Consider the following 115343-nt stretch of genomic DNA (forward strand, 5'->3'; position numbering starts at 1 on the left):
CCTCAGTGCCCCCACTTGGAGAGTATGTAGAAAAATCAACAAACGTTGTTTTTCCAGAAAAAACAGCTCGCCTCCATGCATTAGCAAGACTGCTATTTCTATACTGACCTGATTTTAAATTTGTTCCCAGCTCTTCTTCATTAGCGGTTGAAAAAAGCACGTTACCATCATCAGCATCAATAAGCAGCATGTCGTGATACCCATACGCATCAACATACCTCTTTAATGGCGCGATATAACTATGAAATTTTTCTTGATATTGAAGAGAATGCACATCGGCAAGAAGGGAACGCTCTTTTTGTAATTCCGACCGGTGTCTGTTCAGAAGCACCATCATTTCCTGAACTCGTTCAGAATCTGCTAAAATACGAATTCTAGAAAAGCTTGTGGTGAAAAAATCTTCTATTTGCCCCTTGCGAATAGACTGTACTGTCAGCAGTTGATTATATGATTTTTCCATCAACTCATCCGTTGCCAGTTTACTTCCGACAATACTCACAATAAGCAACGGAACAGCACCAACAAAAACAAGCAAAAACACAAGTTTAGACTTGATGCGGATATCTGAAAGACGAACCATCTGAGCCCCCCCGAGCGTACATAAACACCTGCGCATCATTCATTAAAAATGAATTACTCTTTTCCATGGCAGGTGTAGATAGATAATTTTTAGAACTGGGACTATGTTCCAACTTAAACAGAAAATCAATATTATTAACTCAAAACATTGTTGTTTATGACTAAAAAGCATTGTCTATACGATGTTTTTAACCAAAACTTCGTTAGAAAAAGACATTCAGAACATTTATGTCCCTAACTATGAATTCAAAATGCGTCTTTTGAATTCAAAAATATTAATATGTAGTCACAAAAGGTTATCAAAAAAACAAGAGTACAAAATCCTTTTGTATAAATATAATCACATCAGGTTATAATAATTCTGAACATTGATACAAAAATAAAAATAAAAAATGTGTAAAAAAACATCACCTATTTCTTTAGATAAAAATTACTACTGATGTACGCAGGATTTATTTCTAGTATAGAGAGTTAATAACAACTGAAAGTTCTTTAAAATAAACATCAACTAAGCTTCCTGAATCAATTTTTAATGATTCAACAACATTTTTAGAAACGAGCGAACAAATCTTTATGCCATCTTCCAAATGGCCCGTAATCTCTGACATGACCTCTGTAGATGTAATATGCTCTATACTACACTTAAATTTATTCCTGCACCTCTGGCTGCTATTAAAACACGGTTTTTTAATATCAATATAAGGGGCTTTAATAGTCGCTACAACGGGAGTCCCGATACAAAGTTTAAGTGTACGCAAGCTCTCTACAGTAATCAGAGCAAATACAGATAGTCCCGAGTCTGTTACAACCTCAACCTCTGCCATGATGCCATCAACAGCTACGTGCGCAACATGCCCCATAAATGAATTACGGGCGCTTGTCCTCCGTTGCATCTCACTATGTGCCTTACGGACTATCGATGTAACATCCTCATTGGTATAATTTCTAAAACTTGCCATCACATCAGCAGACAGATGCCCCAGCACCTTACTGACCACCAGCAACGGCACACCCCCCCTCACCATCTCCAGAGCCCGGCTGTACCGCAACACTCTAGGCGTTGCTAATTCTTTAGGGAGTCCGCAATCCATTGCACGTGCGTAGAAAATTCTTCTCACGTAGCCGGGATCCATATGGAAAAAGTGCCCACGAAGACTGACCCCCATTGAACTCTCTAACACATCCTGTATCGCATCGTTTGCAAAGCTTTCCAGCGGAACGTCACGTTGCGCTTCCCCCTGCCCTAAGCAAACTATCTTGCGTGAAAAATCAAAAGCTATCCTGTCATCCAAAGCCAACACTTCTCCAAGGCGCGCCCCCGTAAAACGCAGGAGTAAATACAATGCACGCATCCGCTGGCGGGAACGAACATATTCCTGTCTGTCCGTTGCCGCAGACCATGCATCAAAAGAATGAAGAAATAGCTCCAACTGTTCCGGCTCAAGATATCGCAATGAATCAGAAACAGTAAAAATCGTATGTGGGGACAGAGATCCAGCATTTTCAGACATGGTAACTCCACTGAAAGTCACGGTTTCTATTTTTTTCGTGACGTACTTGTTCTAAAAAAGCAATCTTCATAGAAGCAATTACAAAAGTAAAGTCATGAAATTTTCTATGGTTACTAATTCTATATCTGTGGAGACTTCGAATGAAACTACTGCTTACACTTATGATGGTCCTCTGTGTCTCGCTTCCTGCGCATGCTCAGGCAGCCGATCTTGTCATTGCTCAGGCGGCAAATTTTATGCCTGCGATGAAAGAGATAATCCCTGCTTTTGAAAAAGAAACCGGGCTCAAAGTACAGGCAACGTATACCTCAACAGGCAAACTATACGGACAAATTATCAACGGTGCTCCCTTTGATCTGTTTCTTGCCGCGGACACTCGACGTCCGGAAAAATTATTCACAGATGATCTTGCCATGGAGCCGTTCATCTATGCTAAAGGCCGTATTGTACTCTGGACCCTCAACAAAAAACTATGTGCAACGCCATGGAAAGAGGCCATCCAATCTCCTGCCGTTACCCATGTTGCCATTGCTAACACGGAAACAGCCCCATACGGCACTGTAGCGAAAATTGCTTTAGAAAACGAACAGCTCTGGACAACTATCCAGCCTAAACTTGCCATCGGACAGTCAATATCTCAAGTGTTCCAGTATGTGGCTACTGGCTCAGCAGACGCAGGTTTTTGTGCATATTCATATATGTTCACCCCTGAGGGAAAAAATGGCTGCTTTGTACAAGTAAAAGAAGCACCGAAAGTTATCCAAAAAGCATGCATTCTCAAAAGTTCAGAGAATAAACAGGCTGCTCAGAAATTTGTTACATTCCTTAGTTCTTCAACAGTAACAGCCATCAAAAACAAATACGGGTACGAATAAACAATGACGCTAGAGCCCCTACTCCTCTCAGCTAAACTAGCGTTTTGTACTATGGTGCTCATTCCGTTACTGGCCTTTCCTCCTGCATATTTTTTAGCATTTGGAAAATGCAGAGGGAAAAGCATACTGGATGCTCTCATAACATTGCCCATGGTTATCCCCCCCACAGTTCTCGGTTTCGGGTTGCTTATTCTCATGACACCCACCGGAGCTGTGGGCTCAACATGGAAGAGCCTGACAGGCGACAGGCTCATCTTCAGCTTTGCGGGCATTTTGTTTGCGTCTCTTGTTTTTAACCTGCCCTTTGCCGTACAGCCGCTTAGGGCCTCTTTCGAGAAACTGGACAAACGCTTGCTGGAAAGCGCAGCGGTGTTAGGACTGTCTCCATTTCAAACATTTTACCGTGTCGTACTCCCAAACTGTGTAAGCGGCATTGTGGCAAGTTCCATTTTAGTGTTCGCCCACAGTCTTGGGGAGTTCGGCGTTATTCTCATGGTGGGTGGCAGCATTCCCGGTCGTACTCAGGTTGCGTCCATTGCAATTTTTGAAGCAGTTGAAGCACTACGTTATGACGACGCCATCTACATGTCTGCAGCCCTCGTGCCTGTGTGTTTCGTTTTTCTCATAGTCATCAATGCAGTCAACGGGAGGCAGCAGTCATGACGCTTTCACTTTCCGTGTCCAAACAACTTGAGAATATTACCGTACAGCTTGAGACTAGTTGTCCGTCTAATACGCTTACAGCTATTGTCGGCCCATCCGGTTCAGGGAAAACGACTCTTATCCGCATGCTTGCCGGACTTGAAACTCCGGACAGCGGCACCATAACCTGTAACGACGCTGTTTGGTTTTCCAGCACAAACGGTGTGACCGTTCCCCCGCAATCTCGACGTGTAGGACTTGTTTTTCAGGATTACACCCTTTTCCCGCATCTTACGGTTGAAAAGAATATTCTTTTTGCCGCAGTAACGCCGAAGACTGTACCTGATTTATTGCAGACATTCGGCATTGAGCACATAAAACACAAAAAACCGCACTCCATTTCCGGTGGAGAGCGGCAGCGGGCAGCGTTCTGTCAGGCGTTGGCACGGGAACCTGTTGCACTATTATTAGATGAGCCGTTTTCTGCTCTTGACGTAACGACACGGCGGAAACTTCAACACCTGCTGTTAGAAATCAAAACACGACTTCCTATTCCCATTATTCATGTGACACATGATTTGGAAGAAGCTACAATGCTTGGCGATACAATCATTGCGATGGAACAGGGAAAAGTCTCACCAAACTGGTTGAATACACAATTGCTTGCGGCGCACCATGCCGCACAGGCACCCCTCCCATACGAACAATGCCATACCTGTAGCGTCAACACCCTAAATTTGAACACGATTTCAAACGAGAAACAAAATGCAAGCACTAGATAGCATCCGCACTCAAGTCATTTCCCACTGGAAGGAACTGAATATTCTTCAGGAAAAAATTATTGTCTCCGCCAAGCCTCTTACACCAGAAGAAGCTATCGGCACCCCAGATGATACGGACTATCCTATCCAGCAAGGCAAAGAATATTTAATGGAAGCTACATTCAACGGTCATAAAGGTCAGGCGTTCACTGGCAACCGTGGCACTTTTTCAGGAACACTTGCAGATGTTGCCGCCCTTCCACTTACCAACGACCTTAACCGCGCCGTTTTTATCGCCACTCTCAATGCTGTAGGCAGTGCGTATGACAACACAACCAATACGATTCATTGCAAAGACAATGAACCCAAGCAGTGCGCACAACAACTTCGTGAATTTATCCAGCAGAAATACGGTAAATGTCGCATCACCATTATCGGCTTTCAACCCGCAATGGCTGAAGCACTTCAGGCGGGATTTGAGGTTCGCCTTATCGACCTTGACCCTAAAAATATCGGGCAGGTAAAACGGGGCGTACTTATTGAAGGAAAAGAAAAAACAGACGATGCCGTTCAATGGGCAGACCTTCTGTTAGTAACAGGCACCACCCTTGCGAACAATTCTATTGACCTTTTTCTCACTGAAAAGCCGGTTATCTTTTATGGAACCACCATCGCCGGTGCGGCACCATACATGAACTGGGAACGCTTCTGCCCTATGAGCAAATAACAACTACCGAACCCACCCAAAACAACTCTTCAATATACCCTGTGCCGCCTTATCCATTTTCTTTTCCGCTTCCCTATAGGATGAAATAAACCGTCTTCCAGTCTCTGTAAGGCGGTATCCTTTTTTGTTCCCTCCAACTTTTGTTACTAAATCTTCCCCTATACTTTGCTCCAATTTTTTTAAGCGCCCCCAAGCCCGTCTATATGACATACCTAATTCTTTCGACGCTCCTGAAAGAGAACCCAACGCATCAATTTTTTCAAGTAGCACAGCACCACCAGTGCCAAAGAGCATTTCACCATCTTTCTCCAACCAAAATTTGTACCTCACCTCATTCCCTTGCATATGCACATTCCTCCGTACTTTTATCGCTTCTTGTATTTTTTTATTAAGCAAATCAAGCCGTACACTATTTTTTTTTAAATAAAAAAGGTTTGACTTATTATGTCGCCATAGACATAAGAAAAACACAGGTAATCACTCATTCACTACTTTTTTCTTCAACCTGAATCGCAAAAAAGAGATTACAATGCAGGCAGTTCCAGTTCAAAATGCTATTGGTATGGTTCTCTGTCACGACATCACTCGAATCGTTCCGGGTGAAAGTAAAGGCCCTGCGTTTAAGAAAGGCCACATCGTTACAGAAGAGGATATTCCTACCCTTCTTGATATCGGAAAAGAGCATCTCTACGTGCTTGATCTTGCCGAAAACCAGATTCACGAAAACGAAGCGGCTATCCGCATTGCCAAAGCCGTTTCCGGTGATGGCATCACTCTAAGTGATGTTTCTGAAGGAAGGGTAAACCTTATTGCAAGCAAAGGTCTGCTGTCCATTGATGTTGAGAAAGTACATCAAATCAATGCAATTGAAGAAGTTGTACTTTCCACAATGCACAATGGCTTGCATGTTCTGTCAGAACGACCAATTGCTGGTACCCGCATTGTTCCTCTTGTTACCGACAGGTCAAAAATTGAAGAAGTAGAAGCTGTTTGCGCCAAGGGCGGCCCTGTTATTCAGATTAAGCCGTTCAAACACCATAAAGTAGGGGTGGTTACTACCGGTAGCGAAGTCTACAATGGTAGAATTACAGACAAGTTCGGGCCTGTAATCCGTAAAAAATTTCACGAACTCGGGTCAAACGTTGTGGAACAGGTTTTTGTTCCCGACGATCAACAAATGACAACAAATGCCATTAACTCATTCTTGAATGAAGGTATGGATTTTGTTGTTGTCACAGGCGGTATGTCCGTTGACCCTGATGACAGAACCCCCGCCAGTATCCGCGACACCGGAGCAGATGTAGTTACCTACGGCTCCCCAACCTTCCCCGGTGCCATGTTTATGCTCGCCTACAAGGATGGCCGACCTATTATCGGACTTCCCGGCTGCGTCATGTATTACCGCGCCAGTATCTTTGATCTCATTGTACCACGCATTCTCGCAGGCGAAACCATTACCCGTAGAGATATTACGAACCTAGGACACGGCGGCTTTTGTGCCGGTTGCGACACATGCCACTTTCCGCTCTGTTCCTTTGGTAAATCGTCATAATAATTGGTTGGTTCTGCTGTAGAACCCTCCTGCCTTACAACCTAATATGTGATGGTACCTTTCACAGCATCAACACCCTTCGCCTTGTGTTGTACCACGCTGCTTGATCGCCTAGGTACCCGAGAGGAGTTTCCATGCTTAAAAAAATGCTCCATGTTAACGGCGTAGACCGGATGGTCATATGTGACCAAGACGACTCGCTTGCAAATGTACTACGCGAAAATCTTGGAATCACCAGTGTTAAGGTCGGTTGCGGACAAGGACAGTGCGGTAGCTGTACTGTTGTTGTAGATGGCAAGCTCAAACGCACTTGTACTTTAAAAATGAAGCGCGTTGCTGAGAACACCAAAATTGTTACGGTAGAAGGGGTGGGCACCCCTACATGCTTGCACCCTATTCAGCTTGCATGGATTGCTCATGGTGGCGCACAGTGCGGGTTCTGTACACCTGGTTTCATAGTTTCTTCCTACGCACTGTTGCTTGAAAATCAGTCTCCTAGTCGTGAAGACATTCGTGACTGGTTCCAGAAGCATCGTAACGCATGTCGTTGCACAGGCTACAAACCACTTGTTGATGCAGTTATGGATGCAGCAGCTGTAATTCGCGGAGACAAGACCCGTGAAGAATTAATGAAAGACGTACCGGTTGAAGGCCGCATTCTTGGCACTAAATACCCTCGTCCTTCCGCTGTAGCAAAAGTTACCGGCACCCTCGATTATGGTGCAGATCTTGGCATCAAACTTCCAGGTGACACTCTCCGTCTCGCTTTAGTACAGGCAGAAGTATCACACGCGAAAATTATTTCCATTGACACTTCCGAAGCTGAAAAAATGGATGGCGTCAAAAAAATCATTACTCATAAAGATGTTAAAGGTAAAAACCGCATAACCGGTCTTATTACCTTCCCAAGCAACAAAGGTGATGGTTGGGATCGTCCTATTTTGTGTGATGAAAAAGTATTCCAGTACGGTGATACTCTTGCTATCGTTTGTGCTGATACTGAAAAGCATGCAAAAGCTGCTGCTGCAAAAGTAAAAGTAGAACTCGAACAGCTGCCAGAATACATGAGCGCTCCTGAAGCAATGCAGGATGATGCTATGGAAATTCATCCTGGCACTCCTAATATTTACTACATACAAAACATTGCCAAAGGCAACGAAACTGCACCGATTTTTAAAGATGCAGACGTAACGATTGAAGGCGATTACTATGTTGGCCGTCAGCCACATATGCCTATCGAACCGGACGTAGGCTTTGCATACCGTAACGATAAAGGCAAACTCGTTATCCATTCCAAATCTATCGGCATGCACCTGCACGCTGCTATGATTGCTCCTGGTCTTGGTGAAGATGTTGAGAATCTCGTTATGGTTCAAAACCCAACAGGTGGTACTTTCGGGTACAAATTCAGTGCAACCATGGAAGCTCTTGTTGGTGTTGCATGTATTGCAACTGGTAAACCAGTGTTCCTGAATTACACATGGCACCAGCAGCAAACGTATACTCCAAAGCGTTCTCCATTCTTTATGAATGTTCGTCTAGCTGCTGACAAAGAAGGTAAACTCCTTGGTATGGAAACTGACTGGTCTGTTGACCACGGTCCATACTCTGAATTCGGTGACCTCCTCACCCTTCGCGGTGCTCAGTTCATCGGCGCAGGCTATAACATTCCGAATATCCGAGGCGAAGGTCGTACTGTTTGTACAAACCACGCTTGGGGCTCTGCATTCCGTGGATTCGGCTCACCGCAGTCTGAATTTGCATCTGAAGTTCTCATGGACGAACTTGCTGAAAAAATTGGCATGGACCCATTAGAAATTCGTTACAAAAACGCATACCGTAAGGGTTCCACAACCCCTACAGGTCAAGATCCTGAAGTCTACAGCATTCCTGATATTATCGACACAATCCGTCCTAAATATGAAGAAGCGAAAAAACGCGCAGCAGAACTTTCCACACCGGAAGTCAAACGCGGCGTAGGTATCGCTCTTGGTGTTTACGGTTCCGGTCTTGATGGCCCTGATACCGCTGACGCTGATGTTGAATTAGATGCTCAGGGTTGTGTAACCGTGTACACCACATGGCACGATCATGGTCAGGGTGCAGACATCGGTGCACAGACAACAGCCCATGAAGCATTATCCCCAATGGGTATTCCAGCAGAAAAAGTAAAAGTGTGCCTCAACGACACTAGCAAATGCCCGAATGGTGGCCCAGCTGGTGGTTCTCGTTCTCAGGTTGTTGTTGGACGGGCCATCAAATCAGCATGTGAAGCACTTGTTGAATCCATGAAAAAAGCTGATGGCTCTTACTACACCTATGAAGAAATGGTTGAGAAGAAAATCCCTACACGTGCCAGTGGTAAATGGACTGCTCCTTGTACTGATTGTGACGAAAACAGTCAGGGTAACCCATTTGCTTGTTACATGTATGGCATGTTCCTCGCTGAAGTTAGTGTTGAGTTGGCTACAGGTAAAACGAAAGTTGATAAAATGACTGCGGTCGCTGACATTGGTACCATCATGAACAAACTTGTTGTTGATGGACAGATGTATGGTGGTCTTGCTCAGGCTATCGGCCTTGCGCTTACAGAAGACTATGAAGATATCAAAAAGCATTCAACGATGATTGGTGCCGGTCTTCCATTCGCCAAAGATATTCCAGACGACATGGAACTCGTATACATTGAGTCCAAACGTCCAGAGGGTCCTTTCGGTGCATCCGGTGTTGGTGAACTTCCACTCACCAGCCCACACGCAGCTATCATCAACGCTATCTACAACGCTTGTGGCGCACGTATCCGCCATTTGCCTGCACGTCCTGAAAAAGTACTCGCAGAGCTCAACAAGTAATATAGTACAAACCGTCCGTGCTGCTTTGGCAGCACGGACGTAACTAGCAGCACGCATATGGAACAACACGAATTACGCCAGTGGGAAGCACAATGCACGCAAGAAGATGCGCCGCACTGTCAAGCCCAGTGTCCTTTGCACATTGATGTCCGCACCTTCTGTAAAAAAATGGCTGCGGGTAAAATTAATGAAGCATGGGCTGTTTTGTATAAAAGCATGCCGATGCCGCATATTACCGCCAATATATGCAATGGGTTATGTATGGAGACATGCCTTCGCAAAGATCTTGGCGGCAGCATTAATATGCCGGAGCTTGAAAGCTATTGTGCTGCAAATGCAACTAAAAACCCGCCAGTACGTCCACTTCCTTCTAAAGGCAAGCGTGTACTCATTATTGGCGGAGGACTTTCTGCATTAGCTGCTGCGTGGGACCTTGCTAAAAAGGGTATCAGTCCCACTATCCTTTCAACAGAAGCGTATGACGATGTTGCATCCAATATTCCTGAAAAAGCATTTGAGCAGCATGAACAAGCGATGAAAAAACTCGGGGTTCTCTTCTCCAGCGAGGAATTACCCGAAGATCTAGCCGAAATCTGCACCAAATGGGATGCTGTCCTGCTTGCAACATCTGAAGTAGCAAACCAGTATCCGTGCGAGCTTATTAACCCGAAGACATTACAAACAAATATTTCTTCTGTATTCACTGTTCCGTTCCCTTGTATTGCTACCTCGATAGAACGTATTGCCCTTGGCAGAACGTTAGCATTATCTGCGGAACGGTCTATACAGAATGTATCCCTCACAGCAGGGAGAGACACTGAAGGGCCATACCAATCCCGCCTGCAAACTGCAGTATCGTCTGTCTCTTCACTTCCACGTCTTCCTGCAGGTGATGAGGGATATGATGAAGCGACGGCTATGCTGGAAGCCGGAAGGTGCCTACAATGCGAATGTATGCAGTGCGTAAACAACTGTGTGTATCTGGCAGAATTCAAAAGCTACCCTAAAGTATACGCGCGGCATATATACAACAATGCCGCAATCGTTATGGGGACACGACATGCCAACAAAATGATCAACTCCTGCATGTTGTGTGGTCTTTGCGAAGAAATTTGTCCTGAAGACTTTGCAGTCCAGAATCTCTGCCTGACAGCACGACAAGAGATGGTGGCAGATTCCACAATGCCACCTTCTGCACATGAATTTGCACTCCGCGATATGGCATTTGCCAATACTGCGGGTATGCTCGCAAAGAATGCACCTTCCGCTTCCGCTAGCACGTACGCCTTCTTTCCGGGATGTCAGCTTCCTGCAATTTCGCCGCATCTTGTTGAAAGCACATATAATTATCTACGCGATTCTCTGGAAGAGCCGGTGGGGTTATTTATCCATTGTTGCGGAGCTCCTGCACACTGGGCAGGACAAAAAGATCTGACGGAGGCAACAACGCGCCAGATTCTTCAGCAATGGGAGATCATGGGAAAACCGGAACTCATTACCGGTTGTCCAACATGCGCCTCTATGTTTGCAGAACTACTGCCACAGATTCCAACCCGATCTTTATGGGAAGTTCTTGAAGAAGTAGGTCTACCTGCAAAAGCCCGCATGCCACAACAGCCATATGTACTGCATGACCCGTGTTCAACCCGCCATGACGAACCTATGCGCGCACATGTTCGTGCCATCATAGAAAAGCTTGCCGTTTCGATTACAGAACCACGTCTTTCCGGTTTATTAACAGAATGTTGTGGTTTTGGGGGATTGCTTGACTCTGCCAACCCTGAGCTTTCCCGCAAGGCATCTCAGCACAGGGCAGAAACCCTCTCTGCATGCACAGAAGATGAACAGGATGTGCTCACGTATTGCGCCATGTGCCGCGACATGCTTGCAAGAACAGGCAAACGTACAATTCACCTGCTGGATATTCTTTTTCCGAATTGTAATGCTGCCCTTTCATGCTGCGATGCTGACCCCGCAACCATACCTGTTACAGGTTTTTCAGACCGCCGCGAGAACCGTATACGCCTCAAGGAGCATCTGCTCACGACAGTATGGGGCGAGGCGGAATCTGTCACAAAAGAAAACGCACCAACAATCACATACACGGAACAAGCAGCAGCCAATATGGAAGAGCGGCGAATTCTGCGAAGCGATATTCGCAAAGTTGTGGACTATGTAGAAGCGACTAATTCAAGTTTATTCAACACACAAACCCAACGCAACGTTGCCAGCTTCCGCCCTGTAGGTGTTACCTACTGGATCGAATATACGAAAGATAATGACGCATACTGCATCCACAATGTCTGGTCACACCGTATGCAGATTATTCCTCCAAAATAAGAGCATGCTATGAATACGCTACAGGTTTTACACGACGATTTTTCTCATTGGAAATGCACACAGTGCAATGAACAGCTCGTTTTTACGGCCGTGGAACTGGTGTATCTTGAAAGTAAATTTTCGGTTGAATTACCCACCTGTCCCGCGTGCGGCTATGTGCTCATTCCTGAATCTCTCGCCACAAGTAAAATGGCAGAAGTGGAACAATTACTGGAAGATAAATGAGTACTCCGCTTTGGCAGCATCCTCTCATGGCAACATTGGAAGATGGCGCACTTCGTCCCGGTGGGCTTTCACTTACCCGCAAGACCTACGATAATTTGAAGATTTCATCTCCTATGCGTGTTCTGGATGCCGGATGCGGCACCGGAATCACAGGTAAATTTCTTCAACAAGAATATAGCGCTATTGTCACGGGACTTGACCTTTCCTATCAAAACACGCTGCAAACTCGTGAAAGACAACTCCCTGTCGTACAAGGAACCGTGGAACAACTTCCATTTCCAAACGCGACATTTCACATAGTCAACTGCGACTGCGTCCTCTCCCTCAGCAATTCTCTGGAAACAACTATTTTAGAATTCTCACGGGTACTCTGCGCTGGTGGCACACTGCTTCTTTCTGACCTCTACAGGCGTAAGGAACAGACAGAACAAACGGTAGCAACGCCCAATATATCTTCTGAGGTAGCACCAATTCCCGTTAATTCAGAATCCGAAAACAACAGCTGTAGCTGTAGTAGTTCACCGCTTCAACTTAAAAAACTTTTTGCTGCGCTTACACAAGCAGGTTTTGTGCACACAAGCAGCACTGACTGCACAAAAGAGCTGAAAGAGCTGACAGCGAAACTTATTTTCTCCGGCATTGCACCGTGCTGCCAAAGCGATGCAAATACCGCGGACAGCCGCACGAAAACTTTCGATAAAAGTATCGGGTACATCCAAATTAGAGCCTTAAAAAAGGAATGACATATGCTTTCCGACATCCAACTGCAATTGCTTCAATGGGCTGGCAAAGGGTATTGTTGCAGCCAAATCCTAGTCGGCATGGCGCTGGAATATTCCGGCATTGAAAACCCGCAGCTAATCAGAGCTGCAGAAGGATTATGCAGCGGGATGTCCAGCTGCAACGGTACATGCGGGCTGCTTACAGGCGGATCCTTAATGTTAGGTCTATACGCCGGGCATGACGCAGAAACAGAAGAAAAAGACGAACATCTCTCCCTCCTTCTAGAATCCTTCACAGACTGGTTTACGCAGAAAGCAACAGCGCAGTATGGTGGCATTACCTGTGGACAAATTCTGGGAGAAACCAGCGGCGCCCCCGTACCGGACACAAGCAAATGCGGTTCTCTACTTGCTGAAACATTCACTTACATTGAATCTCTGCTCGCTGAATACGAGTACGAAATTTCCGCAGTAAAAGAGTAGTTATGTCTGACCACGTTTCCCATACAGAAAGTGTTTGTCCTGAATGTCTTCAACGCATTCCAGCCATGCGTGTTACCCACGGGGAAGAAACACGTCTTGTGAAACATTGCCCACAACACGGCGCTTTCTCAACTCCTGTCTGGCGCTCTACACACACCGCAACAGTTTTTAAGGATTGGTTACGGCCTAAAACGCCATCAACACCGCCGACGATATCCACATCTGTCGACAAAGGCTGCCCATTTGATTGCGGCCTGTGCGAAGAGCACCGTCAACACAGCTGCATGGCACTCATCGAGGTTACATGGAACTGCAACCTATCCTGCCCAGTCTGCTTTGCATCAGCTGAAAATAAAGCAACATCCCCCACTCCGAAAGAGCCTACAAAAGAAGAACTCATTCAACTGTTGGAAACCACCATGCGCAACACAGGCGGTTGCAATCTTCAATTTTCCGGTGGGGAGCCAACCATACGCGATGATCTTCCAGAGCTTGTCGCAGAAGCAAAACGCATCGGTTTCCCGTTCGTTCAAATTAACACCAACGGAGTTCGTGCCGCACACGATCCTGAATATGTAACTGAACTTGCGGCCGCTGGTGTTGACTCCGTATTCCTACAATTTGACGGGTTACGTGAATCGACATGGAAAGCATTCCGCAATGCGGATCTTCGCGAAATAAAAGCAAGAGCAATCGAAGCCTTTGCAAAAGCAAAAATAGGCATTGTTCTCGTACCGGTCATTTCGCCTCTCATTAACAAGGACGAAGTCGGCGACATTATCCGTTTTGCCATAGATCACGCACCAGCCGTACGCGGTGTTCATTTTCAGCCTATCAGCTATTTCGGACGATATCCTGTTGCCCCTGCCGACGCTGAACGCATCACACTGCCGGAACTGGCTGAAGAACTGGAACGACAGACAGACAACCTTGTTGCTACAGGTGACTTTGTACCCCCGACATGCGAACACGCGCTCTGCTCATTCCACGCAAATTACATTATCAACGAGGACAACACACTCCAGCTGCTGTCTGTTCCTAAAAAGACATGTAACTGCAAGCCGAAACCGGCAGCAGAAGGAGCAGAAAAAGCGCGCTCTTTTGTACGCAGCCAGTGGGCTGCGGCTGAATTAGAAAAGAAACCTCAATCTCTATCCAACGAACTTGATTCGTTCATTCAGCAAGCATCAATACGGCGCTTTGCCATCTCAGCCATGGCGTTTCAGGATGCATGGTCACTGGATATTGAACGACTGAAAGGATGCTGCATCCACGTAGTTGCACCGGACGGTAGACTCGTCCCATTCTGTGCCTACAATCTCACTGCGGCAGATGGAACGACATTGTATCGCGGGAAGTAGTTTTTTGATTTCGTCGCCTCCGGCGGGCAGGGTACCGTCCTTGCATTTCGAGAGAGAAACACCCTCTCGACTGCGAGTTATATTACCTGATTAACATCAGCCATTCTACACAAAGAATATATCGTCACTTATGAACATAAAATAGCCGAACGCAAAAACTCTTTACTAACAAAATATTACTGTCACCGATGATATATTAGCGCCAGCCATCAGAAACTACAGATGTCTCTCGAACAGGATAGAAATGCTAAATTTGATTGAAGAAAGTCCAAAGCAACAGCATGTTAACCGGATAAATCCGTTAGATGCACAGGCTCAGCAAGATATGCGAACTGAGGCTCCAATCTCTCAGGCTCAGATTGAAGCATGGCAACTTGGCAAACTCAAAAATGTTTGCAGCTATGCGCGGGAAAACGGAACTTTTTATGCTGAACATTTCCGCGGGCTGGATTTTCAACATATTGCATCACGAGAAGATTTTTCAAAACTTCCACGAACTACAGCAGCGGATATAAGAGAAGCGCCCCTCAAGTTCCTTTGTACCTCGCAGGATGACATTGCGAGGATCGTAACGCTGGCAACTTCCGGTTCCACGGGAAATCCGAAGCGTATTTTTTTTACACAGGACGAGTTGGATGAAACAATCGCATTTTATAACAACGGGATGCGGTGCCTTGTTGATGCTGGAGATACGGTTTTAGCCCTTCTTCCCGCTCCCAAACCCGATAGTGTCGGCACGTTACTGGCGGAAGGGTTACGTTCACTGGGGGCCAAGCCCGTTCTAAACCAAGATCCTGATAATGTTTCTGCTTCACTTGCCCTGTTTAGCAAACATGCTCCTGACTGCGTTGTAGGAACTCCAGCGCACGTTCTTGCCTTGATAAAGCTGTGGAAGCATGAAGGCGGTATGGATTCTCCAGTAAAAAGTGTTCTGCTGTGTTGGGATGCCAGCTCCCGCGCTGTTCGCAACTACATTGAAAAGGAATGGAACTGCCACGTTCATACCCATTGGGGAATGACTGAAACCGGACTTGGCGGTGCTGTCAGCTGTGCGCACAGTAAAGGCATGCACCTGCGTGAAACAAATATATATGTTGAAATTACAAACCCGGAAACTGGATTAGTTCTACCGGATGGAGAACGAGGCGAAATAGTTGTCACGACCCTTACAAGAAAGGGCATGCCACTCATCCGATACCGAACCGGCGATGAATCGCATATTATGACAGAAGCCTGCCCGTGTGACTCACCGTTACGCAGGCTCAGTCCGAATATCCGGAGAATGGCTCTGCCTGAAGGTACGCCGGACTGGTTCCGGTTTATTACCCCAACACTCATTGACGGGGTACTGACCGCTGTCCCATATTTTCTCGCCCAGCAAGCACAATACAGGGTGGCACCAAATACGCTGGAAGTAACTGTTGACATGAGCAATAACTCGTCCCAACAATTAACCTGCGTTAAGGAGCTATTATGCGATCTTGTTTCTCCGTTGTATAATGCTCCGGATATATTGTGTTTACCGGGCAACCATAACAAAAAAATATCTATTGGATTCGCAAAACGCAAAATTTGCATCGTATAGCGAGGTTGCAATGAATTCTATTCTCTCAGATATCACAAACAAACTTGCAACGCATAACTGCGTTCTTGCCACAGTCATCTCCAGTACCGGTTCAACCCCCCGATCCTCCGGCGCACACATGCTTATCTGTCCGGAGGGCGAATTCTACGGAACAATCGGTGGAGGTCTTGTTGAAGCAAAAGTTCAGGAAACCGGCGCAAGGTTTCTCCCGGGTAAAACAGGCGCTGCGGCCCTGCACTTTTATGAATTAGACAACACAAAAGCTGGCGCTCTGGGTATGTCCTGTGGAGGCTCACTAACAGTATTGCTGGAACGCCTTACACCAGACCATTATACAGAATTTGTGCAGCTGAAGAATGATGTACTGAAAGGCAACGCAAGCTCACGTGAAGCTTACTACGTACAAAATAGCGACATATGGACTCGCATCACAGCCGACCAATTGGCAGACGCGAAATACGCTGATGCATTACACTCCATCCGTGCTTCCAAAGAAGCTGCAACATCAGACACAGGGCCATTGCTTCTGAATGAACATTCTCTCCAATATTTTTCTGAAACATACCATCCGACAGCTACTGTCATTATCGCCGGAGCAGGGCACGTTGCAAAACCTACGGCAGAAATAGCTCACATTGCCGGATTCTCCGTCATCGTACTGGACGACCGCGACGACTTTGCCAATACAAAACGCTTCCCGAATGCACACGTCATGGTTGTGGACTCATTGGACGACATCCTCTCCGACGTCACCGTGCATAAAGACTGCTACGTTGTCATAGTAACCCGCGGACACGAACACGACAAAACTGTGCTGCAACAAATACTCACAACTCCGGCAAAATACATTGGAATGATCGGCAGCAAAAGCAAACGTGACGGGTTATATGAACGTCTCCGCGAAGAAGGAGTCACAGATGAAGCTATTGCCCGTTGTCATTGTCCTATAGGGTTACCCCTTGGAGGAAGAACTCCGGAAGAAATAGCAGTAAGTATTATTGCAGAGATTGTTCAAACAAAAGCACAAGGATAATCTGATGCTCAGGGCATATGGAATACTTCTGGCGGCAGGGTACAGTTCCCGTATGGGCCGATGCAAACCGACCTTACATCTTGGGGATAAGACCACGCTGCAAACGCTTGCGGATGCGTTCATACAAGCAGGAGTCACCCCCATTGTTGTTACAGGCTACGCCAGCGAAAAGATTGAACAGGAATGCAAGCGGCTTAACCTCCAAGCTGTGTATAATGCCAACTTTGATGACGGCATGTTTTCTTCTGTTCAAACCGGTTGCAATGCTCTCCCTGATGATGCTGATATTTTTTTCATCACTCCCGTAGATATCCCTCTTATCCGTTCCAGTACTATTACTGCGCTTCTCAACCACGCCGCAAAGACTAAAGCAAACGTCATCCACCCTATTTTAGATGACAGTCTTCTTACCCCGCTTCCTGAATTCCTGCACAAGACAGAAGGCAAGCGTGGACACCCCCCTTGTTTGCGGGCATCACTCAAATGCGAAATTCTGAAATACAATGGAGACGGCGGACTGGCCAAGTTATTAGACCAATATACGGATACCACCCATTACCTACCGGTTCTGGATAGTGGAATGTTACTGGATATGGATACACCTGAGGATTACGAAAAGCTGTGCCGCATACAGACACTCAGATCTGTTCCATCTGTTCAGGAGTGCTATGCTATATGGAATGCTGTTGCATTACCAACGCATATCCGAAATCACTCGCTTGCGGTAACAGAAGTTGCCCACCGTATTCTGGAGAAAATTCCCGACAATACTCCACTTTTTAAACAAACCGTCATCTCAGGGACACTGCTACACGATATTGCGAAGGGGGTACCGCAACACGCTAATGCCGGAGCCCGTATGATTACCGAACTCGGTTTTCCGGCAGTTGCACCTTGCATCGCAACACACTCAAAACTTTCCGCAACAGAAGGCGCTGTGACAGAAGCTGAACTCGTTTTTTTAGCAGATAAATTTATAGACGGCACTAGCAGATGCACGCTGGAACGACGGTACGAAGAAAAAATGGCATGCTACGCAGCCTCTCCGGAAGTTGTGAAGGCTATTCAACAAAAATTACTACAAGCTCAAGCTATCCTGCACAAAGCGGAATTAGCAACAGGTACCGATTTAACCGCATTACTCACCAAAGAAAAGCGGTCCTGAAATGCTTTACCTTATTCGTCACGGCGAAACAGTACTGCATAAAGGCACCTGTATAGGGCAAACAGACATCCCTCTGGCAGAAAATGGCATTACATACATATCCGAAAAAACACTCCCGCAATTGCTCGCCTTACGCCTTGAACAGCCGCGTATTGTTTCCAGTCCGTTACGCCGAACAATGCAGACCGCTGAAATTCTTGATAACAAACTGGAGACAGGAATTACTCAAGAGCCGTCCTTACGAGAAATAAACATGGGCACATGGGACGGACTTCCGTTCTCGGATATCAAAAAACGCTGGCCAGACGCATATGAGCAACGCGGTACAGACTTTGCCTATTTTCGGGCACCTATGGGTGAATCCTTTTTTGATGTCCAGCGACGAGCTCTGGAAATAATTCTCCCACTATGCCGTGAACCAGAGCCTGTTATTCTTGTAACCCACGCCGGCGTTATCCGCACCTTACTCTGTGCAGTTAACCAGACTCCCTTGCAAAATCTTTTCTCTTATAAACCTGCAACAGGTTCCATAACCTTAATCAGCAAGCAAGCGTTTCTAACAAACGAACTATGTCTGGAATAAGTTTTCAAACAAAAATCCCCCACCACAGAGAATATATGGCGGGGGATTTTTATACTGAAAGAAATTCCTGTAAGGCGGGTGTGCACTTTTGTGCCAGAGCATATCCTTCGTCATACAGTTCATATAACTGGCGCTGATTGCGGCAGACTCGTCCGACACCAAGAGTACTTTCAGGCCGAATCACAAAAACATCACCCCGTTTTTCCTTTGCTTCGATGGTTGCCAGTACATCGTTGTATTCTTCATGACGATGTTCCAGCACTCTGTTCAATTCAGGAAACTGTGGGTACCGCCATTTGCACAACAAAACCGATTTACTTGCGCGCTTTCGGTAGCCTGCTGGCTGTGTCAAAATCAGAACAGGCTTTTCGCCATGCTCAAGACACTGCTGCAAAGGAATGGGGTTCGCGATTCCGCCATCCATATATAGTACACCATTGTACTCCACCGGCTTAGCAATAAGCGGAAGGCTCGCTGATGCCCGCATGATTGTCAGTACATCATCTCTGCTTTCAAGCATGCTCTTCTCAAACATCACAGCATTGCCTGTATAACAGTCCGTTACACCTATCCAAAACTTAACGGAGTTATTCTTAAACGTTTCATAATCGATCGGTACAATATGCAACGGGATGTCACGGAAAATAAAATCCATCCCGAATAAATCCCCGCCTTTTAGTAAACGGATATAGCTAAGGTATCTGCTATCATTAACAAAACAAGTGTTTGTTATCCGGTTACGTTCCGGCTGCTTAGAAATAATATTTGCACCATTACAAGCTCCCATGGACACGCCATACAAGGAAGAAAACACAAAACACATGTCTGTAAAATGCCGTAAAACACCAGCAGAAAAATTACCGCGCAGGCCTCCTCCTTCAAGAACAAGCCCTGCAGCTGCATCTGATTGCACTAGCCATACCCTCCTAAGTAATCGCATCTACAACAACAAGATGTTGTCCGTCTCAAAGAAATATAGTCGAAAGTTCTTCAAGAGAATAGCAGCCAACGCTTATTTCTATCTCATAGAAATCATCTATACTTCTACAACTTTTTATCCACAACGTGACGAATGCAATAATTACAAAAAAAGCTCTTACATCTTCATGTAAGAGCTTTTCTACTTATAATGTTGAAATGACTTATATGTAGCTCACAGTTACGCCACCGTCCGCATCAACAAAGACAGTACAAAATAATACACTATCGTTGTTCACCCCAGAACAGTGCAATCACCTTTTCATTCGGGGCACGGCCAAGATACGATCCTGCAACGAAGGCACAAAGTGCTACTATCGTTGTAGGCACAATAGCATGGATACCGCCCATTGCCGGCTTCATAATACTAATTGTAATGAAGCTGGCAACACCAAACAGAATTGATGCTACAGCGCCCGTCGCGTTTGCACGTTTCCAGTAGAGTCCCAAAATGATCGGCCACAGGAATACAGCTTCCAGCCCGCCAAAGGCAAACAGGTTAATCCACACAAGCAAATCTGGTGGTTGAATAGCTGCCACAAAGACCAGCATTCCGATGACAGCAGTTGAAATCAAACTCATACGCTGAATGCTCACAGACGGCATCATAGAAGCATCGCCTTTAAGCCTGTAATGGACATACAAATCTTTAACAATCGCAGCGGAAACCAGCAAAAGCATAGAATCCACAGTGGACATAATTGCAGCAAGCGGTCCGGCAATAAAAACACCAGCCCAGAACGGTGAAAGTAACTCCATGATCAACGACGGCATGGCGAGGTCACCAGCCGGAAGATTTGGAAGAATAGCACGCCCTAACGCGCCGGAAAGATGCGCACAGAGAATAATAAATCCAATAATCAGCGTACCGATAATCATGGCATCATGCATTGCTCGGGAATCTTTATACCCCATGCAACGTTGAGTTGTCTGCGGCAAGCCTAGAATCCCCAATCCAACAAGAATCCATAAGGACAAGGTAAACGGCTGTGGAACAGCATTGCCCGGTCCGGTCGGAGTGATCAGTCCGGAATCAATGCCTTTAAGTGTGGTTATGCACTGCTCCATTCCTCCACCGGCATTGACAATAGCCAGCAGAATAACAACAACAGCCACAACCATAATGATACCCTGAATGGCATCCGTAATAACAACCGCCCGAAAACCACCCACAGCAGTATACAGAATGACCGTAACGCCAAACAGTACCAGTCCGACTATATACGGGTATCCAGTTACCGCCTGAAAAAGTCGTGCTCCGCCGATAAACTGGGCGAGCATCGCTGCCATAAAAAATATGAGTAAGGCAACTGAGCAGAGAATAACAACGGCATCGCTTTTATAGCGTGCACGCAAGAAATCTGTGATAGTCATTGAATTAGTTTTGCGGGCAATAATGGCAAAACGCTTGCCGAGCACACCAAGTGTAAGGAACGTGGTCGGCACTTGAATCATGGCAAGAAATACCCAGCTCAACCCATAGCGGTATGCAACACCAGGGCCACCGACAAAACTACTTGCGCTTGTGTAGCTCGCGATAATGGTCATAGCGAGAACAAAGCCTCCCATAGAGCGACCACCGATAAAATAGTCCTCCATGAACCCCTGAGAAGACTTAGATGCTGCTTTATTACGCGCCCAAAGGGCAACCGCAAATGAAAGTGCCAGATACAGCACTACAGGAATGATTGTAATCAACGCATTACTCATGCGATATTTCCTTTATTAGAATCCACGGCGTGCTGTCCGCTGTCGTCAGTGCCAGAAATCTCATCGTCAAGCGGCACTTCTTTAAAAAAGAAACGGACTATTCCCCAAAGAAAAATCGTAATAAGAGGATACCCGACTATGCAGCTGTAAAAAAACCACGCAGGCATGCCCCATACATACGAGTACTGCTCCGGATCACCGTCACCCATTCCATATCCGAAAATGAACCACCAGATAAAATACAGTGCGTACGCTCCCAAAGAGAACAATGCCTCCTTGTTAGCCTGAGCAAAACGCCAGTCCTGTTTCTGTTTATTCATATAATACACCTGTACATTTTTTTACCCCGCAAGCAGCAAGGCTTTACAAAAAGCAATCAATACTAAAAAGCTCTCAACAACGCGTTACAACGCTGCCGCTTTCAATAAGTGAAGGCTCAAAAATGGCTTTACGGTTCTGTCCATTTTGAGCTTCACACATGCTCTTACAATATTCATTTAAGAGGTAGATAACATCCAATTGCTTGCTGCCTTCTGCCCTAAAGTACATAAGAAAACAAGTCATCGGGCAGTGTTTTCATCTCTTGGAACTAAGCAAGACTTCACAAGAGCATACCACAATAACTGCATCGCTTTTTTTCATTTCCCGACAACGCAAAAAAGCTCCTGCGTGAATGTGCAGGAGCTTTTTATTCTATTTTTTTACATAACAGATGATTGAATCAGAAACATCAAATGCTGAAGATTTAGATCACATAACAGCTTTACATTATATCAAAGCGCCTTACTCCAAACATTCATGCTTTCAATCCCTTCCGCAATACAAGTATTGTTCGGTAATCTTCCACAATACCTATATCCTGCTCTTGCAAACGTTATATTCATTCCCGGCGAGACAGCTCTAGCAATAGTATACGCAGTTTTAATACCCATAGTGCGCATGTAAGACTCCATCTCGGTCAATAAACAGGAAGCAAGGCCGTTGCCTCTATGGGGCGGAAGTGTCGCAAAATCTGTCATCTCAGCGTTCCCCATACTGGCATCTACTTCCGCAGATGATACCGCAACAAGCTGTTCCCTGAAATGTACTCCGAAGTAGTAAGTCTCTTCAAGCATAGTCTGTTCAATAAAAGCGGCATCATGTACCGGGAAAGGATACTTTTTAAAAACTTGCTGAAAAACATTTATCATCTCTGGAATGTCATTCTTCTTCAATGTGGTTATTGTGTATCCTTCAGGTAACCTCTTGGATATATTGTTTGCTTTTTCCTCCGCTAGTGCACGCACGCTTTCAAACGTAGTCTCTAAAATTTCATTGCGTCTTTCTGGCTCGAAGTATCTGGCAACAAAAACTCCGTCACCTTTATGGGCATACATATCTGGAACACGGGCTTCCTCCTCAAAGCTCTGTGCTGTAAAAGCATCAAGCATTGTTTCAGGAACCTTTGCGATAACCTTTGAGTATCCTTCAGCTACAGCGATATCAGACAGACTTCGGGCAGCAATATCTGGCGAACCACCTAACTTAAGCAAGTAAGCTCTGTTGCTACTATGCCCATGCTGAATAGTATTACCCATTACTGACACCACTCTATCAAGCTGCATCGTCTCTCCTGTCCATACGTTCATTTTCTTTCGGCGTCAGGCTCAATGTGTCATCCCAGTCGCACAAAAGCTTTTCAATACCGATAGCCTTTTCACAACCATCATCTTCTTTAAGGGCAAGAGTGCAGTTGTTGCATTTTCTATCGCAATAATGAGAGTCATAACTTTCTGGCTCATTATATGTAGTGATTACACCTTCATAATTCCTGAGCACCACTTTGTGCGTTCCCCAGGAAACAATGTAGTTTGGCATAACAGGAATCTTACCGCCACCACCTGGAGCATCCACAACATACGTTGGTACAGAGAAGCCCGAGGTGTGTCCCCGCAAGCTTTCAATAATCTCAATTCCTTTACTGACAGGCGTACGGAAATGAGTAAGTCCTTCTGACAAATCGCACTGGTACAAATAATAAGGACGCACCCTGTTTTTAACCAACTTTTGATTCAAAGTGCGGATCAACCGCTGGCAATCGTTGACTCCTGCTAATAAAACACTTTGGTTGCCCATAGGAATGCCCGCATCCGCCAACATTGCAAGTGCCTTTCGCGAAGAAGCAGTCATTTCTCTCGGGTGGTTGAAATGGGTATTTAACCAGAGAGGATGGTGAGTTTTCAGCATCTCAACAAGATCAGTCGTAATTCGCTGAGGAAGCACAACCGGCATTCGTGTTCCAATACGTACCACCTCTACGTGTTCAATGGCGTCCAGTTCTCCCAACAGCCAATCAAGTCTCTCATCCGATAGCATGAACGGATCACCGCCGGAGAGCAACACGTCCCGTACACGCGGTGTATTACGAATGTATTCAAGTCCCATTTCCATTTGTTTACGATCAGGAATAAAATCCGTATCGCCAACTTTGCGCTTTCGCGTGCAATGTCTGCAATACATTGAACAGAGGTTACTAACATGAAAGAGTACCCGATCAGGATACCTGTGTGTAATCCCCGGAACAGGGCTGTCTTTCTCCTCATGCAGAGGATCAGCCATATCGTGCTCAAAGACATCCAATTCACGTTCAGAAGGAAAACACTGCCTGAAAACAGGGTCATTTTCATAATCATCTGCTTCGATAAGGGACAGATAGTAAGGAGTAATAGAGATTGGGAACTGCTGTGCAGTCGCCTCGTAAGCCGCCCGCTGCTCATCTGTAAAAGTTATTCCAAGCAATCTTTCAAATGTCTTAACATCGCGAATACTGTGTTGAATATGCCATTTCCAGTCATGCCATCGCGAAGAGGGGCCTTTTTCATCAAGTCCATGAACAAAAGCTTTTTGCTGGGCATTAAGTGGAGTCATGTATAATCCTTGTATTGTTAAATAGGGTAACTATAAAATCGAATGGTTACAACGTCAGTAAAAGAATATGGACTGCTATGAACTTTAAAAGCAAGATATAGAAAAAGAGAAAAAGCAAAAAGTATCCATAGTACTAAGAACACAACATTGAAATTTGATAGCTTTGAGTTACTATCCACTTTCTTTATCCTCGCATAAGATTCTTTTAAAACATGCAATCTGTGACGCATCACTGTAATCCGATACTCAACATACATTATGCAGAACAAAACAAAAGGGGACGGTTTGGGGACTTATCGGGGATAAGCCCATACCTGAAATAAAAAAAGCTCTTACACGTACGCGCAAGAGCTTAATTTACTTGACATATTAAAGAGAAAATTCCCCTTAGCTGTAAAAATTTGATGTAATCAACTGGGGACGGCTCTTCCTTTAACCGTCTAAGGGACAGACATTACAAAAGACATCGGACGCCCCCCAAGCACCACAAGCAATGTCCGCATGGAACAGTTGTGCCGTAACAATCCATTTCGAATGGATCATTGCGTCCAGTCACGTCAACACAAGGAACAACGGAACAATTTGTACAATATGGATATTCATATTTCAAAACTTGCTCACGGAAGTTTCGGTACTCGTCACTATTCCAGATCTTGAGAATAGAAGAAGTCAAAACGTTACCGAACGTTCGAGGAGTCACCTTTTTAATATCACCATCCATAAAACATGAATATTCATGCCATAAGAAATAACATGGATGAACCTCTCCATCCGGAGTTATATGAGCAACACCTTGTTCGACAAAATCGCACTTTCTCTCATAGGCCGCCGAAATTGGTGGTAACGTAATATCCACATTATACTTTGCAGCAACGGCTCGCGCTTTCTCAAAAATAGTTACAAGCCATTCCTGTTCAGTACGCTTTTCGTCTGTGGTCCATTGCATAAGATTGGACAAATGCATGGGAATCCCCTTAGCCAGAGCAGCCTTCACATGCTCATTAACAAATGTAACAAGCCGTTTTTCATCTTCTGTCTTCTTAACCATCCAGAGCACTTCGAAATATCTTCCAAGATCAAGCCCACGCTCTTCTGCTTCTGCCAGCCAACGCTCATACTCTGCTAAGGACTGTTCGGTGTTCGGATTAAATAATTCCTGTTCTGCCATACTCTCACCATATGGAAGCATATGTGTAACCAGAGCAAATTCCGCCCCTTGTTCGGCTGCCCATTTCAAAGAGTATGGAAGTGAAGCGGCATTATCGCGCATTATAACAAACTCTACGCCAACCGATACATTGCGTTCCATAGCCTCGGAAGCACGCTGTATATATTCAAATGCATGTGTAATCCGCCCGACATCTTCACCACCATGAAATACACCCTGCTCGCCAACCATATCAACAGATATACAAATTCGATCCAAGCCCGCCGCAACAAGCTTCTTTGCAAGCTCAAACGTTAACAACATGCCGTTTGTTTGAAAGCTAATAACGGCATCCGGTGCCATCAATTCCCGAGCCCGCCTGATCATAGGAACAAGTTTTTTAGCCAGCAGAGGTTCACCAATACCATTCAAAAGTAGTGTCTTGAGGTATGGGAACGCAGGCTCCAGCTTATGAAAAACCTCCATGGACATATCCACTTCTGGAATTCGTGCTCCCTTAACCTGTTTTACACACATTGAGCACCGCAAATTGCATCTGGTGGTTGTCTCGACATACAGTTTTGAAGGATACATATCCTGTGAAATATTCATCTCTCTGCTCGCGCTTTTCTATTCGACCTTGCTTTAACTATTTTTTTTCTGACAAACGTACCCCTGACACAAAATCGCGATTACTCGCCATGCATAAAGGCTTAAACATAGACTGGAAACGAGAAAAGCTCACATCTATCCCAATGACACTTCTCCATTCCATGAAATACCTCAGTAGCAGAAAAACTTCACACTTGCGACTATGCGCCTAACAACGTCAATCGAATTCAGCATCGTACAGCAAAGGCTGAACCACCACCTGCCTTCTCAATCCAACTACCAAACAAACCAAATAAATATAGCCTTCGGCAACTCCACATTGCAGTCTCAAAAGGTCATTATCGACAGGTACGACAACGAAAGCAGTATCCTTTTAAAAACGTTGTGACCTGCCCAAAAATACCGCACTGTACAATCATAAAAGTTTATCTTTTCAAAGTGTTATATCACATATACTATTATTCTCTCTAAGCAATCCCTTACCTTGCCATAGATCTACAACATAAAAATATCAGGAGGAGTCATGTATCCAATTCCACATCGTTCCAAAACACAACGTCATCTTCTAGCCGTCGGACTCTTAATGATTCTCATTCTGTGCATATCTTCCTTTGCACAGGCCTCCGATCCACTTCCATCGTGGAACAACGGACTCGTAAAAACAAAAATTATTCAATTTGTTTGTGATGTCACAAATACGAACAGTGAAAACTATGTTGCTCCCAAAGAGCGTGTCGCTGTATTCGATAATGACGGAACGTTATGGGTTGAACAGCCAATATCTACACAGACCGTTTTCACCTATGACCAAATCAAAAAGCTGGCACCGCAACACCCTGAATGGAAGACCATGCAACCCTTCAAGGCTGTACTGGAAGGAAACATGTCAGCAGTAAGCTCTTTCGGTACAAAGGGTTTTATTAAAATGATAGTGACAACACATTCCGGCATGACGGCCACGGAATTCACCAATGAGGTCAACGAATGGATATCAAAAGCAAAACATCCACGCTTTAAATGCTTGTACACAAACTTGGTTTACCAACCGCAATTAGAGCTGCTGACATTTCTGCGCGCTAACGGATTCAAAACATATATTATTTCCGGTAGCAGCATGGCGTTCATGCGCCCATGGACTGAAAAAGCCTATGGTATCCCACCTGAGCAGGTTGTTGGATCAAGTGTTGTCACCGAATTCAGGATAGTTGATAACAAACCGGTTATCATCAGACTTCCCAAGAACAATTTCACCGACAATAGAGCCGGCAAACCTATTGGCATATATCAGCATATTGGAAGGCGCCCTATCTTTGCCTTTGGCAACGCAGACGCAGATATGCAGATGATCCAATACACTAAGGCCGGTAAAGGCAAGCGCTTAGGGTTGTTTATCCATCATACCGATGCCAAACGCGAGTATGCCTATGACCGCAAAAGCAACATAGGCAGATTGGACAAGGTGCTCGATATGGCATCCAGCAATGATTGGATCATTGTCGATATGAAAAAAGATTGGGGACAAATATTCCCCACCCCGAAATAAAACACGCCTAACCAACAGCACCTTTGAACAAGAGGCGTTGATGGCAACACACCATGCTCGGCTACTGAATAAAGAAACAAAAAAGCTCTTACACTTTCGTGTAAGAGCTTTTATTGCATAGTATTCTCAAAGGAATTGCCTGCAAGATCAGATACGCACTCCTCACAGAAAAGGAAGTACATAAACTAATATTAGTATTTCTCAAGCATTCAATTTCTTTTCACTTATGTTACTCAGCCGCTTTGCGTGCTTCGTTAAGCCAGCCTTCCCACGTCTCTTTGTGATTCGCTATCCATTCGTCTGCATGGCGCTGGATATCTTTAGCAGATTTCTCGCCACTGTTTAACAAGTTGTTTTGTTTGTTAATATCTTCAAGTGGAATAGTGAATACTTCGAAGAAACGTCTTGCTGCCGGATTTGCATCGGCAAACTTTTTATTTGCAATGACACGAATATCGGTAGCAGCAAAGCCCATTTTTAATGGATTAGTTACCGCACCACACAGATTTTCAACAGTCATGCTATCAACAAAAGCTTTCTCGTCGTCTGACGGTATGTTTTCTGGAACATTAATCCAAACAACATCTTTGCCCGGCTGTAACTTAAAGACCGTCCAGTTTGGTGTCCAAGTATAGAAAAAGATTGGTTCACCAGCCTGATAGGCTCCAAGATTCGCAGCCATACTTGCTTCGTAAGCTGCTTTAATAGGCTTAATATACTTTTTAAGACCATAAATTTTCAGATGGCGGTCAATATCACGTTCACATCGCCAGCCCGGAGGGCATGCGGTCAAGTCAGCTTTGCCGTCGCCGTCCTTATCAAAGGCAGCAATAACTTCGGGGCGTTTAAAATCATCAAGGCTAGTAATATGAAGCTCATCTGCAGCTTTTTTACTTACAAGGTACCCCTGCAAAGCGCCTGCTTTAACTACATAACCATATGCAGCTGCGTGTTCGAAGAAATCTCCTCCCATGTAGCTGTTATGGTTAGGAAGCCATGCACTTGGCCAGTAATCAACATCACCCATTGCCACAGATTTATAAAATAAAGCGTTAGGCAGATCCTTCGCTTTTTTTACTGTATAACCGAGCTCTTTAAGTCCTTTCTCTATTAATGCTGCATGAAAAAAGCTGGTATTCCAAGTAGCACGGGCAGGTTTAACCACAACCCCTTTTCCGGGCAGCATCGGATCAGCTAAAGCCTGACCTGAACATAAACAAAAAACTATTGTTAACAGCAATAAACGCTTAAACACTACTATCCTCCTTTTAATAAGTTGCTGGCTCTATTTGTTCGCAATGGCTTGAGTTAATCTATCTAAGATCACCGCAAGCAAAACAATTGCAATACCACCGACTGCGGCTTGTCCTGTATCCAGTGTATTCAAACCAAGAACAACAGGAGAACCAAGCCCGCCTGCTCCAATCAATGCTGCAATTACAACCATCGAAAGAGCCATCATTATGGTTTGGTTTAATCCGGCAAGAATAGTAGGCAGCGCCAAAGGCAGCTGCACTTGCCACAGTACCTGGAACTCGCTTGCACCAAATGCCTGAGCAGCTTCCACCAATTCGGGATGCACTTGCCGTATCCCTAAACACGTCAGCCGAATAATTGGAGGTAATGCGAAGATAATGGTCGCAATAACACCCGCAGTATTGCCAATGGAAAACAACATTACGATCGGCACGAGATAGACAAAAGCCGGAGTTGTCTGCATTGCATCAAGAACGGGGCGAAGGAACGCTTCGAAAAGTGAACTGCGTCCCGCCAACACCCCAAGAGGGATGCCGATAACTGAACAAAAAAGAACTGAAGCAAGCACCATGGCAAGTGTTGTCATGGTAGCTTCCCACAAGCCCAGACAAGCGATCAAAGAAAACGAGAGTAGAGAGAAGAGAGCAAGCCGCTTACCTGCAAATTTCCATGCAAGCAGCGTAATACATAGAATTGGAATATAAAACGGAAGAGCATTCAACGCAGTAGACAATCCCGTCAAGGTAACTTCAACAGGGACTTTAATTACCTGAAAGACATCACGAAAATTATAAACAAGCCAGTCAATACCATCTGATATCCATTCGGAAAGGGGAATGATACTTTCGTCCAATGGAATAAAGTTACCATTAAACATGGATTTCCTCCTCTACTGAATTTAAAATCTGCTCTGGTTTGTGCAAGATCCGTAAAAAACGACTTTTTGAAACAACGCCCATAAAGCGGCCGTCTTTATTCACAACAGGTACAGGACAAGGGCTACTGGCAACCACAGGTTGGATGTCCGTAAGCACATCATCCGGGTCAATAGTTTTGACATCCGGCAAATATGCGTCTGCTAATGTTGAAGAATCACTTTCAAGTTCTGCAACATCCCGTAAACTTTCTGTGGAAACCACGCCAAGCAGTTTTTTATCTGGTGTTAAGAGGTAGCAATAGTCGCGATCGCTGTTGCTGAGATAGGCTTGTGCAGCAGAAATATTTCGACCGTGGGTAACTATAAGTGTTGGATGATTATTAAGAACTATGTCCCGAGTAGTAAGGATACTCGTCGGATCAACACTTTTAAAGAAAGACTTTACATAGTCATTGGCAGGTGCACGTAGAATCTCATCAGCCGAACCAACTTGGACAACAACACCATCCTGCATGATGGCAATCCGGTCACCGATTCGCAAAGCCTCATCAAGATCGTGTGAAATGAAAATAATGGTACGCTGATGACGCTGCTGCAGTTCTAGCAACTCATCCTGCATCTCAGCCCTGATGAGTGGGTCAAGGGCGGAGAAAGCTTCATCCATCAACATAATCTCAGGATCGACAGCCAGAGCTCGAGCTAAACCGACACGCTGCTGCATCCCACCGCTAAGCTGAGATGGTGAAGCATCTTCCCATCCAGAAAGGCCAACTTGGTCGAGAGCTTCTTTTGCCCGGGTATTTCTTTGGTCCTCAGGGATTCCAGCAAGTTTAAGACCAAAGGCAGTATTTTCAAGAACAGTGAGGTGAGGCATTAAGGCAAAAGACTGGAAAACCATGCTCATATTATGAAGGCGGAACTGAACAAGCTCATCGTGAGGCATTTTGGCAATATCTTTTCCCTCGACGATAACGCTTCCTGCAGTCGGGGTTATCAACCGGTTCAACATGCGCACCAACGTTGATTTCCCTGAGCCGGACAGCCCCATAATAACAAAAATTTCACCTTCATAAACCGTAAACGATGCATCTTGTACACCGACGGTCAGACCGGTTTTCTGATAAATTTCTTCCTTTGAGAGTCCATTTTCAAGCATTGGTAATGCCTGACGCCCCTTCGGGCCAAAAATTTTAAATAGATTTTTTACAACAACTTTTTCTTGTTTCAAATGCATTAAAACCTCATAGCTTTGATTGGTAAGAAGCAAGGCTATCGGTCATCGGGTATAGCTACAAGGGGGGATAGCGGGGGCGGTTCGGGTATAAAAACTATACATTTCATACCCGATTATTCAAAATCAAGATCTATTCGATTCGCTAAATAGGCTGCCAAAGATATCTTTGTCCCACATAATTTCAACTTCTTACGAATGTTCTTACGGTGACTCTGCAATGTCTCAAAAGATATATTCAAAAGTTCTGCAATCTCCTTGCCCTTCATTCCAACCTGAATAAGTTTGCAGATCTCCAGTTGTCTTGCTGATAACGACAGCATTTCATCTGAGACCTCTGTGCCGTTTTCTGAAATATCTTCAATGTGCGATTTAAGAATTCCACTGTAACTTTTTCGTAAATCTTGTGAAGAGACTTCGGCTATTCGGTCAATTGTCGGCAGTAAGTACTGTTTAACTTGCCCTATTACTTCTTCACGAAACTCCTGCTTTTCTTCTTCAACCGACCGAATAACCGTTCGCAACGTATTGTCCATTGAGTCCAACTCCTCTTCACGGTCTTTCAAATTTTCCTCAAGTTCAGCACGCCGACTTAAATCTTTGAGCATCACCTGAAAAAGAAGTTGGTCTGATAATCTTACCTGCTTTACAGTTATAGTAACAGGTATTTCTTCTCCGGAATGACCTACAGCGACAAGCTCCCCACACCATAGTCGGCCTCCGCTTAAACTGGAAATCCCATTTAATACAATGTCCCTCAACGACTCCTTAATTATCGTAAGTAACGAAATGGAATCATTCTCTACATCAGAAAACGCAAACAGCCTCATGGCCGTAGGGTTCGCACTGAGAATCGTTAGATCTTGGTCGACAAGAATTGTCGCATCTGGCGCAGCATCAAATAACGCCCCAAAAAGTTTAAATGAATCTTTTCGTGCTATTATATTGTCATGCAAACATTCTTCATATGTTTCTTGCAGTTCAGCCAGTGGCGTCAAAGTAGCCACAAAGCCACCATTGGACGCAAGCAGTTGCGGAATGGGCATCACCCACAGGTTACACTTACCTTTCTTTGACAAAGAAATACGTGAAGTACGCCCTGCTGGATATCGAGAAAGCATTTCATTTATATTGCCAACCGGTATTTCCATAAGAGACCATAAAGTTTTATGTGTCACTTCACATTCCCAAAATTTATTAGCACCTATGCTGCTTTTTATAACAACTCCATGATTGTTACAGAACAATACAACATCGTTGAATGAATCAGTTAGCTCTTGAAATAAATCTTTGTTCTCAGGTTCAATTAGATTACGTAACGTTTCTTTCATAGTTCTCTCCAAGTTGACTCCAATCTACACTTCATACACGTAAATCGGGTACAGCACCAATCTGGGCCTCCATATGATATTTTACGGAACCTAACGGTCTCGGCGCGGGTATAGTACATAAAAAAAAGAACAGATGTCTGCCTAACAAAATGCTTAGTGATACCGTTCTTTCCACAGGCAAAATAAATCCAAATCATAAAAAAATAGCTTGAAAAAACGCAACGCACCGTCCTGCAATGCAGCACAGTATTTGAATAAGGTAACACCACATAACACGAGACAATGAAGCAAGACTTCACAAGCGACGATGCTCCTCAGACAGTTTCTAAAAAGACAATTAACTCGCTTCTGAGCCTTTCAAAAACTGCTTTTTTTCCTTCCTTCACCATTTTCACCTTTGGTTCATCAAAAAGAACACCTAATTTTGATGCGTTCCTCACCCTCTGGCCTTTAAAGGTATCATACAGCCAACTTATACATAACGCTGTCTCTTTATCGCCGCATTAAACAGGATACCCGCATCCGCATGCACTTCTAAAACAAACAGTAATCACTCTCTTTTTTTCTTCACAAACCACCCTGCTCGTTTCAACAATCCTCACCATGCTTTTTGATTATTTGAATATTGCCAATTTTCGCAAAAAAGCGCAAAAATACACATAAAGAGCATTTTTTTACAATTATGTTCATTTCCACCTACAACAACTGACTATGGCTTACCCATATACCCGGTCTACGACCACAATATAAGAATGTATAAACCCAGCTAAATACGGAGATACACCCATGTTTGAAGCACCTTATTTACTGTTCCTTGGAGATGCCCCTGACAGTCTTGCTGCAAAGATGGCACAAGGCGTCTATGACTGGCGTCCAGAGTCCACTGTAGGCCAATTGCGCATGGAAGGCTGTAACGCCGACCTTGGTATTACAGATTTGTCAATTCAGGACGCAGTAGCTGCCGGAGCTAAAACATTAGTTATCGGCATTGCCAACCGTGGTGGTATCATTTCTGAAAGCTGGAAATCTCTCCTTATTGAAGCCCTCGAAGCTGGAATGGATATAGCTTCCGGCCTGCACAATCTACTCCGCGACGAACCTGATCTGGTCGCTGCCGCCGAAAAAAACGGCTGCACTCTGCACGACGTCCGCATCCCGTCTGTTAACTACCCTGTTGCTAATGGAAAAAAACGCTCAGGCAAACGCTGTCTCGCTGTTGGAACCGACTGCTCTGTTGGCAAAATGTATACGGCTCTTGCCATACACCGTGAGATGCAAGAACGCGGCATGAAAGCGACCTTCCGCGCCACTGGTCAAACCGGAATATTGATTGAAGGCAATGGAGTTCCTCTTGACGCTGTTGTCGCCGACTTCATGGCTGGTGCCATTGAGTGGCTTACACCTGATAACGACGCAGACCACTGGGATATCATCGAAGGCCAAGGCAGCCTGTTCCATGCTTCCTACTCCGGTGTAACTATGGCTCTTGTACATGGCGGCCAACCGGATGCCTTGATTCTCTGCCACGAACCCACTCGCAAACATATGCGCGGACTACCTGACTACCAACAGCCTTCACTCGAAGATCTGCGGGATGTTGCTTTACGTTTGGCCCAAGTGGTCAATCCTGACTGCAAAGTTGTGGGCGTTTCAGTAAACACTCAACACATGGAAGAAACCGCTGCACTCAACTACCTTAAGGAACTTGAAGCACAGTTGGGCATTCCAGCTGTCGATCCTTTCAAACAAGGTGCCGGTCGTCTTGTAGAGGCTCTTGAATGCGTGTAACCATAAGTAAGGACATCTTTCCTCTCGCGAAAGTATTCACTATTTCACGCGGTTCCAGAACCGAAGCTGTTGTCGTTCGTGTTGAAATCGAACACGACGGGGTCATCGGGCGCGGAGAATGTGTACCGTACGCTCGGTACAACGAAACTGTTGAAAGCGTTATGGCGCAAATTGAAGCACTCACGTTGCCTGTTACACGCGAGACTCTCCAGTCGCTTCTACCTGCAGGCGCAGCTCGCAATGCAGTTGACTGCGCCCTATGGGATCTGGAAGCAAAGCTTTCCGGAAAGCCTGTATGGGAACTTGCAGGTCTAGATGATCCAACACCGGAAGTTACCGCGTACACCCTTTCGCTGGATACACCGGAAAATATGCTTGCTGAGGCCGCAAAAAATGCATCTCGCCCTCTTTTAAAAATTAAACTTGGCGGCAAGGGTGATATAGCCCGCATCGAAGCTGTGCGCAAAGGTGCTCCCGATGCCCGAATTATCGTCGATGCCAACGAAGGCTGGACCCCTGAACTTTATGAAGAAATTGCTCCGGTGCTGGTTAATCTCGGGGTAGAGATGGTCGAACAGCCTTTCCCTGCCGGTGCTGACGATGCCCTGCTTCATATAGAGCGCATCCTGCCAGTCTGTGCAGACGAATCCTGTCATGACCGCAATTCGTTACCTGCCTTGAAGGGCAAGTACGATATGGTCAACATTAAGCTCGATAAAACTGGTGGACTCACCGAAGCTCTGGCGTTACGGGAGCTTGCGATAAAAAACGGTTACCAGATTATGGTCGGTTGCATGGTAGGCTCTTCTCTTGCCATGGCTCCTGCGGTGCTTGTTGCTCAGAATGCGGCTGTGACCGATTTAGATGGTCCACTTCTTCTGGCCGAAGACAGACCCCACGGACTGACCTATGACGCCAAACATGTGTACCCACCGCAACCGGAGTTATGGGGTGCCCCCGATAACTCCTCTACTCAGAAAGAACTATCGTAAAGATAAAAGGATAATCATGAGTCGTACAGTTTATGTAAACGGCAGCTACATGCCTGAAGAAAATGCCACTGTCTCAATCTTTGACCGCGGTTTCTTGTTTGCCGACGGTGTATACGAAGTAACCGCTGTTCTTGACGGAAAGCTTGTGGATTACGCAGGCCACGTAACCCGCCTCGAACGTTCCCTTGGCGAACTCCAGATGGGAATGCCTATCAGCAGTGAAGAACTCCTTGAAGTTCATCGTGAACTGATCAAGCGGAACAACCTTGAAGAAGGTGCTATCTACCTGCAGATTACCCGCGGCGCTGAGGACAGAAATTTCCTATTCCCTAAGGACGCCAAGCAGACAATTGTTCTCTTTACACAAGCCAAGTCACTTACAGCCGAAAAATCCGGACTTCGCGTAATCTCAGTTCCAGATATCCGTTGGGGTCGCCGCGATATTAAGACTGTACAGCTTCTTGCCCCTTCCATGGCAAAAATGATGGCAAAAGCAGCAGGAAAAGATGATTCATGGATGGTTCAGGATGGCTTTGTTACAGAAGGTACATCCAACAATGCATACATTGTGACCAAAGAGGGCAAAATCATTACCCGCAACCTCTCCACATCTATTCTGCATGGCATTACCCGTGCCGCAGTGTTGAAGCTTGCAGCAGAACTGGACATGGAAGTCGAAGAACGCCCTTTCACCATTGAAGAAGCACAACAGGCAGTGGAAGCCTTTGTTACTGCCGCCACTTCCTTTGTGTGCCCTGTTGTTGAAATCGACAATGTTGAGCTTTCAGGCGGAAAGGTAGGTCCTGTGGCCACCCGTCTCAACCAGATCTATATTGAAGAAAGCCGCAAAGCTGCCATCTAACGGCATGCTGCGTTACTGTCTGTAAACATAGACCTTCGCACATATGCACAAAAAGGCTGGCAATATCTATTGCCGGCCTTTTTTGATTATCCGGCTGTTACCTGAAATCATATCTAACCAAGGCATATTGCCCCACACTGTTGCCTGTACCATCTTATACAGAATAACTTCAGCCTATTAAAACAATTTTCGTAATAAATGTTCTAATAAATCTAAGAAGAATTCCTGCTAGGCAACACACTCTTTTATGAATCAACCATAGTTATGTGTACGATATTTTTTTCGTCTTCTCGAAGATAACTTAACTCTTTAGCCATCTGGCGAATAAGCATTATCCCCATACCACCTATGGCTCTGTCTTCCATATCTAATGTCGTATCCGGCTTATCTGCCTCTAAAAGGTTAAACGGAGCTCCATGATCTTCAATACGAATCCGCATTTCACCAGGAGCAGATTCAACAGCGACCGACACGGGGCCAGATTCACTATCAGCATATGCATGATTAACAATATTCATGAAAACCTCTTCAAGAACAAGCTGAAGACTGAAGACCCCTTTAGAGGAGAAGCCAGTAAGCTCGGCTTCACGGATTACTGCTTCTTGGAAAACCTGCAAGTTCTCCATGACCGCAGGAAGCTCAATAGAAAGCATATCTTAGCCTCCGAGTTGTACTAGCGCATCTTGTTGCGTCTCCACTACAGAAAACATGGTACTAAACCCTGAAACATCAAATACTTCCTTCACCATGCCAGAAAGACCGCAAATGACTTGTGTACCTGACTTGCTCGCAATAAGCTTACCGCCCATAAGAATGCTTCGAAGCCCCGCGCTGGATATGTACTGCAGCCCAGACAAATCTACGGCAAATTTTGTAGCCCCGTCATTCAACAAGACTTCAATAGCTTCCTGATATTGTCCCGCATTAACCGCATCCATCTTTCCATTTACAGTTACAATGGCAATATCCTCTTTGAAATCTTTCATTATATCCATAGTTGCTCCTGTCTACTGTTTGTAAAAGTTCAATCGCGAGGGCGTCCATGCCAGTGCAGTGCTAACAAAGTAATATCATCCGACTGCAGAGCTTCCTCTGCATGAGACTGCACTGCGCTCATGACACAATCAGTCAACTCTTGAATAGGTTTGTCCGCGTTTTTAGAAGCGACTGCAGAAAGACGCTCCATTGAAAAAAGCTCCCCATCTGTCGACATTGCTTCCGTCACACCGTCTGTAAAAAGCAATAGTTTATCGTTAGCGGTTAATGTTATTCGCCTGTTTTGGTACAAAGCTCCCTGCATAGCCCCTAGTACTAGCCCCGGTGGGAGTTCAAGAGCACCAACTAGTTCATTTTCCCGAATCAGGAAAGGAGCATCATGCCCAGCGTTAGAATAGACAAGCTCGCCGGTATGCAAATCAAGAACGCCGCAAAACAATGTAACAAACATGCAGCTGTCGTTGTCGGATGCCAGTTCATCGTTTACCCGATAAAGTATTTGTGCAGGGTCACGCTCATGTTCCGCGATCCCCTTCATGAGAGTTTTCGTAACGGCCATGAAGAGTGCTGCAGGCACCCCCTTGTCTGAAACGTCTCCTACAGAGAAAAACAAATGCCGATCATCGAGAATGAAAAAGTCGTAGAGATCCCCTCCAACTTCACGGGCAGGTATCAAAGTGGCAAAGATATCAAACTCACCCCGATCCGGAAACGGTGGAAAGCGCTTAGGGAGAAAGTTTGCCTGAATAGTTTTTGCAATTTTCAGCTCACTCTCAATGCGCTCTTTTGCCGCCGTGGTGTTGGTTAAATCTTCGATATACTCTTTCAAGGCTGTACGCATTTCCTCAAACGAAAGTGCAAGCCTTCCTATTTCATCCATACGAGATACGGAAGGAAGTCCAACATCAAGATGACCTTCGGAAATTTCTGATGCACTAGCAGATAGTGCACGTAAGGGACGTGTCGCGTTATACGCCACAAAGCAAACGAGCACAGCTATTCCAAGAATCCCGCTGATTGCCAAAACAAAAATGGTGATGCTCTGGGCATGTAGTTCGCTGAAAAGTTCGTCTTCAGGAATTACCACCCCAAGACTCCAGCCGTTTACAGTAATCGGCGTGTACAACACTTCAACAGCATTCTTTGTCTTTGGAGAAAGCATAGACATTATACCGCTTTTGCCTGCGGTCATACGATAGCCGAGAGTCTTCAGCTCTGGATTTTCAGCTTCAATTGCTAACTCATAGATAGTGTGGTCAGAACGCATAATGAAATCATCATTCTGATCCACAACAAACACAGCGTTTGAGGTAAGAATAAAGGCATAGCCGGTTTCATAGATCTTAATATCCTGAACAATGCGCTTAAGCCAATCAATGGCTATATCAGCAGTGATAACAGCCAAAAACTTCTTTTTACCCTTAATGGTGCGGTATACAGGAACAGAAAATGTTGTCATCGCCACATCTCCACCTCCTGTATCAAAATACGGTTCACTCCACACAGGTTTTCCAGCCTGCCTCGGGAACATATACCAATCCTGATACCAGTACTGATACCCTTCGTTGCCCAACTGCACCATTTGCACCCCATTCCCTTTTTTATAGAAATACGGTGCGTAGGGTTTATCCACTTCAGGCAATCCCCCTTGAGCAAAAGCAACTGTAGCACCATAAACGTCGGGATTAGAGGACACAAAATCTTTAAGCGCAGTCTCAACTTCTTGCGGAGAGATATCGTTCGCAGTCAAACGAGCAGCAAGATAACGCGGTACCTGTTCGACGCGTTGTAAAACTTGCTCAATCCGTCCGACGGTTCCCGTAGCGAGATAGCGGGCACTTTCCCGACTTAATTCGCGGATTGTCTGTTCTGTTCGAGTATAATTGTATCCAAAGACAAGTAAAAAAACTGATATAGTTGCAAATAGTATATAAATCGTAAGTCGTGCACCAAAACTTAGTCGTGACACATCTGCTCCCTAAAAAGTACTTACTGGGAAATTTTAATTGTAAACACAAAGTCAACCGACTCCTACAAAACCAGCCAACTTGAAAACAAAGGCGGTTAAGTTGGTACTCGTGACTTCACACCACTTAGCTTGAATCTATCACATCAGACTTATACGAAGGTAATAAGTAGACATGACTCAAGACGCCGCGCTGCTTTTTACTATCCCCTTTATGAGCATAAAGGGCATCCTACTAAGGGGAACAGATTACAATTTAATTGAATTAGATTAGGAAAAAGTTACATTCCTATCACACTGAACGCAAGTAACATCTTTTACTTATAGAACTATTCTCTTAAACCAGATTCTCAATTTTTAGAAGCCATTCAACATAGCCATGGAACTCTCTGGCTTCACATTCAGGTTTCCTTATGAGGTGATCTTTTCATGTAGAATCTCCTATGGTTACCCTCGGAGATAATTCTACTTTCAGGGCATCTTATTTTTCGGGGAGGGGGGATTACTACCCATTTGGACAGTATGGCAGGCAACATGCTTAAGACCTTGGGTAAAGCATCCTAACGCATTCTTCGAGACATCTGGGAAAGGAAACGACGATGATGACGCCACAACGCAGGAAAAAAATTACCCGGACGTGTTACCCGGATGGGCGCCAAAAACGAAAAAGCTCTCACAGCAAAGCTGTGAGAGCTTGATATACGTTGGCGTCCCCAAGGGGATTTGAACCCCTGTCGCCTGCGTGAAAGGCAGGTGTCCTGGGCCAGGCTAGACGATGGGGACGCTTGTTCGTGCTTCGTGAGTTCCCTCACGTGCGAAGAGCTATTTATGGAAAACGGGCCATACTGTCAACTCAATTTTTAATTATTTTCTATAAAAATTCTTTTTCTCTACTTGCCAGACTGCTCAGACGGTCTTATCTTAAAGGTGAGCTAAGGAAGCTTATATCGGTATATCTTCCATTACATATATCCATCAACCCTAACGGAGGATAAGAAAGGCTAATGGGAACTAAGAACCACCAGACAGTGAGAGAGTCTACCGAATAAAAATTACCAGTTTCGGAGCCGATGCACAAAGTGCATGACAAGGCCGAAACAAGCAGCAATACGCTAACAGATTTTGTAGGTAGATTCTCTCTTCTTTTGTCCCATAACAATGTAGTCCACCATTTGGTGGTCTTTTTTTTTGCCTTTTCATAATAAAAAACGCTGCGTCCCCTAGGGTTCGCAGCGTTATCATTATATATTCCAATCCCACGATGCTCTGTAGCAGGGTGAGTTCCTAGCTAGCTCTTTGCAATAATTGCCTTAGCCGGAACAATGCCGGTTGCAGCAGCGGATACAATATTACCTGCTACCCCAGGACCGTCACCAGCGACATAGAGGCCTTCAATTGCTGTCTCAAGATCATCGGAAGTTTCGACCTGAGTTGCAAAGAATTTAATCTCAGGGGCATACAAAAGAGTTCCGTCGTCAGCGATGCCCGGAATTACAGAATTCAATTGATCAAGACCATCAACAAGGTTTGTCACAATACGCTCAGGGAGTGCCATTGCGATGTCACCCGGCACAACGTTTGTCATGGTTGGTGCAATGTGGCCATTGTTAATTCGAGTCCACGTGGAGCGTCTGCCACGGCGCAGGTCACCAAGACGCTGCAAAATCGGCTTACCGTCACCAATGATGGTAGCAAGTTTCCCTATAGCGGTTCCATACCCGGTGTTGTCAGAAACCGGATCAGTCAGCACTACTTTGGATAAGAACGCAAAGTTAGTGTTGTCTGATTTTTTATCGCGGAAAGCGTGCCCGTTAACGCACACAAAGTCCTGATAATTTTCGAGTGCAATAAAACCGCCGGGATTTGTACAAAAAGTACGGGTCTGATCATCATATTTTGAAGTACGCACAAAGAACGTCGGATCGTACACAACATCTGTAATGTCAGACATTACGTCATTATGTGTTTCAACACGTACTCCAACTTCAATACCACGCTGGGCAACCTTCAAATTATATTCGTTGCACACAGAGCTGATCCAATCTGCACCGACACGACCCGGAGCAAGAATTACCTGCTTGGCAGTGTAGGTGCCTTGGTTGGTTTCAACACCCCGTATTTTTCCATCTTCTGCGACAACACGCTTTACTTCTTCTTTGGTTTTTATTTCAACACCACGTTCAGAAATATAGTTGGACATATTGTCGATGTGATCAGGAAGGCAGTCAGAACCAAGATGCTTCTGTTTAATCAAAAGCAAATCAATACCGTTTTTGTTTGCTTCTTTACGAATAGCTTTCGCTTTATCCATGTTCGAAGGATAGACAGGGCCATCCATGCCAAACTTATTGAAGATCACTTCTGTTTCATCGATCAGATCTTTCGCTTCCTGCAGTCCCATGAACTGGGTCAAGTCAGTCTTTCCAAGCTTATGGATATAGTTCAGCTTACCATCGGAAAAAAGCCCGCCCCCACCGATACCGGAAAGGATATGGCAAGGTTTACACTTCACGCACTTCTGGGTTTTTCCAATTGGGCATGTTCGATTTTTCACCGCCGGGCCGCGGTCAATCATACATACAGAAAGATTAGAATTTTCTGCAAGGTAGTAGGAAGCAAACAGCCCGGCAGGGCCGCCGCCAACAACAATAACATCAAAATCTGTCTTGTTAGACATAATAGCAATCTCCAAACATTCTATTTGGCCTAGGCCGCACGTTCCCTAAAAACACAGGGAAAACAGCCTCAAGCGACGTGCGTTCCAAATCGCGCGCACAATGGCTTAGTATATCCTGTACTCAAATCCTGAACTGTGTCAACTCACATTTTTTCAAATTCAAAAAAAACCTGCTTCCTTCATTCTATAATATTGCGCTTCATTCTACCTGCAATACACTCTTAGGGACGATGCGCCCGAGCGCATCGAAAAGAGTTTTGTATTAACCCCAAACTCCAGAACTGAGGTACTTATGCCTACAGAACGTTCGACTTACCGAAAGCATATTTACGGAAAGATCAAAGATCGCAAGATCGTTTGGGTCGGGAGTAGAGGGTGCGATGCTATCCCGCTTACCGACTTTAAAAATCACATTGTTTCAATCTGTTACGGAAGCCCCGCACAGCACGAAGCAATTACCGAGTATACCTATGAAGAGATGATGAATCATAGAGTAAACCCGTACAAGTACGACGCCTCTTCCGACACATCGGAAGGAATTAAGGAGTTACGCCGTATATTGATTAAGGAGTTAGAGGAACCATGCTGCCTTATTCCTTACAAACCTATGGCCTTCATTGATACGGCATACTTCCTACATCACAAGCACACTAACCTCTTAGGATTGTTTTCAGAATTTCAGCATCCGTTTAACCATAAAACATGGATCGAAACAGCACTGCACGACAATGGCATACGTGTTATCCCTTGGAGATACCTTGAGATGGCAGAAGCTTCTAAACAAAAGATATACCGCGCTACTATGAAGCACCCTATCATGCTACGCGTTAATGCTGCATCAGCAGGGCCGGGACTTGTGCGTGTTGATTCTAAAGAAAGTTTTGAAACCGCGTGGGACTGGCTTACCCAGCACCACGCTGAACTTATTGCCTTCTCGCCTTATTTTTCCGGAGCATCATCTCTTTCTGTGTCTGCAACCGTATTTTCAGATGGGAGAGTTTCCTTACACCCGCTGAGTCTGCAATGTATTGGCGTACCGGAACTTACCCCACACAATGTAGGATATTCCGGTAACGATTTTGGAATAATTCACGAGCTGCAAGACAATACAATTAACCAGTTAGAGGCAATGGTTCGTGATGTAGGACAATGGCTTGCGTCGAAAGGCTTTATTGGTGCCTTTGGTATGGATGCGTTACTTCATGATGAACAACTTTATTTTATCGAGGCCAACCCTCGTTTCCTTGAATCCTCAAGGATGTGCGCCAGCGTTGACCAAGCTCTAGATAGACCAGATGTATATATGACACACATGGCAGCATTTTTAGGCTTACCACCACCACCTCAGATTCCGCTTAGAGAGCTTACTAAGAAGCAGCCACAACTGGGACAGATGATCTTCCATAATACACAGCCTCACCTTGTAACTGTTCAAAAACTTGATGAATATCAAAAGCTCCCATTTGGTGTAATGCAGACTCCAAAAGAATCCGTCTCTGTTGACCCCGGAGGACAAATCAGCACCCTAAACTGGACCGAGCCCCTATTGCATATAAATGGTTCATTCAACGAAACAGGATTATTCATTGCTGACACATTCCTGCGGAGTATCACACTATATCCGCAAGGGTTAGCACCGGAACAACCAAAGCGAATTCTTAAATAGGACGCCACACACAACAACGAAACCCCGATGAACAAAAGTTCATCGGGGCTTCCAACAACATGAATATAAAAAAGACCGGTATGATATATCATACCGATCTTTTTTTGTATTTATTAGAACATCTGTTTCAGCAAATCTTCTCCACTTTCAACAGGGTCCTGCTGTTCACGGGTAAGACGCTCTCCCTGCATAATGGTAGGCTGTGTTCCCTGCTTAAACGGAAGGAAATAGCTCTTACCACTATATGCACTTGCGACCCTACCGGAGCCAGCATCGATTCGTACCTGAATGACGCCTGCAGGCATCTCGAAATCTTCCTCAGGGTAATCATTAATAACCTGCTGAAGATAATCACGCACAACAGGAGATGCGGCACGGGATCCTGTTTCCCACTTACCCATTGGAGTTAACTGGTCAAAGCCCACGTATGCGGTTGTAACAAGGTATGGAGTCACACCCACAAACCAAGCATCTTTCTCATCGTTTGTCGTACCGGTTTTACCACCAATAGGACGTTTAAGAACTTTTAGACGCCAACCTGTACCATCCTGAACTACTTCCTTAAGCAAAGTGGACATGATGTACGATGTTTCAGGCTCCATGCCCTGGGTACGCTTGGTCTCAATGGAGATAATATCATCGCCCCATGCATCTTTTACAGACTTAATAAGTCGTCCTTTTACCCACTCCCCACCGTTTGCAAAGGTGGTGTAAGCTTCGGTCAGGTTAATCGGCGAAACCGCAACAGAACCGAGTGAAACAGAAAGGTCATACGGGAACGGCCCTTCAAGCCCCATTGCTTTTGCACGTTCTACAACCTTTGGAATACCCAATGCTTTTGCAACGCGGATAGTACAAAGGTTACGGGACTTAACAAGTGCCGTACGCAGCAATGTAGGTCCGTAAAAAATACCTTCAAAGTTTTCTGGACGCCACACTTTTGATGTGGACTGATCAGTATATACAATTGGCGCATCCAGCACGATAGAAGCAGGCGTGTAGCCGTTATCTATAGCTGTTGAATATACAATCGGTTTAAATGCTGAGCCCGGTTGACGTTTTGCCTGTGTCGCACGGTTAAACTGACTTTCTGCAAAAGAATAGCCCCCCACCAGCGCAAGCACATCGCCTGTGTGCGGATCCATTGAAACAACCGCACCCTGAACATTAGGATGCTGCTGTAACGCCAGCGGCACAACATCTTTTTCCGTTAACAGACTCGGTTCCCAAGTTTCTTTAAGACGTTCAGGTACGTCCACAGACGCCCATACAACATCTCCAACCTTCACAACTCTACGTGCATCTTTAATTGCAGGAACGTAATCTGTCGCCACCTTAGGGTTCGGCTTACGACACCAATGCATGGTTGCTACAGGAATACGACCAATCATATCGCCGAATCGTACATCTGCACCGGATTTCTCAACTTTGGTTACTAAAACCTGAATCCATTTTTTATCTGTAAGGAGTGCTGGAATAACTTCCTGCTGTTGCAGAAAATCTCCCATCATATCAGGTTCGATAGACTGGATAGGGCCTTGCCAACCTCGACGCTTGGAAGACGCTTCCAGACCTGCGCGAAGTGATTCTTCAGCGGCATCCTGATAGTCCAGATCAACCGCTGTGTAGACCTGAAGACCAGCTTCGTATACGGCATCTTCCCCATAACGAGGAAGTTCAATACCAAGCTTACGCATATTGTCTTCGCTCAAGTACGAAATGAGTTGTCTGCGCACTTCTTCCAAATACCAAGCACCACGTTTCCAACTCGGATCTTCCATACTTTTGTATACAAGCGGAGCCTTAATCGCAGTGTCGTACTGTTCCTGAGTAATCCAGCCTAGTTCGTGCATACGTCCCAAAACGTAGCGCTGACGCGCCTTTGCGGAACCCGGGGCTCGCAACGGATTGTATTTAGAAGGTGCTTGTGGAAGACCTGCTAAAACAGCAGCTTCTGCAACAGACAATTCGCTTACATGCTTACCAAAATAAGTACGTGCAGCAGCTTCCACACCATAGGCACCTGCACCAAGGTAAATTTCGTTCAGATAAATTGTAAGGATTTCGTCTTTTGTCAGATAACGCTCAAGACGGAAGGCAAGAATCGCCTCTTTTATCTTACGTTCGTAACTTTTTTCAGAAGAAAGGAGCAGACGTTTGATTATCTGCTGAGTGATGGTGGAACCACCTTGTCTGATAGACCCAGCACGCATGTTTTTAATAAATGCGCGGAAAATAGCTTTGGGATCAACGCCATCGTGCTCATAAAAACTATCATCCTCTGCAGCGAGAAATGCCCGCTTAACGAGCTCCGGCATATCCTTATGGGAAACCAAAAAGCGCTTTTCGCGATAGAAATGTCCAAGCACTTGCCCATCACGTGCGTATACTGTTGTAACTAATGGAGGTTGATAGTCGTTAATGCGGGTAAAACTTGGCAAATCTTTGGATGCCCACCAGTACAGACCAGAAGCAGCCAGCGTGCCCAAAGCAAGTCCTAGCGCACAGGTAACCAAAGTATATAGTAATATTTTTTTCATAAAATTTAATCTCGTTTGCAGGGTGGCTACTCGCCTTTATCGAAGCCCCAAGCGGAACGTAGTGATGCAAACAACTCCCTCACTTGAGGTTTGTCCATCCCCAACAGTTCCAGCGATTCTTCTACAGTGTCGGTTTCACGACAAACAAGACATCCTTGAGCCGTGAACATGGTCAACTCTTTGCCTCGCACCCAAAAAGGAAACAACAGGCAAAACCACGGGCGCACTTCTCGTGGAAGTCTGCACCCCTGCTCTGTCAGATAAACACAATATCCCTTTTCGTTGGATTGCAGAACCCTATGAGTCTCGTTTGCAGGGAATTGTATATCTATTTTTCTCCCATCATGCGGGAAAAGTCGTTTTAATGTCTTGATAAATTCAGGCGTATTGGCAACTTCATTTGCACCATTTATTTCAGGAGCACCAGCTTTGACCCTTTCCCACTCCGAGTCTGACAAAGGGAAACAAAGTTCAATATCCTGAGGCTCTGCATGACAACAGGTATGGTATTTTTCTGCACAGCGTTCACAAACAGTCGGGTCAATTTGGGGCATAGTTGATGCTTTCATTAGTAACTTCCGCTGTCACGCTTTGGCCATTCGCCGTTATAATTTTTTAAGATGGCAATATAATATTTTGGGCCATAACCGTTTGTGTGGGTTGTTTGATACTCCATAACCTTGACGGATTCAAACAGCTTCTTAAGTGGCCGAACATCAATAGGTTTATGGCGAACAAAAATTGCGTCCCATCCCGTCTTATCTTCTGGAGTTTCCCAAAGATCATATTGCGCTTTTCGACGACCGAAATCCGCGCAGAATGCCTGCGGCTGGCCTGGTGCATAGAATGAAAGGTTAGCAGTCACACCATAGCGGTCGGAAAAATAAAACACTTTATCAGGGTGCGGCATACTCTCAGTAAGCTCCTGAAGCTTACTGGACATATCCGTCCAACCCATCAAACGCATCGCAGGGTTAAAAGATCGGGTTCGAAACGGCAATTCTCCCAAAGAGTGCATTACCAAAAACAGCACAATCCCAATAACCACGCCTGTCTTACGAAGCGGAATTCGCTTACTGCGAATAACAAGTGCGTTTTTACCCCACACATGCCCCTGCTCAACAGCTATTGCCGCAAGAATGATACCCGCTGCATAGCTCATGGCTGACCAGTTTGGATAAATTCTGGTATGGAAGCTCCAGAAAATAAAGAAGCCCCACAACATCCAGAACCCTGTACTTAACAAGATAGCCTGACGTACTTTGCTGTTATCGCCTAGTATTTCTGCACCTTTTTTGGTCCACCCTTGTTTCAAAGCAGTCCAACCGCCAAAAATGAGGAATGCAAACCACCAGGGAGTAATCAAACCGATCTGAGATCCAAAATATTCTGGAAACCGGTCAAAACGGAAAAACGGTTTTGCAACGGCATCTTTATTCACCCCTGCAAGCTTAGCTACATGACGGAAGCCTACCCAGTCGTTCTGCAAGTTCCAGATAAGAATCGGTAAAAAACCGACAACCGTGCCAACAGCCATCGCAATGGCGACACGCTTAACAAATATCTTGCTCAGCATTTGCCTGCGCCACAGCCCGATGCAATAGAAAAAGACAACGCCGACCATAGCAAGCATCATGTACTTTGCCAGAATACCAAGAGCCATAACAGCACCAAGTAGCACATACGGCATCTTCCGTTCCGGATTTTCACTGGCTGCATACACTGCAAATAAGGCTACAAGCCAACACACAAGCAGAGGGCTGTCTGTTGTCATCAACACGCCGGAAGCAAGGAATAATGGAATTGTATTGGCAAGAATAACCGCCCACAGGGCGGCTACAGGACGCTTCATCATGCGTCCGAGACCATACAGTAAAATACTTTGCGTTAGGAAAGAGTTAAAAACAGCACCAAATCGTACACCAAACTGTGTATTTCCCAAGAGTGTTGTCCACCCTTTGATGATCCATGCAATCAGAGGTCCTTTCGAATAATAAGAAAGCTGCATGTGACGAGTCCAATCCCAGTACTGGGCTTCATCGTACACAAGATCAAGCTGGTTACTCCATAAAAATGCAATACGGATACATGTTGTGCAAACAATAATCGCAGCAGCCACTAGATATGGATGTCGCTGCCAAATAGCCGTGTTATTCAAAATAGACCTCACAAAACAATATACAATGATCACGCAAATTCAGAACTCAATAAAATTTGATGAGCACAAAAAAAGCGTATTATATCCTTAATACGTAACAGGCTCTCTAATTCATACCAGTTATCCCTAATTGTCAACTCTGAGACATTTCAGGTAACTATTTAAGATTTCAACCTATCTTATAATTAGACCGCATACCAAGTCTTTTTATTTAGGTTCATGGATATCATCTATCCCCCCTTAGCGTTACAAAAAAACTATGGTAACATGCCTTTCTGTCTGACATTTCGGCTACTCGTCAGCGCTCACTTTTTCCAACCAAAACGAAATCAGCAATTTTTGAGACTTACCCGGAGGCGGCATGACTGCTTGTTACTATCAACGAATGCTTTCCTTAACCGTATGCTGTATGTGCTTGCTCATACTTACAGCCTGCTCCGGCAATGGAGAGCAGCAACAGCAACCGGCACCCGATGTGGATGTTGTTGCTGTTCATGAACTCCCCGTTGCCAACAAATGGGATGCTGTTGGTCGTGTTGATTCAAAAGATATCGTGCAGATTAAGTCACGGGTGGAAGGTTTTTTATTAGAGCAGGGATTTGTTGAAGGCGATATCGTCGAAAAAGATCAAGTTCTTTTCAAAATTGACCCAAAACCATTTGAAGCAGAACTCCTGCTTGCAAAAGCCAATGTAGAAAAGACACAGGCAGCTCTTGTTGAAGCAAAACTCAACCTAATGCGCGGTACACAGTTATATGCTGGAAAAAACATCAGTAAATCTAAACTTGATGCCTACACCAGCACCGAGCGACAAGCTGCTGCAGAAGTGGATGCAGCCAAAGCACGTGTATACTCAGCCACCATCAACCTTGGCTACACTACTATTTCAGCCCCGTTTAAGGGACGCATTAGCAAAATCACGTATTCTGTAGGCAACCTTATTTCGCCTTCCAGCGGCACACTTGCAACCATATATTCAATTGATCCTATTTACGTCTATTTCACTGTGGATGAAAAAGACGTTGTCACATACCGCTCCAAATGGGGGTACGGCCCACCACCAAACCTTAAATATATGCTTAAACTACCGAATGGAGAAAGATATAAGTTAGAAGGAAAACTCGATTTTGCGCAGCCGTTTATTAACAAAGACACTGGCACAGTAGAGTTGCGCTGCATTTTCCCTAATCCGGACAACCTGCTTATTTCCGGAATGTATGTATCCGTTATTGTAGAAGATGCAGAGAAAAAAAATATGCCAGTCATTCCACAATCTGCGGTGCAACAGAATCAATCCGGTTATACAGTTATCGTGGTAGACAAAAATAACATCGCCACATCCCGTAAAGTTACGCTTGGAATGCGTCTTGATGCAATGTGGGTTGTCACAAGCGGAGTAACAACAGGAGAACGGATTATTGTTGAAGGTCTACAAAAAGTCCAACAAGGTAAACCTGTGACCCCTCATAATGTGACCATTGATTCCAAAACTGGTGTTATTACCAAACGTCCTAAAAAAGGCGTCAAAGGCGCAGTCTTTTTTTCTGGAAAAGAACCTGCCGGTTCTGTAGCCCCATCAGAAGATGACCCACAAAAAAACGGTTCACCAAAAACTTTTAAAAACAAAACGAGCTGGACAGATACTGCACCGAGAAAAGACCAGTTGTCCAATAACACACAAGAACCTGTACAGAAAACTCCGGTTCGAACAAAGAGTATTTCACGGCAAAGCAACACTTCCAATGAAATGCCGTCACCTTCCACTACAAATAGCGGGAGTTGAGTATGACAATCAGCCATTTCTTTATTGATAGGCCTAAGTTTGCCATTGTCATATCCATTGTCATTACTCTGGTGGGTATTTTGGCATTAATCACACTGCCTATTGCTCAATATCCCGACATTACGCCTCCAATTGTTACTGTAACTGCAACTTTTCCCGGCGCAAGCCCGGAAATTTTAGAACGCACAGTTATCAAGCCCCTTGAAGATAATATCAACGGCGTTGAAGACATGATTTACATTTCGTCTTCTGCCGACACCACAGGCACAGCAACAACATCAATCACCTTTGCCCCCGGGACAGACCCTGACATAGCTCAAGTTAACGTGCAAAACCGCGTCTCACAGGCTGAACCGAATCTACCGGAACAGGTGCGCAGACTCGGTGTAAAAGTAAACAGACAGTCCACGACTATGCTACTCGGTGTCAGCCTCATATCGCCTGACAACAGTTTCTCCAGCTTATTCCTCAATAACTATGCCCAACAGTTTGTGGTGGATCCGCTCAAACGTATTAACGGGGTTTCCGATGTACAGATTTTCGGTTCCCCTTATTCAATGCGTATTTGGCTCGACCCGAGACTTATGGAATCATACCGTATGACTACGGCTGACGTACGGGACGCTCTGCAACAGCAAAATATTATTGTTGCAGCAGGCAATCTCGGCGGGGGGCCTAACATCCCGCAACAACAATTCAGATATACAGTTCAGGCTCAAGGTCGATTAATTACAGCAGAAGAATTTAACAATATTATCCTCAGGACATCGTCGAACGGAGCAATAGTACGCGTGAAAGATATCGGCCGCGCGGAACTCGGCGAAGAGTCCTACGACTTCCTCGCCAAACTGGACAACAAACCGCAGGCATTTGTTGTCGCCTATCAAACCAGTGACGGCAACGCTCTGGATATTGCCCAGAATATTTACAAAGAGATGGAAATCCTTTCCAAACAATTTCCGAAAGGTGTTGACTACCTTATTCCGTATGACACAACAATTTTCATCAAACGCTCTATTGATGAAGTTGTTACCACACTTCTTCAAGCTGTTGCCCTTGTTATTCTGGTAGTCTTTCTCTTCCTTCAAAACGTGCGGGCAACGTTCATTCCGACGGTGGCTATTCCCGTATCCCTTATTGGCACCTTTGCAGTCATGCAGGCACTGGGCTATTCAATTAACACAATTTCCTTATTCGGGCTGGTGTTGGCCATCGGGGTAGTAGTTGATGATGCCATTGTTGTCATTGAAAACGTCGAACGACACATGACAGAGTCCAAACTTCCCCCGAAAGAAGCTGCACGTATTGCCATGTCAGAAGTAACAAGTCCGGTTATCGCAACCACACTCGTTTTAATGGCGGTATTTGTTCCTGTTATGTTCATGCCCGGTATAACAGGCGGTCTGTATAAACAATTTGCTGTAACCATTACTGTATCTGTAATCATTTCATCTATTAACGCACTCACCCTCAGCCCTGCGTTATGTTCCCTCATTCTCAAGGAGGGACAACTGGAGCCAATTTCTTTCTTACGACCGATTGACCGTGCTATTAAATGGTCAACAGAACGATATGGAACCATCATTACGACAGTTTTACGCAAAGGCTTTCTTACGACGGTGGCAGTCATCGCTATCTTCGGATCCACAGGCTACCTGTACAAAACTACTCCAACCGCGTTTATTCCAAACGAAGATCAAGGATTCTTTTTTGTTGATGCACAGCTTCCCGAGGCTGCATCATTAAACAGAACCCAACGAGTACTGGGAGAAATAACAGACATTACAAAAAAGATTAGCGGTGTTGAACGGGTAATTACTGTTGCCGGACGTAGCTTTCTTTCCGGTAACTTATCTAATACCGGACTCATTATTGTCATGCTTGAAGACTGGGATCACAGACCGGATAAAACTTTACGGGACATTATGTCAGAAGCTGACAACTTATATAGAAATTACCCAGATGCTTCACTGAGATCATTCGAACTACCAGCCATTCCGGGAATCGGAACCACAAACGGTTTTGCATACCAGTTACAGGATACATTAAGCCGACCACCAGAAAATATTGCCAAGGTCGCACAACAGCTTGCCTTCAAAGCGACGCAAGATCCGGCAGTGCAGTTAGCGTATACAACATTCCGTACAGATGTTCCCCAGTATTTTTTGAATGTGGACAGAAACAAAGCCATGGTACTAGGAATATCCCTCGGAGAAATTTACGCTACACTACAAGCACAGTTCGGTTCCCTGTACGTAAACGACTTTGTGCGCCAAGGACAAATTTATCAGGTAAATATCCAAGCGGATGCAAAATACCGCTCTATACCTGAAGACTTCCGGCTATTCTACGTACGTAACGGCAAAGGAGAAATGGTTCCCATCAGTTCTGTTGCGTCAATTTCCCCCATTCTCGGTCCTGCGCAGGTATTTCACTACAACCTGTACAGTACAGTCGCTATCAATGGCAGTGCTGCCCCCGGCTACAGTTCCGGCGATGCAATTACTACAATGGAAAGGCTTTCTAAAGAGTTACCGCCCGGCTATACCTTCGAATGGACGGCACTTTCACTACAGGAAATCGAGGCAGGGAACCTTGCACCACTTATTTTCCTGCTATCCTTCACATTCGTGTACCTATTCCTTGTGGCACAGTACGAGAGCTGGATCATGCCTCTCGCTATTGTAGGCTCGGTTCCATTAGCAATTTTTGGTGCAATTACCGGTATCCACTACTGGGCACCGCTATTTGAATTGAACAACAATATCTACGCACAGGTCGGACTCGTTCTTCTGATCGGTATGGCTGCCAAGACGTCCATTCTTATTGTTGAATTCGCCATGGATAACTACAAAGAAGGAAAAACGGCTCAAGAAGCAGCCTTTACCGCAGCAAAATTACGTTTCCGTGCGGTACTTATGACAGCGTTATCCTTTGTGCTTGGCGTTTCCCCCCTAGTGGTGGCCTCCGGACCGGGCTCAGCGAGCAGACATTCCCTCGGTATCGCAGTAATGTGCGGCATGATTACCGCTACAGTCTTTGCACCGTTGCTCGTTCCGGGATTCTATTATCATCTGCAACGCTGGCTCGAATTTTTTGCGAAAAAGATGAGAGCGGCACAAAAAAACTCTACAGAAAAACCAGAAAGCAGCTCTTAATTTAATTTTTTTACGAGAAAAACATTTTTTTGTTGACGACGAAATGAGTTCAATATAAACACCCTTTTCGCAGCACGTCAGTCGTGCTTTCGACACAGCACTATTCGACCTTAACTACAGTTAAGGTCTTTATATATAGATGCTCTTGTAGCTCAGTCGGCAGAGCGCATCCTTGGTAAGGATGAGGTCAGCAGTTCAATCCTGCTCAAGAGCTCCACATTTTGCGGACAGCTTACTATGTAAGCTGTCCGCTTTTTTTTACCCATAAAAAATTTAGGCAAACGTGCGTTCCAGCTACGTTGCTAACCACCTGCCCGCAACACGGAGCGGATTCTTCTGCTTGGTCATGTTCCCAACATCCCCTTCTTACAGATAAAACAAACAGAAGAAGGCGGCGCCATAACTTACCCAACTATCCGGCTATGAACACACTAATGGTTCGCACAACTTTTACTGCGCTCATTCCTTATACATTTATCTTTGAAAAAAGTTTCTTCCCGCCCACGGCGGGGGGCGCTTAATTGTGGGAAGTTCAAACAACTTTCTTTTGTTTGCCACTTCTGCCATAATTGTCACAGAAAAAAACATCGGCATACATATGCCGATCTTATAAAAATGAGGATTGTATGGAAACTAAAGATTCAAACGGCAACGTTCTTAACGACGGTGACAACGTTCAGGTGATTAAAGACCTTAAAGTAAAAGGTGCTTCCATGACTCTAAAACGCGGAACCACTATTAAAAAAATTCGACTAACTTCTAATCCGGAACACGTTGAGTGCCGAGTAGGTAAAGGACAGATTGTTCTTAAGACCTGCTTCCTGAAAAAGGTATAGCGATTTTTCTACTCATATAGAAAAGACCGAACAACGAGTTGTCCGGTCTTTTTTCTATTTCTTTCAAATTTTTTAGCATGGGGTTCGTTGATACAAAAGGTAAAGGAGCCGCTGAGAGATGCAACGGCTCCCCTGTTGATCCATTTTCCCTACATATATACACCATGTCACAAAAACACCTGGCAGGTAAAAAACGCCATAACCTACCAAGGTTCTTAAAGGGGGCAATACTTCTTACAAAGTACTATAATGATGCGCACAGACTACTTTTATGGGCAAATGCTGGTATCACACGCCACATAATACTGTGCAGACATTTGTATATAAATGGACCGAACACTCTGTATTATATCTTAAAGCAGACAACCTACGAGAAAGCAACAAACTCGCTTACATGCGCTGCTACTCCGACAACGAATGCTGCATAATACATAATAATGTTGCTTAAACCACCTCCCTAAACAGGGAGGTCACACAGCCTTTCATATCCAGCAATGGGAGACTGAAATGAACGAAACGCTGCATGGAATATTAAAGACAATTATTACAACAGAATCTCCTGACTACTTATGGGAGAAGTTTGTTAGTTACACAAAACACATGGGGGTAGCTCAAATACACACATGGTTCAGTAATTCCAATAAAAATATTACGTATTTTTCTACTCTGCCCGACTGGTGCCAGAACCGTTATATTCAGCATGGTATGTTTGAATACGACCAAGTTCTGCCCCAACCGCTTACAGCCAATGGGCCATTATTGTATGGATGCAATAAAGAGATTCACAATCCTCTGCTTTGCAAAAAAGCACGAGAGCTTATCCAGATGGCCACGTCTGAATTCAACTATGGAAGCGGCATTACTATGCCGTCATTTTACAACAATAAATGTATAGGTGGTATTTGCATTTGCTTCCCAGAAACAGTCTCACAACTTAATGATGTACCGACTGACAAAGTATTAGAGCTACTCCTTGTGACATGTACTGCCCATGAACGGCTCTATGTTCTGACATCCAAAAATACGCACCCTATATCACTCACCCCACGTCAGCAGGAATGCCTCACGTGCCTTGCCTGTGGACTTAATCCGCAACAGATTGCAGATAAAATAGGTATAAGTCACCATACGGTAAAAATGCATATTGATTCTGCAAAAGAGCGCCTTGGCGCTACTACACGAATTCAGGCAGTCGCCAAAGCACTTACAGCAGGGCTTATCACCATATCTTAAAACAAATTAATCGTGATACGAATTTCAAAAAAAAAAGCCTGAATGAAAAAACATTCAGGCTTTTTTTTGAAATTTCTGGACTAAATAGTATACGCAACCCTTATAGCTAAGCCAATAAGGACTATTCCGGTTAATCGATCCACAAGCACAGCGCGGGCTTTAATCTTTTCCAGTACACTTTGTCTGGTAAGTAAAAAACTGACTATAGTGTACCACACCCCATCAATCAGCATCGGGGTTGCAACAACAATTGCTCTGCTTTCAGATGCATGGCTAGCCGCTACAAACTGACTGAACAACGCTAAAAAAAACAGAGCCAGCTTGGGATTTAACATCGAAATCATAGCGCCGTCACGTGCAGATTCAAATAATGAAGTCTGTCTTCCTGCTGTCAATTTCGCAGCAAAACCGCCTTTGGACTGTACTGCTTTAAAGCCCAACCAAAAAAGATAGGCAGCACCAAGATACGCAATCCCTCTGAACAAAGAAGGATTATGCTGCAAGACAATCGCCAGCCCCAATACAGACGCCAACGCATACATACCTACGCCCAACGCATGTGCCCATGCTGCAGCGACACCATTTTTCCAGCTGCCACCAAGACAATTTTTTGCAACAACCGCAAGACTTGGCCCAGGGGACATCGCTCCAAGAATACATATTAATGCCAAAGAAAACCAAACACTTAACGCCATAATCTATCTCCAAAAGACTTAATATGTATACAATTTATTGTTTACCGGCACGTGCGCACAGGTAAGCTAATTTTCTATGTGGTGCATAAAAACTTTGCAAATGACAATTTGGAATTGTCAGTATTCTTTAACCACAATACACTGCGCCATATTGAATTTACAGCGCAATTTGCGCTATTACCATCTCTGAAAACAATCGACCATTCAAACTACAGGGAATTACAATGAAAATAGTAACACTGCTCGGTAGCGCCAGAACAACCGGTAACACAGCAACAATACTCGGTTGGGTGGAAGATGAATTACGCACCTTGGGTCATGACGTAGAGCGCATTAATCTGACAAAAAAAAATATAAAACCATGCCTTGGCTGTGCCAAGTGCAAAGAATCTGAAACAGAAATCAATTGTGTTCAGAAAGATGATGCAGAAGAAATTTTGCAGAAAATGATTGATGCAGATGTGACCGTATTCTCTTCTCCAACTTATTTCTGGGGCTATACTGCGTCGGTCAAAGCACTCATGGACAGAAGCTGGAGTCTTGTCACTAACTACAAAAAGCCAAACCATGCTTCTTTGCTTGAAGGAAAACGTCAAGGCGTGATCCTTACCGGCGGAAGTGACTATGAGAATAATGCTGAAGGATTAGTTTTTGCGTTCAACAAACTTCAGGGATTCTACAAGACCCAGAATGCCGGCGAACTGTTTGCAGGTAAATGCACCATCGACGGCAACCGCCCTGAAGATGCAGAAAAACGCGCCATTACTTTTGCACGCAACCTTGTTTCCTAACTTACGATCCAGTCAATATAGAAAAAAACATTGAAATAAGAAAAAGATAACGAGAGACAAACTAAAGGACGTTTTTTGTCTGTAGAAGCACTCTTGTTACTTCAAGTTAATAAAGCCCCCTCTGATAAATGTCAGAGGGGGCTTTTAATTCTTTTGCCAACCTTTCTTTTCGGACAAATACGTTAAAGACATTACATTGTGATCCAATTCACAAGTCTTTTTTATATTATTACTAAAAGTTGATCACTTTCCCAAAAAACAGCACCAGCTTGTTAATAAATTCACAATGCAAAAAAACTATTACAATATAACCATAACCTTCTAATAAACTTTGAGCTCCTAATGCAAAATTCTCTTCACAAGATATACACCGAAACATCACAATGTATTATCGAGCATGTACATGGGCACTACGTGTGCACCACAATAGAAGCACAGTGATGGAGGTCACACTATGAAACTGTTTTGGAAACTTTCTCTTCCCCAAATAACACTGGTACCGATACTCGGTGTTATAAGTTACTACCTTATTAGCAACTGTTTTATAGCTATCGAACAACAGAATTTAGATTATATTATTAACGATACATTTACTTCTATCGAAAAAAATATTGAGCAGGTAAGCATCACTGCACAAGAAGCTGCATCACTTTTTGCACATTCTCCAGAAGTCATCAGAGCTTACAAGATAGCTCACACAGGGGATATTGATGATGCGAACTCAGAAAAATCCCAGCAGGCTCGCGCAATGCTGCGAGAAGAACTTGCACCGCAGCTTAAAAGCTACAAAATGACTACCGGTCAAAAGTTAAAGCTCCACTTCCACCTTCCAAATGGCAGAAGTCTTGTCCGTCTCTGGCGTGCAAAACAAGCAAAAAAGAACGGCAAGTGGGTCGATATTTCAGATGATATTTCTTCATTCCGCCAAACAGTACTTGATGTAAACAGCACAGGCTCCCCAGTACATGGGATTGAGCTTGGACGCGGCGGATTTGTTATGCGTGGAATTGTTCCAGTCAGAGACAACAACGGTACAACACTTGGCTCTGCGGAAGTTCTTAAGAGCTTTTCTTCTGTCTTTACTATAGCAAAGCAAAAGAATATCCCCGTGATGCTCTTCATGGACAAAAAATTTCTCAACATAACAACACGCCTTAATGATTCTTCAAAATATCCTTCAGTCTACAACACAATCCTCGTAAACCCGACAGCAGAAAACCAGCCGCTTGTAAACATGGTTTCTGAACAATTTCTTACCACAGCCTCACGTCAAAAGACGTCCATGTCCATGGGGAATTACACTCTTATCGGCTCTCCAATGCTTGACTACAAAGGGCAGCGCATCGGCACGCTTATCGGTGCCATTGATTCTTCAGAAGCGCTCAGTCTCGCGAACAAGGCAAACATGTCACTGATAACCACACTTGCTGCTATCCTCCTGCTGCCACTTCTGGGCATGATAGTTGTTCTCAAAAAATACATCACAACTCCACTAGGCAGCATCACAACAAAAATCCAGATGCTCGCAGAAGATAAAGCTGACCTTCAACAACGCATAATCATTAATCAAAAAGATGAGGTTGGCGACCTTACCCTCTGGTTCAACAACCTAATGGAACGCCTCACAACCATGCTGAACGAAATGGAACAATTCAAAAACGTACTGAATACCGTTCCAGATCCAATTATAGCGGTTGATGATAATTTCAATTTACTGCTCGCCAACAAAGCAGTGGAAGACGCAGCAGGCACTGACCAACAGGGGCTCATGTGTCTACGCTGTCATGATGTTTTCAATACCGAAGTTTGCTCGACATCCAACTGTCCTATTGAGCAGGCAAAACGTACACAAAAACGGGTTGTAGCAGATATTATCAGCATACAGGGCAAAAACGGGCCTGAGTTCATTCAACCAGTCGCAGATATTTTGTATGATACTCAAGGAAATCGTGCTGGATACGTTGAAATTGCCCGCAACGTTACTGACCTTGTTCTCTCTGAACGGAAAATCAACCAACAGCTTTCCAAAATTGAAATAGTTTACGAAGGCACAAAAGACGCTTCACACGCCCTGCTCGATTCCGTGGCATCGCTTGAAGCACAAATGACTGACGTTTCCGGTGCAATTGATTCACAGCAGATGCGCATTCGGGAAACATCCACCGCTATGGAACAAATGAACGTTGCCGTTATCGAAGTCGCACGCGGTGCTTCGTTGGCTGCTCAGCAGGCAGAAGCCACTCGGACTCGTGCTGAACAGGGTGCGGGCATTGTTTCAAACGCTATCGAATCTATTACAAGCCTGCATCAGCATGCCACCTCAATGAATACCGCTATGACCCAGCTGGGTACTCAAGCGGATGAAATTGGTACAGTTCTGAGTGTAATCTCAGATATTGCAGATCAGACTAACCTGCTTGCCTTAAATGCTGCAATCGAAGCCGCGCGTGCCGGGGAAGCAGGAAGGGGATTTGCCGTCGTTGCTGATGAAGTACGAAAACTTGCAGAAAAGACCATGCAGGCAACACAGGAAGTCAACACCGCCATTTCCGCAATTCAGCAACATGCCGTCACATCAATGCAAACAACTCAGGATACTATGAAGCTTGTAGACACTGCTACATCTTTCGCAAACGAATCCGGCAATGCCCTTTCCGAAATTGTCGGTCTTGCAAATGAGTCTGCCAGTCAAATTGGAACCATTGCAACAGCTGCAGAAGAACAGTCCTCAACTTCTGAGCATGTTACCCGAGCAATGGACGACATTAACATCCTTGTAGGAAGCGTTACAGCAGAAATGCAAGAGTCTGCTCAAAACGTTAAGGATCTATCAAGACTGGCTCAACAGCTGGATTCACTATCCAGTCAGTAGCTCCCGAACTGCAAACGCAGTCACATTGAGAAGCCCCGCATAGTCTACTATGCGGGGCTTCGTGTATGTTAACACCCTGCGCGACCTAAATTAGCCACTAGCCGCTTACATAAGGCAGGGTTCGGACACAGCCTTAATAAGGTTTTGTGCAGAGTATATATTCATTATAGTACTTGAATCCATATGCAGTGTTTTGCAGGTCGGAACTCGTTGCATATTGTTTATGAGTCAGAACACGGCAGTTGCACGGCAATCTATGTCCATAACGCTTTACCATCATCCACCTTCTGCACATTGGAACCGCCTGAGCTCTACAATATCCCGGAACCATTGGGCGGACAACAACAGCCCCGCAAGGGGCAACCCGGTACATACCGTAATCAACCACCTGATATTCAACGGGAACATGCCTCCTCATTACTACAACTTTCTGGGCAAATGAGTACGTCACAGTTGAAAAAATCAATGCTGCAATTACAAATGCAATAGCAATAAGCTTTTCTTGTCGCATAATTTTCTCCTTTTATACCAACATTCCGAACTGTTGCAGCAGCTTAATACGATTATAGATAAAGGGACTTTCTACAACGCTGCAAGTAACTAGTATTTTTAAATCTAGTAACCATTGCTACAACAAACAGAACGAACATGTCGCGCTCCACATAACAGTTTTCATCGCTATTGTAGCAAAGAGTCCAGCTTGCTCAATAGAATTTCGGCTGTTTTCTTCCCTGCAGTTAAAAGCTCATGAAATACTGACTCCTTTTGGCATTATATTTTTTTTTCAGTGTCGGAGTGCCCTCATCATTCACACAGAAATGAAAAATGCAACGTAACACCCTGTATTAAATAGAAAAATACAACAAAAAACATATTTATATCTAACACAACATCCTAATTTATTTTTTGATTGTTTTCTTGGTTCACTGTTGCCTATTTTCCCAACCACGTTATTGCGTATCCCCCGCCATCCTATTTGCTAAGCAAACAAAAAAAGCCCCCTCAGTGGGGGCACCGTTGCAACTATGCCTGCACAATAACAGCCGACTATGCTTTTTCATAACTTCGAGAACGTGAATTTCGCTCCTTCCGCCACACGTGGGCTTATATCCACATTTTTCTGGATAAAAAAACTGTCGCTCTTTAGCCGGGTATTAGAAGGGATAAAAGTAAAGCTGTAAGATCTACGTTATAATGAATCCAGCATATAACAACTATCGCTTATATACTTTGTATCTTTATACTCATCATAAAAACTTAATACTACGATAATATTACTTTTTTTATCACACTCCAAGATTATTCTAATACTTCTGTGCAGATCTTTTAGCATTTTATACAAAAAATACGAGCATATAAGATAAAAAGAAAAACCTACTACAGTGACCAGTTACAAGATCACATATATAGTAAATATTTCCTAAAAGTTACTTTCCCCATTGATAAAATTATATTCCAAGGTTGATTGAACGCCTTACTATGGTACATTGACATAGTAGAAATCCACAAAAAAACAGTACGCAATGCACTATTACATTACATACTAAACAATTACTGCAATGATGATGCAGTAAAAATAGATGTTTTTAATGTTTTGTATACAGATTACATAGAGTTGCGTGCTGAACTAAGGAGATGAGACATGACAAGTAGAATTACCTTGCTCGCTTTTGCGCTCGTTTTGGTGACAGCTACTTTCGCAAGCGCAATGCCTACAACAACCGTCATTTGTCAAAAAACAACGACGGTTCAACCAATGATGATGGATTCAAAAACATCCTTCTTACACGCAATGCGTGGTACGGGATACCTCCCGCCAACCATGATGTTTACACATGTATATACCCCTCAGGGTGTGCGTGTAGTACAACTACCTCGTATGGGAATGCATCCGAGAATGTCAGGATGTTCAAAACTCAACATGCGTGCCCGCTATCAGCCGGCACCATATCAAGCCGTGTATACTCAAAAAGACGGCAGATTTGTCATGTACAGAGTACCTGCCAAAATGCGTACCGCACCGGTAATGACGCAGTTAGGCCCTAACATGCATCCTCAAATGATGAGTCCGCAACAAATGAGCCCAATGATTCGAGGCGTAATGATGCCATAACGTATTCGACAACATACCAGCAAAAAAGAAAGGGTTCCCTGCGCATGCAAGGAACCCTTTTTGTTATTTTTATTACAGCTGACAGCTATTAATCACGAGGCTTGCCAAGGTAAATGGCCATTGTGCCAGCAAAGGCAAGAATCAGACAGTACCAGTTGCTCACGGCGATATCCACAGGAGATACCTTAGCAAGAGAACCGGCAAGCAGAACCTGCGCCGCGTATGGAACTAATCCCTGCACAACACAGGAGAAGATATCAAGCAAGCTTGCACTGCGTTTAGCGGAAATACCGCTGCGCTTTGCAATTTCTTTTGCCATGCCACCAGAAAGGATAATTGCGACAGTGTTGTTCGCAATACATCCATCGGCAAGTGCAGCCAAAGCAGCAATACTAAATTCACCAGCTTTTTTGCTTTCTTCAGTTTTACTAAAACGCTTCGCAATACCACCAATCTTACGAACAAGCCATATGAGGCCTCCGTTATGACGGATAAGCTCACCAAGGCCGCCCACAAGAATGGAAAGAACGAGAATTTCGTGCATCCCCACAAAGCCGCTGTAGATATCTTTACTGAGTGTAAGCAGGGAGTAATCCGGCACAGAAACAAGCCCCACAGCACCCGCAAGAATGATACCTGTTGTAAGTACAATAAATACGTTCACGCCAGCCACAGCTAATCCAAGAATGGCAAGATATGGAAGAACCTTAAAGAATTGCCACGTGCCAGCATCCGCAACAGCGCCAGTAGAACCGGAGATAGCGTAAAGAATAATGGTCACGACCGCTGCGGGCAACGCAATCAGAAGGTTCATACGGAACTTATCACGCATATTACAGCCCTGAGTACGGGTAGCAGCAATAGTTGTGTCAGAAATCATAGAGAGGTTATCGCCAAACATCGCACCACCGACAACTGCACCCATAAGCAGAGCAATAGACATATCGGAATGTGCCGCAACACCGGCAGCAATCGGACCGATAGCTGCGATGGTACCCATAGAAGTGCCCATTGCCGTAGCTACAAATGCGGCGATCACAAATAAGCCGGGCAGCACAAGAGAAGCAGGAACTAAAGAAAGCCCCATGCTTACAGTTGCATCTACACCACCAACCGCTTTTGCTACAGCGGCAAAACCACCGGCAAGCAGGTAAATGACACACATGGTCATAATGTTTACGTCACCAGCACCTTTAAGGAAGATAGTAATTTTTTCCTCAAAAGACTCTCTGCCCATCCACAATGCAACCATGATTCCAGGAATCACGGCTACTGTTGCTGAAAGCTGGTAAAACGCCATAGATACGCCAGACATCATCAGAATAGAGCCTGTGCCGATAAAAAGCACCAGAAAAATTACAAGGGGGAGTAAGGCAACACCATTACCCTGCTGAGCCTCTGTTGTGTGCGTATTGTCTAACAAACTCATCTCTTCAATTTCCTTATTTCTACAACAATTTATCCATCTAACGTCACCTGCCCTTACCGGAGCAAGCAACATTGGTTGTGCCTTCATTCATTACAATTAGAGCACTCTCGACAACTGATGAGCCAGTCTTAGACACACTTTGATTTTCTGTCCACTTACAATATTGTCAAAAAAGACTTTTTTTGCATAGCAATATACTGTTTTTACACCTAATTCACTTAATTTGGATATAGTGAAATTATTTTTTCGATTTATTTAGATTTCTTGAAATAGTGTACTCCCTCTGTTCCCACTTTTTTCTCCTTGCCAAATATTATTTGGTTATATAAACAGTTCCCCATAATTTCGGATGACGGTTGCAGGAGAGTGTGTCGCAAGACACCGCCGAAGAAGTAAATCTTTCAGGCAAAAGGACTGCTTCCCGACGAGCCTCTGGAGAGACTTCGCATGTTGCGGAGCACCGAAGGAGCAAACCTTGCTGTGCAGGGTGAAACTCTCAGGTACAAAGGACAGAGTTGTGTAGTAGCACAGGCATACTCAATGCGTGTGGTCATGCATATCCAATCGCTTCCGCTCAGAGACTCATCTCATCCATCCTGATTAATTCATTTTTTAGGAGACGAGATGCAAAACATCACAGAACTGCTCAACACAATGGATTCCCTGGTATGGGGACCACCGCTTCTTATTCTGCTCGTAGGAACTGGACTTTTTCTTACCTTTCGCCTCGGCGCACTACAGGTTGTCCACCTACCAAAAGCATTAAAACTCGTTTTTTCCCCTTCTTCGCGTAAAACATCCAGCAACACTGGAGACGTTTCTCCATTTGCTGCATTATGCACGGCTCTTTCCGCTACCATCGGTACTGGTAACATTGTCGGTGTAGCCACTGCGATCACTGCAGGCGGCCCGGGAGCACTTTTCTGGATGTGGGTTGCTGCATTCTTCGGCATGGCAACCAAATATGCAGAAGCGCTGCTTGCCATTAAATACCGCGTCATAGATGAAAACGGCCAGATGGCCGGCGGTCCTATGTACTACCTTGAACGCGGCTTAAATAACAAACTGCTCGCACAAATGTTTGCACTCTTCGGCATTGGTGTTGCATTTTTCGGCATCGGAACCTTTGCACAGGTAAACGCCATTGCAGATGCTGCAATGCTTACCTTTGATGCACCAGTCTGGGTTACAGCAACAATACTTACCATCCTTGTTACTATCGTCACTCTCGGTGGAATTCGTTCTATCGCTGCTGTAGCCAGTCGAGTTGTTCCATTCATGGCCGTACTCTACATAATTACATCCATCTCAGTAATTTTGCTGAACCTTTCCGAAATTCCTGCTGTAATCAGTCTTATTATCGACAGCGCATTCAACCCGGCCGCGGCATTCGGTGGTGCAACAGGTATTACCGTACTCATGGTAATGCGCAATGGTGTTGCCCGCGGTGTATTCTCGAACGAATCCGGTCTCGGTTCAGCGCCTATCGCAGCAGCGGCAGCACAGACTGACTCCTGCGTACGTCAGGGACTTATCGCCATGACAGGTACATTCTTCGACACCATCATCGTATGCACTATGACAGGTATTGTTATCGTTCTTACAGGCGCATGGAACACTCCAGGGCTTGCAGGTGCAGCCATGACTAACTCTGCATTTGCAATGGGTCTAAACAGCGACGTTGGTAAATACGCTGTTACCATCGGCCTCATGTTCTTTGCATTTACCACCATCATCGGCTGGAACTACTACGGCGAACGTTGCACTGCGTACCTCTTCGGCGTTAAAGCTATCAAGCCGTACCGCTTTATCTACATTGCGCTTATTGCTTGCGGTGCTTTCCTCAAGCTCGAACTCATCTGGGTTCTTGCAGATATCGTGAATGGCCTTATGGCTATCCCGAACCTTATCGGTTTGCTCGGTCTGTCCGGCGTAGTAGTCAATGAAACCCGTGAATTCTTTGCAAAAGAAAACGCTCAGAAAGCAACAGCCGGTGCTGTTCTTACCGAAATGTAATTACAACTTTTTTGAGACAGCACCTCATACAGTTAGCACTGGTCTATCGTTCTCTACTCTTTTACTTTCCTGTTAGACTAGCAGTTTCATCCCAGATGCTGTTCTCAAAAATACGACAGGGATGCATTCGCATAAGCGAGTGCATCCCTGTTTTTGTCTTCGTCGACTCTCTGACCGAAAAAGGCTCTGCCCTACCCCCGTTAGGGGACGCCCCTTGACCGCGAATTAATACACCTGCTGTTCTTTGGAAATAATAGGCCGCTCCCACACACAATTCATAAGTGCTTTTTTGAAAAAACGGCTACGGGGAACGTAATCTTCAAAATGCTCACAGGTAAGATCGAATACTTTACGCATGTGTGCATCATCAAACCGATCACCGTACTTTTCAACCATAGCCGCCCGCACTTCTTTCCACAGATCAGAATCTGTTTTATCAGGCCAAATTTTTTCTTCAGACATATCCAGCCCCTCCTATATAAATTTTAAAGCTTCTCGATAACGAGTAAGTGTTCTTTGTTTAATTCTTTATTCGGAAAATCATATCGTCCCACACGGAAATCTTTCCACGATAACGTCGCCGCCCACGCCTGAATCTCATCACCTTCGGCGCTGCCGCCTTCATGCCCTGTATATATATGTACTGTGACCACACCGTTTGCCGCCAACATAGGGAGCAACGCCTGCAGAGAAGCAATCGTCGTATGGGCACGGGTAATGACAGCATGGTCACTCCCCGGAAGGTAGCCCAAGTTGTACATAGCGCCTGCAACGACGGTTTCTTCCGGAAGTCTTTCCGCTACCTTTTCGTGTCCATCGTGGAACAGCGTAACGCGCTCTGCCATCGATGCACTTTCAAGCCGTTCCTGAGCATTCGCAAGTCCAGACGCCTGCACGTCGAAACCGTACACGTGACCTTTTTCACCGACAAGTTCCGCAAGAAACAATGTATCGTGACCATTACCAACAGTTCCGTCGACAGCCACAGCTACGGTTTCCGTGTCGTTCCAGCTTGCAGCAACCTGCTGCCAAATTAATTTTGTAAACTGTAATATAGAAGGAATGTGCCTAGGCCGCATAGTTTCTCCTGCGTGCTGCAATCGAGCTAATCTTTTCCTGTAAATTATCTCCTCAAACTACGTGAACTTAAAAATAATCACAATATAGCCATCCGGCTGCTCAAAAAAAGTACACACTTTAAAATATGTGCTCTTTGTGCAAAAACTGCAACTTGTGCACACCACTTATTGCACAAGTTGCACAATCAATGAATTACAAAAAGAGTACAATCAATTGATTTTACACACTTATTTTTTTGGCACACTCCATGCTATAAAGAAAATAACAAACGAAACCAATCACACACACTCCGTGGTTGTTAATATAAAGAGCAATAAAAGTATCCATCTAACGATCCAGCATCGTTAACACTAAGAATGTGTTAAAGCACACCTCTTTAAAGTAGACGACTGAAACACCTACTCCCGTTGGGGGCGGCAGGCATGCCGCCCCCCTTAGAAAAAAAACGCCCACACGTTACATATAAAATTTCACCATCTTCCCTTTTAGCTCCAGCACTGTTTTGAGCAGGAACAGTAGACCGGAGGGGAATAAAAAAACGAGAAGTGCAGAGCAGGCACTTCTCGTTTTTTTTATGCGTGTCGGGTAAAATCCTATAGAAAGGATCAACATTGTAACTACGGAATGTTATACAAAGATACTTTTGTTATATAATGCTCACATCGCGTTCTCGTTCTTGCCCTACCCAGTATCATTAAGGTACACCTCATTTCGTTCTGGCTATACGCCACAAAAATTGCAGAAAACGGTACTTGGATACAATGAATAACACTACGCTATATCTTGCCCCTCGGGGATTTGAAAAAGAGCTTGAAAAAGAGCTTACAAATATTGTTGCACACAAGGGTCGCCTGTTCATCGCTAAAGGCGGCGTGCAGAAAGCCATATGGGCACAAAACATTTGGCTGAACCCAGTCGAAATCCCTATTGCTTCAATCGGGGACGCTGCAAAACAGCTAAAAGCCATCCAACGAAACTGGTGGCTGCACAGCGTGGATAACCACCGCAGAGCAAAACTTATTCAAGCCAAGTTGCCGCATGTATCTGGAAAACGCATTGAATATGGTGCACCAAAGCCAACCGCTCCATTAGGCTCATGGACTCTCTGGGAACCTGACACCATTATCGCGGCAAGTCGTTGCACCAGCCCATACCCTGATGGCGAATTAAATTTTGTAGAAGATAAGGAAACCTCTCCAACGCGAGCCTATCTCAAGCTATGGGAACTTTTCACCATACTTGAGCGCAGCCCGAAAAAAGGCGAACTCTGTCTTGATCTCGGAAGCTGTCCCGGAGGCTGGACGTGGGTTATTGCAAACACAGGTGCCCATGTTTTCAGCATTGATAAAGCAGAAATTCATCCTCGAATCGGCTCTATGCCCAATGTAAATTTCTGCACCGGCAGCGCATTCGGGCTTGATCCACGCCATGCAGGGGAAATAGACTGGCTCTTCAGTGACGTTATCTGCTATCCGGAACGCCTGTACACTCTTGTTGAACGCTGGCTCGAACACGGTGAATGCCGTAACTTTGCCTGCACCATCAAGTTTCAGGCCGAAACAGATTATGAAACATTAGAAAAATTCAAACAAATTCCGAACTCAAAAATTATCCATCTCTCATGCAACAAGCATGAAGTAACATGGGTTAAGCTTGAAGAATGGGATAAGTAGCGGACGTTGCTACAAGCTAACAGCCAGCTATTGGACTAATGAAAAAAATCCGTTGCAGCGTATAAGCGCTGCAACGGATTTTTTATTTTTATACTTTTTTGATAGCTGTCAAATAGTGCAAAACGGTTGCATGATGCTGTAGAAAACTTTACTCAAAAAAGACAGACTGGCTAAACAAGACGCAACGGGACAGGTGTTTCGCTTAGCTTTTACGTAACCATATCGGTATATAAAAAAGAAAACGGGCATACAAGACAACCCTCTGTGATAATAGGAGACGTGCATGCATGTTTTCACCCTGCCACAAACGTTACTAATTCTTATCGTTGCAGGATTCATTACTGTTGTAATCCTCTCTCGGCTTACCCCCGATGACCAAAGTCTTTCAGGGGCGGCAGACATATTGCGTATGCACATTCGTCATGCCCAAACATTTTCCCAGTCCTACAAGCACATATATGGCCTGCAAAGCATCCAGAATATCGGTTACGTTCTATTCGAAACTTCTCCTGAAAATATTTCGAAGCTCCCCGGAACAGAAGATATCTATCGACTCAAGGGCAGCATTACCATTTCGAGTTTTACCCTCTACTTCAATAAAGAGGGAACTCCATGTACCGACCTTACCGGAAGTACACCACTTCCGCACGATCTGACCATTACCTTGCAAGACGGTATCAAATCTGAAACGATCACCGTCATGCCGCATAACGGGTTTATAGCTTAAAAAAAGTACTTACGAGTCGAGTTTATGGTTTAGATAACTTCGCAGGTTATGCTTCATTCTATTCAAAAAAAGAAAAAGGGCTGTCCTATTTAATTAGGACAGCCCTTTTATTATTATTCAAACAAGAGAACCTATTGCTGTTTCTTATTTAAGAATTAGTGAAGCCCGTCAGGATGGCAAGCGGATTCATAGCAACCAGTCATTTCTTTGTCGTTACCAAACTCTTCGATATGACAGGAAAGACAGGAAGGGTGAACTCCTTTCTTGTGCATGGCACGGAAGTAGGAACGCCAGTTATTACTTTTCTCCACTGTAGTATTGTTATGACATGATACGCAGCCTTTTGGCGGTTTGGAATCTTTTACCGGTGCGCTAAACTTAGGTTTTGCTTCCGGATCCTTCCACTTATGGTGACATGTATTACACGAATACCCTTCATGGCTGGAGTGATTAAAGGTCACGGACAAGTCACGGTCACTATTACCTTTAACACGGTTGATAACGATATCGTCCGGCCCTGATGTTACTGCTTCTTCTGCAAACGCAACACTCGCGACTGCACAGATACAAAGCAGACAAATGATAGATAATTTTCTCATGTTATCTCCCTTGTATTAGGCATTTTCGTTTCCGCCCAACACGCTTTTAAACATGCCGCGACGGGTTACGGTTTTCGGTTTAGGCGCTGCTGCTACCAGATTTTCACGCTGCGCTGTGGAAGCAACAAGCCTGTTATGGTAGTTTTCCGGTGCAGATTCACAAAGATAAATCACACGAACATGCTCAGGATCTGCGAGATACGCGTCCGGATTAGTCTTTTGCACTTCAGCAAGACGTGCATTAGCTAATGCAAGCATTTCATCACGGTCACCAAAATTCATAGTGCCGGTGGGACAGCTTTTCACACAGGCTGGAAGCATCCCCTTGCTTATACGGTTAATGCACATATCACATTTATTCCAGATGCCGCTTTCTTCATCACGACGCGGAACGTTGTACGGGCACATTTCCCAGCTTTCAAGGCGGGTAATACCTTTTGTTTTGTCTGTCATAATGACAGCCCCTGTGACGGGATCCTGTTTTACAGCACCATCTGCATACATGTTACCGATATATTTACACGGCGGCTCAATGCAATGACGACATTGTTCCGGAAAGAAAAGCCACTTGAGTTTACCGTCTTCTTTTACTTCGTTAAAACGAACAAGACGGATAGTTTTTGCAGACAAATCCTGCGGATTCTGGTGAGAGCCCACGTTACGGGTTTCTTCTGCCGGAAGATCTTTCCACTGTTTACAAGCAACCTGACAACCGCGACATGCAGTACAGAGGGTAAGGTCGACAAAAAAAGCTTTACCTTTAATCATTATGCATCACCCTCCTTCCATTTGCGCACATTGACCATAAAGGCTTTGTACTCTGGAATACCGGTGTTCGGGTCACCGACGTTAGGGGTAACCAAGTTTGCAGAATCACCACCGTCTTTCGGTGTTACCCAGCCGTAATGCCATGGCATACCAACCATATGCACGTCTTTACCGGCAATTTTAAACGGCTGTATGCGATCAGTAACCATCGCGATTGCCCACAGGGAACCACGCACGCTTTCTACAATAACTTTTTCACCATTTTCAAAACCGCGCAGCTTTGCAAGCTGTGGACTGATTTCGACAAACATCTGCGGTTCTGCTTCCACAAGCCAACTCATCCAGCGAGTCATGGAACCAGTCTGCCAGTGTTCTGTCACACGGTACGTGGATGCAACAAACGGGTAACGCTCGTCCGCAACAGCTTTCTTTTCATCTTCAAAATGAACAGCCGTCGGGGTATTCAACTGCTTTGAGAATGCATGGGAGTCAATAGGACATTCCAACGGCTCGTAGTATTCAGGAAGAGGGCCATCTGCACGCCCGGGACCAAAGAGCTGTCCCATACCATGCTTAAGCATGATGAATGGATGCTTGGTACCAGGTGCCCAGCCGCCGTCCGGCACATCACCAACCCACTTTTCGCCGTTCCATTTAATTACAGCTTTCTCTGGATTCCACGGGTTACCCTTTGGATCACAGGAGGCTCTGTTGTAAATGATACGACGGTTAACAGGCCAACACCAAGTCCAGTTCGGGTACAGGCCGATACGTGCCTGTTCGGCAGTCTGAGTGCTGTCGTGACGCTCTGCCTTGTTCCCTTCATCTGTATAGGAGTTACAATAGAGCCAGTTACCGGAAGTGGTGGAACCATCATCTTGAAGGTATGCGAAGCTGGGAACCTGTTGTCCCTTTGTAAACTTTTTGCCCTTTACTTCTACATCACGGGTGAACCAGCCGTTACACAGACGTGCAGTCTGCTGGGCGCTGAAGTGATAGTGACCGTCTTCATCCGCTTCACACATATTATTGAAAGTAAGATGGGTGATTGGCTCCGGATATGCCCCGCTCTCTTCATTATAAAGATGCACAAGCTCTTCCCACAGTTCATGGAAGTAGTGACCATCGGTCAATACGCCGTCCTGCGGTTCCTGCGCTTTATAACGCCACTGCATCCAGCGGCCGGAGTTGGAAACCGATCCCTCTTTTTCGATTGCAGATGCACACGGCAGATAGAATGTCTCGGTTTTAACAGACTTAGGATCCATGCCGGGCCCTTTCCAGAAGTCACTGGTCTCACAGGTAAACAAGTTAACGTTTACCATCCAGTCCAACTCACTGAGAGCCTTACGGGTTTTCTCAGAGTCAGAACCGGAACACGCAGGGTTCATACCCCAGATAAGTGCACCGGAAAATTTCCCGTCTGCCATACGGTCGATAAGAGGCAGCCAGGAGTATTCACTGGCTTTATGAGAATCAAGGCGCGGTAGATAGTTATAAGCATCTTTCGGGTCGTCATTTTCGTACATCGCCTTAATAAGGCTTGCAGAATACTTAGGATAGTTGCTCCACCAGTTTGCACTTTTCGGATCATTGGAAACCGGAGTAAATGCCTTGTTGTACTGTTCAAGAGTATCCTGACCAGCTAACGGTGTTTTAAGATAACCGGGAAGAATGTGATATAACAACGCATAGTCTGTTGACCCCTGTACGTTACATTCACCACGCAGCGCGTTAACACCACCGCCGGCAATGCCCATGTTACCCAACAAAAGCTGGATCATCGCCATTGAACGAATGTTTTGTACACCGACAGAATGCTGAGTCCAGCCCATTGCATACATAATGGTACCAGCTTTTTTAGCGGTACCGGTTTCAGTATACAACGTATAAATCTGCTTCAAATCTTCAACAGAAACACCGGACATGGAAGAAACGTTATCGAGAGTGTAGCGCTCATAATGTTTCTTCATAATCTGGAATACACAACGTGGGTGTGCAAGAGATTTATCCCGTTTAGGATTACCCTTACTATCCATTTCAAATGTCCACTTGGACTTATCATAGGAACGAGTAACAGGATCAAAACCGGTAAATAAACCATCTTTAAATCCGTAATCTTCACCTACAATAAAGGAGGCGTTGGTGTATTCCACCATGTACTCTTTGAAGTACCGTTTCTCTTGCAGAATGTAATTAATCATACCGCCAAGCACAGCGATATCAGTGCCGGAACGAAGCGCGGCATGCATATCTGAACGTGCAGAGGTACGGGTAAATCGAGGATCGACATGGATTACTTTGGCACCAGCACGCTGAGCTTTAAGTACCCATTTAAAAGAAATTGGATGATTTTCGGCAGGGTTACTACCCATAATCAAAATGCAATCACTGTTCTGTAAATCATTCCAGTGGTTGGTCATGGCACCGCGTCCGAACGACTCTCCCAGAGCCGCTACTGTTGCGCTGTGTCAGATTCGTGCCTGGTGTTCCACATACACCAGACCAAGGGAACGCATAAAAGAATGCATTGCATAACATTCTTCGTTATCAAGAGCGGCAGACCCCAGAGAAGCAATTCCCATAGTACGGTTAACCACTTTCCCTGCTGCGTTTTTCTCTTCAAAAGACTCATCACGAGATTTTTTTATGAGCTTTGCAATACGTTTTTTACACCAATCCCAATCTTTAACTTCAAACGCATCACTATACGGTGCACGGTACATGCATTTAGTTGGCCTATCTGCATTTACAGTCATCTGGATAGAACTAGCCCCTTTAGCACAAAGAGAGCCACAGTTAATCGGATGATCGCTGTTACCTTCCACGTTTACAACGCGTCCGGTTGATTTGTTGGTGTGAACCAACAAACCACAGCCGACAGAACAGAACGCACAGATAGATGTGGTCTGTTTACTCCACTGAATTTTATTCTCTCCAGCTTCTTTCACTACATTGTCCAAAGCAAATGCAGGCCCCAATCCTGTAAATGCGGTGACAGTTACTGCTGTTGCAGTCGTCTTCAAAAACGTCCTTCTTTGCATTCGCAACTCCCTAACAACTCAAATATAAAGAAAACCAGTACATTCACTACGACACAAGCATTTCCACACATGCTTGAGAAGGTTCATGCAGACGCAATTTGAATATATTGTCACTCGTTATAACTATCTTCTCTTTCTGTTACAGTTAACCATGCTGCAAATCATATATGCGTAGGTCTTATCACACCGCAAAGCACTTTTGATTCTGCGCAGGCTTCTCGCTTGTAACAAAAAAAGAGTCATTCAACACTATTCTATTGATGATCAAACAACAGAACATCTTCCACATGAAGTAATAACAATTCATATTGCATTATCTATGCATTCTACAAGGAATGTACGTAGTTTATCTGTAGAGCAGAAAAAATATTACTGTGTCAACACAGTCACTTTTTACAAAAAAGTTATTTTTTTATTCACTTTTTCTTACTTTTTCACTTTTTTCAGACATTGATTAACTTTTTCATTTTTTTAAATCGGTTAGTTACAAACAAACAATATATTTGTGTCATACTACAACTAAGAATAATTTCAGAGGTAAAAAAGAAGAGCACAAAATAAAATTTGTGCTCTTTTTTTACAAAAAAAGACATTTTTACTTAGACATAAATACGATAGTACCTGCTCCATCTGATAACAAATGACCAAAGTCACCGTATTCCACTTATGTGCAAAATATGTCGTAAAATCTATATATTGTCCCAACATAAGAAATTCAAAACAACCTTATTATGCATACGCACCCATCCCAAAAACTGATTATTGCTCCTGCAATGCCTACAATAAATGTCGCTCAACAATAAAACAATCTGACGACCGCATCACATATGTTTTTAATAACTACCTCCAAAGATGTCTGCTTTAATCATATTTGAAGACGAAACCGTAGTATGCCGCTGTAAAACGTAACTGTGGGTAAACATCCACGAAGTCATCATTCAGGTTGCACACGACCCTAACAAAATATAGATCATCACCCGTTCCGGCATGGAACCATGTCAGGGCAGAATGAGTGAGTCAGCCATTAACAAAATTCTTACTAATGAGCTTGATTCCACACAGGATGAAGTAGGTTACTTAACCATTCGGCCTCCACTGAAAGAAGTTCAGCTTAGTAAAAGTGCCAGAATGAAATTTACTGAAGCTTCCGGCCCTGCAGATTTATTTTAGAACCAAAAGTAAAGGAAATTATGTCTAATATTACTCGTATTACCCCTGGTGTCCGTATGAGCAAGGCGACCATTTTTAACGGTGTAGCCTACCTTTGTGGACAAGTACCTGACAACACAGAATGCGGCATCAGCGATCAGGCACGTAACATGCTTGAAAAAGTAGATGCTCTTTTGAAGGAAGTAGGCAGCGATAGAAAACATGTTCTTTCTGTAATGGTATATCTCAGAGACATGAAAGACTTTGCAGGATTCAACGCAGTTTGGGACACATGGTTTGAAGAAGGCTATGCTCCAGCCAGAGCTTGCATCGAAGCCCGACTCGCCAGACCGGAACTCCTCTGTGAAGTTTCTGTAACAGCAGCAGTTATTGCCAACTAGGCACCACACGGGCTTACCCACCTCCCCCCTCTTCCGCATACAAAAAAAGCAGTGTGTTTCCTGTCGTTAACGACAGGAAACACACTGCTTTTTATTTTCAAGCCTCCAACGAGCCGCAATTAATAGCAAAGGTACAAACTGGCCTACGCCAATTGCCCCTATAATCTTGTACAAAATGATAGTGCGACCATCGTACACAGATTTATCGCAGGCTCAAGGTAACGCTGAACTGACTTACTTTTGCAATCCTTCAGCAGAACGAATATGCAAATCCATTTGCGGAAATGCTATTTCAATATTCCGCTCTCTGAATGCCTTGTCGATTTGAAAACGCAACTCAGAAATAGTTTTTAGCGAATAGTCAATATCATCAATCCATATACGAAGGATAAAATCAAGACTACTCGCTCCAAAGTCATTGAACAGAACCCAGGGAGCCGGACTTTTCAGAACATGCGGGTGCGCATCGGCAAGTTCAAGCAGCGTTTTTTCTACAAGCTCTGTGTCTGACCCATAAGCTACTCCAATAAGGACATCACGGCGTAACGTCGGATTATCTTTAGTCCAGTTCGTCACCTGATTAGAAATCAGATCAGAGTTAGGAATTATGAGCGTGGCATTTTCAAAAGTTTCAACAACGGTGGTTCGAATATTAATTTTTTTCACCGTGCACCAGAGCTCTCCAACTTGAATAATATCTCCCTGCTGAATAGACCGACCGAAAAGCAAAATGAGACCGCTCATAAAGTTAGTAAAGATAGTCTGCATACCAAAGCCGATCCCCACAGAGAGACCACCTGCGATTACCGTCAGGCTAGTCAAATTCACCCCAAGCACATTTAACGCCAACAGGCCGAACAATCCCCATAAGATATAAGACGAAATCGTCTTAAGCGAGTGCATGGTGCCACGCTTGCCTCTCGGCCACCCCATGCCCATGCGACCAATATACGTATCGGTTACGGCAATAGCTGCGCGAGTGAGGAAAAACAACGCAACAACGATGACTATATTTAATAACTGTAGAGAAAAACCTTGCCAACCAAGCTTCATAGCTGCGGTAGCTTTGAGCACTCCAGCACCAAAGAACTGGTATATCCAAAGCCCTCCGAGGCCGAGTGAGGCCGTCCAAATCAACGGAGATGAAATACCTAGCGCTAACGCCCGGACGAATGGATACAAACCTGTTTCAGGCAGGCGGGAAACGCAGTGAGCAACAACGTGCATACCTGCCATCCCCATAGTGAACATGAAATAAACGAGGAAGAGTATCATGCCTGTAAATGCTGCCAAACGGCCATAGCCCATTACGGCCATAAGTACAGACAGGACGAGAACCCAGAACCAAGGATGACGGCTCAATCCTCCGGAGTAACTGACCAATCTCATTTTCATCACACAAATTACACTTGCGGCCAAAAGAAGCCAAAGAGGGATAGCAAGCTGTTCAGGCATACCAAGAACAAGGATGAGACCGCCTCCGGCAAAAAGCCAAGTCAAGGGGGTTCGAGATGGTTTGGCATAGTCACTAAAGGTACGACGAATTATGTTTCCACCCCACATTGCACCAAAACTAAATACACTCGCTCCGATAATTGATGTCACACCTGTAGTTTGTGGAAAAAAATGATACTCCGTAAAAATGATTGATATACCAGCAGATAACACTGCCCATGCGCCGCAAAGCTTACGCATTTCAACTTTATGTTTGCTTTTTGGAAAAATGCGTTTTCCTGCAAACAAGCCCAAACCTCCAAACAAGGCAAAAAGCATTGTAAAAAAGAGAGCTTTACTCGGCCACTCATCAAAGGCTGAGGCTAATCGTCCCTGCCATATTGGAAGTCTTAAAGAAAACCAGTTGGTCGAAGAAAAGTGCTTTTGCCAAAAATATTGTGAAAAAGGTGGATTTTTCCCAGCAAGAAAATAGTTTTTCCACTTAAGAGGGAGTTCCTGCTCCATGCGCGCAAGCAGGGTTGATGTTCTTTTTACAAGTTTATTAACGGAAGCAAGTTCTCTTTTAATTCTGGAGAGCTGTTTTTTAAGCACCCGCTCCAATTTTCCCAGTCGACCAATATAGCTTTTAAAATCTCCGACATTATCCGAAGACAGCTCCTTCAAGGCCTTGGTATTAAGCTCTCCCGTGGCGCTGTTAAGGCTTTCAACCCGCGCCTCAATTTGATTTTGGAGGTCTTTCAACGATTCAGCAATTCCCACCAGTTTTTTATTCAGGCTGGCAAGACGTGCGTAGAGTTCCCGAAGCCCCATAGGGGTAGCTCCGGCTATCCCCTGACTGAGAACAATCTGCTGGTATGAGGAGTGATAGGTAAATAAATCCGCTCTAATTTTATCAAGCTGAGCTGCAGCCGCTTCCCGCAGAGCGTTCTCCTCATCTTCGAGAACAGCCAGCACCTTAAACCGTTCTGAATCTATGATATGGGTCTGTTCTTCCACTCCTTGAGCCGATACAGAAATTGGAAAAGTCAGGATAGAAAGACAGTAAAGAGCAAAAATAAAAAACTTCATCCGATGGTTCCTTTTAGGATCAGTTATAACGTAGCCTCATCTCAAACAACATATCAGGACATTTCTTCCTAAAAAAAAGTGTACCGCTAACTAAGTATAAAATAAAAAGATAGTTACATCATGCAAGCTCTACCATATCAAAATATATTCGAACAGGCTTCACAATGTAAGGAAAACTTCATGGTTCACATAACGAAAATTGCTCCTCAGTAATCCATGCTCCCTCTTTCGCGTGACAGCCACTGAAACAAGGGATGCGGGTACAATACAACAACTCAAAAAAAATATTGCAAGTAAAATACGACATCTTGAACTAATTTAACAGCCCTAAGTAATTTGTTTTATAGACTCAAAATAGTACTGAGTCTGAGCGGTGCAGGCGAGTTTATTCAAACTAGCCTTTTTAAATAAAAAACCTTCAACATTAGGGCACGATTTTTATCGACAAGTCACTTTTATAGTTACATTAATTAATTTCCTACTACCGAATTAACCAACTAATTTCATTCTCTACTATAATATCATGTAGTAACAATTATCAAATATAGTTACGGTCACACATTTTGAGTCTGTCTAAAACGGAACAGGAGGCAAGCAATGGCTAGATTTTTAAACAAGCAGGATGAAAAAATAGGGCATCCCCCCGGAGCACTTATATTTGTAGGACAACAAAAAACGGAGCAACCCCGTATAAGATTAATTGATTATGACCAGAATATGCTCCGAGATGAATTTGTAGATTCAATAGAAACTCTTTCTGCACACAAATTTAGTGGCTCAACTAGCTGGTTAAACGTAGACGGCTTGCATGCCTCAGATTTGATGGCGTCTATTGGTTCAACATTCAACATATCTTCCCTTGTACTTGAAGATATCATCAATACAGGACAACGGCCCAAAATAGACGAATCCGCAGAGGCTATTTTCATTAGCCTCAAGATGCTTTCATATGATCCCATCCAGACAACGGTAAATGCAGAACAGTTGAGCGCTGTGCTGACTGAGAATCTTCTCCTTACCTTTCAAGAACAACCGGGAAGCGTATTTGAACCCGTACGCGAGCGAATCAGACGTAAAAATGGTAGAATACGAAGTCTCGGCCCTGATTACCTGTTATATACCCTTCTTGATTGCGTCTTTGAAAACTATTTAAAAATAGTCGAAACTATGGGAGAAAAAATTGAAGAGTTCGACGAAGAGATTTTAACTAACCCAACTCAAGAACTTTTGGAAAAAATAAACTTCTATAAGCATGAGATGGCTTACATACGTAAGGCCGTACGGCCGGCTAGAGAGATTGTTTTAAAGCTTGTCAGAATCGAGAATGAGTTAATTTCACCTGAAATAAGTCCTTTTCTTAGAGACTTATCAGATATGTCCGAACAGACTGTTGATGCGGTTGAAGTCTATCGGGAAATGCTTAACGGCCACCTCAATATTTACAACATGACCATCACAAACCGTCTCAACGATGTAATGAAATTTCTTACTGTTTTTGCCACTATCTTTATTCCATTATCTTTTCTTGCAGGAATCTATGGAATGAACTTTGAGGTAATGCCGGAGCTCCACTATCAACATGGTTATTATATGTTGCTTTCTGTCATGGTACTCGTGGTGTTGCTAATGCTTGCGTACTTCAAGAAAAAAAACTGGTTATAACTATACAACATTTTTCAAAAATCACTTACAAGCTATTATCTGCCACCCTTCAAAGCAATGCATAGTGCGGCCCTCTCCGGTTACTGCAACATGACAATTCGAAGTACCGTGTTATTAAATATTGCTTCCAACTTTGCATGTGATTAGCTACCGTCACCCCTAATGTACGGAGCCATTTACAATAGGGAAAGCCTTTACCTCATAAAGAGAGCGAGTATGCGGAACTTACTGCTATTTATTATTATATTCGTATCATACGCCAGCACACTCACTCCTACGGTTGCCACCGCAGCCAGCACTCATACTCCGACAGTTCTTGTTCTTAATTCTTACCATATGGGGTACCTATGGGGAGAATCTGTCCTGCAAGGCATACGGGACGGATTAGAGCAAGCCAGCACGCCTATAAAAGTCCACTACGAGTTCATGGACACTAAGCGGTACAGCCCTACAGAGATTTTCCCCATCCTCCACACGCTGTATTCAACAAAATATAAAAATACTAAATTTGATGTCATCATTGCTTCAGACAACAATGCACTGGACTTTCTTGTGCGGTACCGTAACCAGCTCTTCCCTGGTGTGCCTGTCACCTTCTGCGGTGTTACCCGCTTTTCTCAAAAGCTATTACAAGGCCAATCTGGATTTACCGGAATTGCAGAGGAAGTAGATATCAAAGAAACAATAGAGCTCGCTCTTACTCTATTCCCGAAAACAAAAAATATTGCACTCGTGAGCGGCGGTGTTACGACATCCAGTAAGAACAACCTTGAACAAGCAAAAGAACTTGCCCCTTTGTTTGCCGACAAAGTCTCCTTCATAGAACTTACCAAACTCAATCCAGAGGAGCTTCAGGAGAAACTTGCTGCACTACCGGCGAACACGGCAATTCTCTATCTTTCCTATTACCGCACGCCGGACGGAACTGTGCTGAGTGTTCCGGAAAGCACTTCACTAGTGGCAACTGCAAGTGGCCTTCCCGTGTTCTCGCCATGGCGATACACCCTTGGCAATGGGGTTCTGGGTGGCAAAATGCTCAGTGGTTTCCAGCAAGGGGAACATGCCGCCCAACTCACTCTGGATATCCTCAAAGGAATTCCGGTTGCCGACCTTCCGGTTATCCGCAGCCCGCAAAATGAATTTGTTTTCGATTATCGCCAGCTGAAAAAGTTTCACATCCAACAGGCGATGTTACCTAAAACCGCAGAAATTCTTTTTGAACCACAAACACTTTTTTATAAATACAAAACACTTATCCTCGTAGCCATAGCTTGTTTTGTATGGCTCTCCATCACTATCCTCATTCTGTTGCGCATGCTGCGAGAGAACAACAAAACAACCAACCTCCTGAAACGAGAAGAAGAACGCCTTGAGTCACTGCTGGAATTAAACGGTCAGGAGAAAAGCTCTTCCGACGAGTTAATCCTCTTCAGTGTTGATAAAGTGCGCAAGCTTCTCAACGCTAACACAGCTGTTTATCTCACAATAACATCAGGTAAAGAAGTTGACCGCTATTGTATCAGCAGAGAAGAAGATGCATCATGGCACACGCTACAAAAACGACTGCGTATTAAGGATCTTGTTTCGCCTTGGGAAGAGCTGCTCCAACAGAAAAAAACAGCTCGACTTAGGGCTGAAAACGCCCAAACGCCTGTTGTATGGCCACTGGGTATGAACAAATTCAAAAACAGCATCGCTCTTCCTATCTGGGAACGTGAACAATTACGGGCACTCATCGTACTGGGAGATGACACAGTCACGTTCTCAAAATCAGATGAACGTCAGCTTACGTTGATGATGCAGGGAGTTTCAAACCTTATCCAGAAGCGCCGCGCAAGTGAAAGAGAAGCACAACTCGCTGCCGAACTCCGCCATTCCCAGAAAATGGAAGCACTTGGCACTGTTGCAGGGGGTATAGCCCATGACTTCAACAATATTATCGGCGCAATAAGCTCCTGTTGCGAGCTGGCTCTGGATGATGTTCCCAAAGACAATCCGGCGCATGAAGATCTTAAGCAAGCTCTCAAGGCAGCCTACAGAGGTAAGCAGATTATCGGACAAATTCGCAGGTTCAGTAACCGCTCAGAGGCTGCCACAGAACTTGTTTCCCTACCTGCCCTTGCTGAAGAATGTATCCAACTCTTACAAACGCTTCTTCCGTCGACCATTGAAATTAAATTTTCATCTAAAACAAAACACGGAGGAATGCTCCTTGCTGATACAGGTGAATTGCATCAGGTAATTATGAACCTCTGCCTGAATGCTGACCATGCAATGTTTGGTGAACAGGGCACTCTTACTATCAGCATTGAAGAAGTTAAAATAACTATAGACAGTTATGACCTTCCTCATGAACTTACGCCCGGACGATATCTTTGCATGTCCGTCTCCGATACTGGCATCGGAATAGACGAAGCACTTCTTCCACGTATTTTCGACCCGTTTTTTACCACCAAAAAAGAAAAAGGTGGTACAGGACTCGGGTTATCAACAGTGCACGGCATCAGTAAGAAATACGGCGGAACCGTAACTGTAGAAAGTAAAAAAAATGAAGGAACCACGTTCCGTGTATATCTACCTGAAGTTGTAGCAGATTCATGCGTCTGGTCTCCGGAGCCGGAGCAATCGTCTACCCAGGGGACGGAGCATATTCTCGTTGTAGATGACGACAAAGAAATGCTTTACTCTGTACATAAGTTCCTAATGCGCCAAGGGTACACGGTAACCATGCTGCAAAGCAGCGCGGAAGCTCTTAAACAGATTAAGGAAAACCCGACTGAATATGATCTACTTCTGGCAGATCAGATAATGCCGGAACTTACAGGGCTTGAACTCGCAACGGCCATATCTGCCATAGCGCCTGCCTTACGGGTTATCATCTACAGTGGATTTGAGGGAAGCAATGTCGAATTGTTCATGCGTCAATCCGCTGAAATTGGTATCGCTGCATTCCTCGCCAAACCGTTTAGAAATTCAGACCTCGGGAATCTTGTCCGCAAGGTATTAGACTCTCAACAGGATAATGTTGCATGGCTTTAATTCTAATTATCGATGATGATCCATCTATCAGCTACACCCTTTCAAGAGCTGCACAGCGCCAAGGTCATACAGTCGCATTTGCGCGCACACTTCAAGAAGGGACACAGAAGGCCGCAGAGCAGGAATTTGCTGTAGTCTTCCTTGATGTCTGCCTTCCGGACGGTGATGGCCTTACCTTGCTGCCTAAACTCAAGGCGCAAGAACCTTCACCGGAAGTAATCATTATTACAGGAGCAGGCGAACCAGAGGATGCTGCAACCGCCATCGCTAACGGCGCATGGGAATACATTCAAAAAAGCGATTCTATTCACCAGATAGCCGTCACCCTTGAACGCGCGCTACGCTATAGGGAAAAAAGACTTTCCACGACACAGGAATCTGCGCCACCGCTGCAACGAGAAAACATTGTTGGAAACAGCCCTGCATTACGCCGTGCTCTTGGCATGGTAGAACAATACGCCACAAGCGACGTCAATGTGCTCATCACCGGAGAAACCGGTGTCGGCAAAGAGATGTTCGCTCGTGTTATTCATGAAAACAGCAACCGACGCCATCGTCCCTTTATCGTTGTAGACTGCGCTGCTCTCCCAGATTCTCTGGCAGAAGGAATTTTGTACGGATACACTAAGGGGGCTTACACCGGAGCGGCTCAAGAGAGCACAGGTCTGATCATGCAGGCCGACGGCGGGACCCTCTTTCTGGATGAAGTTGGCGAGCTCTCGCTGGAAGTACAAAAGAAATTTTTACGAATTCTTCAGGAACACACCGTCAGACCAATAGGCAGTGCGCGGGAGCTGCACAGCAACTTCAGGCTGCTTGCCGCCACGAACCGTAATCTTGAAGCAATGGTGGAAGAGGGAACGTTTAGAACCGATCTACTTTTCCGCATAAAAGCATTACACTTGCCTCTTCCCTCCCTTATGGAGCGCAAAGAGGACATCCGTCTGCTAGTGGAAAAATTTATTGATATATTCTGCCGCCAATACAGTATCCCACCTAAAAAAGTTGACCCAGAGCTACTTGAAGTTCTGGAATCCTACAGCTGGCCGGGAAACGTCAGAGAATTACGGCACGCCATTGATCATGCAGTCACGGCCGCACGCCATGAACCGCTTCTATTTTCGCAACACATCCCGCAAGTCATACGTATTTCTGTCGCTAAGCAACGGGTTAGCCAAACTCCGGCACGTCTCGCACCGTTACCGGAAAAAAAAGAAGACCTCCCTCCGTTAAACGAGTTCCGCGCGGAAGCATACCGTAGACTTGAAGAACAGTACTTGCGAGACGTCATGTTCCTTACCGATGGTGTCATCAAAGATGCCTGCGCTATTTCCGGTTTATCGCGGTCAAGACTCTATGCCCTGCTCAAAGAACACGATGTCTTACATAGCAAGACGTCAGAGAAAGAATAACACCACACCCGACGAAACACATATACAACTTATTCTTTTTATTGAAAAAATTAAAAACAAAAAAGTGTCCTATTTTTTAGGACACTTTTTTCTTATGCGCAGTTTGACCCTGTCGTATACGGATTTCTTGAATGAATATTCTATCCAATCGTATTCATTGTGTAATCACTCCATTTTTAATGACGCTAATTCCATCCTAAAAAACAAGACACCGTAACATATTCAAGACTACATGCCGTAGATGGAAAACCTATAACATACTAAAATAAAACATAATAATAACAAAAAACCAAGTGGCACACATTCTGCTTTTAGGTAAGTGCAGCAAGATTGAAAAGGGCCAGAACGCACATCGCGTGTGGGAATGCTTTCTGTGTTCTGTCCCTTTTTATGCAACACTATTTAAAGGAGTAAACAATGAGTACTGCCACGACTCTGCAAGATACAGCGTCAGTCTCCATTCTTGATTACAAAATTATGGGGCTCCCTCTAGGACTGTTTACCATTCTAACTGTTGTCGTCATGAGCGCGACATACCTCGGGGCACTTCCGGGTGGTATGGTTGGTGCGTTTCCTATCATGATGATTCTCGGTGCTATTCTCAATGAGATAGGCGAACACGCGCCAATCATTAAAGACTACCTCGGCGGCGGCCCTATCCTGATCATTTTCGGTTCCGCGGCTCTTGTCGGATACGGAATCCTTCCGGAAAAAACTTCGGCTATCATCACAAGTTTCATGAAAAAAGAAAGCTTCTTAAGCTTTTACATTGCCGCGCTAATCTGTGGATCAATCCTTGGTATGGATAGAAAGCTGCTTATCAAAGCAGCCGTTCGTTACCTGCCAGTCATTCTTGGTGGCGTCGCAACAGCTCTACTCCTTTGCGGTGTTGCAGGTATGATGATGGGATTTGGATTTAAAGAAGCCGTGCTGTACATCGCACTCCCTATTATGGGTGGCGGTATGGGCGCAGGAGCTGTCCCGCTTTCGCAAATTTTCGGTTCAACATTGAATATGGATGTTGGAACCATGCTCTCCAAAATGGTTCCTGCCCTCGCACTAGGTAACGCCATTGCTATCGTCTGTGCAGGCTTACTGCACCGTCTCGGTTCTGTGGTTCCCGGTATTTCCGGCTACGGCAAGCTGCTCAAAAATCAAGAAGCTGAAGCTGAAGATTCCACTGAAAACGTTGATTCCATAGACTACATGGCAATGGGAATCGGCCTTCTTCTGGCAACCACCTTCTTTGTATGGGGTAAACTGCTTGGCAAATACATTCCGATCCACTCCTACGCGCTGATGATTCTCTCCGTAGGTGCCGTAAAAGCACTTGGCCTGCTCCCACGTAAATACGAAGTCTGTGCATTCCAGTGGTTCCGCTTTGTTATGGTAAGCCTTACTCCGGCACTGCTGCTGGGAATCGGTGTCGCTTACACCAACATTCAACAGGTTATCGACGCTCTCACCATCCAGTATGTAATCCTCGTTGCCATGACTGTAATCGGCTCTATCATCGGTTCGGGCTTCGTTGGAATGCTTCTCGGATTCTATCCAGTTGAAGCAGCAATCACAGGCGGTCTTTGCATGGCAAACATGGGTGGCACAGGTGACGTAGCAGTTCTTTCCGCATCCAAACGTATGCAGCTTATGCCATTCGCACAGATCTCATCCCGCATTGGCGGAGCTTTCATGCTGATTCTGGCAACTGCATTGCTAAAAATATTTATGTAATAATTCACCCCGGTTCACAGGATACCTGTGAACCGGATTATACTCTCTTTTATTGAAAATATTGTAGGAGACCCACTCATGGCTTTGTTTACTAAAGAAGAAGCACTTGCATACCACGAAGCACCCCGCAGAGGTAAAACCGAAGTTATTCCGGCAAAACCGTGTAACTCTCAAAAAGACCTTTCCATGGCGTATTCTCCGGGTGTTGCAGAGGCATGTCTCGCCATTAAAGACAATCCGGAAACAGCTGCACTGTACACCGGACGTTCCAACCTTGTCGGGGTAGTTACTGACGGTTCGGCTGTTCTTGGGCTCGGCAACATCGGCCCTCTGGCTGGCAAGCCTGTAATGGAAGGCAAAGGTGTTCTCTTTAAAACATTTGCTGATATCGACGTGTTTGATATCAACCTCTCTGTCAACAGCGCAGAGCAGATCATTGAGATTACAAAAGCATTGGAACCGACCTTCGGTGGTATCAACCTTGAAGACATCAAAGCTCCTGAGTGTTTCCATATTGAAGAAACCCTGAAAAAAGAAATGAACATCCCTGTATTTCATGATGACCAGCATGGAACAGCGGTGATCTCCGGTGCAGGCATCATCAATGCCTGTGAAATTACAGGCCGCAACATTGAAGACCTTAAAGTTGTCGTTGTAGGTGCTGGTGCAGCAGGAATCGCATGTTCAAAATTTTATGTTGAGCTTGGCGTAAAAAAAGAAAACATTTTCATGTTCGACTCCCGTGGACTCATCCATCAGGGTCGTGAGGGTTTGAACAAATACAAAGCGGAATTCGCTCAGGACAAAAACTACGGCGATCTTGCGGAATGCCTCAAGGGTGCGCACTGCTTCCTCGGTCTCTCAGTAAAAGATCTACTCACTAAGGAAATGGTAAAATCCATGGCCGATAGTCCCATCATCTTCGCCATGGCCAATCCAGATCCGGAAATCCCATACGATGACGCGAAAGAGGCTGTTCCAACCTGCATTATGGGTACAGGACGCTCCGACTACCCTAATCAGATAAACAACGTATCCGGCTTCCCGTACATCTTCCGTGGCGCACTTGATGTTGGCGCGACAGAGATTAATGAAGCGATGAAAGTCGCCGCAGCGAAAGCTCTTGCCGCACTGGCTAAAGAACCAGTACCAGCAGAAATTTGCGAAATGTACGACGTAGAAAGCTTAGAATACGGCATTGATTACATCATCCCGAAACCTCTCGACCCACGTATCCTTGAATGGGAAGTTCCGGCTGTAGCTCAGGCCGCCATGGACACTGGTGTAGCAACCACCCCCATCAAGGATATGGAGGCGTACCGCGAGTCTCTGCGTAACAGAATCAGCGCGTCACGCGAACGTGTTTCCACATTTATCTCCAGCTACGACCAAGTGAAATAGCATTTCCGTAGACTACCCCGAAAAGGATTGGAACAATCAAGCAAGGTTGTTTTGATCCGCAGCAAGAAGACTCTTACATTACAATGTAAGAGTCTTCTTTTTTGCCCTTACGTATTTCAAGTATTCTTAGTATCGCAGCAGGCTCTTCTGCTTCTGTAGCCATCTGCTTCACATTGACTTTTCAGCACGTTATGACAATATAAGCCCTCATCAAATATGCTGAGGTTATCTATATGCGCGCTACCTACCGCTTTCCAATATGTTACATACTTACAATTCTGCTTACGGCACTCATCTGTTGTCCTACCGCAGGCTTGGGCCAATCAGACTCATCTGCGACTCCTAAGCTTTATCTCCAAAACCGGCAGATTGATCCACTGAATGAGTCATTGCAGTCAAAGATTCTGCCTTCACAGGAGAGCCCTTCCCCGCAGCTTGATTCAAGCGCTAAACGCAGCATCATAAAAGAATTAACACGGCTGTTTTCAATCTCAACGCCGACAGTACTGGAAGATGAGTATAAATATTACATCGTCCAGTTTACAGGCCCAATTCAACCAACATGGAAAACATCCCTTACAGAGCTTGGGGCAAAATTTTACGATTATATTCCGCAATATGCATTCATAATCAAACTGGACACCTCAAAAGTTACCAGTGTTGAAAGACTTGGCTTTGTTCGATGGATTGGCGAATACGTCGCAGACCTTAAACTCTCCCAAGGCATATACGACATCACACCAGACGACTTACAAAAACAGAATCAAATGCTGAATGTACGGGTGGTTGCCTTTCCGGGTGAAAATGTTGATGCAATCAGCAATAAAATCACCGAAGCCGGAGGAATCGTCCTTTCAAGCTCATCATCAGAATGGAACATTCTTTTTGATGTAAAAATCCCCATCCAAAATATAAAAAAACTTAAAGATATTATGGGAGTAAAATGGATAGAACAAGCTCCCAAACACCGCACCAACAACAATATAGCACTCAAAATAATTCAAGCCCGCTCTGCACAGGAACGAACATGGCCTGTTTCAAACAGTCAGCTGTTTGGCGAAGGACAAATAATTGCTGTTTGCGATTCCGGTATTGATACAGGATATCCAGATACTCTTCTTAAAGACTTCAGCGATGGACTATCGGGAAGCCGAGTTACCAACACTGTTTTTTCCGGAGCAAGTATTACAGACAAATGCGGTCACGGAACCCATGTCGCAGGTATTATCGCTGGAAACGGCATGCTCTCCGGAGCTTCCCCTGCTACGAATAATTTTCCGAGCACATGCTATGCCGGAGCTGCTCCCAAGGCTCAACTTTATTTTCAAAGCGTCGGAGCAGGGGATGGCAGCAGCAGCTTACCCGGTATTCCTTCCAGCCTAGCTGATCTATTTCAGCCGGCGTATGATGCCGGTGCACGAATTCACACAAACAGTTGGGGCACTTCCGGAGCAGGAGACTACAGCAGTGAAAGCGTCACTGTTGACGAATTCATGTGGGATCATAAAGATTTTTTGTTGCTCTTTGCAGCAGGAAATGCCGGATATGATAAAGATTTGAATGGAGTTACCGATCCATCTTGTATTGATTCTCCAGCTACGGCTAAAAACTGTCTCTCTGTCGGTGCCAGCGAATCTTATAGAACCAAAAGCGGAGAAGGATTTGCTACAAGTTCGTGGTCAACATTTCGCACCTACGCTGAACCAATAGCATCCGATATCACTTCTGATAAACCCTATGGCCTTGCTGCGTTTTCATCCAGAGGCCCAACGATGGATGGACGTTATAAACCAGAAATTATAGCTCCGGGAACAAACATTCTCTCGACCAGATCCTCACAACAGGTAGGAAATGGATGGGGCGCGTTTAATGACAATTATTACTGGTCAGGTGGAACCAGCATGGCGACCCCTCTGGTTGCTGGAACAGCAGCCCTTATGCGTGAATACCTGATGAAAGAAGAGGGAATGAGTACCCCCAGCGCGGCACTAATTAAAACAAGTCTTATCCATGGGGCGGATGCATTGATTCCCGGTCAATACGGAACAGGAGCTGGACAGGAAAGCTTCTCCGTCCCTGACAATGTACAGGGATGGGGCAGAATAAACTTCGAGGCCTCAATCAATTCAGATAACCGATACACAACGAAGTTTATTGACATCAAAGGTTCTGATGCCCCAACAGATACAAGCTACAGCAAATCATTTTCTTTTGAAGTTGAAAATGACGAAAAACCATTCCGGGCAACATTAGGCTGGACAGATTATCCGGGCTCAACGGTTACTTCGGGAGGTCTTGTTAATGATCTTGATCTCCGAGTGCAGCAACCTGATGGAACATGGGTGTATCCAGACAACGCTATAAAAGTAAACTGGTTAAATAAGGAAGTGTATGTTGATTCGGTTGTGGGTTTCTACACAGGCAAAGCTGTCGGCCTCAAAGTGACCCCCCCCCAATATCCATGCATCTTACAATCTGTAGATGTTGCTTTCAAAAATGCGAACAGTTTGATTAGCGACGTGTCAATTGTCGTATACACATACAATGGCAGTGTCGGAGATGAGATTTACAGAAAAAAATTTGCATACATCCCCTCAGGCGAATATGGATTTCCGATTGGTCTTACCATAGAGGCAGGCGAACTCGTTGTTGCTGTTGAAAAAGAAAGTGACCAACTAGGCGTATACTGCGCGACCGGAAATTCCACAGGACGTGGGCTGGAAAATTCAGGTGGGACATGGCAACCGGCGAGTATTACCCCTGCTATTATAGCAAATTATAGTACGTCAGTTTTAAGTACAAATTTTGACCGATTGAATAATACTGTTTCTGTAACCATTAAAAAGCCGCAGCCCGGCACGTACACAGCAGAAGTTACTGCACACAATATTCCCAAGGGGCCTCAACCGTATGCTCTTGTTCTCAGCGGGATGACAAAAGACGTACCAGTTTACGAAAATATTGAGCTTAACCCAAACCAACCCAATGCTCCTATCTCAACCCTGCTGACTGAAAATAACGAGGTTCAACCTGCTGTAACAGTTAACTCCGCATACGGTACAAAATTTGACGCTGTATACAGCCAGCAACACTCTTTTAGCATACTGACACCGGCAGGCAGTGTTATCAGCATGCGGTATCCTGTAAGCGGGCTGCCCAATGTAGCGGCAAGCCAACTAACGTTGACAAAACTGTTAGCAAATGGAACGCACAGGCCATTCAGTTATGCAGCGTTTGAAGACTATAGAGATGGAAAATGGTGGTTCACCGACATTTCAGGAAAATATATTTCTCCAGTTGAAAAACTAACGTCAACAAGTACATACTACGTTGTTTCTGCTATACAGGATGGTGGCAGCTATGATGAAGACGTTACACCCGGTCGTATAGACGACCCGCAAATTCTTGGAATGACTCCTTCAACCAGCTCAACCGAAGGTGGGGGGGGGGGAGGATGCACTATAGGTGAGAAGAATGATTACACTCTGGCTCTCTTGGTACTGTTTGCCATCCTGTCTCTGATCCTGCGGCGATATTTTGTTGCTGGTCAAAGGCGTCCATAGCCCTTTGGTCACCCCTTAAACGCTAATTAAGGAAATCACTACAAGCTATACCGCCCAGCACCCTACTATAAGGCACCCTATTCCCATGATAGCTTCCACCAGCATCGAAAAGTATCGTTTTACTTTTACCGCATTTTTATTGACATCTGTTGCACTACTCCTGCCAGATCCGGCTACTGCGGCCAACCTGCCAAGACTACTCATTGGTGCGTGTGCTGAAGAAATCATATTTCGTGGCTTGCTTCAGGATTTCTTAAGCAAGACTTCTTTTTGTAACCAAGGTACTAGTCAGAACTATTTTTTACCATCCCGTGCAAATGTCATCACCTCACTGTTATTTGCCGTTTTCCATCTGTTTTCTCACTCACCTCTGTGGGCAATGGCTACATTTTTTCCATCACTTCTGTTAGGGGCAGTATGGGATCGTCATCAGAGCCTCGCAATATGCATTGCGCTCCATCTGTCATACAATCTGGGATACTACTACTTGTAATGCCCCCCCTCTTTTAATGCCCAAATTAGAAAGCTAATCTACAGAATCAAGATGTTCTAAGCCGATAATGCACAGTGCTTGTAAGTCACGTAATAAAAGAGGCCGACATTTCTGTATAGAAATGTCGGCCTCTATTCTTTTGCTAAAAGACTACGAGATTATCGAACTGTCTTTTTACGTTTTCTTCTATAGAAGATAAGTCCTGCCCATCCACAAAGAATCATCAAAAGATCAATATGGAATGGCGTGGATAGTGTCATCGTACAACCACCACCGGAGCCACCACCAGAACTGCTTGGGGAAGGGGTGGGGCTAGTCATAACACCAGGGCCGGATGGATCAACAATAATTCCGTTTGCGATACCATCGGCATCACCAATGCCACCATCGGTCAGTTTTATAGTCGCAATTGTTCGCTTAGCATTATAGCTGACATGCTCAGTATAATCGACCCAAGCGCCAGAACCATCCAGTTTTACCCAGTTGGCAGGAGCGGCCGAAGGCAGTTCGACTGTCACTTCTGTTGAATCACCCGGTTTTTCCACACGAACCCTAAAATCAATAAGTCCGTAGGTCATCTCCGTAGGTGCAGTGCCTGTACCTGAAACACTGGCCGGATCCACAGCCTTTAAGGTTACAATTGCACCACTAGTAAATCCGGTACCTGCTCCAGCTTCCTTAGGCGCAATACCAAGGTGCTGAACACCGTCGTAGGCCGTGAACTGAATCTGGTTAGTATCAATATCTGCAAAGGTATTAGGAGTGTAGACAACAGAAGTACGTCCTGTAGACTCCATGTCATTGCTGTCAGTCACTGTCAGTTCAAAAACAAGTGTTGTTTCCACTTCCGTAGAAGGACATACAAATGTCGGAGCGATTGCAGAAGGATTGGACAACGGAGCCATAGGCCCAGCAACCTGCGTCCATGAATAACTTGTAAGAGTAGCCGTACCACTTGCAGAAGAAGCGCTAGCATCAAGAATTACTGTTGCTCCCTCAACGGACTTACCTGCACCGACATTGCTAGTAGGTACAGCGGTAGGCATGAGAAGCGCTCCGTCGCTATCAACATTCACAATAACAGTATCACTATCTGTCATGCCTTCAGCGTTGGTCACTGACAATCGAAACGCAAGTGCTTCACAACCGGACGCAAGCGATGGAGCATCAAATGTCGGATTAGACGCCCTAATGTCACTTAGCGCCACAGGTAGGCCGGAAGTTTGCTCCCACCAATAGGAAACTATTGAGCTTCCCGGTGCTGTAGAACCGGACGCGTCTAAAACGACTCCAACTGCCCCGTTTGATACTGACTGATCACTACCGGCGTTTGCCACAGGAGGAGTTCCTGCATCTGTAACATTTATCACGACGGTGTCTGTATCTTCCAATCCACTCTGAGCCCTTACTGTTAACTTAAAGACAATTCTCGCCGCACTGGACGGTGCAGTAAAGCTGGTACATGCGGCTGTGGAATTGCTTAATGTTACACTCTTCGAGCTGTCGGACTGCACTTCCCAAAGGTATCCAACTAAATAATCATCACCACGTGCATGGGAATTCAAACCGTTCAGCGTTACTGATGAACCACATTCCACCGTGTAATCTGCCCCTGCTTCAGCAATTGGAGCAATCTTTGTAGAGCTGGATGTAGAAATGTTACAAATTACAGAATCATCTGAGGTCAGTCCTCCACTATCCGTAACTGTAAGCTTAAACTGAAGCGCTCCGGTTACATCAGGAGCAGTAAACCTAGGTTTGACGTCTGTATCATCAGTTAAGGTAACAGTCTCGCCACCAGTCTGCTCCCATTTATATGTCAAAGCGCCTTCGTCAGGATCATAAGAATTTATACCGCTAAGTGTCACTTTATCCCCTGTCTTCACATTCTGATTAGGACCAGCATTCGCCACAGGAGGATCATTTAAATATGTAACATTGATAGTTACGTCATCAGTATCACTCTGCCCACCGGGATCAGTAACTTTCAGCTGGAAAACTAAAGACTCACCAGCAGCAGGTACAACAGGAGCAACAAAGGTGTAGGTTGAATCAGTTACCTTTTTCAAAGTCACTTCTGTTCCTGACGTCTGCGTCCACGCATACGTCAACGTTTCACCCATAGGATCCGAAGAGCCAGCGCCTGAGAGGGTTACAGTGTCACCCTCTGTCACATTTTGGTCTGGGCCAGCATTCGCCACAGGCGGAGCATCACGCTTAATGCTTACAGATTTGGCTGACTTAATGCCATAGGCATCTGTGAGCGTAATTTCAAACGTCATAACGCCTGCACCGTCTGGCATTGTAAAAGACGCGTTAGCTGTTGTGGCATTAGATATTGTAACGGAGATTCCAGCTGTCTGTGCCCACTCATACGTTACGCCATCTACAGGCTGAACTTTCAAGTTAACGGTAACGCCAGCCTTGGCCTGAGAAGGAATATCCACAAACGTGATAACAGGAGGAGTACGCACAGTGATAACCTTTGTTACAACTGTACTTCTACCATCTTTGGTTACAGTAAGTTTAAATGTCAAAGAAGTTCCATCAGCAATGGAAGTAGCGTCAAACTGAGCTTCGCGAGCATCTGAGTTTGTAATAGTTACAGTAGGAGTGCCACCAGTCTGTTCCCACAGATACGTTGCGCCCTCTACAGATTGTGCAATCAAGGACACAGAACCGCCATTACTTACATCAGCAGGCGTTTCAATAACCGCAGGAGGACCTAAGGCAACCACAAGACTTTTAGAAGCAGAAATGCCATCAGCACTAACAAGTGTAATTTTTACACCAACATCAGAAGCAGGCATGGTAAATGAAGCATTGGCACTGTCAGCGTTAGAAATAGTAACTTCTGTCCCACTTTCCTGTTCCCATAGGTAGGTACACCCTTCCACTGGAACAACTTTCAGAGAAACAACCTCACCTTCCGGCGAAGAAGTTTTTGTAGCAGAGATATCAACTGGAGGCGGAGTGTGGACGGTAATGACCTTTGACACAACCGAACTTACGCCATCTTTAGTCACAGTAAGCTTGAAGGTCAAAGAGGTCCCATCAGCAATGGAGGTAGCGTCAAACTGAGCTTCGCGTGCATCTGAGTTTGTAATAGTTACAGTAGGAGTGCCGGCTGTCTGTTCCCACAGGTACGTCGCACCATCTACAGCCTGTGCAACCAAGGACACGGAACCGCCATTGCTCACATCAGCTGGCGTTTCAATAACCGCTGGAGGACCTAAGTTAATTACAAGACTTTGGGAAGCGGATGTGCCGTCAGCAGTAACAAGTGTAATTTTTACACCAACATCAGCATCAGGCATAGTAAAGGAGGCATTGGCACTATTAACATTAGAAATCGTTACCGTTGGGCCGCTCTCCTGTTCCCATAAATAGGAACACCCTTCCACTGGAACAACTTTCAAAGAAACAAGCGCACCTTCCGATGAAGAAGTGTTTGTCGCAGAGGTATCAACTGTAGGTGGAACCGACAACGTCATCTGCATTTCATCATAATAATATGTAGTTCCGTCAACAGTAGCAAAGGCTCGAATAGTATAGCTTGTCCCTGCAGTAAGGTAGTCATTCATATCCCACACTGGAGGTGCAGCGGGATCTGTAGCACTGAGTTTGCTATCTGCAATCGTTGGCGTTCCAGAATCTGTCCAGCAGATGCCGTAACTGTCCAACGTACCAGCAGGAAGTTTAGAAGTGTCTACCTCTAATTGCAGATTAGAGTTTTCCCTCTTGATTATTACTGCTTTTGTCAAAAGGAGGCTCTGGTTAAAAAGCGGCAGTCCCGGTTTGGCGGACCCTACAGCTTCCTCTGATATAATACTGAGATGGGCACCAGATTCCGTCCCATCATAAGCTTTATCCGAATTTATGATACTCGCTATCCCTTCAAAACTAATGCAGTAATAGATATTACCATCCGGTGCGAGTTGTCCCCCACCAATCTGCTTATTAGCCCCCAATTCGGGCACAGTCATTGATACTGGTATAGCTTCTGAATTTTGGAGATCCAATTGAAAGAACTCAGGCAGACCAGAGTATGTTCCTCCGCCCATATATAAGTATCTTCCGTCTGCGGAAAACGCGATCCCGCCCCCGTTCAAAGTCGTGGAAGTCGCAGGCATTTCCACAGTGCGGTTGTAGGTAATGTTCCCTGTTTCATTATTAAAATCATACTCAACAAACCCTATTTTTGAGTCCTGCTCATAACCGTAAACAAGCTTTTTCCCATCAGGTGAAAGCTGAAAGTTAGAGTATATAGCTATAGGTTTTGCTACGTTAGGAGCTATAATGTCTTTTCTGGTAAAGCTCGTACCGTCAAACAAAACTGCTTCAAAACCCTGAGGGGTGTCTTCAGGTCCTGTATACGGACTACTTGTGAGACTTATAATCCAAACATCTTTTTTGTTCGCATGGTCTGCTATAGTGATTGCTTTGGAATCATGTGTTCCCGCTATTGCAACATCTTGCTGCACCCATATCTCTTCAACAGTCTCTTTCGAAGCAACCAGGCAAGAAAAACCAAACCATGAACAGACATCTAAGTATATAAGATATAAACGATTAACAACGGTACTATCAGGCAAAAAAGCTGCCGTTTGAGAAACGGTAGCGGATGAGTTCAACGAAGATGTCAACTGTAAGGGAGTTCCACCTTCATTCACCTTATAAACAACCGTCCCTGAACCGACGAATAGTGGTGTTCCATCCTCTTCAGCAATAGAAAATGATGACGCTCCGCTGGCAAGTTCCATTGGGGAACTGCTTGTAACGGTTTTCGTTCCATCGTCATGGAAGCTAAATAAAGCCTGACCATATAGCCAAAAATTCGCGCTTCCCCCCGCGTGGGCAGAGGCTGGAAGCAAAAACGGGACAACACAGAAAAATAGTAGAGCCATGCGAAAAAACAGCATAATCACTCCCATCAGTATGAGATTATTACTTTTTAAACTATATCTGCAATAACAGTGAGATAACAGCCCCGTCGATGATAGGTATAACACTTACGGATATTTATAATAGATCGGATATACAAAAAGCTTTTCAAACTTCCGATAGCACATAAGGCATCTCAGTTTTTAGCCCTTCAACAGAGCCTCCCGTGCCCACATTCTTCCTCCACTGAATCCTTACGCAAAAATCAAGCTGCCGATTCTCTGAAAGAAAACACCGGGCTTGTATGCCACATAATAAAAAAAAGGCCGGCATTTCTGTATAGAAATGCCGGCCTCTATTATTTAAAAGAGTACGATATTATCGAACTATCTTTTTATACTTTCTTCTATAGAAGATAAGCACTGCCCATCCACAAAGAAGCATCAAGAGATCAATATGGAATGACGAAGATGGTACCATAGTGCAACCACCACCTGAACCACCACCTGAACTACTTGGGGAAGTGGTTGGGCTAGTCATAACACCAGGGCCGGATGGATCAACAATAATTCCGTTTGCAACACCATCGTCATCACCAATGCCACCATCGGTCAGTTTTATAGTCGCAATTGTTCGGCTACTATTATAGGTGACATGATCCGTATAATCGAGCCAAGCGCCAGAAGAACGATCCAGTTTTACCCAGTTAGCAGGAGCAGCCGCAGGAAGTACAACCATTACTTCTGTTGAATCACCCGGTTTTTCCACACGAACTTTAAAATCAATAAGTCCGTATGTCATTTGCGTAGGTGCAGTGCCTGTAGCTGTAGGCGGATCAACAGGTTTTAAGGCTACAACAGCCCCGCTTGTAGTTCCGGAACCTGCAGCAGCGACCTTAGGTGCAATACCGAGATGCGTAAAGCCGTCATAGGCTATAAACTGAATCTGTTTGCTATCAATATCTGCAAAAGTATTAGGTAGATAGGTAACAGAAACTCGGTCTGTAGATTCCATGTTATTGCTGTCTGTCACAGTCAGTTCAAAAACAAGTGTTGTTTCTACTTCTGTGGAAGGACATACAAATGTCGGTTTACTTGCGGATGGATCGGACAATGGTGCCATAGGGCCAGCAACCTGTTTCCATGAGAAACTCTTAAGAGAGGCTCCACCATTTGCAGTAGAAGCGCTAGCGTCAAGAGTTACCGTTGAGCCCTCGAAATACTTACTAGCAACACTGCTACTAGCCACAGCGGCAGGCATGGTAAGGGCTCCGCCGCTGCCGACATTCACAATAATTGTGTCACTGTCTGTTAAACCTTCAGAGTTTGTAACTGACAAACGGAATGCGAGGGTCTCACAACCTAAGGAAAGCGATGGTGCAGTAAATGTCGGGCTAGCCGCTGTTACATCACTAAGCTCAACTGGGCTACCAGAAGTCTGCTCCCACAAATAGGAAACTACTGATGCAGAACTCGCATTCAATGTAACCGATGCCCCGCTGGATACAGACTGATCAGTACCGGCATCTGCAACAGGAGGAGTCCCTGCATCAGTAACGTTTATGACCACGGTGTCAGAATCTTCCAATGCACTTTTAGCCCTTACGGTTAACTTAAGGACAACTTTTGCCGCACTGGCTGGTGCTGTAAAGGTAGCGCGTGCAGATGTTGCATTGCGTAACGTTACACTCTTCGAACTATCAGACACCACTTCCCAACGGTATCCATTCAAGTAATCACCAGCACCACGTGCATGGGAATTCAAACCATTCAGAGAGACTAATGTACCACATTCAACTGTGTAGTCAGCTCCGGCGTCAGCAATTGGAGCAATTTTTACCAAACCAGTTCGAACAATATTACAAATTACAGTGTCATCTGAAGTCAAGCCTTCTGTATCTGTAACTGTAAGCTTGAATTGGATCGCACCAGTTATATCAGGTGCTGTAAAGCTAGGTTTAGCGATCGTATCATCATTTAAGGTAACAGGCTCGCCACTGACCTGTTCCCATTTATATGTCAAAACTTGATTTTCAGGATCGTAAGAATTTTTGCCGCTAAGTGTTACTGCGTCCCCTGTCTCTACCTTCTGATTAGGACCGGCATTAGCAACAGGTGGGACACCAATATTAACACTTACGGTATCAGTACTACTCTGCCCACCAGGATCAGTAACATTCAGTTCAAAGCTCAACGCCTCACTGGAAGCCGGCGCAATAAAAGTACAAGTTGACTTAGCTGCCCCTTGCAAACTCACGGTTGTCCCGGATTTCTGAGTCCACGAGTAGGTCAACGTTTCACCCGCAGGATCCGAAGAACTATCGCCAGAAAGGGTTACAAGATCACCAGCCTTCACCTCTTGGTCTGGGCCAGCATTCGCCACAGGCGGAGCATCGCACTTAATGCTTACAGATTTGGCTGAGTTAATGCCATAGGCATCTGTGAGCGTAATTTCAAAGGTCATAACGCCTGCACCGTCTGGCATTGTAAACGACGCGTTAGCAGTTGTATTATCAGATACAGTAACAGGCACTCCAGCAGTCTTTGCCCACGCATACGTTACGCCATCTACAGGCTGAACTTTCAAGTTAACGGTAACGCCAGCCTTGGCCTGAGAAGGAATATCCACAAACGTGATCGCAGGAGGAGTACGAACGGTGATGTCCTTTGTCACAACCGAACTTTTTCCGTCCTTTGTTACAGTAAGTTTGAAGGTCAATGAAGTTCCGTCAGCAATGGAACTTGCATCAAATTGAGCTTCGCTGGCAGTGGGGTTTGTAATAGCGACGGTAGGGCCACCAGTCTGTTCCCACAGGTACGTTGCATCGTCTACTTCTTGTGCAACCAAGGACACGGTACCACCATTGCTCACATCAGCAGGAGTTTTAATAACCGCAGAACCTAATGTAATGACGAGATGTTTTGAAGCAGAAGTGCCATCTGACTTGGTAAGCGTAATTTTAATGCCAACCTCAGAATCAGGCATAATAAATGAAGCATTAGCTTTATCTGCATTCGCAATAGTTACAGAACTTCCACTCTCCTGTTCCCATGCATAGGTACAACCATCAACTGGAACTACTTTCAGAGAAACAAGCGCACTCTTTGCTGAAGAAGTACTTGTTGCAGAGATATCCACAGCAGGTGGAGCTGAGAGCGTCATCTGCATTTCATCATAATAATATGTTGTCCCGTCAACAGTAGCAAATGCTCGAATAGTATAGCTTGTCCCTGCAGTAAGGTAGTCATTCATATCCCACACTGGAGGTGCAGCGGGGTCTGTAGCACTGAGTTTGCTATCTGCAATCGTTGGCGTTCCAGAATCTGTCCAGCAGATGCCGTAACTGTCCAACGTACCAGCAGGAAGTTTAGAGGTATCAACCTTTAATTGCAGATTTGAGTTATCCCTGTTGATTATTACCGCTTTTGTTAAAAGCAGACTCTGGTTAAAAAGCGGCAGTCCCGGTTTGGCGGATACTATCTTTTTCTCTTCGACTACACTAAGATGAGCACCTGTGTCAGTTCCATCATAAGCTTTATCCGAATTTATGATGCTCGCTATCCCTTGAAAGGCAATGCAGTAATAGATATTACCATCCGGTGCGAGTTGCCCCCCTCCTATCTGCTTATCAGCCCCCAATTCGGGCACAGTCATTGATACTGGTATAGCTTCTGAATTTTGGAGATCCAATTGAAAGAACTCAGGCAGACCAGAGTATGTTCCTCCGCCCATATATAAGTATCTTCCGTCTGCGGAAAACGCGATCCCGCCCCCGTTCAAAGTCGTGGAAGTCGCAGGCATTTCCACAGTGCGGTTGTAGGTAATGTTCCCTGTTTCATTATTAAAATCATACTCAACAAACCCTATTTTTGAGTCCTGCTCATAACCGTAAACAAGCTTTTTTCCATCAGGTGAAAGCTTAAAATTTGAATAAGTAGCTATAGGTTTTGCCATCTCAGGAGCTATAATGTCTTTTCTGATAAAATTAGAACCATCAAATAATACGGCCTCAAACCCCTGCGGAGTGTCTCCAGGCCCTGTATACGAACTACTGGTGAGACTTATAATCCAAACATCTTTTTTATTTGCATGATCTGCAATAGTAATTGCTTTGGAATCATGAGTACCTGTGATTTCAGCATCTTGCTGCACCCATATCTCTTCAACAGTCTCTTTCGAAGCATCCAGTGTGGAATATTTCAACCCCGAAGATCCATCTAAATATATAAGATATAAACGATTAACAACGGTACTATCAGGCAAAAAAGCTGCCGTTTGAGAAACGGTACAGGATGAGGTCAACGAAGATGTCAACTGTAAGGGAGTTCCACCTTCATTCACCTTATAAACAACCGTCCCTGAACCGACGAATAGTGGTGTTCCATCCTCTTCAGCAATAGAAAATGATGACGCTCCACCCAAATCCATTCCGCTCTCGCTGCTGCTTGTAACGGTTTTCGTTCCATCGTCATGGAATCTAAAAAAAGCCTGACCATATAGCCAAAAATTCGCGCTTCCCCCCGCTTGGGCAGAGGCTGGCAAAAGTGATATGAAACACAAAAATAGTATAGTTATGCTACGAAAAAACATAACACCCCCCTGTTATTAAAAATTTTTTTACTACTACAACAAAGAGCGCTTACTCCTAATCGAAACTCATGTCCATCAAATATATACAGAAATGTTTACAGTTAGAGCGATACTTTAAAAGATAAACACTTCAGCTGAACAAGGTACGCTTACATTCAATATTCAACATGCTTCGGCACCCCTTGTAACGGAACTATCACTACTTTAAACTTGAAATAATTTGCTTTTTGGGAGAGGACTAATGTAGTAAAGCGTGTTGTCCTATTTTGCAGACTTCAGTCGTATTATAACAAGTTGTTCATTCAACGGTCGAATCCCCCCACAAGAATATGTCCACAAAAATTCTCTGTATTGCCTGCTCTGAAGAACGGATGGCATTTTGTCAATTTGCTGTAAGTTGGCGCGGTGCCCAATTACTGGAGCATCACATTGCCCCTATATCCGATTTTAGCGATCCCCTAACTCTGGCTAAAGAACTTGCTGCTGTCCTTGACCGCTACGAGCTACGATCTGACCAATACAGACTATCTTTACCCACACAGGTAACCATTCTTCGCAACTGGACTTTTCCATTCTCCTCAGCAAAACAGATTTCTCAGGCTCTTGAATTTGAACTGGAACAAGAAATCCCGTTTACTTCAGAAGAAACAGTCACGGGCATTCAGTTTGGTGCCAAAACCCGGCAAGGTCGTAAGGTCACATCCGCGACTATGCACAAAGAATTTCTATCAAGCTTAGTAAAGGCATTACAGACGCACGATATTGACCCACAGTTAATCACAGTAAATTCTTTTGCTTTAGCACAAGCTGCAAGTGCAATCAGTTCCAACGCACCGACACTGCTTCTAAACATTGATGCAGAAAACTCAGAGCTAGTATGCATTGAAAACAACATTCCATGCACTGTTTCCCAGATCCCCTATGGGATACTCAACATCAAAAAAGCATTAGAGCAGCAGCTTAACGCTACGCAAGACAGTATAGACAGATTTATATACTTTTCTGATATCGCAACAGTCGATAATTCCAGCAAACCGGAAGAAGCAGACTTTAAAGAAGCTTTAATTACGCAACTTCAACGCCTTGCAAAACAAATTTTGGCAAGCGCTAACTGCAACACTCCAAACGCGGAGTCCATGCTACTCTGCGGGGATCTTGCACAACTCCAAGGTGTCGAAAAACTTTTCGCAGACGAAATGGGCATTCCCACTACTGCAATTCACAAGCATCCGAAGGCTTCCACTCTCTTGCCTATCAAAGACAATACTGAATGGCTTGAATGCCTTCCGGCAATTGCATTGGCACCTGTAAAAAACCCTGCATTTACGCCGACCAAACTTCTCAACTTCCGTAAAGATGAATTTTATTTTTTAAAACAGCGAGATTTGCTTACACAGGTTACAACATATGCAACGGCGATTACCTGCATCCTCATGCTTGGGTGGTCAATTTCTCTGTTTGCTCAGGGACACAAGAACGCGCAACATGCAGCCGCGCTTAATACAGAGCTCAAAAATACGCTACAAAAGACATTACCCGATATAAGAGGCTCTTTCGGCGCCATTCAATACACAAGCATTCTCAAATCACGCCTGTCCCAATTACGCGGTACAACAATTTCAAATGATACCGACACAAAAAAAGACTCTCTTGACCTGCTTCTTGCACTGCATACGAGCACCCCGAAAGCTCTTGATATAGACGTTGAAGCAATCCGTATTACAGAAAAAAATATGGGACTGGTGGGAACAACAGACAGTTACAACACCCTCGAAAAATTGCGATCTCAATTAGCAAAAAATAGGTATTTTAACGCAGTAAGTATTCGAGGGGCAACCAATCAGAAAAAGCAAAAACGGATTCGTTTTGAATTAGAAATGGAAAGGGCAGGCTAGTATGGGGCAGAATCATCGTACTCTTATTCTTGGCATCTGCGGTTTTCTTTTACTGAGCATTCTTCAATTCATTCTGCTTCCAGCTATGGATTACAACAAAGCTATGCAACTTCAGGTTGTCAAAAATAATAAGGCTGCCAGACAACTTGAAGTTCTCACAAAAGAATATTCTCAATTGATACAAAAACGCAAAAAGCTCTCGAAAGGATTAGACAAAAAAAAAGGCACCCTTTTTGCCATCATTGAGAAAGTTGCCCGAGACGTAGACGTTAACAGCAATATAGATGCAGTGCGTCCACAACAGCACGATCTCGAAAATAATCTAGTTGAGGAAGAAGTTGCCCTTAAGTTGAAAGGCTTATACCAAAAGCACCTGGTAACATTTCTCTATAAAATTGAAAAAGAGCTTCAGGGAATCGACGTAAAGAACCTCAACATCAAGCACACAAAAGAAAATCTTCTGGATGTTGATATCACGCTCACAATGGTAACTTCAACAAAATAACAGGCTCCACAATGCAGGCTCATCCACAGGAAACGGCGCAGATAAACCCTTTCGGGGAACAGTTTCGCACCTTCCAATTTTATCCTTCCGAAAGTCACAAAAAGGTAGTTCACAGAATTACCCGCGGGCTCGAGTGTAACTGTGGGCTTATTCTACTTACCGGAGAGATCGGCATCGGCAAGACATCCGTATGCAGGCACATTATGCAATCTTCCGGAGATGAGTATATTTTTGCTGAAAGTGGAAACCCTTTTTTTAAGCCGGCGGAGCTACTCTACAACTTCTGCAAACAATATGGCATTGACACCACAGGCCGTAATTCTATCAACGACCTGACGGAAGGCTTGCATGACTTTTTTATGCAACAGGCTGAAGCTGAAAAAAAACCTGTCATTGTTATTGATGAAAGCCACCTCTTAACTGACGAACATTTTTCATTACTGCTGGCACTCTACAACATGCGCCTCGGAGCTATTCCTCTGGTTCAAATAATTCTCATCGGTCAGGTTGAGATCATGGACAGACTAAGACAGCCGGGATTGGAGGCGCTAAACCAACGAATTGGCGTACGTTGTGAACTGTTCCCGATGGACAAGCAAGAAACAGAAAACTACGTGCAATTCAAATTAGCCAACGCAGACTTTCCAGACCTTACAGTCTTTGAGGACAGTGCCCTCGCGCGCGTCTGGCTTGTCACAGGCGGGCTGCCCCGTCTTATTAATCATATTTCTTCCCATGCATTAGACAGCATCACATTTTCCGGCGTCTCAAAAATTTCTCCTGCACTCATTGAAAAAGTCGCTTCTGACCCTATGTATCAAGGTCTTTTTTCAATTCGAACCCAAAAAAAGCAGCTGAAATACAAAGTTATTGCGGCGTGTATCCTTACAGCAATTCTGATTGGAGGAGCTATATACACATTAGGACTCCCCCAATTGTCCCGAAACGATGCGGAGCAAGCTCCAACAATCGAAAATAGCCTGCAAAAACAGACCATAAGCCCTTCAGGCTCTCAATTAAAAGCTGCTAATTCCGCACCGGCGGAACATTCTCCGGAACCTGCAAATATAAACAAGAACCGACGGGCAACGGCACCTGATGTGGAGCCCCCACACGCACCTATTCCAGAGACAATTACAACTCCCCCGATAGCAAAAAAGCTCTTAATTCCAACAAAAAATGATGCTGTCTCCATTACGGTGTATGACAGCCCACAGGAAGAACCTGTGTTAGCTATGGCAAACGAAGCTGACACAAAAATAGAAGACAACACTGTTGATGCACAGCCACTCGAACATGCCCAAAATGCCCGATCTGAAAAACATGCTATCCGGGATTCCAATAGCCCCCCCGATGAAGCGTCCCATCCGGCATTGGAAGCATTACAGATTGACGCACTTGCATGGTCAGAACAAGCTTCTACGCGAATGGTCGTAATAGGTGATCAAGTACTGCATGAAGGAGATCAAGTTGGAAGCTTTATCCTAAAAGCAATTAAACGCGACCACCTCATCTTTTCATTGAACGGAATAGAATATAAGAAAAAGGTTAGATTGTAAGGAGCTATGATGCCTCAAAACAAACAACAGAAACATAAAGAACAGTCAAAAGAAGCAGGCTTCACCTTAATGGAGCTGATGGTAGTTATTGTTATTCTAGGTATCCTTGCATCTATCGTTGTTCCCCGGTTTCTTGACGAACCGCACAAGGCTCGCGTCGTAAAAGCTAAGATGCAAATTCAAGGTTTTTCCACAGCTGCAAAACGCTTCTACCTTGATAACGGATACTACCCAAGCACCGAACAAGGTCTTCAGGCGCTTGTCAACAAGCCCACCACAGGCCGCATCCCTAAGCAGTATCCAACAGCTGGCTACATAAGCAAAATACCTGTCGATCCTTGGGGAAATGACTATGTTTACCTCTCCCCGAGTTCCCACCACGAGGCGTTTGATATCATCTCATTTGGTGCAGACGGAGAAGAAGGGGGCATTGATGACGGAGCAGACATTCAAAGCTGGAACCTCGAATAGCATTCGAGAGTCCGGTTTTACCCTCTTCGAATTACTCATTGTCATTACCATTATTGGTATACTAATGGGTGTTGCAATTCCCAATATCACCTTCTCCGATCCAGAACGTGATATGGACACAGCTGTACGACGCCTAACGGGGGCAGTTTCAGAAGCTCGATCAAGGGCACTACTGAAACGGGAACCACTGGAACTGCATCTGGAAGGAAAATATATTCGTATTGTTCAACGCAATGGGAAACAGGAAATAGGCAAGGCTGCCCTGCCGGATACTGTCACTATTTCGCGTGTGATTGTGGATGAAAGGGAACAACGCACGTTACTGTTTACCCCGAAGGGTGTAACTCAACCTGCAACTATTGAGCTTACATCACCACCGTGTGTACGCACTTTATGCATAAAGCCTATTCAAGGGATTTCGTATCCGAAATAACTTTGACGGGATTTATTCAATACATTTTATATAAAATAAAACAGATTATGACCAAGCGAGCCACTTATGATTCGTAATTCTTTATACATAATACTTATCAGCTTCGTACTACTTTCCGGTTGTGCAAAGACCAATACAGCGAGTCAGGACGTACCCGAATTTACAGACGCAGTAGCCAAGGCGTTAGCGTTACAAAAAGAAGGCAACTTTCAGGAAAGTCTTGTTTGGTATGCGCAAGCCCTGAAAATAAAAGAAACACCTCAACTGCGAAATGGCGCTGGCGCAGCACTGCTTTCCTCCGGATCTACCGAGGCAGCACTAAAAGAATTTGATCGTGCGCTGACGTTTACTCCATCCTCGCCTGATATACAGGCTAACAGAGGAACGGCATTGTTTCGTCTTAAAGAATACGACGAAGCGCTCGACTCCTTTAACAAAGCGCTTTCCTACAACCCCGCACATGCCCAAGCACTTAATGGTAAAGCACTTGTCCAGCTAACGCGTAAACACTACGACTCGGCCCTGATTCTATTGATTCAAGCCCAAAAGGCTGCGCCCGAAAAAGCCCTCATCAAATACAACAGCGCCATTGCCTTTGAAGCAGCAGGACTGTTAGAAGACGCAGAAAAAGCATTTACGCAGTACATTAAGGAAACTCCAAAGGATGCCAAAGCATTTAATGGACGAGGTGTTGTCAGGATGAAACTGAAAAAATATGCCGCCTCTGCTCAAGACTTTGATAACGCAATTGCTTTGTCACCCACAAACGGGAAATTTTATTACAACAGAGGCTTGCTGTGGCAAAAACAACTAAAGTACACTGACGCAATAAAAGACTACACCAGATCAATTGCATATACTCCAGACAATGGAACCACGTATGTGAATAGAGGTAATACGTATTTTCTTTTAGATGAAAAAGAAAAAGGATGCCGTGATCTAAAGAAAGCATGTTCTATGGGGCTCTGTGAAAAACTTGAAGCCTACAAAAATATTAATGCGTGTATAGAGTAAGCAAAATAGAAAAATGTTCCTATAGGTGCAATTACACCCTTTTTTGCAAAAGAACTTCGTATCGGCATTGACCGTTTTCGTCAGAAAATCACGGTTCAGACGCCATATACAACGCAATGTCATTTTTGATCCCAGCTGAAAGAAACACAAGAAAACAAGCTGTGCACAATAGCTAGGCTTTATTTCAGGACAGAAAGGATAGCCTGCAATGCCTTCATTTACGTATAAAGCCGTCAATGCCTCAGGTCGTAACACTAAAGGCATTATCGAAGCGGATAATGAAAACCACGCTGCAAAAAAACTTCGCAGCAAGGGACTATACCCTCTTGACGTAACATCGTTTGGGCGAAAAGCCACAAAAAGCAAAAAACAAACGTCGCTTTTTAACGTTGACACCTCGCGTTTTTTTCAACGCATTCCCAAAAGCACTGTTGCCAGCACTATCCGTCAACTTGCCACCCTGCTCAATGCCGGTCTGCCGCTTGAAGTCTGCTTGAATACAATGATTGAACAAGGCGGCAAATCTCCTATGCGCAGCGTTCTTTCACAAATTCGAGACAAAATCCGTGAAGGTTCCGGCCTTGCGATTGCGTTTTCAGAATTCCCGCACATTTTTACTCCGACATTTATTACAATGGTCAGAGCTGCTGAAGCATCCGGCACTCTTGAGATTGTAATGGAACGACTTGCAGATCATGCAGAACAGCAAATTGCCCTGAACCGTAAGATTCAAGGGACCTTGGCGTACCCGACATTAATGCTTATTGTAGGGATTGGCGTCGTCATATTCTTGCTAACCTTTGTTATTCCTAAGGTTACACAAATCTTTCTGGATCTTGACCGAGCATTGCCCACACCGACACAAATCCTGTTGCTGGTAAGTGACACCTTGCGCAATAACTGGATATCTATTGCGGCAACACTCGGTTTATTCATCATCTCTTTCAGACGGTTCATTAAGACACCCAAAGGACAACAGCTTCACCACGCCCAAGTTTTGCGTGTCCCTGTCCTCGGCAGTCTACTGCGGATAATGGTTGTTGGTCGGGTATGCAGGACTCTTGGCATGCTGCTCAAAAATGGCGTTTCACTTGTTGAATCCCTTAACATCGTGCGTAATGTTGCGGGCAACGTCATTCTTGAACAAAATATTGTAGATATGAATAAAGGTGTTCAAGAAGGCAAAAGTCTTGCGGAATTTATGCGCAAGTCGTCTGTATTCCCGATAACCGCTGTGCAAATGGTCGCTGCCGGTGAAAAAAGTGGACAACTGGCGCATATGCTGCTGGTTGTTGCTGATGATTGCGATAATCAGGTAAATGCCAAGCTCCAACTGCTTACATCACTTATGGAACCGATTATGATCCTTCTCCTCGGCGGTCTTGTAGGATTTGTTGTAATGGCAATTATCCTGCCTATCTTTGAAATGAGCAGTCTGGTCGGGTAGACAGGTCATACGAATTCTTCACATCAAAGAAAAATTTCATATTGATAAGACAGCCACATAACGTGCCGTTCTCTATCAAAGAACATTTCCCCTTCCCCTTAATCTCCAGAGATAAAAAAAGCTGTGCAACAATATGCTGCACAGCCTAGCTTCATCATCTAATCTCTATTTCAGAGCCAAACGTGGGTTTGTCAGTTGGCCGCTAATCGCAATCTTAGCCCGCTTGCCAGCCTTAAATGTCTTCAAGACATTGTTATCAACAAGTCCCTTCACCAACGAATCCGGCTGCACAAAAAGGCTTGATTCTAATGTAACATTAGAGTGCAGCAAGCTTCTCCAATTTAGTGTGGCAGAACCATGCAAATCAGCATTAAGTGGCTTACCAGCAAGCTTTACGGAGTTAACATTCAGCTTCCCGTTGTTATAAACAAACGCACCGGTCAAACCAAGGTTATCAAAAACTGAAACATTCAATAACGGCACGGGATTCGTCGCACGAAGATGAGTACCTTCAATTTTTAATGTTCCCTTACCCAACTGCATGTTCTGTAAAGAACCGGAGTACGTTAGGTAAGCATTACCGGTTCCTCCGACACGAGAATCCAGCTCAGCAACAAAAGGAATACTATCTAATGATTGCTGGACTAAGTTCAAGTGCACATCAACTTTTTCAAAATCAAAAAAAGAACCTGAAGAAACCGCAAGTCTTACCCCGCCACCATACGATGCCGCGGTAAGATCCAGTTCAGCCTTACCTGTAAGCAACGCTGAAAGTTTGGGTTTTATAACGACCCGTTGCATCCCATACAAAAGACGCTGGCCGGAAGCATCGCTTATAAACAAAGAGTCAAGCTTCATATACGGAGGTAACAACGATAAAGAAACACCATCTGCCCCAATGTTCACGCCCCTAATTCCCCGCACGCTTTCATAAAAAGAGCGTTTCAAAGCGTCCTTACCAACATGGACTCCTAAAAACAGGCAAAAAGTAAAGCCGCCAACAAGAACATAACAAATTATTTTAGTAATAATCTTATGTTCCATTCCGGCTCTCAAAGAATCGAGCCTCAAAGAAAAAAAAGTAGTTATGCCGGATAAAAACTGCATATAGTCTCAACACATTTTATAAATTGGAAACTCGCAGCACTTCCGCGATAGAAGTAACCCCATTCAACACTTTCAAACAACCATCCCCCTTCAAAGTCCGCATACCACCTGCAATAGATTCACGACGGATTTCGTTTGAGTCTGCGTTCCGTAAAATCATACTTTTAATCGGGTCATTCACCTGCATAATTTCATATACAGCCTGACGTCCCTTGTACCCTGTATCCATGCAGTGCGGGCACCCTTTTGCACGATACAAAGTTTGACTCTCCATCTGACTGGCCATTACTCCACACTCCACAACACCATCAGCTGCAGCGGTGTAGGCTTCTTTACAATGTGGACACAAAATACGCACAAGGCGTTGAGCAACGACCACACGCAATACGGAAGAAAGCAAAAAAGGCTCAACACCCATATCGATAAGACGGGTGACAGCACTGGCTGCATCATTTGTATGCAATGTTGAAAATACTAAGTGACCGGTAAGTGCCGACTGAATAGCAATATCCGCAGTCTCTTTGTCTCGAATCTCACCAATAAGTATGACATCAGGGTCCTGACGTACAATAGAACGTAAGCCTTCCGCAAAAGTAAGCCCCGTTTTGTGATTCACCTGAATCTGACCAACCCCGTCGAGCTGATATTCAACCGGATCTTCAATAGTCATAATATTCTTGTCTGGTGAGTTGATATCACTCAACGCCGCGTAAAGGGATGTGGTCTTACCACTACCTGTAGGCCCTGTAACAAGAATAATACCATGAGAAATACGAGTGACCTTTTTCATAATCTCAAGGTCGTCGGAGCCAAGCCCTAACTCGGTCAAGCTCAATACTTTGGAAGTTTTTTCCAACAAGCGCATTACCACTCGTTCTCCATGGGATGTAGGCAGAGTAGAGACACGCAAATCAACTTCACGGCCACCGAGAATCAACGCAATACGACCATCCTGCGGCAGACGTTTTTCCGCAATATTGAGTTTCGCAAGAATCTTAATTCTCGAAACAATAGCGGCGCTAAACCGCTTATCAAAACGATGTTTGTTGTACAGGACACCATCCAGACGAAAACGTACACGTAACGAATCCTTACACGGTTCGATGTGCACATCACTTGCCCCTGCACGAACGGCTTGTGAGAGCACCATGTTGACCAGCTTAACCAATGGCGCATCACTCGTATCATCAAGCAGATCATTCAGTGCATCATCATCAATTTCATCAAGCCCTAACTCGGTTGCATCACCCAACACATCGCTTACATTTGCATCTTCTTGAGAATCACCAAAGGCGCGGTTGATTAAAACAGTAATCACATCCCGGGGTAGAAGCACAGGAGAGGGAACGCAACCAAGGAATAAAGAAAAATCATTTAAAGCGGTTAAAGAATACGGATCAGCCATTCCAACAAGAACACCGGTATCACCTCTGAGCGGAACAACCTGATGCTTTTTTAAATAGGTGATCGAGAAGCGGCAGATAAGCTCCGTATCAATCATCTGTTCAGGAATAGTTGCCAAGATATTCAACCCATAGAACTCAGCCTGCGCATTTTTAAACTGAATTTCTGTGAGAATTTCATTCTCTATTACAATCTGCTCAAAAGTTTTTCCCTGCTCAGAAGCCTCCTGCTGCAACCAAACAATATCGTCTGCTGTAACCAAATGTCTTTCCACAAGAGCATGTTCTAGCGTTCTCATATATAACTCTACTGAATAAGCACAGGAAGTAACACTTGAGGTTCACTCATTATAGGCAGTCCCAAACCATCTCTGCCCACCCGCGTGACATGAACACTAAGACGTTTTTCCTTAGCAAGTTTTGCGGCTTCATCAAAACTGTTAATGATGTGCGGTGTAATAAAAATATATAAGTTGCTCTTTGCATTACTTTTCTTCTTCTGCTTAAACAACCAGCCAAACAAAGGGATATCACCTAATCCCGGAGTAGAACTATTGTTTTTAGTACCATCTTCGCTCAACAGACCTGCTATCACAGCGGTTTGGCCATCCTTCATGCGAATAGTGGTCTCTACTTCACGCTTACGGGTTGTTGGTGCGACAAGGCTCTGGCCATCCCCCACAGATACAAGCGAATTAAGAACACGGCTTACTTCCTGTGAAATTTCAAGTTGCAGAGTCTGGTTCTGCCCGATGCGTGGAGTAATTTTTAGCTTAACACCAACATCCTTGTAATCAACACTTTGAGTATTGATACTGGTTGCAGTAGTAACAACTGTCTCTTTAACAAACGGAACGTTATCAACAACTGCAACATGAGCTTCCTCGTTATCAAGGGTCAGCAGCTGTGGTGTCGCCAGAATAGAGTAATCGTTGTCGCCTTTAACAGCACTTAAAATGGACTGGATACTGTATTCTGTTCCACCGATAGAAAAGGCATTTTCAATAATAGCTCCAACAGAGCCACCAGCAGGAAAAGAAGGAAAACCAGATCCGCTTGATGACGGCAAAGTAACAGTCCCACCACCTTGATTGGACGACCCAAATAAATAGACTTTGCCGGCTTCTTGCCCACCAGCCCAGTTCACGCCGAAAGAAAAGTTCGAATCACTGGAGGCTTCCATAAGAAGAGCTTCAATGAACACCTGTTTCCGTTCAACATCTAATTTTTTTATAGTCTTCTGGAGAATTGTAAAATCATCCGGACGGGCAATAATCACGAGGCTGTTTGTAGCCTTGTCTGCTACAATTTTAACCTCACGGGAAAGAACTTTTTCTTCCTTAGTCTTTCCCTGACGTTCAACTAACGTATTCACAACCTTAGCAACATCTTCTGCTTTCGCATTTTCCAGCGAAATGAAATGAATATCCCCCTTGCCTGCCGGAGTCGGGATATCCAAAGTCTTTATCATAGTTTTCACAGTCAGCATCGTTTCTGGATCAGCAAGTACCAATACGAGATTCGTGCGTTCATCCGCCTGCACAAGCGCCATAGCCTTTTTGCCAAATTTTTCCTGTTCCTTAACTGTTGTCGTCAGGATATTACTCAAGTTTTCCGCGACGCTTTTTGAATCACCATATTTCAATGGGAACTGTCTGAACTGAGGTGCGTACTGTGACTTATCTATCTCATCAATGACCTTGCGAGCCTCTTGAATTCGAGCATATGGCGCAGTAATAATCAGTGAATTTGTTGGAGGATATACAGTAACAAGCCCATTGTTACCCACAAGTTTAGGAAGGACTTTCCCAAGCTCCAACGCACTGGAATGCTTCAAGGAAATCAGCAGAGTGACCAGTTCATCACCTGCGGGCTTATACTTTCTTAAGGAAGATCCCGAGGTAATAGTTGGCACACCTTCGCTGCGCCCCACAGCAAGCGGAAGAATTTTAAAAGCTTTTCCACTTGGGACAATGGCAAAGTTATTCACCTGCAGCACCGATTCAAACACCCGGTATGCTTCTTCCATGCTTACTTTTGACGGAGAATAAATTGTAACCCTACCGCCCACACGATTGTCTACAATGAAATTCTTTCCGGTCAGTTCACTAATAAATTTGATCAGAACATGAATGTCCACTTTCTTGAAATCCATACTGATATATGCATTCTGCGACGCACGACAGGAACAGACTGTTGTAAAAGAAAGAATACAGGCAACCAAAATCACACCAACAATTCGTACCATCTTATTTGTTATCATCGTTTTTTACTTCAGCCTGAATGTCAGGGTTTGGCTTTTTCCGTTCCGAATAATATTCAGGGAAACATCATTTTTTTCTAGCATAGACATCAACGAAGCTGCATCACCAAAGGATGTTAAAGGGGTTCCATTGGCTTTTATTAGCAAATCACCTTTACGTAATCCCATGTCATACAAAAAACTTTGTGTTTGTAGTGATTGAACATACAGTCCCCTTGTTTTTCCTCTTGTCTGCGGAACAATTCGAACACTGCTTGCAACCTTACTTACGTCTTTCAATTTATTTTTAACATAGCTTCTAGCAACAATAAGCTCCTTAGGGTTGCCTGTTATGTTCTTTGTAGACTTAGCATCTATCAAAAGACGTTCTTTTACCTTTCCCCGCTGCAAAATAATCTCGCGCCTCTTTACATCGGTGATTTTCCAACCACCAATTGTTGAACCATACCTGTACAGAGATTGTTTGTTTTTATACAAAACAATTGCCCAACTTTTAGAAGGTGTTTCTGCGCATATTGTTCCAAGCAAATAAAACCCACGCTGACTAACCGAAAGAGCCTGCTGAGTAATACTATTCACGGAATTATTTCGTTCAGGAGCTGGAGGAACATTTTTTACTTTTAAAAGATTTCGTTGCTCAATAAGCTCAAAAGAACTTAATGCGGCCCGCCTCTCTGAAATTGCAGTAGAAGTAACATTACGTGGCGCATACTTTGTCGGCACACTCTGCTCAGCAAAAAAAAGTGCAAAACAGGCATTGGCCATAAAATATGAGCTTACTATAATGACCCCTAATTCAATGAAAATTTTTATCTTATCTAAAGAAACGCCTGACATTTAGCTCTCATCAATTGAAAAATGTAAAAATTCCAAGTAATAACTACGGAGTCTTGCATTGCAAATCGTATCAAACGATTTAGGAAATTCTTATGACAGCACGGCAAGAAATTGAAAATGCAAACAACCTAATAAAAATACAGCCTTTTTAAATATAATTCAATATAACTCTCTAGCCCCCCTTGCTGCATCGACTTAGCGAACGGAGGCAGCAAACTCAACAACCGAATTTCAGCTTTACTATACACGGTCAGAAATGATCCCCCCATAAATTCAGAATGCTTCTCGAAAGAAAATTTCTCACTCTTACACACATTATTAAAATGCTGAATGGGTAAGCTCAGAAAAGTAACTTGACCCCATTAAAAAAAAGAGAATTAGATGCATCGCATCCGCCCTGAAACACCTCCCCAAAAAAAACGTCACCATGGCAATGCCGGCTTCACTATCGTCGAAGTTCTGGTCGCCTTGGTACTCTTAGGGGTCGCTGTCATGATGACCATTACCCTGACCACACAGAATCAGGACAATCTTGCCCAAACGCGCTGGCAGGACACTGCAATCATCCTTGCACGGGAAAAACTCTTCGAACTAGAACAAGATGGCTTCTCTGCAACCACTTCAAAATATGGTGATTTTGGATCGGAACACCCGGGATTTGAATGGCAAGCATCCGCACATGCCACGAACAAAACAAACATTTATAGATTGCTCTTGACTGTCTCAGTGGGGAAAAAAGAAAACTGCTATGTTACCATTGAAAAGCTTTTCAAAGAATAGGGCAGCAACTCAGGTGCATCGTTCTGACAGACAAGCAGGTTTTACCTTGCTTGAGCTGCTCATTGCCATGACGTTAATGGCAACCATCATTACAACTCTTTTTGCACTCTTCAGCAATGTACTGGACGCATCACAACATGCGAGAAAACGCATGGTCTACGATCAGGCTGGCAGAACTGTTTTGAGCATCGTTGAAGACGATTTGCGGTATATGCTTCCAGATATGAAGACTGACGGGTTGCAATTTGATGCAACGCTTGAAAGCGAAGGTTTTGCTGAGCGTAACCTGCTTGGGTTTGCCACGACTTCTTCACTCGCCTTCCATGCAAATGATCATGTTCGTACACTGCAATATGTTACCTATATTCTGAAGGAACAAGATAATGATCTCTACACACTTATCAGAACAGAGCACTCCAACCCCACTGTCACGGGAGATTTCACTGACCTGAAATATCCATTACTTGAAGACATCATCAAATGCTCTTTTGAATATTATGACAGCGAATACAATGAATTTATTAAAGATTGGGGTGTAGAAAAAAACATTCTTCCAACAGCCATACGAGTCAACCTTGTTCTGGGCAACAAAGACGAAAAGTACCAATACAAACTCACGGTGCCACTACCACAGGAAGAGAATAAATAATGCGATCAACCGCCACACCCCCTGCCTGTAATAAAGAACAGGGTGCAATTATCATTATTATCCTGCTTGTACTTGTAATTCTTTCTTTTCTTGCCATGGAACTATCCAAGGAAACACTTATAGACCACACAAGCTCTGCCGTTGTTAAATCATCTATTGCTGGAAATGCATTGTGTGATTCCGGCCGGCTACTGGCAAAAGAAATTTTGATCACCGATTTGAAAGAAAGCAGTGGCGACTATAACTTTGAAGCATGGGGATCTTTTGATTCCGAACTAAAGGAAATCTCAAAAGAACTTGTCAGCGGATCACTGTCTGGAGAAATTACAGACGAAAATGCTCTCTTTCCTATTAACAAGCTTGCGCTGCTTGATCAGAATACAAAGCAACAGACTGAACAGTACCAAGCTATTTTTCTGCGCATGCTAAAAACACTTTGCACTGATCTGGATATCACATCAGGCACGCCGGAAGATCTTATGACTTCCATCCGTATATGGCAGGGTGAAGAACTTGCCAGAGCCTCAGAAGACGACACATGGTATCTGGCTCAAGAAACAGCATATACCAGAACCAAAAAGCCGTTCCGCTCTCCTAGTGAAATTCTGTTGTTATACTGGCCGAATGCCCAAAAAGGCGACCTTGAAAAACTCTACTACGGCACTGACGCAATAAAAGGCCTTCGTGATCTCATAACTGTTTGGGGAAGAGGACCTATTAATATGAATACAGCATGCGATGCGTTAGTTTACGCCACCCCGTCCAGTGATGAACATGAGGAAGAATTTCTGGCCCAAGCTACTGCCTATCGTAACGATCCTGCCAACAACTTTGAAACCGCATGGTACCTCAACACGGCCAAGCTCTGCGGTATTCAGGAAAAAGATATTCCAAATGAAATCTTAAGTTTTAAAACTAACACATTCCGCGTCAATCTCACGGCTCAAATTGGAAGTGCCCACAAGCGGGAAGTGATTATCCTACGCCGGACGATTAAAAAAATCACCCTGTTGGGAAGTTATGGGGAATAACAGATCCAAAAAAACAGCCAGAACGAATGGCTCCTTAATTGTTATTTACC

The 115343-nt window shown here is 44.6% G+C and carries 84 protein-coding genes, 2 tRNA genes and 2 riboswitches (1 of these 88 cut by a window edge); of the genes, 50 read left to right on the forward strand and 36 right to left on the reverse strand.

The window, feature by feature from the left end; all coding sequences use genetic code 11:
* Together F461_RS0104815 and F461_RS0104820 are read right to left on the reverse strand one after the other, a co-directional pair.
* On the reverse strand, window positions 1-580 hold the 5' portion of the coding sequence (locus F461_RS0104815; protein ID WP_020000022.1) for a response regulator. 3590 nt of this gene lie to the left of the window's left edge; the window shows 580 of its 4170 coding nt (coding positions 1-580); the start codon lies at window positions 578-580; its stop codon lies beyond the left edge, outside the window.
* Between the two features lie 457 nt (window positions 581-1037).
* Window positions 1038-2090, reverse strand: coding sequence for a TOBE domain-containing protein (locus F461_RS0104820; RefSeq protein WP_020000023.1), 1053 nt, complete (start codon window positions 2088-2090; stop codon window positions 1038-1040).
* Window positions 2091-2230: 140 nt separating this feature from the next.
* On the opposite strand from F461_RS0104820, the gene modA reads away from it, so the two are divergent.
* The 4 genes from modA to F461_RS0104840 are packed head-to-tail and all read left to right on the forward strand — an operon-like array spanning window position 2231 to window position 5095.
* The gene (modA, locus tag F461_RS0104825) at window positions 2231-2965 is read left to right on the forward strand and encodes a molybdate ABC transporter substrate-binding protein (RefSeq protein ID WP_020000024.1); all 735 of its coding nucleotides are present in this window, start codon (window positions 2231-2233) and stop codon (window positions 2963-2965) included.
* Window positions 2966-2968: 3 nt separating this feature from the next.
* Window positions 2969-3628, forward strand: coding sequence for a molybdate ABC transporter permease subunit (gene modB, locus F461_RS0104830; RefSeq protein ID WP_020000025.1), 660 nt, complete (start codon window positions 2969-2971; stop codon window positions 3626-3628).
* Window positions 3625-4389 (forward strand): ATP-binding cassette domain-containing protein, encoded by a 765-nt coding sequence (locus F461_RS0104835; RefSeq protein WP_020000026.1) that lies wholly within the window; start codon window positions 3625-3627, stop codon window positions 4387-4389. Before modB ends, F461_RS0104835 begins: the two co-directional genes overlap by 4 nt.
* On the forward strand, window positions 4373-5095 hold the full coding sequence (locus F461_RS0104840; RefSeq protein ID WP_020000027.1) for a Rossmann-like domain-containing protein: 723 nt from the start codon (window positions 4373-4375) through the stop codon (window positions 5093-5095). The genes F461_RS0104835 and F461_RS0104840 overlap by 17 nt, the downstream gene beginning before the upstream one ends.
* 3 nt (window positions 5096-5098) lie before the next feature.
* On the opposite strand, the gene F461_RS0104845 is transcribed toward F461_RS0104840, so the two are convergent.
* Window positions 5099-5440: a winged helix-turn-helix domain-containing protein gene (locus F461_RS0104845; RefSeq protein ID WP_020000028.1), complete on the reverse strand. Its 342-nt coding sequence runs from the start codon at window positions 5438-5440 to the stop codon at window positions 5099-5101.
* Between the two features lie 184 nt (window positions 5441-5624).
* On the opposite strand from F461_RS0104845, the gene F461_RS0104850 reads away from it, so the two are divergent.
* The 11 genes from F461_RS0104850 to F461_RS17120 all read left to right on the forward strand — a co-directional run bounded on the left by F461_RS0104850 (window position 5625) and on the right by F461_RS17120 (window position 18996).
* On the forward strand, window positions 5625-6647 hold the full coding sequence (locus tag F461_RS0104850; RefSeq protein ID WP_020000029.1) for a molybdopterin-binding protein: 1023 nt from the start codon (window positions 5625-5627) through the stop codon (window positions 6645-6647).
* Between the two features lie 134 nt (window positions 6648-6781).
* Window positions 6782-9499 carry a molybdopterin-dependent aldehyde oxidoreductase gene (locus tag F461_RS0104855; RefSeq protein ID WP_020000030.1) on the forward strand — a complete coding sequence of 906 codons (2718 nt, stop codon included), beginning with the start codon at window positions 6782-6784 and terminating at the stop codon, window positions 9497-9499.
* Window positions 9500-9556: 57 nt separating this feature from the next.
* Window positions 9557-11839, forward strand: a complete 2283-nt coding sequence (locus F461_RS0104860) for a pyridine nucleotide-disulfide oxidoreductase/dicluster-binding protein (protein WP_020000031.1) — start codon at window positions 9557-9559, stop codon at window positions 11837-11839.
* 9 nt (window positions 11840-11848) lie between these two features.
* Window positions 11849-12064, forward strand: coding sequence for a DVU_1557 family redox protein (locus F461_RS0104865; RefSeq protein WP_020000032.1), 216 nt, complete (start codon window positions 11849-11851; stop codon window positions 12062-12064).
* A complete protein-coding gene (gene trsM, locus F461_RS18515; RefSeq protein ID WP_020000033.1) occupies window positions 12061-12807 on the forward strand; it encodes a DVU_1556 family methyltransferase in 747 nt (248 codons plus the stop codon). Before F461_RS0104865 ends, trsM begins: the two co-directional genes overlap by 4 nt.
* Before the next feature lie 3 nt (window positions 12808-12810).
* Window positions 12811-13269: a DVU_1555 family C-GCAxxG-C-C protein gene (locus F461_RS0104875; RefSeq protein ID WP_020000034.1), complete on the forward strand. Its 459-nt coding sequence runs from the start codon at window positions 12811-12813 to the stop codon at window positions 13267-13269.
* A gap of 2 nt (window positions 13270-13271) precedes the next feature.
* Complete coding sequence (gene trsS, locus F461_RS0104880) at window positions 13272-14630, forward strand: radical SAM (seleno)protein TrsS (RefSeq protein WP_020000035.1); 1359 nt, start codon at window positions 13272-13274, stop codon at window positions 14628-14630.
* Between the two features lie 244 nt (window positions 14631-14874).
* Window positions 14875-16215 carry a DVU_1553 family AMP-dependent CoA ligase gene (locus F461_RS17115; RefSeq protein WP_020000036.1) on the forward strand — a complete coding sequence of 447 codons (1341 nt, stop codon included), beginning with the start codon at window positions 14875-14877 and terminating at the stop codon, window positions 16213-16215.
* Window positions 16216-16225: 10 nt separating this feature from the next.
* The gene (locus tag F461_RS0104890; RefSeq protein WP_020000037.1) at window positions 16226-17248 is read left to right on the forward strand and encodes an XdhC family aldehyde oxidoreductase maturation factor; all 1023 of its coding nucleotides are present in this window, start codon (window positions 16226-16228) and stop codon (window positions 17246-17248) included.
* A gap of 4 nt (window positions 17249-17252) precedes the next feature.
* Window positions 17253-18413, forward strand: coding sequence for a DVU_1551 family NTP transferase (locus F461_RS0104895; RefSeq protein ID WP_020000038.1), 1161 nt, complete (start codon window positions 17253-17255; stop codon window positions 18411-18413).
* A gap of 1 nt (window position 18414) precedes the next feature.
* The gene (locus F461_RS17120) at window positions 18415-18996 is read left to right on the forward strand and encodes a histidine phosphatase family protein (RefSeq protein ID WP_020000039.1); all 582 of its coding nucleotides are present in this window, start codon (window positions 18415-18417) and stop codon (window positions 18994-18996) included.
* A 49-nt stretch (window positions 18997-19045) separates the two neighbouring features.
* On the opposite strand, the gene F461_RS0104905 is transcribed toward F461_RS17120, so the two are convergent.
* From F461_RS0104905 to F461_RS0104935, 6 genes are all read right to left on the reverse strand, one after another.
* Window positions 19046-19909, reverse strand: a complete 864-nt coding sequence (locus F461_RS0104905; RefSeq protein ID WP_020000040.1) for a patatin-like phospholipase family protein — start codon at window positions 19907-19909, stop codon at window positions 19046-19048.
* A 290-nt stretch (window positions 19910-20199) separates the two neighbouring features.
* On the reverse strand, window positions 20200-21684 hold the full coding sequence (panF, locus tag F461_RS0104910) for a sodium/pantothenate symporter (RefSeq protein WP_020000041.1): 1485 nt from the start codon (window positions 21682-21684) through the stop codon (window positions 20200-20202).
* Window positions 21681-22004 (reverse strand): YhdT family protein, encoded by a 324-nt coding sequence (locus F461_RS0104915; protein WP_020000042.1) that lies wholly within the window; start codon window positions 22002-22004, stop codon window positions 21681-21683. The genes panF and F461_RS0104915 overlap by 4 nt, the downstream gene beginning before the upstream one ends.
* Before the next feature lie 453 nt (window positions 22005-22457).
* The gene (gene ablB, locus F461_RS0104925; RefSeq protein WP_020000044.1) at window positions 22458-23288 is read right to left on the reverse strand and encodes a putative beta-lysine N-acetyltransferase; all 831 of its coding nucleotides are present in this window, start codon (window positions 23286-23288) and stop codon (window positions 22458-22460) included.
* Window positions 23278-24591, reverse strand: a complete 1314-nt coding sequence (gene kamA, locus F461_RS0104930; protein WP_020000045.1) for a lysine 2,3-aminomutase — start codon at window positions 24589-24591, stop codon at window positions 23278-23280. Before kamA ends, ablB begins: the two co-directional genes overlap by 11 nt.
* Window positions 24592-25045: 454 nt before the next feature.
* Window positions 25046-26350, reverse strand: a complete 1305-nt coding sequence (locus F461_RS0104935; RefSeq protein WP_020000046.1) for a radical SAM/SPASM family putative metalloenzyme maturase — start codon at window positions 26348-26350, stop codon at window positions 25046-25048.
* Between the two features lie 523 nt (window positions 26351-26873).
* On the opposite strand from F461_RS0104935, the gene F461_RS0104940 reads away from it, so the two are divergent.
* Window positions 26874-27893 carry an HAD family hydrolase gene (locus tag F461_RS0104940; RefSeq protein WP_020000047.1) on the forward strand — a complete coding sequence of 340 codons (1020 nt, stop codon included), beginning with the start codon at window positions 26874-26876 and terminating at the stop codon, window positions 27891-27893.
* Between the two features lie 229 nt (window positions 27894-28122).
* Here F461_RS0104940 and proX read toward each other — a convergent pair whose 3' ends face one another.
* The 4 genes from proX to F461_RS17125 form a co-directional block, all read right to left on the reverse strand.
* Window positions 28123-29148, reverse strand: a complete 1026-nt coding sequence (gene proX, locus F461_RS0104945) for a glycine betaine/L-proline ABC transporter substrate-binding protein ProX (protein ID WP_020000048.1) — start codon at window positions 29146-29148, stop codon at window positions 28123-28125.
* Between the two features lie 30 nt (window positions 29149-29178).
* A complete protein-coding gene (locus F461_RS0104950; RefSeq protein ID WP_020000049.1) occupies window positions 29179-30027 on the reverse strand; it encodes an ABC transporter permease in 849 nt (282 codons plus the stop codon).
* Window positions 30020-31261 (reverse strand): glycine betaine/L-proline ABC transporter ATP-binding protein ProV, encoded by a 1242-nt coding sequence (gene proV, locus F461_RS0104955; RefSeq protein ID WP_020000050.1) that lies wholly within the window; start codon window positions 31259-31261, stop codon window positions 30020-30022. The genes F461_RS0104950 and proV overlap by 8 nt, the downstream gene beginning before the upstream one ends.
* A 113-nt stretch (window positions 31262-31374) precedes the next feature.
* Entirely contained in the window at window positions 31375-32589 is a 1215-nt protein-coding gene (locus F461_RS17125; protein WP_020000051.1) for a PAS domain S-box protein, read from the reverse strand.
* 786 nt (window positions 32590-33375) lie between these two features.
* On the opposite strand from F461_RS17125, the gene dgcN reads away from it, so the two are divergent.
* The 3 genes from dgcN to F461_RS0104975 are packed head-to-tail and all read left to right on the forward strand — an operon-like array spanning window position 33376 to window position 36231.
* Window positions 33376-34377, forward strand: coding sequence for an N-acetyltransferase DgcN (dgcN, locus tag F461_RS0104965; protein WP_020000052.1), 1002 nt, complete (start codon window positions 33376-33378; stop codon window positions 34375-34377).
* Window positions 34368-35369: an N-acetyl-D-Glu racemase DgcA gene (gene dgcA, locus F461_RS0104970; RefSeq protein WP_020000053.1), complete on the forward strand. Its 1002-nt coding sequence runs from the start codon at window positions 34368-34370 to the stop codon at window positions 35367-35369. The genes dgcN and dgcA overlap by 10 nt, the downstream gene beginning before the upstream one ends.
* Before the next feature lie 16 nt (window positions 35370-35385).
* A complete protein-coding gene (locus tag F461_RS0104975; protein WP_020000054.1) occupies window positions 35386-36231 on the forward strand; it encodes a D-amino-acid transaminase in 846 nt (281 codons plus the stop codon).
* Window positions 36232-36476: 245 nt separating this feature from the next.
* On the opposite strand, the gene F461_RS17130 is transcribed toward F461_RS0104975, so the two are convergent.
* The 5 genes from F461_RS17130 to F461_RS0105000 form a co-directional block, all read right to left on the reverse strand.
* The gene (locus F461_RS17130; protein WP_020000055.1) at window positions 36477-36884 is read right to left on the reverse strand and encodes an ATP-binding protein; all 408 of its coding nucleotides are present in this window, start codon (window positions 36882-36884) and stop codon (window positions 36477-36479) included.
* A 3-nt stretch (window positions 36885-36887) separates the two neighbouring features.
* Window positions 36888-37226, reverse strand: a complete 339-nt coding sequence (locus F461_RS0104985; protein WP_020000056.1) for an STAS domain-containing protein — start codon at window positions 37224-37226, stop codon at window positions 36888-36890.
* A gap of 29 nt (window positions 37227-37255) precedes the next feature.
* A complete protein-coding gene (locus F461_RS0104990) occupies window positions 37256-39196 on the reverse strand; it encodes a SpoIIE family protein phosphatase (RefSeq protein WP_020000057.1) in 1941 nt (646 codons plus the stop codon).
* 702 nt (window positions 39197-39898) lie between these two features.
* Window positions 39899-39976: transfer RNA gene (locus tag F461_RS0104995), tRNA-Glu, on the reverse strand.
* 505 nt (window positions 39977-40481) lie between these two features.
* Window positions 40482-41870 carry an NAD(P)/FAD-dependent oxidoreductase gene (locus F461_RS0105000; RefSeq protein ID WP_020000058.1) on the reverse strand — a complete coding sequence of 463 codons (1389 nt, stop codon included), beginning with the start codon at window positions 41868-41870 and terminating at the stop codon, window positions 40482-40484.
* A 292-nt stretch (window positions 41871-42162) separates the two neighbouring features.
* On the opposite strand from F461_RS0105000, the gene F461_RS0105005 reads away from it, so the two are divergent.
* Window positions 42163-43536 carry an ATP-grasp domain-containing protein gene (locus F461_RS0105005; protein ID WP_020000059.1) on the forward strand — a complete coding sequence of 458 codons (1374 nt, stop codon included), beginning with the start codon at window positions 42163-42165 and terminating at the stop codon, window positions 43534-43536.
* Between the two features lie 113 nt (window positions 43537-43649).
* Here the strand turns inward: F461_RS0105005 and F461_RS0105010 are convergent, their stop codons facing one another.
* The 3 genes from F461_RS0105010 to F461_RS0105020 are packed head-to-tail and all read right to left on the reverse strand — an operon-like array spanning window position 43650 to window position 48234.
* The gene (locus F461_RS0105010; protein ID WP_020000060.1) at window positions 43650-46076 is read right to left on the reverse strand and encodes a penicillin-binding protein 1A; all 2427 of its coding nucleotides are present in this window, start codon (window positions 46074-46076) and stop codon (window positions 43650-43652) included.
* A gap of 26 nt (window positions 46077-46102) precedes the next feature.
* The gene (locus tag F461_RS0105015) at window positions 46103-46645 is read right to left on the reverse strand and encodes a hypothetical protein (protein WP_020000061.1); all 543 of its coding nucleotides are present in this window, start codon (window positions 46643-46645) and stop codon (window positions 46103-46105) included.
* Window positions 46645-48234: an ArnT family glycosyltransferase gene (locus tag F461_RS0105020; RefSeq protein WP_034606090.1), complete on the reverse strand. Its 1590-nt coding sequence runs from the start codon at window positions 48232-48234 to the stop codon at window positions 46645-46647. Before F461_RS0105020 ends, F461_RS0105015 begins: the two co-directional genes overlap by 1 nt.
* 361 nt (window positions 48235-48595) lie before the next feature.
* Here F461_RS0105020 and F461_RS17135 point away from each other — a divergent pair, with 361 nt between their 5' ends.
* The 5 genes from F461_RS17135 (at window position 48596) to F461_RS19160 (ending at window position 55244) form a co-directional block, all read left to right on the forward strand.
* Entirely contained in the window at window positions 48596-50017 is a 1422-nt protein-coding gene (locus tag F461_RS17135; protein WP_020000063.1) for an efflux RND transporter periplasmic adaptor subunit, read from the forward strand.
* Window positions 50018-50019: 2 nt separating this feature from the next.
* A complete protein-coding gene (locus F461_RS0105030) occupies window positions 50020-53175 on the forward strand; it encodes an efflux RND transporter permease subunit (RefSeq protein WP_020000064.1) in 3156 nt (1051 codons plus the stop codon).
* Window positions 53176-53316: 141 nt separating this feature from the next.
* Window positions 53317-53392, forward strand: a tRNA-Thr gene (locus tag F461_RS0105035).
* 409 nt (window positions 53393-53801) lie between these two features.
* A complete protein-coding gene (locus F461_RS0105040) occupies window positions 53802-54011 on the forward strand; it encodes an alkylphosphonate utilization protein (RefSeq protein WP_020000065.1) in 210 nt (69 codons plus the stop codon).
* Window positions 54012-54518: 507 nt separating this feature from the next.
* Window positions 54519-55244 (forward strand): helix-turn-helix transcriptional regulator, encoded by a 726-nt coding sequence (locus F461_RS19160; protein WP_020000066.1) that lies wholly within the window; start codon window positions 54519-54521, stop codon window positions 55242-55244.
* Window positions 55245-55324: 80 nt separating this feature from the next.
* Here F461_RS19160 and F461_RS0105050 read toward each other — a convergent pair whose 3' ends face one another.
* The gene (locus F461_RS0105050; RefSeq protein WP_020000067.1) at window positions 55325-55939 is read right to left on the reverse strand and encodes a LysE family translocator; all 615 of its coding nucleotides are present in this window, start codon (window positions 55937-55939) and stop codon (window positions 55325-55327) included.
* 224 nt (window positions 55940-56163) lie between these two features.
* Between F461_RS0105050 and F461_RS0105055 the strand changes: the two genes are divergently transcribed.
* The gene (locus F461_RS0105055; protein ID WP_020000068.1) at window positions 56164-56730 is read left to right on the forward strand and encodes a flavodoxin family protein; all 567 of its coding nucleotides are present in this window, start codon (window positions 56164-56166) and stop codon (window positions 56728-56730) included.
* 454 nt (window positions 56731-57184) lie between these two features.
* Window positions 57185-59602 carry a methyl-accepting chemotaxis protein gene (locus F461_RS0105060; RefSeq protein WP_020000069.1) on the forward strand — a complete coding sequence of 806 codons (2418 nt, stop codon included), beginning with the start codon at window positions 57185-57187 and terminating at the stop codon, window positions 59600-59602.
* A gap of 133 nt (window positions 59603-59735) precedes the next feature.
* Here F461_RS0105060 and F461_RS0105065 read toward each other — a convergent pair whose 3' ends face one another.
* Entirely contained in the window at window positions 59736-60113 is a 378-nt protein-coding gene (locus tag F461_RS0105065) for a hypothetical protein (protein WP_020000070.1), read from the reverse strand.
* 1131 nt (window positions 60114-61244) lie between these two features.
* Between F461_RS0105065 and F461_RS0105070 the strand changes: the two genes are divergently transcribed.
* On the forward strand, window positions 61245-61715 hold the full coding sequence (locus tag F461_RS0105070) for a hypothetical protein (protein ID WP_020000071.1): 471 nt from the start codon (window positions 61245-61247) through the stop codon (window positions 61713-61715).
* An 88-nt stretch (window positions 61716-61803) separates the two neighbouring features.
* On the opposite strand, the gene F461_RS0105075 is transcribed toward F461_RS0105070, so the two are convergent.
* A complete protein-coding gene (locus F461_RS0105075; protein WP_020000072.1) occupies window positions 61804-63144 on the reverse strand; it encodes a Na+/H+ antiporter NhaC family protein in 1341 nt (446 codons plus the stop codon).
* 349 nt (window positions 63145-63493) lie between these two features.
* A riboswitch (glycine riboswitch) is annotated at window positions 63494-63571 on the forward strand.
* A gap of 3 nt (window positions 63572-63574) precedes the next feature.
* Window positions 63575-63659, forward strand: a riboswitch (glycine riboswitch).
* 109 nt (window positions 63660-63768) lie between these two features.
* Here F461_RS0105075 and F461_RS0105085 point away from each other — a divergent pair.
* Entirely contained in the window at window positions 63769-65160 is a 1392-nt protein-coding gene (locus tag F461_RS0105085; RefSeq protein ID WP_020000074.1) for an alanine/glycine:cation symporter family protein, read from the forward strand.
* A gap of 225 nt (window positions 65161-65385) precedes the next feature.
* On the opposite strand, the gene F461_RS0105090 is transcribed toward F461_RS0105085, so the two are convergent.
* Both F461_RS0105090 and mnmM read right to left on the reverse strand, forming a co-directional pair.
* Window positions 65386-65622 carry a hypothetical protein gene (locus F461_RS0105090; RefSeq protein WP_020000075.1) on the reverse strand — a complete coding sequence of 79 codons (237 nt, stop codon included), beginning with the start codon at window positions 65620-65622 and terminating at the stop codon, window positions 65386-65388.
* 23 nt (window positions 65623-65645) lie between these two features.
* The gene (mnmM, locus tag F461_RS0105095; RefSeq protein ID WP_020000076.1) at window positions 65646-66239 is read right to left on the reverse strand and encodes a tRNA 5-(aminomethyl)-2-thiouridylate-methyltransferase MnmM; all 594 of its coding nucleotides are present in this window, start codon (window positions 66237-66239) and stop codon (window positions 65646-65648) included.
* A gap of 762 nt (window positions 66240-67001) precedes the next feature.
* On the opposite strand from mnmM, the gene F461_RS0105100 reads away from it, so the two are divergent.
* Both F461_RS0105100 and F461_RS0105105 read left to right on the forward strand, forming a co-directional pair.
* On the forward strand, window positions 67002-67913 hold the full coding sequence (locus F461_RS0105100) for an SAM-dependent methyltransferase (protein WP_020000077.1): 912 nt from the start codon (window positions 67002-67004) through the stop codon (window positions 67911-67913).
* A gap of 283 nt (window positions 67914-68196) precedes the next feature.
* A complete protein-coding gene (locus F461_RS0105105; protein ID WP_020000078.1) occupies window positions 68197-68640 on the forward strand; it encodes a hypothetical protein in 444 nt (147 codons plus the stop codon).
* A gap of 155 nt (window positions 68641-68795) precedes the next feature.
* On the opposite strand, the gene F461_RS0105110 is transcribed toward F461_RS0105105, so the two are convergent.
* The 3 genes from F461_RS0105110 to fdnG are packed head-to-tail and all read right to left on the reverse strand — an operon-like array spanning window position 68796 to window position 73057.
* Complete coding sequence (locus tag F461_RS0105110; protein ID WP_020000079.1) at window positions 68796-69239, reverse strand: cytochrome c3 family protein; 444 nt, start codon at window positions 69237-69239, stop codon at window positions 68796-68798.
* 15 nt (window positions 69240-69254) lie between these two features.
* The gene (locus F461_RS0105115) at window positions 69255-70007 is read right to left on the reverse strand and encodes a 4Fe-4S dicluster domain-containing protein (RefSeq protein ID WP_020000080.1); all 753 of its coding nucleotides are present in this window, start codon (window positions 70005-70007) and stop codon (window positions 69255-69257) included.
* On the reverse strand, window positions 70007-73057 hold the full coding sequence (gene fdnG / locus F461_RS0105120) for a formate dehydrogenase-N subunit alpha (RefSeq protein ID WP_082208178.1): 3051 nt from the start codon (window positions 73055-73057) through the stop codon (window positions 70007-70009). The genes F461_RS0105115 and fdnG overlap by 1 nt, the downstream gene beginning before the upstream one ends.
* A 1002-nt stretch (window positions 73058-74059) precedes the next feature.
* Here fdnG and F461_RS19165 point away from each other — a divergent pair.
* Together F461_RS19165 and F461_RS0105135 are read left to right on the forward strand one after the other, a co-directional pair.
* Window positions 74060-74221 carry a hypothetical protein gene (locus F461_RS19165; protein ID WP_020000081.1) on the forward strand — a complete coding sequence of 54 codons (162 nt, stop codon included), beginning with the start codon at window positions 74060-74062 and terminating at the stop codon, window positions 74219-74221.
* 20 nt (window positions 74222-74241) lie between these two features.
* Window positions 74242-74601 (forward strand): RidA family protein, encoded by a 360-nt coding sequence (locus tag F461_RS0105135; RefSeq protein ID WP_020000082.1) that lies wholly within the window; start codon window positions 74242-74244, stop codon window positions 74599-74601.
* 234 nt (window positions 74602-74835) lie between these two features.
* Here the strand turns inward: F461_RS0105135 and F461_RS18520 are convergent, their stop codons facing one another.
* Window positions 74836-77124, reverse strand: a complete 2289-nt coding sequence (locus F461_RS18520; RefSeq protein WP_020000083.1) for a mechanosensitive ion channel domain-containing protein — start codon at window positions 77122-77124, stop codon at window positions 74836-74838.
* 597 nt (window positions 77125-77721) lie between these two features.
* Here F461_RS18520 and corA point away from each other — a divergent pair.
* From corA to mrtJ, 7 genes are all read left to right on the forward strand, one after another.
* A complete protein-coding gene (corA, locus tag F461_RS0105145) occupies window positions 77722-78786 on the forward strand; it encodes a magnesium/cobalt transporter CorA (RefSeq protein WP_020000084.1) in 1065 nt (354 codons plus the stop codon).
* Window positions 78787-79002: 216 nt separating this feature from the next.
* The gene (locus tag F461_RS18525; protein WP_020000085.1) at window positions 79003-81825 is read left to right on the forward strand and encodes an ABC transporter substrate binding protein; all 2823 of its coding nucleotides are present in this window, start codon (window positions 79003-79005) and stop codon (window positions 81823-81825) included.
* Window positions 81816-83237: a sigma-54-dependent transcriptional regulator gene (locus tag F461_RS0105155; protein ID WP_020000086.1), complete on the forward strand. Its 1422-nt coding sequence runs from the start codon at window positions 81816-81818 to the stop codon at window positions 83235-83237. Before F461_RS18525 ends, F461_RS0105155 begins: the two co-directional genes overlap by 10 nt.
* Before the next feature lie 417 nt (window positions 83238-83654).
* Window positions 83655-84968 (forward strand): 2-hydroxycarboxylate transporter family protein, encoded by a 1314-nt coding sequence (locus F461_RS0105160; RefSeq protein WP_020000087.1) that lies wholly within the window; start codon window positions 83655-83657, stop codon window positions 84966-84968.
* Window positions 84969-85046: 78 nt separating this feature from the next.
* Window positions 85047-86369 carry a malic enzyme-like NAD(P)-binding protein gene (locus F461_RS0105165; RefSeq protein WP_020000088.1) on the forward strand — a complete coding sequence of 441 codons (1323 nt, stop codon included), beginning with the start codon at window positions 85047-85049 and terminating at the stop codon, window positions 86367-86369.
* A 233-nt stretch (window positions 86370-86602) separates the two neighbouring features.
* Window positions 86603-89932 (forward strand): S8 family serine peptidase, encoded by a 3330-nt coding sequence (locus F461_RS0105170; protein WP_020000089.1) that lies wholly within the window; start codon window positions 86603-86605, stop codon window positions 89930-89932.
* A gap of 85 nt (window positions 89933-90017) precedes the next feature.
* Window positions 90018-90425 (forward strand): JDVT-CTERM system glutamic-type intramembrane protease MrtJ, encoded by a 408-nt coding sequence (gene mrtJ, locus F461_RS0105175; protein WP_020000090.1) that lies wholly within the window; start codon window positions 90018-90020, stop codon window positions 90423-90425.
* 158 nt (window positions 90426-90583) lie between these two features.
* On the opposite strand, the gene F461_RS0105180 is transcribed toward mrtJ, so the two are convergent.
* Window positions 90584-95347 (reverse strand): PKD domain-containing protein, encoded by a 4764-nt coding sequence (locus tag F461_RS0105180; RefSeq protein ID WP_162139283.1) that lies wholly within the window; start codon window positions 95345-95347, stop codon window positions 90584-90586.
* A 340-nt stretch (window positions 95348-95687) separates the two neighbouring features.
* The gene (locus F461_RS0105185; protein ID WP_020000092.1) at window positions 95688-99737 is read right to left on the reverse strand and encodes a PKD domain-containing protein; all 4050 of its coding nucleotides are present in this window, start codon (window positions 99735-99737) and stop codon (window positions 95688-95690) included.
* A gap of 491 nt (window positions 99738-100228) precedes the next feature.
* On the opposite strand from F461_RS0105185, the gene pilM reads away from it, so the two are divergent.
* The 7 genes from pilM (at window position 100229) to F461_RS0105220 (ending at window position 107223) form a co-directional block, all read left to right on the forward strand.
* Complete coding sequence (gene pilM / locus F461_RS0105190; RefSeq protein ID WP_020000093.1) at window positions 100229-101794, forward strand: pilus assembly protein PilM; 1566 nt, start codon at window positions 100229-100231, stop codon at window positions 101792-101794.
* 1 nt (window position 101795) lies between these two features.
* Window positions 101796-102299: a hypothetical protein gene (locus F461_RS0105195; RefSeq protein ID WP_020000094.1), complete on the forward strand. Its 504-nt coding sequence runs from the start codon at window positions 101796-101798 to the stop codon at window positions 102297-102299.
* A gap of 11 nt (window positions 102300-102310) precedes the next feature.
* The gene (locus tag F461_RS0105200; protein WP_020000095.1) at window positions 102311-103858 is read left to right on the forward strand and encodes an AAA family ATPase; all 1548 of its coding nucleotides are present in this window, start codon (window positions 102311-102313) and stop codon (window positions 103856-103858) included.
* 6 nt (window positions 103859-103864) lie between these two features.
* The gene (gene gspG / locus F461_RS0105205; protein WP_282705455.1) at window positions 103865-104329 is read left to right on the forward strand and encodes a type II secretion system major pseudopilin GspG; all 465 of its coding nucleotides are present in this window, start codon (window positions 103865-103867) and stop codon (window positions 104327-104329) included.
* Complete coding sequence (locus tag F461_RS18530; RefSeq protein ID WP_020000097.1) at window positions 104292-104762, forward strand: GspH/FimT family pseudopilin; 471 nt, start codon at window positions 104292-104294, stop codon at window positions 104760-104762. The genes gspG and F461_RS18530 overlap by 38 nt, the downstream gene beginning before the upstream one ends.
* 66 nt (window positions 104763-104828) lie before the next feature.
* A complete protein-coding gene (locus tag F461_RS0105215; RefSeq protein ID WP_020000098.1) occupies window positions 104829-105776 on the forward strand; it encodes a tetratricopeptide repeat protein in 948 nt (315 codons plus the stop codon).
* A 208-nt stretch (window positions 105777-105984) separates the two neighbouring features.
* Window positions 105985-107223, forward strand: coding sequence for a type II secretion system F family protein (locus F461_RS0105220; RefSeq protein ID WP_020000099.1), 1239 nt, complete (start codon window positions 105985-105987; stop codon window positions 107221-107223).
* A gap of 165 nt (window positions 107224-107388) precedes the next feature.
* Here F461_RS0105220 and gspN read toward each other — a convergent pair whose 3' ends face one another.
* From gspN to F461_RS0105240, 4 genes are all read right to left on the reverse strand, one after another.
* Window positions 107389-108267 (reverse strand): type II secretion system protein GspN, encoded by an 879-nt coding sequence (gene gspN, locus F461_RS0105225; RefSeq protein ID WP_020000100.1) that lies wholly within the window; start codon window positions 108265-108267, stop codon window positions 107389-107391.
* Window positions 108268-108346: 79 nt separating this feature from the next.
* The gene (gspE, locus tag F461_RS0105230; protein WP_020000101.1) at window positions 108347-110032 is read right to left on the reverse strand and encodes a type II secretion system ATPase GspE; all 1686 of its coding nucleotides are present in this window, start codon (window positions 110030-110032) and stop codon (window positions 108347-108349) included.
* Between the two features lie 8 nt (window positions 110033-110040).
* Window positions 110041-111996, reverse strand: coding sequence for a type II secretion system secretin GspD (gspD, locus tag F461_RS0105235; protein WP_143154807.1), 1956 nt, complete (start codon window positions 111994-111996; stop codon window positions 110041-110043).
* A gap of 6 nt (window positions 111997-112002) precedes the next feature.
* Entirely contained in the window at window positions 112003-112833 is an 831-nt protein-coding gene (locus tag F461_RS0105240; RefSeq protein WP_020000103.1) for a type II secretion system protein N, read from the reverse strand.
* 381 nt (window positions 112834-113214) lie between these two features.
* Here F461_RS0105240 and F461_RS0105245 point away from each other — a divergent pair, with 381 nt between their 5' ends.
* Genes F461_RS0105245 through F461_RS0105255 form a run of 3 tightly spaced genes read left to right on the forward strand, consistent with a single transcriptional unit; the run spans window position 113215 to window position 115293 of the window.
* Complete coding sequence (locus tag F461_RS0105245; protein WP_020000104.1) at window positions 113215-113613, forward strand: prepilin-type N-terminal cleavage/methylation domain-containing protein; 399 nt, start codon at window positions 113215-113217, stop codon at window positions 113611-113613.
* Window positions 113582-114262 carry a prepilin-type N-terminal cleavage/methylation domain-containing protein gene (locus F461_RS0105250; RefSeq protein ID WP_020000105.1) on the forward strand — a complete coding sequence of 227 codons (681 nt, stop codon included), beginning with the start codon at window positions 113582-113584 and terminating at the stop codon, window positions 114260-114262. The genes F461_RS0105245 and F461_RS0105250 overlap by 32 nt, the downstream gene beginning before the upstream one ends.
* Complete coding sequence (locus tag F461_RS0105255) at window positions 114262-115293, forward strand: type II secretion system minor pseudopilin (RefSeq protein ID WP_020000106.1); 1032 nt, start codon at window positions 114262-114264, stop codon at window positions 115291-115293. Before F461_RS0105250 ends, F461_RS0105255 begins: the two co-directional genes overlap by 1 nt.
* Window positions 115294-115343: the final 50 nt, after the last annotated feature.

This window comes from Halodesulfovibrio aestuarii DSM 17919 = ATCC 29578 (assembly GCF_000384815.1).
In the GTDB taxonomy this organism is placed as follows: Bacteria; Desulfobacterota; Desulfovibrionia; order Desulfovibrionales; family Desulfovibrionaceae; genus Halodesulfovibrio; species Halodesulfovibrio aestuarii.

Bases quoted from the DNA above. Each gene is read 5' to 3' on its own strand.
- F461_RS0105090 (WP_020000075.1), bottom strand. From the start codon at position 65,622: ATGTCTGAAGAAAAAATTTGGCCTGATAAAACAGATTCTGATCTGTGG.
- F461_RS0105255 (WP_020000106.1), top strand. From the start codon at position 114,262: ATGCGATCAACCGCCACACCCCCTGCCTGTAATAAAGAACAGGGTGCA.
- F461_RS0105065 (WP_020000070.1), bottom strand. From the start codon at position 60,113: ATGCGACAAGAAAAGCTTATTGCTATTGCATTTGTAATTGCAGCATTG.
- proV (WP_020000050.1), bottom strand. From the start codon at position 31,261: ATGCATTTGAAACAAGAAAAAGTTGTTGTAAAAAATCTATTTAAAATT.
- modB (WP_020000025.1), top strand. From the start codon at position 2,969: ATGACGCTAGAGCCCCTACTCCTCTCAGCTAAACTAGCGTTTTGTACT.
- F461_RS17125 (WP_020000051.1), bottom strand. From the start codon at position 32,589: ATGAAAGAAACGTTACGTAATCTAATTGAACCTGAGAACAAAGATTTA.
- F461_RS0105200 (WP_020000095.1), top strand. From the start codon at position 102,311: ATGCAGGCTCATCCACAGGAAACGGCGCAGATAAACCCTTTCGGGGAA.
- dgcN (WP_020000052.1), top strand. From the start codon at position 33,376: ATGTTTGAAGCACCTTATTTACTGTTCCTTGGAGATGCCCCTGACAGT.
- gspN (WP_020000100.1), bottom strand. From the start codon at position 108,267: ATGGAACATAAGATTATTACTAAAATAATTTGTTATGTTCTTGTTGGC.
- gspE (WP_020000101.1), bottom strand. From the start codon at position 110,032: ATGAGAACGCTAGAACATGCTCTTGTGGAAAGACATTTGGTTACAGCA.
- F461_RS17120 (WP_020000039.1), top strand. From the start codon at position 18,415: ATGCTTTACCTTATTCGTCACGGCGAAACAGTACTGCATAAAGGCACC.
- F461_RS0104820 (WP_020000023.1), bottom strand. From the start codon at position 2,090: ATGTCTGAAAATGCTGGATCTCTGTCCCCACATACGATTTTTACTGTT.
- F461_RS0105055 (WP_020000068.1), top strand. From the start codon at position 56,164: ATGAAAATAGTAACACTGCTCGGTAGCGCCAGAACAACCGGTAACACA.
- F461_RS18525 (WP_020000085.1), top strand. From the start codon at position 79,003: ATGCGGAACTTACTGCTATTTATTATTATATTCGTATCATACGCCAGC.
- F461_RS0104915 (WP_020000042.1), bottom strand. From the start codon at position 22,004: ATGAATAAACAGAAACAGGACTGGCGTTTTGCTCAGGCTAACAAGGAG.
- F461_RS0105075 (WP_020000072.1), bottom strand. From the start codon at position 63,144: ATGAGTTTGTTAGACAATACGCACACAACAGAGGCTCAGCAGGGTAAT.
- F461_RS0104845 (WP_020000028.1), bottom strand. From the start codon at position 5,440: ATGCAAGGGAATGAGGTGAGGTACAAATTTTGGTTGGAGAAAGATGGT.
- F461_RS0105135 (WP_020000082.1), top strand. From the start codon at position 74,242: ATGTCTAATATTACTCGTATTACCCCTGGTGTCCGTATGAGCAAGGCG.
- F461_RS0105155 (WP_020000086.1), top strand. From the start codon at position 81,816: ATGGCTTTAATTCTAATTATCGATGATGATCCATCTATCAGCTACACC.
- F461_RS0104940 (WP_020000047.1), top strand. From the start codon at position 26,874: ATGTATCCAATTCCACATCGTTCCAAAACACAACGTCATCTTCTAGCC.
- F461_RS17115 (WP_020000036.1), top strand. From the start codon at position 14,875: ATGCTAAATTTGATTGAAGAAAGTCCAAAGCAACAGCATGTTAACCGG.
- F461_RS0105105 (WP_020000078.1), top strand. From the start codon at position 68,197: ATGCATGTTTTCACCCTGCCACAAACGTTACTAATTCTTATCGTTGCA.
- F461_RS0105000 (WP_020000058.1), bottom strand. From the start codon at position 41,870: ATGTCTAACAAGACAGATTTTGATGTTATTGTTGTTGGCGGCGGCCCT.
- F461_RS18520 (WP_020000083.1), bottom strand. From the start codon at position 77,124: ATGAAGTTTTTTATTTTTGCTCTTTACTGTCTTTCTATCCTGACTTTT.
- F461_RS0105160 (WP_020000087.1), top strand. From the start codon at position 83,655: ATGAGTACTGCCACGACTCTGCAAGATACAGCGTCAGTCTCCATTCTT.
- dgcA (WP_020000053.1), top strand. From the start codon at position 34,368: ATGCGTGTAACCATAAGTAAGGACATCTTTCCTCTCGCGAAAGTATTC.
- F461_RS0105030 (WP_020000064.1), top strand. From the start codon at position 50,020: ATGACAATCAGCCATTTCTTTATTGATAGGCCTAAGTTTGCCATTGTC.
- F461_RS0104890 (WP_020000037.1), top strand. From the start codon at position 16,226: ATGAATTCTATTCTCTCAGATATCACAAACAAACTTGCAACGCATAAC.
- mnmM (WP_020000076.1), bottom strand. From the start codon at position 66,239: ATGCGGCCTAGGCACATTCCTTCTATATTACAGTTTACAAAATTAATT.
- corA (WP_020000084.1), top strand. From the start codon at position 77,722: ATGGCTAGATTTTTAAACAAGCAGGATGAAAAAATAGGGCATCCCCCC.
- F461_RS17135 (WP_020000063.1), top strand. From the start codon at position 48,596: ATGACTGCTTGTTACTATCAACGAATGCTTTCCTTAACCGTATGCTGT.
- F461_RS0105215 (WP_020000098.1), top strand. From the start codon at position 104,829: ATGATTCGTAATTCTTTATACATAATACTTATCAGCTTCGTACTACTT.
- trsS (WP_020000035.1), top strand. From the start codon at position 13,272: ATGTCTGACCACGTTTCCCATACAGAAAGTGTTTGTCCTGAATGTCTT.
- F461_RS0104935 (WP_020000046.1), bottom strand. From the start codon at position 26,350: ATGAATATTTCACAGGATATGTATCCTTCAAAACTGTATGTCGAGACA.
- kamA (WP_020000045.1), bottom strand. From the start codon at position 24,591: ATGACTCCACTTAATGCCCAGCAAAAAGCTTTTGTTCATGGACTTGAT.
- F461_RS0104855 (WP_020000030.1), top strand. From the start codon at position 6,782: ATGCTTAAAAAAATGCTCCATGTTAACGGCGTAGACCGGATGGTCATA.
- F461_RS0104875 (WP_020000034.1), top strand. From the start codon at position 12,811: ATGCTTTCCGACATCCAACTGCAATTGCTTCAATGGGCTGGCAAAGGG.
- gspD (WP_143154807.1), bottom strand. From the start codon at position 111,996: ATGATAACAAATAAGATGGTACGAATTGTTGGTGTGATTTTGGTTGCC.
- F461_RS0105010 (WP_020000060.1), bottom strand. From the start codon at position 46,076: ATGAAAAAAATATTACTATATACTTTGGTTACCTGTGCGCTAGGACTT.
- F461_RS0105015 (WP_020000061.1), bottom strand. From the start codon at position 46,645: ATGAAAGCATCAACTATGCCCCAAATTGACCCGACTGTTTGTGAACGC.
- F461_RS0104975 (WP_020000054.1), top strand. From the start codon at position 35,386: ATGAGTCGTACAGTTTATGTAAACGGCAGCTACATGCCTGAAGAAAAT.
- F461_RS0104865 (WP_020000032.1), top strand. From the start codon at position 11,849: ATGAATACGCTACAGGTTTTACACGACGATTTTTCTCATTGGAAATGC.
- F461_RS0105185 (WP_020000092.1), bottom strand. From the start codon at position 99,737: ATGGATTTGGGTGGAGCGTCATCATTTTCTATTGCTGAAGAGGATGGA.
- F461_RS0104840 (WP_020000027.1), top strand. From the start codon at position 4,373: ATGCAAGCACTAGATAGCATCCGCACTCAAGTCATTTCCCACTGGAAG.
- F461_RS0105165 (WP_020000088.1), top strand. From the start codon at position 85,047: ATGGCTTTGTTTACTAAAGAAGAAGCACTTGCATACCACGAAGCACCC.
- F461_RS0105220 (WP_020000099.1), top strand. From the start codon at position 105,985: ATGCCTTCATTTACGTATAAAGCCGTCAATGCCTCAGGTCGTAACACT.
- F461_RS0105085 (WP_020000074.1), top strand. From the start codon at position 63,769: ATGCAAAACATCACAGAACTGCTCAACACAATGGATTCCCTGGTATGG.
- F461_RS0105180 (WP_162139283.1), bottom strand. From the start codon at position 95,347: ATGCTGTTTTTTCGCATGGCTCTACTATTTTTCTGTGTTGTCCCGTTT.
- ablB (WP_020000044.1), bottom strand. From the start codon at position 23,288: ATGCAGCTTGATAGAGTGGTGTCAGTAATGGGTAATACTATTCAGCAT.
- F461_RS0105040 (WP_020000065.1), top strand. From the start codon at position 53,802: ATGGAAACTAAAGATTCAAACGGCAACGTTCTTAACGACGGTGACAAC.
- F461_RS19165 (WP_020000081.1), top strand. From the start codon at position 74,060: ATGAGTGAGTCAGCCATTAACAAAATTCTTACTAATGAGCTTGATTCC.
- F461_RS0104950 (WP_020000049.1), bottom strand. From the start codon at position 30,027: ATGTTTAATGGTAACTTTATTCCATTGGACGAAAGTATCATTCCCCTT.
- F461_RS0105245 (WP_020000104.1), top strand. From the start codon at position 113,215: ATGCATCGCATCCGCCCTGAAACACCTCCCCAAAAAAAACGTCACCAT.
- F461_RS18530 (WP_020000097.1), top strand. From the start codon at position 104,292: ATGACGGAGCAGACATTCAAAGCTGGAACCTCGAATAGCATTCGAGAG.
- F461_RS0105250 (WP_020000105.1), top strand. From the start codon at position 113,582: ATGTTACCATTGAAAAGCTTTTCAAAGAATAGGGCAGCAACTCAGGTG.
- gspG (WP_282705455.1), top strand. From the start codon at position 103,865: ATGATGCCTCAAAACAAACAACAGAAACATAAAGAACAGTCAAAAGAA.
- F461_RS0105110 (WP_020000079.1), bottom strand. From the start codon at position 69,239: ATGAGAAAATTATCTATCATTTGTCTGCTTTGTATCTGTGCAGTCGCG.
- F461_RS17130 (WP_020000055.1), bottom strand. From the start codon at position 36,884: ATGCTTTCTATTGAGCTTCCTGCGGTCATGGAGAACTTGCAGGTTTTC.
- F461_RS0105070 (WP_020000071.1), top strand. From the start codon at position 61,245: ATGACAAGTAGAATTACCTTGCTCGCTTTTGCGCTCGTTTTGGTGACA.
- trsM (WP_020000033.1), top strand. From the start codon at position 12,061: ATGAGTACTCCGCTTTGGCAGCATCCTCTCATGGCAACATTGGAAGAT.
- F461_RS0105170 (WP_020000089.1), top strand. From the start codon at position 86,603: ATGCGCGCTACCTACCGCTTTCCAATATGTTACATACTTACAATTCTG.
- F461_RS0105060 (WP_020000069.1), top strand. From the start codon at position 57,185: ATGAAACTGTTTTGGAAACTTTCTCTTCCCCAAATAACACTGGTACCG.
- F461_RS0105195 (WP_020000094.1), top strand. From the start codon at position 101,796: ATGGGGCAGAATCATCGTACTCTTATTCTTGGCATCTGCGGTTTTCTT.
- panF (WP_020000041.1), bottom strand. From the start codon at position 21,684: ATGAGTAATGCGTTGATTACAATCATTCCTGTAGTGCTGTATCTGGCA.
- pilM (WP_020000093.1), top strand. From the start codon at position 100,229: ATGTCCACAAAAATTCTCTGTATTGCCTGCTCTGAAGAACGGATGGCA.
- mrtJ (WP_020000090.1), top strand. From the start codon at position 90,018: ATGATAGCTTCCACCAGCATCGAAAAGTATCGTTTTACTTTTACCGCA.
- F461_RS0105050 (WP_020000067.1), bottom strand. From the start codon at position 55,939: ATGGCGTTAAGTGTTTGGTTTTCTTTGGCATTAATATGTATTCTTGGA.
- F461_RS0104850 (WP_020000029.1), top strand. From the start codon at position 5,625: ATGCAGGCAGTTCCAGTTCAAAATGCTATTGGTATGGTTCTCTGTCAC.
- F461_RS0104835 (WP_020000026.1), top strand. From the start codon at position 3,625: ATGACGCTTTCACTTTCCGTGTCCAAACAACTTGAGAATATTACCGTA.
- F461_RS0105005 (WP_020000059.1), top strand. From the start codon at position 42,163: ATGCCTACAGAACGTTCGACTTACCGAAAGCATATTTACGGAAAGATC.
- modA (WP_020000024.1), top strand. From the start codon at position 2,231: ATGAAACTACTGCTTACACTTATGATGGTCCTCTGTGTCTCGCTTCCT.
- F461_RS0104985 (WP_020000056.1), bottom strand. From the start codon at position 37,226: ATGGATATAATGAAAGATTTCAAAGAGGATATTGCCATTGTAACTGTA.
- F461_RS19160 (WP_020000066.1), top strand. From the start codon at position 54,519: ATGAACGAAACGCTGCATGGAATATTAAAGACAATTATTACAACAGAA.
- F461_RS0105240 (WP_020000103.1), bottom strand. From the start codon at position 112,833: ATGTCAGGCGTTTCTTTAGATAAGATAAAAATTTTCATTGAATTAGGG.
- F461_RS0105115 (WP_020000080.1), bottom strand. From the start codon at position 70,007: ATGATTAAAGGTAAAGCTTTTTTTGTCGACCTTACCCTCTGTACTGCA.
- F461_RS0105100 (WP_020000077.1), top strand. From the start codon at position 67,002: ATGAATAACACTACGCTATATCTTGCCCCTCGGGGATTTGAAAAAGAG.
- F461_RS0104895 (WP_020000038.1), top strand. From the start codon at position 17,253: ATGCTCAGGGCATATGGAATACTTCTGGCGGCAGGGTACAGTTCCCGT.
- F461_RS0104860 (WP_020000031.1), top strand. From the start codon at position 9,557: ATGGAACAACACGAATTACGCCAGTGGGAAGCACAATGCACGCAAGAA.